This is a genomic window from Novosphingobium subterraneum (assembly GCF_000807925.1).
Classification (GTDB): Bacteria; Pseudomonadota; Alphaproteobacteria; order Sphingomonadales; family Sphingomonadaceae; genus Novosphingobium; species Novosphingobium subterraneum.
Genome location: NZ_JRVC01000002.1, coordinates 1 through 113,382, shown reverse-complemented (window position 1 = coordinate 113,382; position 113,382 = coordinate 1). Strand labels below are relative to the sequence as shown.

Sequence of the window (113,382 nt, the reverse complement as noted above, 5' to 3'; positions counted from 1 at the left end):
ACGGGGCGAAGGGCTGGATGGTCGGCGAGGAGAACAAGGGCCTTGCCGCCATGTTCATCATGATGAACGCCGCGCGCCTTGGCGTGGGCATGCAAGGGCTGGCGCAGGCCGAAGTCGCCTATCAGAACGGCCTTGCCTATGCGCTTGACCGACGCCAGGGCCGCGCTCTGACGGGGCCGGCGGATCCGCAGGCCAAGGCTGATCCGATCATCGTCCACCCCGACGTGCGCCGCATGCTGATGGACGCCAAGACCTTCATCGAGGGCATGCGCGCGCTGTGCCTGTGGGGCGCGCTGCAGGTCGACCTGTCGCACAAGGCGGCCACGGCGGAAGAGCGCCAGATGGCTGACGACCTGATCAGCCTGCTCACCCCGGTGATCAAGGGCTATGGCACCGACATGGGCTACAAGGTGGCCACCGACATGCAGCAGGTCTGGGGCGGCCACGGCTATATCGCCGAGAATGGCATGGACCAGTTTGTCCGCGATGCGCGCATAGCGATGATCTACGAAGGCACCAATGGCGTTCAGGCGATGGACCTTGTCGGGCGCAAGCTGGCGCTGAACGGCGGGCGCGCGATCCAGGCGTTCTTTGCGCTGATCGATGCCGAGTGTGCCGAAGAGTCCTCGGATGAGACGGTAAAGCTCGTCGGCGAACGTCTCGCCAAGGCCAACGGCGAACTGAAGGCTGCGACGATGTGGTTCATGCAGAACGCCATGGCCAACCCGAACAACCTTGGCGCCGGCGCTTATGCCTACATGACGTTGACGGGCATCGTGTCCCTCGGCCTGATGTGGCTGCGCATGGCAAAGGTTGCGGCTGCTGCCCTGGCAGATGGCACCGAAGACAAGGCGTTCTACGAGGCCAAGCTGACCTGCGCCCGCCATTGGGCAACGCGCTATACCACCGAAGCCGGGGCGCTGCGCCGCCAGGTGGAGGCCGGTGGCGATACGATCATGGCGCTGACGCCGGAGCAGCTCGCCATCGCCTGATGCGGTGATCTGACAAGCCGGCTCGCTTGACGGGCTGCGCCTCGCTGAGGCCTAGTTCTGCCGATAATGGGAGACAGGCATGATCAGGCGCAGCCCCAAGGAGCTTATCGAGCTCTACTGGACGGAAGTCTGGAACAACCGCAACGCCGAACTCATTCGAGAGCTCTGTGCCGATCCGATTGTTCGTCACGATCCCGGCAGTGTGTCGGCGCTTTCGCTCGAGGACCAGATTGCGCGGGTGCGTCAGCAGAGCGAAAAGGCTGAGCCGTACTTCGAGCACGAAGTGCTGCATGCCGACGATACCTATGTGACCTCGGTCTGGAACATGCACACCCGCAAGGGTGAGCGGATCGAACTCTGCGGAATCGAAGTGTTCAAGGCGGTCGACGGCAAGTTCACCGACTGCTGGAATTCGAGCTACGTTGCCGGTCGCTGGGGGCGTGAAGGCGACGCCTCGGTGCCGCAGGACCTGCCCGAACCTGCGCTTGTTGCCACGATGGACGGGATCACGCCCGCATGGCTGCAGGCGGTGTTCCAGCATGGAGATGTGCCTGCGCCGAGGGTGAGCCTCGTTGCCACAAAGCCCATCGGACACGGCAATCTGTCGCAGACGATCCGGGCGGCGGTAACCTACAATGCGAATGCGGCGGATGCGGTTGGGTCCGTCATCTGCAAGATCACATCGGGCATTCCGCAGGCCGTGTCCGTGGCGGGCGATTTTGGCGTCTATCACCGGGAGTGCGAGGTCTACCGGTTCCTTGGGACTGTGCCGCCGCTCGCTACGCCGCGCGCTTATTGGGCCAGGACCGGCGCAGACGGTCGCACGATCAATCTCGTGCTCGAGGACCTGTCTGAGCGAGCCCGTCCGGGAGACCAGATCGCCGGCTGCAGCGTGGCCGAAGCAGGGGCGGTGGCGCGTGAACTCGCAGCGCTGCATTCGGCAACCTGGGGTGATCCGCGCTTGGATGCAGCCGATTGGCTGTTTGATCGCGCGGCGCTTGCAGGGCGGTCTGCCGAGGGGTTCGCGCTCGCTGTGACGGAGTGGAAGCGGCGCTTTGCCGGAAGGGCAGAGCCCGCGCTGATCGACGCAATAGAGAGTTTGGTGCCGCGCATTCGCGGGCATATCGAAACTGCGGCGAAGGGGGACGCGCTGATTCACGGCGAGCCCCGCGTCGACAATGTCCTGTTCGAGGATACACCAGAGGGCCCACGCGCGTGGCTGATCGATTGGCAATTTGCCGCGCGCGGCAGTCCGATGTTCGACCTTGCCTATTTCTTGTCGGGTTCACTTTCGCCTGAGGATCGCCGGGCTTGCGAGGCCGCGTTGATTGAACGCCATGTTGCAGCGATGGCGGAGGTTGCACCCGAGTGGGGACTCGAACAGGCGCGGGCCGAATATGCGACGGCCTTGCCGGTCCCCTTGCAGTTCACGGTGGGCGCGATCCTTGCCATGCCGGAGAGCGATCACGGCGATCGGTTGCTGCTGACCCTTGCCGAGCGCAATGTTGCAGCGCTGCGGGACTGGGGTCTGGCCTAGCCCAGGACTTCGTCAAGCAGTTCCATCAACGCAGCCCAGCTCTGTCGGTCGGCGCTGGCGTCATAGCTGATGGCGGCCATGCCCCGCTCGTCGCTGCCCGGATCGGTGAAGCCGTGGCGCACGCCGCTGTAGCTGTGAAAGTGCCAGTTGGCCCCGGCAGCGTCCATTTCTTCCCAGAATGCCATGACTTGCGCGCGCGGAACCATCGGGTCGGCGTCGCCATGGCAGACCAGGATTCGGGCTTTCACGGCGCCGGGTGCGGCGGGGGCCTGCGTGTCGAGCAGGCCGTGGAAGCTGGCGGCCAGGACGAGTTCCGCCCCGTCGCGCGCCAACTCGAGTGCGGCCTGTCCGCCCATGCAGTAGCCGATCGCGGCAACGGGCAGACCTTGCGCTTCCGCTCGCCCGGTCAGAGCAGCAAGGGCGGCGTGCAGGCGCTGGCGGTAGCTTTCCACGCTTGCGCGCAATGGCCCCGCCAGTTCACGCGCGTGGTCGAAATCGCGGACCTGTACGCCGTAGAAATCGGCGACCATCGCCAGACAACCCGCCTGCGCCAGCATGTGGGCGCGGCGGATCATCGGGGCATTGCAGTTGGCGATCGTCGGCAGGACCAGCACGGCGGCGCGGGGCGGCCCGTCAGGCTTCACCAGAAAGCCGGTGAGGGCCAAGTCACCGTCGGCGTAATCGACCTGTTCGACCGCCATTGCGCTTACTCCGGCAGGAAGTCCGGAACCGAAAGATAGCGCTCGCCGGTATCATAGTTGAAGCCGAGCACGCGGCTGCCGGCGGGCAGGGTTCCAAGCTTCTGGGCAATCGCAGCCAAGGTCGCGCCTGAGGAAATGCCGACGAGGATGCCTTCCTTGGCCGCGCACTGCCGCGCCATTTCCTTGGCATCGGCCGGATCGACGGTAATGGCTCCGTCGATAGACTTGGTGTGAAGGTTGCCGGGAATGAAACCGGCGCCGATGCCCTGGATCGGGTGAGGGGCGGGCTGTCCGCCCGAGATGACCGGCGAAAGCGTCGGCTCGACCGCGTAGGCTTTCATCGAGGGCCAGTGCTTCTTCAGCTCCTCGGCGCAGCCGGTGAGGTGGCCGCCGGTGCCGACTCCGGTAATCAGCACGTCGATCGGTTCGCTGGCGAAATCCTTGAGGATTTCCTGGGCCGTCGTCCGTACGTGGACGGCGACGTTGGCAGGATTGTCGAACTGCTGGGGCATCCATGCACCCTCAGTCGATTCGACGAGTTCGCGGGCGCGCTCGATGGCGCCCTTCATGCCCTTTTCACGCGGGGTGAGGTCGAAGGTGGCGCCATAGGCGAGCATCAGCCTGCGGCGTTCGAGCGACATTGATTCGGGCATGACGAGGACCAGCTTGTAGCCCTTGACCGCTGCGGCCATGGCAAGACCGATACCGGTGTTGCCCGAGGTCGGCTCGATGATCGTGCCGCCGGGCTTGAGGCTGCCATCAGCCTCTGCTGCCTCGATCATGGCAAGGCCGATCCTGTCCTTGATCGAGCCGCCGGGATTGGCGCGCTCGTTCTTCACCCATACCTCGTGGTCGGGAAACAGGCGGGACAGGCGAACGTGCGGTGTGTTGCCGATAGTGGCGAGGATGGAATCCGCTCTCATGTCGCTTGGCTCCTCTTGGTGAAGGGATTGGATGGAGTCGCGGGGGACAGCCTAGGACTATCTGTACCGCGCTGCAAAGGTTCGCGCGTTCTTCAGTTCCGGGAAAAGGAAAAACCACGCCGCCGTCACGGCAATGGCGCTGATGCCGCCGAAGATCACGGCGCCGACAGCACCGATCAGGGCCGCGGCCACGCCCGATTGCATTTCGCCCAGTTCGTTGGATGCCGAAATGGCCAGGCCGGAGATGGAGGAGACACGTCCGCGAACGTCATCCGGGGTGTGCAACTGCACGAGCGTGCTACGGATGAATACCGAAACCATATCCCCCGCGCCGATGCCGACCAGCATCAGCAGCGACAGGTAATAGTTCGTCGATAGTCCGAAGCCGATGGTGAAGAGGCCGAAGATCACGACGCCCAATAGCATCTTGTTGCCGACATTCTGCGTGATTGGCTTGCGGGCCAGGACGAACGCGACAAGCGCAGCACCGAGGCCCGGCATTGCCCGCATCAAGCCGAGGCCATCCGCGCCGACCGGTCGTCCGTCGATGAAGAGAATGTCGCGAGCGAAAACCGGCAGCAGTGCGGTGGCTCCGCCGAGGAGCACTGCAAATAGATCGAGCGTGACGCAACCAAGCAGAAATCGGTCGTTCCACACGAACGAGAGGCCTTGGAGAATCTGGCGCAAGGGGTGCGCGTTGCGGTTGCCTTCCGGCGGCGGAATCCTGCGGATGCCAAAGATGCAGAAAGCGCCCAGCGCCAGCAACCCGGTCGACAACCAATAGGGCAGGGACGGGTGCCCTGCGAAAAGCAGGCCAGCAATGGCCGGGCCGCCGACCGAGCCGGTCTGCCATGCCATCGAATTGATCGCCACCGCCTTTGGCATCAGTTCTGCAGGTACGACATTGGGTGCAATGGAGGATAGCGCAGGGCCGATAAAGACGCGCGCGGTTCCGTGGAGAGCGCCAAGCCCGAACAGCAAAGGTAACGACAGGGCCTCGGCATAAGTGCAGAGCGCTAGTGACAGGGCGACAACCAGGTCGATGCACATCGCAAGCCCCGCAACGTTGCGCCGATCGAACCGGTCGGCGACAACTCCGGCTACGGGAGTAAGCAGAAACAGCGGCAGAAACTGCGCAAGGCCGAGCAAGCCAAGCTGGAATGCGGCCTGGGCGATCGACATCCCGTATTGTCCGCGGGCAACGTCATAAAGCTGGTACCCGAGGATCACTACCATTCCCGATGTCGCAAGCACCGAAAAAAAGCGGGCGATCCAGAATCGCCGGTAATCGGGAATGGCAAGCGGCGAGGAGGGCGAAGCCGAAGTCGGGGAATCAGGAGGAGCTTTGGTCACGGCCGGTGCAATGCCAGCCGACCGGGACGATGCCAAGAAAGCAAAATTTGGGGCTGGCGCAGCAACTGGGCTGCGGCAAGGACCATGCGCGAAGCGTCAGCCCTGACTGCGCGACCGGGGTCCGGGCTGGATGGCGCGGATCAGCTTGTTGAAATCATCAAGACGTATGATTCGCTCGAACTGGAAACCGGCGCGATCGCCGTCGGTCCACACGAGAAAGGCCTCAATGCGTCCGATGACCGGCAGCCGCACTGTAACGCGTTCTCCTCGGCCAAGATCGCCGCAGCCATTGGCCATGAACCCGGTTGTCGAGATATTGGCGAACTGCAGCATGATGTCGCCCCGTGCGCGATGTTCCCCGATCACGGGCAAATTGACCGGGTGCCGGGTGGAACGACGCAGATCGGTGACTGAAAGCTGGGCTCCGCCGCGCATCGTTCCTCCTGGCGCATGAGTGACTATGCCGAAGGATATAGGACCGAAATGGCGAACAATTCGTAAAGCTGCGGCAGAGGCTTGCCGGAACCGGCAGGCCTCTGCCGTTATGGATCACGTAAGATTGACGAGAGCACGCATGTCAGGCGCGCCGAAGGATGCCGTGCTTCTTCTTGCCCGACGAGATGCGGATCTCTTCGGAGGACAGGGCAATGCGAAGGCTTTCGTCGGTGACCGGTTCGCCCGCAACTTTTGCTCCGCCGCCGGCCACAAGGCGCTTCGCTTCCCCTCTACTGGCTGCAAAGCCAAGCCCGACAAGCGCGTCGATGATTCCGATGCTGTCTTCGGCTGATTCGAAAACCGGCAGGTCCTGACCGAGCCCGCCGCCAGCGAAGGTCGCCGAGGCGGTGGCTTCGGCCGCCTTGGCGGCTTCTTCGCCACGCACAAGCCGGGTTACCTCGTTGGCCAGAACGACTTTCGCGGCATTGATCTCGCTACCCTTCAGTGCCTCGAGCCGCTTGATCTCGTCGAGAGGGAGATCGGTGAACAGGCGCAGGAACTTGCCGACATCGCGGTCATCCGTGTTGCGCCAGAACTGCCAGAAATCCCACGCAGGCAGCGCGTCCTCGTTGAGCCACACCGCGCCGGCCGCAGTCTTGCCCATCTTCTTGCCATCGGCGGTGGTGAGCAACGGCGTCGTTAGACCGAAGACTTCCTTGCCATCCTTGCGGCGGGTGAGTTCGATGCCGTTGACGATATTGCCCCACTGGTCCGAACCGCCCATCTGCAGGCGCACGCCCATCGCCTTGTTGAGATGGCGGAAATCGTAGCCCTGCAGGATCATGTAGTTGAATTCGAGGAAGGTCATCGGCTGCTCGCGCTCGAGCCGCAGCTTGACCGAATCGAACGTGAGCATGCGATTGACCGTGAAGTGCGTGCCGACTTCCTGGAGCAACTCGATGTAGCCCAGTTTTCCCAGCCAATCGTGATTGTTGACCATCACGGCGTCGGTAGGTCCATCGCCGAACCTGAGCAGCTTCGAGAACACCGTGAAGATCGAGGCGATGTTGTCCTCGATCGTCTGGTCCGACAGCATCTTGCGGCTCTCGTCCCGTCCCGTCGGGTCGCCGATACGGGTCGTGCCGCCGCCCATCAGCACCACCGGCTTGTGCCCGGCCTGCTGGAGGCGGCGCAGCATCATGATCTGCACGAGGCTGCCGACGTGGAGCGATGGCGCGGTGGCGTCAAAGCCGATATAGCCCGGCACCACGCCCTCGCTGGCCAGCTTGTCGAGCCCTTCGGCATCGGTCAGCTGATGAATGTAGCCGCGCTCGTCAAGCAGGCGGAGGAGGGTGGATTGGTACTGGGTCATCGGAGCCTTCTTTCCTGTGGCGGCGCGCCTAGCACGGAGAACAGCGCTTGGAAACGTTCGAGCTTGTGCATCACCCCACGACGCCGCCGCTTGGCGTTACCGGACTTTGCGCGCGGATACTTGCGTTCGAGCCGCGATGGTTGACCTTGCGCTGGCGGGTGGAGGGCGCAGGGCGCATCGTGTTGCCACCGTTTGCAGGCAAGGTCCGGGCTGATGGCCTTTGGCAGACGACGTGCTTCGAGCTTTTCATGAGGCCTCAGCATCGCGACGAGTATGTCGAGTTCAACTTCTCGCCTTCGCAGGCGTGGGCGGCCTATGATTTTTGCGGCTATCGCGAGGGGATGGTTGAGCGTGCGATGCCTCGTCCACCGGTCTGTACGCCGCGCCGGGGGCAGTCAGTGCTGATCTTCGACGTCGCGCTGCCCACGGCGGCCTTGCCCGCGCTTCCTTTCGTGTACGGGTTGACTGCGGTGATCGAGGAGGAGGGCGGGCACAAGTCATACTGGGCGATGGCCCACCGTGAAGACCGGCCAGACTTCCATCACGAGTCTTGCTTCGCGAGCCGCCTTGAGGCACCGCACCAGCCATGAAATTCGGTATCGACCGGCTGCTTGCCGACCCCGCCCTGAGGAAGCCACTCGAAGGAAAGCGCGTCGCGCTGGTGGCCCATCCGGCCTCGGTCACCGAAGGCTTGGTCCATTCGCTCGATGCGCTGATCGCCGGCGGCATCAACATCACGTCCGCCCTTGGCCCGCAGCATGGCCTCAAGGGCGACAAGCAGGACAACATGGTCGAGACCGCCGACGAGATGGACCCGATCTACGGCATCCCCGTGTTCAGCCTATATGGCGAGGTGCGCCGGCCGACCGCGGCAATGATGGACACTGCGGAGGTGTTCCTTTTCGACCTGCAGGACCTCGGCTGCCGCATCTACACCTTCGTTACCACGCTGCTCTATCTGCTTGAGGCTGCGTCCGAGTCCAACAGGAATGGCGGAACCGGCAAGGCGGTATGGGTGCTTGACCGGCCCAATCCCGCGGGCCGCCCTGTCGAAGGCACCACGCTGCTGCCGGGCTGGGAGAGCTTCGTTGGTGCTGGCCCGATGCCGATGCGGCACGGAATGACGCTGGGCGAGATGGGCGCATGGTTCGTGGAGCACTTCAAGCTCGACGTCGACTACCGCGTGATCACCATGGAGGGCTGGGAGCCTGAAGGTCCCGGCTTCGGTTGGCCGCAGAGCCGGATCTGGATCAACCCGTCACCCAACGCCGCCAGTCTCAACATGGCGCGAGCCTATGCCGGGACCGTGATGATCGAGGGCGCGACCTTGTCCGAAGGGCGTGGCACGACGCGCCCGCTGGAAGTGCTGTTCGGGGCGCCCGACGTTGACGCCAGGGCTGTCCTTGCCGAAATGCGCAGTTTCGCGCCGCAATGGATGGAGGGATGCGCCATCCGCGAATGCTGGTTCGAGCCGACCTTCCACAAGCATGCGAAAACACTATGCAATGCGCTGATGATCCATGCCGAGGGCGCGTTCTACGACCACCACGCTTTCCGTCCGTGGCGGCTGCAGGCGCTGGCCTTCAAGGCCATCCGCAGGCTCTATCCGGATTACCCGATCTGGCGCGATTTTCCTTACGAGTACGTTTTCGACAAGCTGGCGATCGACGTGATCAATGGCGGCACTGCGCTGCGCGAGTGGGTGGACGATGCGGCCAGCACTGCGGACGATCTCGACGCCTTGGCAGGAGCCGATGAGACGGAGTGGATCGAAGAGCGGGCGCGCTTCCTGCTTTACTGACGAACCTCAGGCTGAGGCTGCCTGTGTCCGCCGCGGGGCGCTCTCGTGCATCAAGGCCATTGCCAGAAGGGCCACGGCGGCGGCCGAGACCATGTACCAGGCGACGGCCATCGGATTTCCGGTGACTTTCAGCAGCCAGGTGATCACCAACTGCGTCGATCCGCCCAGGAACGTGACGGGCAGGGCATATACCAGTGCGAAGGTGCGGGCGCGGCTTGCCTTGGGCAGGCTTTCGGCAATTGCGGCATAGACGGCACCGCTCGGCAGGGTCGAGACGAATGCAAGCAAGCCGTTGACCGCGATGAACATCGCCGGATCATGCGCATTGGTCAGAGTTATGTAAGCCGGCACGATCGCCAGCGTGAAAGCCAATGTCGGCCAGATCATCAGTGGCCGCCGCCCGAACCGGTCGCTCATCCAGCCGCCGAGCAGGATCGCGAAGAACCGCGCGACATTTACCGCCAGCGTGCTGCCCAGCGAGATGCTGGCAGAATAGCCCAGAGTGTTCTGGCCATAGGTCGCCATGTAGTTGAACAGGTAGGTGGCGATGGTCGCGCCCGAGATCATCATCATCCCGAGAATGACGGTGCGCCAGACTCCGGCAGGAACGTGACCGGTGGGCAGGTGGTCCGGCGCATGGATCGTTTCAGGCAGGGACCGGCGGATCCACAGCGAGAACGGCACTATCACCGTGCCCAGCAGCAGGGCCACTCGCCAGCCCCAGGCAGTCAACTGGTCAGGCGTGAGGGCAAGGCTGAGGCAGAGGCCGACCAGCGATCCGGCCGATGATGCGATGGCCTGGCTCGCCCCTTGCCAACTGATCGACCAGCCACGCCGATGATCCTGCGCGGTTTCGAGCATGTAGGTCGTGGCCGAGCCCACTTCGCCGCCCAAAGCAAAACCCTGCAGCAGGCGCGCCAGCACCACGACCACTGGCGCAACGGCACCGATGGCGGCATAGGACGGCGTGAGCGCGAGGACCGCGACCGATACGCCCATCAGGGTCATACTCATGAGCATCGCCGGCTTGCGTCCGTGCCGATCTGCCCATGCGCCGATCGCCCATGCGCCAAGCGGGCGACCAATAAAGCCGACGCCGAAAGTCGCCAACGAGGCCATCAGGCTGACAAACGGATCTTCCGAAGGGAAGAATACCTTGCCGATCTGGATCGCGAAAAAGCTGAAGGTGATGAAATCGTAGAATTCCAGCGCATTGCCGGTTGTGGCGGCAATCACCGCGCGTCGGGCAAGCTTACGCTCTTCTACGGTATGCCCTGACACGATCGCTCCCGTTGATCGAACCCCCGCGCAAGGCTGGCAGATGCGGGGTGGGAGTCAAGGATTTCGCTGGCGGCCCTAATGTGCCTTTGCAGGAACAAGCGCGTCCCATTTGTCCCAACTAATTGTGCGCCCGGGATAGGCTACCTTCCTGAACGGCCATTTGCTGGCAATCCACTGCATTACCCACGCCTGCAGCTCCTTGTCGAAGCCGGCTTCATGCTCTGCCTTGGTTACCCACATCAGGACCACGGCATCATATCCTGCAACCGGGCTCGGCTGCACATAGACACAGCCCCGCTCGCGCTTCCCGTCGGGCGTCAACACTGCATAGGCAAATGATTTGCGCAGGGCAAAACGGGCCTGCTCGGTCTGCATGTCGGCCATCGCCTCGGCGTCGGTTATCCCGGCATGAGGCCACGACGTGCTGCGCGTGAAGGTCTTCTGCAGGTGCTCGATCGACGACATGTAGGCGTCATAGTCGATCTTCACGAGTTCAGGACCCAGCGGAACCAGCTTGAAGGCTGGTTCTTCGACGAGGGTAGGCACGCTGAATTCGGCGGGGACGAGGGGTGGCTGGGCTTTATCGCTCTCGGCGGCGAGCACAGGTGATGCCACGATTGTGGGCGATAGTGCCGAAACCGCCAGACAGACTGCTACAAGCTTCAAGGTCATTGGTCCTTTGTTTCCGGAAGATCCGAACCTCTTGCCGGAGACTGGGTTGCCCTCGACCTGTCGCGCAATACGCGATTTGCGCGAGGATGCGGTGATAGGTCGCGCCCTCGATGTCAAAGCTCTCGCTTCCTCAGGCCGTCACTTCTTGAGGGGCTGAGGGATCAGCGGCGCCAGCGAGGCAATGACCGCCTCGGGCTCGAATGCCATTTCCGCAAAGACTTTTCCGTCACCTGGCGTGCCGGTGCGGAATCTGGCGCGATAGAGCGAGGTCTGGGCAGGCATGAGCATGAAGTGGCTATGCCCCCGGGCTTTGGTCAGCAGTGCAAGATGCAGGAGCAAGGCATAGGTGCCGGGTGTACCGGTGCCATTGCGCGAAGTGTCCACAAACTCGCCATACTCGATGTCGGTCTTCGGCGTGGTCACGTATTTCGATTTGTCCGTCTTCCATACGTTCGCGGCGAACTTGGCGAATTCGGTCTGGGCGAAGGCAGGACGGAAAGTGTCGAACCGATCGGAATTGTCATCGCCGGTATTGTTTATCTGGGCGGCGATGCGTGTCTCCTCCGCTGCCAGAACCTCCTTGGCTGTCGGAATTGGCGTGTTGGCGCGTTCCGCAGGTGTGCCCACCGTCTCCAGCTTTCGGGCCACTCCGGCAACCAGCCCGGCGTTGATCGTCGGCCAGCGCGAACGCGCGGAAAACAGCGTGCGGGCGCGCATGCCCTGTCCGGAATCGAGCGCCACAACGATGGCGTAGAGGTCATTGGCTTCGTTTGTTGCAGTTACCGGTGAGTCAGTCTTGCCCTGGGCCGTGTCGGCTTCTGCTGCGGCGAGTGCCAGTTTCATCAGTCGATCGCCCTCTGCCACGTTCCCGCCGAGACGGTACGCGACAGCGGCGCGTGCCAGCGAGGAATAGCCGCGTACCTTGGGAACGGTGCCGAGAAGATCGGCAAAGGCCTTGTAGTCGGACGCTGCTTCAAGAAAACGTCCATCGACGGCCCGTGCTGCAGCGCGTTCGAGCACGGCGAGCGGGTAGACACGCACCGCCTGATCGAAAACAGCCGCTTCGGCACTACCGTAAGCCCTGGCGATCGCGAGATATTGCATCGCGGAGAGTTGGGCCTTGATATCGAAGGGCGCCTGATTGGCCAGCTCAAGGCCGAGTGCGTGGGCGCCTGCGTAATCGCCCTTGCCGGTCAGCGCCATGGCCTGCAGCTCGATCGCGGTGAGGCCCAGGCTTTGCTTGTAGGCAAGCGTGGCAGTGAGATCGGGCTGGTCCGTCGTGACCGAGCGGATGTCGGCAATGGCGCGGTCCCAGTCCTGCATTTCCATCCGGTGAATTGCACGACCGAAGATCAGCTCGATGCGCCGACCGCCGTCCTTTGCAGGCTCGGGACCGGAAAGGGCTTCGTCACAAGCCTTGATGCCGTCCACACCGTTGGCGCGTTTCTTGGGATCATAGCCTTCGCGCGGAGGAAGGAGCAGACCGATCACGGCAGTGATCGCCACAAGCCGGGCAACCGTGCCCAAGGTAGAGGCCTTGTTCGGGAAGCCGTCGCAGCGGACAAAGGCCGATGGACCGGCGGGAGCTTTGCCATTAGGAATTGGGGCAGCAGGAACTGGAGCAGTTGGAGCTGGTGTCGGTTGGTCTGCTGCGAATGCTGTGATGGGCTGCAGCACAAGCGATATAGCCGTGAGCCCGGCAAGAGCATTCTTCAAATTCATGGCAATCCCCCCAACGTCAGCTGATGACTAGCGGGGTTTCTGGAACGGACAATACTAATTGCCGAGAATATGAACTGTTTCTATCCGTCAGGCCGTCCGCCAGACTGGAGCACGCCTTTCCAGAAAGGCATTGATCCCCTCGTCGGTGTTTTCGTCCATCATGTTCTGCGCCATGACTTCGCAAGCGAGAGCATATGCTTCGGAGCGGGAGCACTCGCGCTGGGTGTTGAAAAGCTTTTTGCCACGGCGGATCGCATCGGGGTTCTTGGCGAGTATCGTGGCGACGAGATCATCGGTTGCGGCATCAAGCGCCTCGGCCGGAGCGACGGTATTGACAAGGCCCCAGTCGGCGGCGGTGCGGGCATCGATGAATTTCCCGGTCACCAGCATCTCGAAAGCACGCTTTGCAGGCACATTCCGACTGAGCTCCACGGCAGGGGTTGAGCAGAACAAGCCGACGTTGATTCCTGAAACAGCAAAGCGCGCGTCTTCGGAAGCGACGGCAAGGTCGCAGGCGCCGACCAATTGGCAACCTGCGGCGGTGGCAACGCCATGGACCTTGGCAATGACGGGAACAGGGAGAGCAGCAATCGCCTCCATCACGTCGGTACAGGCAGCAAAAAGCCTGTGGTAGGCGTCGAGATTGCGGTCAGCCTGCATCTCGGCAAGATCATGTCCGGCACAGAAGGCCTTTCCCGCTCCGGCAAGGACCACGACGCGCGCTTCATTGTCGCTCGCGATGTCCGAAAGTTCGGCCAGCAGTTCGGCGAGGACGGCCTGCGACAGGGCATTGAACTTGTCAGGTCGATTCAGCAGCAGGTCGTGTCGACCCTCTGCCGTCCGTTGCGCGAGGATCGTCTTGCCCATTGCCTGCCCCCCGGAGTCAGTGTTTCTTGCGAGTGAGTTCGCGCATGGCCCCGTCGAGTCCCTCGAGAGTCAGGGGGTACATGCTGCCGCCGATCAGGTCCTTGATCATCTTGGTCGACTGCGAATACGTCCACTGCTTTTCCGGCACCGGATTGAGCCAGACCGTGGCGGGGTAGGTCTGCGCCACGCGATGCATCCACACCGCGCCCGATTCCTCGTTGAAATGCTCGACGCTGCCGCCGGGATGGCTGATCTCGTAGGGGCTCATTGCCGCGTCGCCAACGAACACCACTTTGTAATCGTGGCCGAACTTGTGGAGGATGTCCCAGGTCTTGGTGCGTTCCGACCAGCGGCGCTTGTTGTCCTTCCACACGCCTTCATACAGGCAATTGTGGAAGTAGAAGAACTCCATGTTCTTGAATTCTGCGGTTGCCGCGCTGAACAGTTCCTCGACCAGCTTGATGAACGGGTCCATCGATCCGCCGACATCGAGGAACAGCAAGAGCTTGACCGCGTTGCGCTTTTCCGGCCGCATCCGGATGTCCAGCCAGCCTTGGCGCGCCGTGCCTTCGATCGTGCCGTCGAGATCGAGCTCGTCTGCTGCCCCTTCGCGGGCGAAGCGGCGCAGGCGGCGCAAGGCGATCTTGATGTTGCGCGTGCCGAGTTCGCGAGTGTTGTCGAGATTTGCGAATTCGCGCTTTTCCCAGACCTTTACCGCGCGCTTGTGCTTGCTCTCGCCGCCGATGCGGACGCCTTCCGGGTTGTAGCCGGAATTGCCGAACGGGCTGGTGCCGCCCGTGCCGATCCACTTGTTGCCGCCCTGATGGCGCTTCTCCTGCTCTTCGAGACGCTTCTTGAGCGTCTCCATGATCTCCTCCCACGAGCCGAGGGACTGGATCTTCTCCATCTCTTCTTCGGACAGGAACTTTTCGGCCACGGCCTTGAGCCAGTCCTCGGGGATGTCGACCGGGCGCTGGCCGTAATCGGTGAGCAGGCCCTTGAAGACCTTGTTGAACACCTGGTCGAAGCGGTCGAGCAGACCTTCATCCTTCACGAAGGTCGCGCGGCTAAGGTAGTAGAATGCTTCCGGTGTCTGCTCGATCACGTCCTTGTCCAGCGCTTCGAGCAGGACAAGGTGCTCCTTGAAGCTGGCTTGAATGCCTGCGGCACGCAACTCGTCGACGAAATTGAAAAACACGGGCTGCGGCTCCTCTGACTTAACCGAGTGATTAAGCGCTGCCGCTGCGATCGGCAAGGGCTGTTGCGCGATAGGCGGTTGAGCGGAAGCGACAAACGGTTAAGCCATGAGGAAACATGGTTAAGGGCAGTTTACCATGAGTCGCGCTACGGGTTTGCTTGCGATCGTTGGGCTTCTGCTGGGTTTGGCGGGCCTCGGCTTGGCGCTGCCGGCGCGGGAGGCGCGGGCAGATGTGCAGGAGGCGGTGATCCAGCAGATCGCGCCCCCGCCGGTTGCCCCTCAGGTCGCCCCGCTAGTCGCGCAGCCTGTCCGCCCACAATTGCCCCCGCCGGTTGCGGACGTTCTGCAATCGGGTGTGCTGGTCGTGGTTAGCAAGGCGTCGCAACGGATGCACGTGTTCAAAGATGGCTCGCATTGGGGTTCCTCGCCGGTCTCTACAGGCAAGCGCAGACATTCGACCCCGGCCGGTGTATTCCCGATCCTGCAGAAGCGGGTGTTCCATCGTTCCAATATCTACAGTAACGCCCCGATGCCCTACATGCAGAGGCTGACTTGGCGCGGCATTGCAATCCATGCCGGGTATGTCCCGGGCTATCCGGCCTCCCACGGCTGCATCCGCTTGCCGCGCAGCTTTGCCAAGGCGCTGTTCGACCTGACGAAGCCAGACCGGACGACAGTGGTGGTGACGAATGCTCCGCTGCGTTCAGAGCAGGGGGCGGTGACTCTGGCGCTCAATTCGCAAGCTCCCGCTGCCATGCCCGCAGCAGGCAATGGCGTAGTGATGGCTGCCGCGACGTCGGTCCAGACGATCCAGCTTGCTGCGGCGCTGAGCCCTGCCGAAGCAGAGGCGCATTGGCAGGGCGCGGTCGCGATGTACCCGCAACTGGCGAGTTTCGAGAAGGCCGTTGTCCCTGCGGTGGTCGGCCAGCGCCGCTATTGGCGGTTGCGCGCCAGCGCCCCCGGCGCCCATGCGCTGTGCGGCGTGCTGAAGCGTTCGGGGCAGGACTGTTTCAACGTGATCTGACCCGGTGCACGGCCGCAACCAGCACGAACGAGATGTACATCAGAAGGTACCAAGCGCCGAGCTTTGCAGGGGAGACAAGGGTCCAGCCCGCCTCCTGGCTGGGATAGATCCACGCGCGTGAGAAAGTGGCGATGTTCTCCGCCAACCAGATGAACAGCGCCACGAGGAACCAGCCAAGCAGCAACGGCATGGAACGGTTTTCCCGCCACACGCGGAAGATCACGCGGGTGCGCCAGAAGAGCAGGCCCATCGCCGCGAAGAGAAGCAGGCGGACGTCTGGCAGCCAGTGATGCGCAAAAAAGTTCACGTAGACTGCAACTGCGAGCACGTAGCTCCAGATTGCAGGCGGATAATGCGGAAAGCGGAAATCGAAGATGCGCCAGACACGGGCGATATAGCTTCCGACGCAGGCATACATGAATCCGGAGAACAGCGGCACGCCGCCGATCCGCAGCAGGCTTGGTTCCGGGTAGGTCCATGACCCGTAGGCGGTCTTGAAAAGTTCCATGATCGTGCCGACCGCGTGGAAGGCGAGGATGACCTTGGCCTCTGACAGAGTCTCAAGCCGGAGCAGCAGCATGGTGATCTGGATCGCGACTGCACCGATCGTCAGCGCGTCATAGCGGGCGATCGGTGCATCCGTCGGCCAGAACAGATGCGTACCCAGCAGCATCGCCAGCATCAGGCCACCGAACAGGCAGGCCCACCCCTGCTTGAAGCCGAACAGCAGGAATTCGTAGATCCACGCCGTCGGCCCCGGCGCTGGATCGATGGCCTCCAGCCGCGCGCGAATGGCGGCAAACCGCGTATGGGCGGTGTGCCTCGGCGCAAGGTCGCTCACGCCTTAGCTGACGGGCGACGGAGCAGGGGGCTGTTGCGGCCAGCTTTCGAGAGAAGGGTCGAACTGAGCCCAGGGCGGTGCATCCTCGGTCCAGATGATCGCTTCGGGGCGCAGGCCGTGGCCTGCGTCAAGGGCACCGAAGCGCACTGTCTTCAGGTGAAGGCGTGCAGAACTCTGCGCGAAGATCTGCGTGCCGCAGGCGGGGCAGAAGTGGAACGTCAGGGTGTTGCCACTGGCCGCCGTCCATTCGGAATGGGCCAGGGTGCCGGTGATGTTGACGTCTTCCGCCTTGAAGATCGCGTTATTGGTCGGGCCACCGGCCGCAATCTGCTGACACTGGCGACACCAGCACTGGCGAGTCGCAACTGGCTCTCCGGCGACCTCGAGGTGGACGGAACCGCAAGCACATTGACCGGAATAGGGCATGGCAAAAGGCTTCCTTCAGGCTTTCAGCAATTGGGTATTGTTAGTGTTACATACAATTGTCTATGGTGCTGCCACTTGGAGAGGATAACGCCATGACACTCAAGCTCTACAGTTTCGGACCGGCTGCCAACTCGATGAAACCGCTGCTGACGGTGTTCGAAAAGGGCCTCGATGTCGAGAAGCATCGGCTGGATCCTGCAAAGTTCGAGCATCACACCGATTGGTTCAAGGCGATCAATCCGCGCGGTCAGGTGCCGGCGCTGGTCGACTCTGGGGTGGACGGCGACAAGGTCATCACTGAATCAACGGTGATCTGCGAGTATCTCGAGGACGAATACCCGACGGAAGTCTCGCTCCGCCCAGCCGACAGCTTCGGGCGCGCACAGATGCGCATCTGGACGAAGTGGGTGGACGAATACTTCTGCTGGTGCGTCTCGACCATTGGCTGGCATCGCTATGTCGGCAACATGGTCAAGGGCCTTACTGACGCCGAGTTCGAGGAAAAGGTGAAAGCGATCCCGGTGGTCGAGCAGCAGGTGAAGTGGCGGCGCGCCCGCGAAGGCTTCCCGCAGGACATGCTCGACGAGGAAATGCGCAAGATCGGCTACTCAGTGCGAAAGCTGGACGACCACCTTGCCGACCATGAATGGCTGGTGCCGGGGCAGTACACCCTGGCCGACATCTGCAACTTCGCCATCGCCAACGGCATGCCGTTCGGCTTCAAGGAATTGGTGAACAAGGAGGACACGCCTCACCTGGTGCGCTGGATCGAACAGATCAACGAGCGGCCGGCGGTAAAGGCGATGTTCGCGCAGGTAGAGCTGGAAAAGCTTGGGCCGCGGGAGTGAGACGCCCTTGCATCGGCAAGGTCCGCACGCTCAACTGGCGGGCGGCGGACCTTTGGGATGGCGCGGGAGATGTCCGGGTAGCGGAGCCCAGCTCGGCGCACTGTCCGCCCAGATGACTGCCGTTGGCGGCGCGAGTTCGGGGTCGTCGAGTGTTCCCGCGCGAACGCGCATCGGCAGGCCTGTCGGCGTGACGGTGCGACTGTAGATTTGCGCGCCACAGACATTGCAAAAGCCACGTTCGACTGTGTTGCCGCTGTCGGCAATCATCACGAAGGTTCCGAGTTTGCCTTCGATCGCCACGGCGGCTTCCGGGAAAAGCACGTTCACCGTAGCCGATCCGCTGGCGATGCGTTGGCAATCTCGGCACCAGCACATGCGGGCGCCCAGTGGGTCGGCGGAGATTGTGTAGCGAACCGCGCCGCAAAGGCATCCGCCGACATGGGGCATGGCAATCTTCCTCAGTTCCCCGGACGCCGGGCCATGAAGGCCAGGCGCTCGAACAGCATGATGTCCTGCTCGTTCTTGAGCAGCGCGCCGTGCAGCGGCGGGATCGCCTTGGTCGGATCGCGGTTCTGGAGGACGTCCAATGGCATGTCCTCGTTCAGCAGGAGCTTGAGCCAGTCGAGCAGTTCGGAAGTGCTGGGCTTCTTCTTGAGGCCGGGCACTTCGCGGATCTCGTAGAACACCTCCATCGCCTTGCTCACCAGGGTCTTCTGGATACCGGGGAAGTGGACGTCGATGATTGCCTGCATCGTGTCGCGGTCCGGGAACTTGATGTAGTGGAAGAAACAGCGGCGCAGGAAGGCGTCGGGCAGTTCCTTCTCGTTGTTCGAGGTGATCACGACGATCGGGCGTTCACGCGCCTCGATGCGCTCCTGCGTCTCGTACACGTCGAAGCTCATGCGATCGAGCTCCTGCAGGAGGTCGTTCGGAAACTCGATGTCCGCCTTGTCGATCTCGTCAATCAGCAGAACGGGAAGGGTGGGACTGGTGAAGGCCTCCCACAGCTTGCCTTTCTTGATGTAGTTGCGAATGTCGTGGACCCGTTCATCGCCGAGCTGGCCGTCGCGCAGGCGGGCGACTGCGTCGTATTCGTAAAGGCCTTGCTGAGCCTTGGTGGTGGATTTCACGTTCCATTCGATAAGCGGCGCGTTCACCGCCTTCGCGATTTCATGAGCGAGCACGGTCTTGCCGGTGCCGGGTTCTCCCTTTACCAGAAGAGGGCGGCGCAGCAGGACGGCTGCGTTGACGGCGACCTTGAGATCTTCGGTAGCGACGTAATTGCTGGTGCCTTCAAAGCGCATCGGCGGTTCCTGTGTGCTTAATCGTTCGGTTAAGCGATAAGGCGGCGGAGAGTGCGGCGCAAGGGGGTTGCTGAACTGACGGCCGCGTCATCTTCGAACTCATAGTTAGACGCACGTGTCAGTTTCGGAGCATGTTGATGACGCACGCGTCATTTTTGAACTCGGTTGGTGACGCATTCGTCATGTATGTCGTGTCAAATTGTCGCTAACTTATGCTTGGCCGTCTCGGCGATTGAAGTGCCCGAAACCGCCGTGTAGCGACGCGGAAATGGTCGCACCCCGCAATGTCATGGCGAAGCAAGGCTATCAGGCATCGTCGCGCGAGCGGGCCGGAGCAATGGCGTTTGCCGCAGTCACAACCTTGTTGGTGTTCCTGATCATGTGGCGAATGGGCGCGGTTACCGGCTTCGGCGATGGGAAGGGCACGCACCTGACCGCGATCGACCTATCCGCTCAGGGGCAGGACGAAGAGAAGGCGCAAAAGCAGGAGCAGAAGCGGCAGAAGCAGGCGGAATCCGCCGAAGCCGCTGTGAGCCAGCCGGTGGCTGCGCCGCCTCAAGTGCCAGTGCCTGGCAAGGTCGAATGGCCCGAAGGATTCATCGAGCTGTCGCGCAACGACTACCGCGCGACCGACATCAGCAACATGAAGCGGGCAGAGTCCGGCGGGGCGCAACGGGTGGGCGCGGGCAGTCCGGGCGATTCCGCCAGCGTAGGGCAAGGTCCGGGCGGCGTGCGGCTCTTTGCCGCGCAATGGTATCGCGAACCCACCGATGCCGAGATCGGCCCCTACCTGCCCCAGCGCCGGATGCAGGGGGACTGGGCGATGATCGCGTGCAGGACGGTGGAGAAGTACCACGTCGAGGATTGCCAGGAACTTGGCGAAAGCCCGCCGGGATCAGGCCTTGCCCGCGCGATCCGGCAGGCGAGCTGGCAGTTTTTGGTGCGACCACCCAAGGTGAATGGAAAGCCTCAGATCGGGGAGTGGGTGCGGATACGGTTTGATTTCCGAGCGAAAAAGGGCGATCCTGATCGTCAAGTTGCTGGCTAAACCCGAATGGGAAGTGGTGCGGAAACATAATCCCCGTGGCGGGCAACGATCACTGTAAACTGCGAAGGGATCGTTTCATGGCAAGTAGTGGAGAACGCATTCAGGATATCGGCCCGCAACCCCAAGCCTTCGATATCGAAGTGGCGACCAAGACCAATGGCGACTATCGCTCGGTCGCCTGGACGGGGCGCTATTTGCAGGTAACGCTCATGTCGATTCCTGTCGGCGGAGACATCGGGTTGGAAGCACATCCCGAGACGGACCAGTTCCTACGGCTCGACGCGGGAAAAGGCCTGGTGCAGATGGGGCCAACCGAGCATGAGCTGACGTTCGAGCGGCAAGTGTCGGATGGCTGGTGCGTTTTGGTGCCCGCTGGCACCTGGCACAACGTCACGAACATCGGCGACGAGCCTATCCAGCTCTATACGATTTACGCGCCTGTCCACCATGCCGCATCGCGCGTGCATCCTACGAAGGAGGCAGCCGAAGCCGATGAGCCGAACGATACGCCCCCTGAATGGACTGTCCAACCTGCCAAACCCGCGCAGGACAAGCATGGCTAGCGCTGGCGCGTTTGTTTAGGCGTATCGATCGGTAAGCAGCCATTTTCTGTAGTGGCTGCTTGGATGACGCCGACGACGCCTTCCGGGAGGTTACGCGTCAATCAACTCCGGATCGATCTCGCTCGCGCGGTTCTGGATGAACATGAAGCGCTGGGCGGGATCGCGGCCCATCAAGCGGTCGACGAGTTCCTTCACCGCCGCTCGGCCCTCGTATTCAGGCGGCAGGGTGATGCGGATGAGGCTGCGGGTGGCAGGCGCCATCGTGGTTTCGCGCAGCTGTTGCGGGTTCATTTCGCCAAGGCCCTTGAACCGACCGACTTCAACCTTCTTGCCCTTGAACTTGGTCGCTTCCAGCTCGGCACGGTGGGCGTCGTCCTTGGCGTAGGCGGAGGTGCTGCCGCTGGTCAGGCGATAGAGCGGAGGCTGGGCGAGGTAGAGGTGGCCGCGCCGGACCAGCTCGGGCATCTCCTGGAAAAAGAACGTCATCAGCAGCGTGGCGATGTGTGCGCCATCGACGTCGGCGTCGGTCATGATGATTACCCGATCATAGCGCAGCGCGTCCGGGTTGCAGTCCTTGCGCATGCCGCAGCCGAGCGCGAGTGCGAGGTCCGCGATTTCCTGGTTGGCGCGGATCTTGTCGGCCGTGGCGCTGGCGACGTTGAGGATCTTGCCGCGGATTGGCAGGATTGCCTGCGTCTTGCGGTCACGCGCCTGCTTGGCGCTGCCGCCTGCGGAATCGCCTTCGACGATGAACAGTTCGGTCTCGCCTTCACCTTCGCCCGAGCAATCGGTGAGCTTGCCGGGAAGGCGCAGCTTGCGGGCGTTGGTGGCGGTCTTGCGCTTGACCTCGCGCTCCGCCTTGCGGCGCAGGCGTTCGTCCATGCGCTCCATCACCGCGCCGAGCAACGCCTTGCCGCGCTCCATGTTGTCGGTGAGATAGTGGTCGAAATGGTCGCGCACCGCAGCTTCAACCATGCGCGCTGCCTCTGGCGAAGTCAGGCGGTCCTTGGTCTGGCTCTGGAACTGCGGATCGCGGATGAAGACCGAAAGCATGATCTCGCTGCCGGTGATCATGTCCTCTGGCGCGATGTCCTTGGCCTTCTTCTGGCCGATCAGTTCGGCAAAGGCGCGGATGCCCTTGGTCAGTGCGGCACGCAGGCCCTGTTCGTGGGTGCCGCCATCGGGCGTGGGGATGGTGTTGCAGTACCACGAATAGGAACCATCGGACCACAGTGGCCAGGCGATAGCCCATTCTACGCGGCCGTTCTCTTCGCCATTGGGGCCGAGCGGGAAGTCCTGTCGGCCGGCGAAAGGCACGGAGGTGACGCATTCGCGGCCCGAGACCTGTTCCGCGAGATGATCGGCAAGGCCGCCGGGGAACTGGAAGACGGCTTCCGCCGGCACTTCCTCGCTGGCAAGCGAGGCAGCGCACTTCCAGCGGATTTCGACGCCTGCGAAGAGATAGGCCTTGGATCGGACCAGCCGGAACAGGCGGGCAGGCTTGAACTTCGCGTCTTCGCCAAATATCTCGAGATCGGGGATGAACGTGACCTGCGTGCCGCGCCGATTGGGGGCATTGCCGATCTTCAACAGCTTGGTCGTCGGATTTCCGCGCGAAAACTCCTGCGCGTATAGCTCCTTGTTTCGCGCCACCTCGATCCGGGTGAGTGAGGAAAGCGCGTTGACCACCGAAACGCCGACGCCGTGCAGACCGCCACTGGTTGCGTAGGCTTTTCCGGAGAACTTGCCGCCGGAGTGAAGCGTTGTGAGGATGACTTCCAGCGCCGACTTGCCGGGGTATTTCGGATGTTCGTCAACGGGGATACCCCGGCCATTGTCCGAAATGGTCAGCCGATTGCCTTCCTCCAGCATGACCTCGATGCGGTTGGCGTGGCCGGCGACCGCCTCGTCCATCGCATTGTCGAGCACTTCGGCGGCGAGGTGGTGCAGCGCGCGCTCGTCCGTGCCGCCGATGTACATGCCGGGGCGGCGGCGGACCGGTTCGAGGCCCTCGAGAACTTCGATGGCGGAGCCGTCATAGGCCTCGGCTGCGCTGGTGGCGGGGAGCTTGTCGAAAAGGTCGTCGGACATGCGAACGGGTATAGAACACGGGAATCCCGGCGCAAGCGGGGATGCCGCCTTATCCTGCGAAATCCCCCGCTTTCGGCCTATCAGAATTTTGCCGGAGCGGGCGATACGGTGGTGAAGGTGCCGGTGCCAACTTCACGCACCTCCATCGCCCGTTCGGCCATGCCGCTTGCCGTGAAGCGGAAGACGCCATCAAGGCCGATGAAGCCCTGCGGATCGTAGAGCTTCGCCGTTGGGAAGGTGGTGCCCGGCTTCCATGTTCGGGCAATGTTGAGCGTCAGCAGGACGCTGTCGTAGCCCAGCGTTGCAAGCCGCGATGGCGTCGCGCCGAAACGTGTGGCGTAGCTCTTTTCAAATTGACCGAAGCGCTGATCGGAGACGGCAGCGAACCATGCGCCGCGCATGGCGACAGATTTCGCGATCGCGCCTTCACCGCTCCACAGTTCGGTTCCCAGAAGCTTGACGCCTTTGCCCGCCAGCGGACCCGCCTGAAGCGCGATGCGGCTGCCATCCGCGATCAGCAGCGCGTCGAAACGGCCCTTGTCCTTGACGCGGCGTACTGCGCTGGCAACCGACGTATTGCCGCGATCATAGGTTTCGATGGCGGTGACGGCGACGCCATTGGCCCGCGCGGCCTCGGTCAACCCTGCGGTCGCCCGCTGCCCGTAATCACCGGTCGGGATGATTGCGGCAACGGACTTGATCCCACGCGACTTGGCGAAGCCGAGAACGCGCGTGATCGATTGGCCGGGGGCCTGACCCATGACAAAGACATCTCGCGAAGCGACGGCACTGTCGTTCGAATAGGTAATCATCGGGACTTTGGCCGGGCGCGCAACATTTGAGACCAGAACGACATCATCGGACAGCAGGGGGCCGAGGATCAGCTTGTTGCCGTCGGCAATGGCGCGGGCGGCCGCGCTGCCAGCGCCCGTTGCTGTGTCATATGTTGTGATGCGCAGGTTTGCCGCGCTGGTATCGAGCACGGCCATCGTTGCAGCATTGGCTATCGATTGACCAACCGATGCGTTTGGCCCTGTCATTGGCACCAGCAGCGCGACACGATGGCGGCCGGCATCGGTTGGCAGGACGTTTGCGTCAGGAGCCTTTTCGGTCGGTTCTGCGATCGGGCCAGTGCCCTTGGGGATGACGGTGCAACCTGCCAGAAGGGCCAGCGTGCCGGTGACAACCCATCTGCGGGAGCGGCGCAAGCCAGTTTCGCGCCAGTCGCCCGATTGTCCCTCGATCATTCCCTGCACACCCTCTTGTCGCTCTGTCATCGCCGGTCCATGGAAAAGCCATGGATACGTCGCCTCTTGCACCCGGTCTCTATATTGTTGCCACGCCTATTGGCAATCTTGGTGACATGACCCGTCGCGCCACAGACACGCTTGGGCGCTGCGATCTGGTAGCCTGCGAGGATACGCGGGTGACAGGGAAATTGCTGAATCTGCTGGGCCTTCACAAGCCGATGCGACGGTATGACGATCATGCCAGCGACGGCGCGAGGGAAGCGCTGCTGGCAGAAATGGCGGTCAAGGCGGTTGCACTGGTATCGGATGCCGGAACGCCGCTGATCTCCGATCCGGGTTACAGGTTGGTGCGAGAGGCGCGGGCGCGGGGGATATCGGTCACGTCGTTGCCCGGTGCGAGCGCGGTCGTGACCGCCTTGTCGATGGCGGGGTTGCCGACGGATCGGTTCCTGTTTGCGGGGTTCCTGCCGAACAAGGAGAAGGCGCGGGGCGATGTCCTGACCGAACTATCCGGCGTCCCGGCCACGCTGGCATTCTATGAAACGGGGCCCCGCCTTGTGGCTTCGCTGGAAGCAATCGCCGAGCGTTTGCCCGGACGCGAGGTCGCGGTTGCGCGTGAGCTGACCAAGTTGCACGAGGAGTGTCGTTCCGGCTCTGCAGCGGAACTTGCGGCGCACTACTCGGCGCAGCCGCCGAAAGGTGAGATCGTGCTTCTCATTGCGCCACCCGGAGAGGCCGAAGCGCCCGAGGACGACGTCATCGACGCGGAACTGCGCGCAGCGCTGGCCGAGATGTCTACATCGCAAGCGGCAGGCAAGGTGGCAAAGGCGCTTGGGCTGGATCGCAAGGTGCTTTACGCACGGGCCATGGCACTCAAGGAATGAGGCGTGCCGAGGCTGAGCAGCAAGGACGGCGGGCCGAATGGCTGGCAGCGTGGTGGCTGCGGCTTCAGGGCTGGCGCATTCTGGCGCAGCGGGTGAAGCTCATGGCAGGCGAGGTCGACCTGATCGCGCGAAAAGGGCGAACGGTTGCGTTCATCGAAGTGAAATGGCGCAAGGATGCCCGGCAACTGGGCGCCGCGATTGACGCTCACCGCCTGCGACGCGTCGCAAGGGCGGCGGAAATGCTTGCCGGAAAGTATGCAAGGCCTGGCGATGACGTCCGAATTGACGTTATCCTGATGGCACAGGGAAAGTGGCCGTACCGGATTGCCAACGCCTGGCAACCCGGCACCTGACCGACGCTTAGTGGGCGGGCTTGTGCTCTTCCTTGTGTTCGCCGTCCTTGTGCTCGTCGTGATGCTCGTCCTTCTTGTCGCCCTTGTGATCGTCCTTCGGGGCGCTGGTGGGGTGCGGGTCGGGGTTGGCAACGCCCTGTGACGACCAGCCGAGAACGGCGATTCCGGCAGCGGCAACGGTGAACAGCTTGCGCATCAATGGCTCCTTGGATTTGGGGGGCGCCTTCGAGGCGCGATCTGAAAATGGTCGCACAAGCTACAAATCGGCTTTAAGGCGCACCTGAGATAAACCCCTGAGGATCTGTGCAAGCATGACTCTTCGCGTTGCGGTCCAGATGGACCCGCTCCACTCGATTAATATCGCTGGAGATTCCAGCTTCGCACTCATGCTTTCGGCGCAGGAGCGCGGGCACGAGGTTTACCATTACGACGTAGGTTCGCTGACGCTGGACGAGGATGACCGGCTGATCGCTCATGCCCGTCCGGTGACGGTGCAGCGCGTGGAGGGCGACCACTACAAGACAGGCGACGTGCGCCGGCTCGACCTTGGGCGCGATATCGACGTGATCCTCATGCGGCAGGACCCTCCGTTCCACATGGGCTACATCACGGCCACCCATCTGCTCGAGCGGATCGAGGGTGAAGCGCTGGTCGTCAACAATCCCCGGAGCGTTCGCAATGCGCCTGAAAAGGTCATGGTGCTTGATTATCGGCGCTTCATGCCGCCAACGATCGTCACCCGCTCGGTCGAGGAAGTGCGGCTGTTCCAGAAGAAGCATGGCGCGATCGTCGTGAAGCCCATCCACGGCAATGGCGGCAAGGCTATTTTCCGCGTCGGGCCCGAAGGCGAAAACCTTGGCGCGCTGTTTGAGGTGTTCAACCAGACCTGGCCCGAGCCGCACATGGTGCAGGCGTTTCTTCCCGAGGTCGCCAAGGGCGACAAGCGTATCGTGCTGGTCGATGGCGAGATCGCCGGCGCCATCAACCGCAAGCCGGGTGAGGGCGAGTTCCGCTCGAACCTTGCGGTCGGCGGCTATGCCGAGAAGACGGAACTGACGGCGGAAGAGCAGGAAATCTGTGCAGCGCTCGGGCCGCAGCTGAAGCGTCTTGGCCTGATCTTCGTTGGCATCGACGTGATCGGCGGCAAGTACCTGACCGAGATCAACGTAACTTCGCCGACCGGGATTGTCGCGATCGACAAGTTCAACGGCACCGATACGCCGGGGATGATCTGGGACGCGATCGAGCGGCGGCTGTAAGGGCATCCGGGCTCCTCCATCGGAAGCAGGAGCTTTTGGCCGTTTGGAATCGTTACCCTTCTCATGAATGACTGGATCGTCCACCTGATCGAAGGCGGTGGCTATTGGGGCATCGCGTTCCTGATGGTCATCGAAAACGTGTTTCCGCCAATTCCATCCGAGCTTATCATGGGGCTGGGCGGGATCGCCGTGGCGCGGGGCCGAATGGAATTCTGGCCGCTGATGCTGGCAGGCACTGTCGGATCGACGTTGGGCAACTATTGCTGGTATCTCCTCGGCCGGACGTTGGGCTATCAGAGACTGCGCCCCTTTGTCGGTCGCTTCGGGCGCTGGCTTACCGTCGAATGGGAGGACGTAGAGGCAATAGTCCGGTTCTTTCGGCGGCATGGCCAGTGGGTAGTCTTCGCTGTGCGGTTTGCCCCGTTCATGCGCACGATGATCTCATTGCCAGCCGGTCTTACGCACATGGGGCATGTACGGTTTCTACTGTTCACCTTCGCTGGCGCTGCAATCTGGAATGCGATCCTGAGTGGCGCGGGCTATTACCTCGGGCGCAACTTTGGAGAGATCGAGAAGTACACCGGGCCGATCGCGACTGCGACGCTGGTCATCGTGCTTATCGGCTATGTCTGGCGCGTACTTACGTGGAAGCCGCGCGAGCGCTAGGGTTGACTATGCGGCGCCTTGCGGGCTTTGTCTCGAAGCCTGCCGGATTGGCGGTCTTATGTAACGCTACGAAATAAAAGGTATTGTCCATGGCAGTGAAGGCGATGTGCATCGTTACGAAAAGCGAGGAAGGGCGCGGCGCCTATGCCGTGCGCATGGACAACGACGAGAATGTCTATTTTCCGCTCAGCGTGACAGAGGCGCTCGAACTCGAGGAATTCGACGAGGTGGAAGCGATCCTGGTGAAGAACGACCGGCCCGAGCCGGCTTGGCGGGCCATTCGTGCAAGATTGCCGGTCATGGACTGAGCAGAACGGAAAAGCCCCCGCAATGCGGGGGCTTTTTGTTTGGGAAGATGGCGGATCAGGCGTCCTTGGCCAGCCACTCTTCCAGCCACTTGATGGTGTAGTCGCCAGAGAGGAAATCAGGCTCGTTCAAAAGGCGCTGGTGAAGCGGAATCGAGGTCTTGGGTCCTTCGATCACCATTTCCTGAAGCGCGCGCTTGAGGCGCATGATGCACCCTTCGCGTGTACGGCCGTAGACGATCAGCTTGGCGATCATCGAGTCATAGTACGGCGGGATCTTGTACCCGGCATAGAGCCCGGAATCGACCCGTACGTGCATGCCGCCCGCGGCGTGATAGCTCTTAACCAGGCCGGGCGAAGGGGCAAAGGTGAACGGATCTTCCGCATTGATGCGGCACTCGATCGCGTGCCCCTTGAACTCGATCTCGTCCTGGCTGACCGACAGGGGCTTGCCATCGGCAATGCGGATCTGTTCGCGCACCAGATCGACGCCGGTGATTGCTTCGGTAACAGGATGCTCCACCTGCAGGCGGGTGTTCATCTCGATGAAGTAGAACTCGCCGTTTTCCCACAGGAACTCGATGGTACCCGCACCGCGATAGCCCATGTCAGCCATGGCCTTGGCGACAATGCCCCCCATGCGGTTGCGCTCTTCGGTCGAGATCACCGGCGAGGGCGCTTCTTCAAGCACCTTCTGATGTCGGCGCTGCAGCGAACAGTCGCGTTCGCCGAGGTGGATGGCATTGCCATTGCCGTCGCCGAAGATCTGGAATTCGATGTGGCGCGGGTTGCCGAGGTACTTCTCGATGTAGACCGTCGCGTCGCCGAAGGCGGCCTTGGCTTCGCTGCCAGCCTGCTGAATCAGGGTTTCAAGCTGTTCAGGGGTGTTGCAGACCTTCATCCCGCGACCGCCGCCGCCCGATGCTGCCTTGATGATCACCGGATAGCCGGCCTTTTCGGCAATGGCCTTGGCTTCCTCGAGATCCGAAACCGCGCCGTCCGAACCCGGCACCAGCGGCAGGCCGAGTGCGCCAGCGGTGCGCTTGGCCTCGATCTTGTCGCCCATCGTGCGGATGTGTTCGGGCTTGGGGCCGATCCAGGTGATGTCGTGGGCTTCGACGATCTCGGCGAACTTGGCATTCTCCGAAAGGAAGCCGTAGCCCGGGTGGATCGCGTCAGCGTGAGTGATTTCGGCTGCCGAAATGATCGCCGCGACGTTGAGGTAGCTATCCTTCGCTGCGGGCGGACCGATGCACACCGCATGATCGGCGAGGCGCACGTGCATCGCGTCGGCATCGGCGGTGGAGTGCACCGCGACCGTCTCAATGCCCATTTCGTGCGCGGCGCGGTGGATGCGCAGCGCGATTTCGCCGCGGTTGGCGATAAGCAGGCGCTTGATGGCCATCAGCGGACCTTTACGCGATCACGACCAGCGGCTGGTCGAATTCGACCGGCTGCGCGTTCTCGACCAGGATCGCCTTTACCACGCCTGCGGCAGGCGCGGTGATCGGGTTCATCACCTTCATCGCTTCGATGATCAGCAGGGTTTCGCCCGCCTTCACGCTCTGGCCGACGGTGACGAAGTTGGCAGCGCCCGGTTCGGCGGCGAGGTAGCAGGTCCCGACCATCGGTGACTTCACGGCGTTGGAATGGTCTTCTGCAGGAGCAGCGGCAGGCGCAGCAGGTGCTGCCGTCGCGGCAGGTGCAGCGACCGGGGCCGGGGCTGCAACCGCAACCTGAGCGACCGGCGCAGCAGTCAGCTGACGGGCTACGCGGATTTTGCGCTCGCCATCCTCGACCTCGATTTCAGACAGCCCGGTTTCGGCAAGAAGCTCTGCCAGTTCGCGTACAAGCTTGCCGTCGATCGCCATGTTTTCGGCCTTGTCGCCGCGTTCGTGACCCATTTGAATTTCCTCGCGGGGTATGAATTCTGACCGCGCGCCATGCCCCCAACGCGATGGACTGGCAAGTGGCAGCGATCAGTGAAAGTGGAAAAACGCCTGTTTCAAAGGCGCGAAACGGCGTCCAATGCCGCAAGGTAGCTGTTTGCGCCGAAGCCGCAGACAGTGCCAAGCGCGGCCATGCCGACATAGGAATGGTGGCGGAAAGCCTCGCGTTTGTGCGGGTTCGACAGGTGAACCTCGATCACCGGCACCTTGATCGACTTGATCGCATCGTGGATCGCCACCGAGGTGTGGGTGTAGGCACCGGCGTTGAGCAGCACGGCCTTTACGCCCTCGGCCTGCGCCTCATGGAGCCAGTCTATCAGATGGCCTTCATGGTTGGACTGGCGCATGTCGATCTCGAGACCCAGTTCACGGCCGCGATCTTCGAGCATGCCGGCGATGTCGTCGAGCGTCTGCGAACCGTAGATTTCCGGTTCGCGCAGGCCGAGCAGGTTGAGGTTGGGGCCATTGAGCACATAGACGGTCGTGCCCTGGCCGGAAGCTTGTGTCATCAGATCCCCCGATCGCGAATGCCTGTCGTGATAGACAATGCGGGCAAAGTCGCAAGGGCAAGAGGGAGGTGATTATTAAAAGCCGGGGGCGATGGGGGGACCCGCAGGTGCCTCGATCGTGTTTTCATATATCGCGCTGTCGGCGGATCCGTCGGTGACTTCATCCGACAGCGAGGGCTCGCCGAAGCTGTCGGTTGTGCCGCTCTCGACAACTGGCGCGGGGTTGCTGGTGGCCGCCATGCTCAACGCTTGCCGCGAGCGCTTGTCGGCCGCGTCTGCCTTCGCCTCCAGCGCTGCGATCCGCGCTTCGAGCTTTTCGTTGTCGGAGGATCCGCAGCCGCCGAGCGCAAGGATCAAGCCAAGCGGAGCAAGGCTGGCTACAAGCGGCGCGCGCCTGCCTGCGGCCAGCAAAGGCATCAAAAAGCGGTCCGACCTCGTTCTCATGCCTGCTTTCATATCAGGCGGAGGTTACCAGAAACTAACCAAGGCGTTGCGCATTCAGCGGTCCGTTCCTCGGGCCTTTCCCCACTGCCGTGCCGCAGTATAGCCAAGGTAGCCGGTGCCGAACAAGGCATAGAGCGGTTCGGGCAAGCCGTTGAGATAGGCGCTCGTCGCGGTCATGATCGCCCGCGCAGCAGCCGGATCGAGCCCGGCCAGCAGGCCCATGGGCAAGGCCCACAGGATCACGGCGTACATCACATAGAGAAAGGCAGGGCGCGCCCGGCGAGTCCACGGATCGTCAGCGCGGGATTCGGCGAGGGTCGCCGAGATGCGCGCCTTCAGCGGCTTCAATTCTCGTGCGCTCTCAAGGCGAAGCAGTTCGAGCTTTGCCTGATCGCGTGAGGCAGCATCGGGGATGATCTTGTCGATAATCGCAGAAACCGATGAAATCAGGGCTTCGGAGTTTGCCATGCTTGCGTCCTTCCAGGTTGCGGGACGCGGGTGCATATAACCACAAGACGCGGTGTAGGAAAACGAAGACAGCAAAAAGGCCCGCGAGCACAATGCGCTTCGCGAGCCTTTTGAATTGGTCGGGACGAGAGGATTCGAACCTCCGACCCCCACACCCCCAGTGTGATGCGCTACCAGGCTGCGCTACGTCCCGACCGGAAGCGCGCCTATAGGCAGCACTTTTGAGGATGGCAAGCGCGAGATTGGCGAAAGGTTCGGAGGATCGGCTGCGGCGTGCCCAGCCTCTCGGCCAGCGCGTCAGATTGCCTTGCGCAGTTCAAACTGCTAACCGCGCCGCTTGTTCATGCCGGGGCCGGTAAATGCGGGATAACCGCAGTCGGCCCGGTTGTAATCCTTGCCTTGCGATCCCAGAAACGGACCCATGATGCTCAGCACTCTTTCCGCCGCCGCAGCAAATGCCGGCCAGCCGCCTGCCTGGATGACTTTCATGCCGCTGGTGGCGATGGGTTTCATCTTCTGGTTCCTGATCCTGCGGCCGCAGATGCGCCAGCAGAAGGAGCACAAGGCAAAGATCGCAGGCATGAAGAAGGGCGACATGGTCGTCACTGCCGGCGGACTGATCGGCAAGGTGATCAAGCTCGACGATCACTACGTCGAATTGGAACTCGGCCCGAACGTCAAGGTCAAGGCCGTGCGCGCCACAATTGGCGACATCGTGCCGCCTGTCGGCTCTTCGCCTGCGAACGACTGATCTCACTTTCCTGAAGGCTGAACGCCCATGCTCGAATTTCCGCGCTGGAAGGTGATCTGGCTTTGGCTGATAACGCTGGTTTGCGTTGCAGCCGCCATCCCGTCGCTCACTGCAACCATGGGTCTTGGTTGGCCGAGTGCACTGCCCGAGCCCAAGGTCAACCTCGGCCTCGATCTTGCAGGCGGCAGCCACATCCTGCTTGAAGCCGATCCCTCGCAGGTGCGCCAGCAGCGCATCGAAGGCATGGAGGAATCGGTTCGCAACAAGCTGAAGCAGGATGGCAAAGACATCCGCATCAGCGATATTTCCAACCGCGATGGTGCGCTGACTTTCGTTGTCGCCGATGCCTCGCAAGTCGATGCAGTGCGCGAAGCGGTGCTGCCGCTGACCAACGGGGCAGGGCTCACCGGCCAACGTGATTGGGACATCAACGTCGTCGATGGCAACCGCTTCGTCCTGAAGCCGACCGACGCCGGTATCCAGCAGGCCGTTACCCAAGCGATGGACACGGCGGTCGAAGTCGTGCGCAAGCGCATCGACGCACTCGGCACGAAGGAGCCAACGATCATCCGTTCGGGGCCGACGCGCATCGTCGTGCAGGTTCCCGGCCTGCAGGACCCGCAGGCGCTCAAGAACCTGCTTGGTCAGACCGCCAAGCTCGAGTTCAAGCTCGTCGATACTTCGGCACTGCCTTCTGACGTGGCGCAAGGCATCGCGCCCCCGGGCAGCGAGATCGTGCCCTTCGTCAGCCCTGCAGAAGGCGGCGGCGTACCGTCGATCGCAGTCAAGCGTCTTGGTGGCATCCGTGGTGATCAGCTGACCAACGCCCAGCAGACAAACAACCAGCAGACTAACGAGCCGGTCGTCAACATCACCTTCAACACCGACGGTGGCGCTAAGTTCGCGAAGTTGACCACGCAGAATGTCGGCAAGCAATTCGCCATCATTCTCGACGGCAAGGTCCTTTCCGCCCCGACGATCAACGAGCCCATCCTTGGCGGCAGCGCGATCATTTCTGGCCGCTTTACCACGGAAAGCGCCAACGCGCTGGCGATCTCGCTGCGTTCGGGCGCGCTGCCAGTGGATCTGAAGGTCGTGGAAGAGCGCACCGTTGGGCCTGACCTTGGTGCGGACTCGATCCGCAAGGGTGTGATCGCGATGGGCGTCGGCACGCTGGCCCTCGCGGTGTTCATTCTCGTCACCTATGGCCGCTTTGGCGTCTACGCGAACCTCGCCGTGATCATCAACGTGATCATGATCCTTGGCATCATGGGCATAATCGGCACCACGCTGACGCTGCCGGGCATCGCCGGCTTCGTGCTGACCATCGGCGCGGCGGTTGACGCAAACGTGCTTATCAACGAGCGCATCCGCGAGGAGCGACACCGCGGCCGCAAGGTCGTCCAGGCGGTGGAGCTTGGCTACAAGGAAGCCAGCCGCGCTATTTTCGATGCGAATATCACCAACGTCATTGCCGCCGTGCTGATGTTCGCCTTCGGCTCGGGACCGGTGAAGGGCTTTGCCGTGGTTCTCATGATCGGCATCGCGACGTCGGTGTTCACCGCCGTCACCCTGACGCGCATGTGGGTCGCACAGTGGCTTCGCCGTGCCCGCCCCACCGACATTGCCCTTTAAGAGGAGGACAGACCGATGAAACTCCTCAAGCTCGTACCCGACAACACCAACATTCACTTCCTCAAGTGGCGTGTGCCGTTCTACGTCATCAGCATCATCCTGATGGCGGCCTCCTGGGGACTGGTGCTAACCAAGGGCCTCAACCTGGGCGTCGATTTCATCGGCGGTCAGATGATCCGCGTGACTTTCGAACGCAGCGCCGAAGCGCCAGTCGGTGAATTGCGCGAAGAAGTCGGCAAGCTTGGCTACGGCGAACCGATCATCCAGCGCTATGGCAAGCCCAACGAAATCTCGATCCGCATGAAGCTGCCGGAAGGCGCAGGCCAGGAAGCGGCTCTTGCCGACAAGATGGCCCGCACCATCACCGCAGACATCAAGAAGAACCATGCCGACGCGCGAATCGACGGCGTCGATTCGGTATCGGGCAAGGTCTCCAAGGAACTGGGCTGGGATGCGTTCAAGGCGCTCGGCCTCGCGTCTCTGGCGGTTGCGGCCTACATCTGGTTGCGGTTCGAATGGCAGTTTGGCGTGGGCGCGCTATTCGCGCTGGTGCACGACGTGACCCTGACGTTAGGCCTCTTTGCCGTCACCGGCATGGAGTTCGACCTGAACATCGTGGCCGCGCTGCTCACGCTTATCGGGTATTCGCTGAACGACACCATTGTCGTTTATGACCGCATCCGCGAGAACATGAAGAAGTATCGCCGGATGCCGATGCCGGAACTGCTCGACCTCTCGGTCAATGAGACGCTGCACCGGACGATCGTGACCTCGCTGTCGATGCTTATCACGCTGGTGGCCTTGCTGCTGCTGGGGCCTGACGTGATCTTCGGCTTCACTGCGGCCATCACGCTCGGCATCTTCGTCGGTACCTACAGTTCGATCTACATGGCGGCGCCCATCCTGATCTGGCTGAAGGTAAACCCGAACAGCTTCGTGCCGACCGAGACGGCACTCGAAAAGCAGGAGCGGATTGCACGCGAAGGCGTTTGATCCCGCGTAGGCAAACCGATTGGCGGCGGCGAAGTCTAACGCTTCGTCGCCGCTTCTTCGTACATGGCGGCGAGCGCACTGGCATTGGCTTCCCAGCTGAACCGTGCGGCGTTTACCGCAACCGCATCCTGCGTCGGGGGTGATTGGAGCAGTTCGCTCACGGCCTCGGCGATGGCTTCAGGTGTGCGCTCCGCGATCCGCCCGGCGCTTACATCGGCCACCACCTCACGCGCGCCGCCGATGTCGGGGATCACGACCGGCGTCCCGCAGGCGAGCGATTCGATCCAGGCATTGGCAAGCCCTTCGCGTTCAGAGGGCAGAACCATGACATCCGCCGCGCAGAGCAAATGCGGAAGGATGTCGTGTTCCACCGAACCCAAGAAGTGGACTCGCGATTCCAGGCCAAGCTGCTGGACCAGCCGCTTCAAACCGGTTTCATCCGCGCCGGTGCCTGCAATGGCGAGCCGGACGTCGTCGGGCAGCAGCTCCATCGCACGGATTGCCAGCGCTTGCCCCTTGATCGCAATCAACGCGCCAACGCACAGCAGCAGACGGCCCTCGGGCCAGATCTGAAGCGACGGCAAAGCTGATACCAACTGTCGCGCTGCTTGGCGCTCGAGCGGGCGGAAGCGCGATCGATCGAGTCCGGTGTAATGAACTCTGATACGGTCAGCGGGCATGCCCAGCGCTATCATGTCGTTTGCCAGCGCTTGGGAAACGGAAAGCAGAAGGGCCGATTGGCGCGCGGCTTCGATCATCTGGTGGCGCGGCCATGACCGCTGCCCCCACAGATGGATGTCCGACCCGCGCGCCTTTATTGCCAGCGGCACTTCAAGCGCGCGCGCGACCTTGGCCGCGGCAGGTCCGTCAGGATAGAAGAACTGCGCATCGATCATGTCGAACGGCCGCTCGGCATGGAGCCGTTTTGCCAGCGGCAGGATCGCGTGGGCAATCAGCGCCGGGTTGATCGGTCCGGATAGACCGGGAATCAGGAGAAAACGCGGGTGATGGATTGTCACCGCGCCCTGTTCCTGAACTTCCGGCACACCTTTAAGCATGGCGTAGCGCTTCATTGGCACCGGTGGAATGCCGATCGGGTTGACGACCGTCACGTCCCAGTCCCCCCGTTCGGCCAGGGCTTGCATCTGGCGGCTGACGAAGCGGCCGAAGCCGGGACGACCTGTTGCGGGATAAAGCGTGGAGATCGAGAGGAGGCGCTTCACGTCAAAGTTTGCGCACGAGCATTTCGGCGACGCCCAGCCATGCCGGCCGATCGATCACCACCTGTCTCTGGCCAGGACCCGGCGGAAGCAGCGCAACGCGCCCGTCACGCTGATCGATCAAGCGGCCGAAAGCAAAGCGACCGGCAGTGCGTGGAGCAAGGACATCACGGTTGAAGGCGCGGGCGAAGTCCTCCGGATCGATCTGGCGCAACCATACCTGATCGCCTGCGCGATACTCGCCAGCGCTTGCCTCAACGGCCAGCGCGAGGAGGCGGGCGGAACCGTCAAGGGCCACGGGGAGGATGGCATCCATCGGCTTGGCAAGAGCCTCGGCGCCGTTCGGTCCGAGCCGGGCAACGAGGTGGGTAGGGGTATCCTCCTCGGCCTTGACCAGCAATTGCGGCTCAACCCCGAGCGCAGCGCCGATACGGTTCATCCACGTCAGCGACAGGCTGCGCGTGCCGGTTTCAAGCCTGCCGATCGTCTGCGCGGTGGTCGGCGGATCGCAGCGCGCAGCCACATCGGCCAGCGTCATGCCCTTCTGGCGGCGTATATCGCGGATTCGATTGATCATGCGCGCGACCCCTGTTCGTGACCGTCTTAACCGTAACGGTGATTTTTTGCTTACCTACAAATTGCAGGCCGAAGCAAGGGCTTTGCGCGAAGGGGCCGTTCAGCCCTCGACCATCTCGGCCAGTTCCAGCCAGCGCTCTTCAGCGGCTTCCTTTTCGGCCCGGACCTTTTCCAGCGCAGCCATCAAAGCATCGAACTTCCTGGGGTCCTTGGCATAGAGATCTGGATCGGCCAGCTGAGCCTCGCCGCGTGCAATCGCAGCGTCGAGTTCCTCGATCCGCTTGGGCAGCAATTCGTAGTCGCGCTGATCCTTGTATGAAAGCTTGCCCTTTTTTGCAGGCTGGACGGGCGCTGCCACTGCCGCTTCTGGCTTGTCCGCCCCTGCAGACCGGGCAACTGGCTTGCCTGCTTGCCTCTGCTTGCGGATCTTCTCCCAATCAGCGTACCCGCCCGCGACGATGTCGACCTTGCCCGAGCCGTCCATTCCCAGCGTGATGGTCACCGTGCGATCGAGGAAGTCACGATCATGGCTGACGATCAGTACCGTGCCGTCGTAGTCCGAGATCACTTCCTGCAAGAGATCGAGCGTTTCGAGGTCGAGGTCATTGGTCGGCTCGTCGAGGACCAGCAGGTTTGAAAAGCGCGCAAACTCGCGTGCCAGCAGCAGGCGCGAACGCTCACCGCCGGAAAGCGTGCCGATGCGTGCTTCGACCAGCCCCGGATCGAACAGGAAGTCCTTGAGATAGCCCTGGATATGCTTGCGGACACCGCGCACGTCGATCCAGTCGCTGCCATCGGCCAGCACGTCGCGCACGCGCTTGTCGGGCGCCATCAGGCTGCGCTGCTGATCGATCATGATCCCCTGCAGCGTCTTGGCAAGGGTGATCGTCCCGCTGTCCGGCTCCAGTTCACCGGTCAGCAGCTTGAGCAAGGTGGTCTTGCCCGCGCCATTCGAGCCGACCACGCCGATGCGGTCCTTGCGCGTGATGCGCAGGGTGAAGTCCTTGACGATGGGGCGATCGCCGAACGACTTGTTGACGTGATCCGCAACGATCACTGCCTTGCTCTTGGCATCGTCACTGGCGATGGCCAGCTTCGCGGTCCCCTGCGGAGAGAGCATGGCTGCTCTTTGCGCGCGCATCTCGTAGAGCTTTTCCAGCCGTCCCATGTTGCGCTTGCGCCGCGCGGTAACCCCCCGCTCGAGCCAGTGCGCCTCGATCTTCAGCTTGGCATCGAGCTTGTCGGCGGCGCGTGCTTCCTCGGCATAGACCTGTTCCATCCACGCCTCATATCCGCCGAAGCCGATATCCTTCCGGCGCAGCGAGCCACGATCGAGCCAGAGCGTCGCCTTGGTCAGCCGTTCTAGGAAGGTGCGGTCATGGCTGATGACCACGAACGCCCCGCGATAGCGCTGCAGCCAGTCTTCCAGCCAGTCGATCGCGGCAAGATCAAGGTGGTTGGTCGGCTCGTCGAGCAGCAGGAGATCCGGCTCGCTAGCCAGCGCACGGGCAAGGGCGGCGCGGCGCCGCTCGCCACCGCTGGCGCTATCGGCCTTGCGGTTCATGTCGATGCCGAGCTGCCCGGCAATGGATTCGACTTCGTGACGGGGAGGGGCGTCCTTGCCGGATAGCGCAAAGTCCATCAGCGTATCGAAGCCGGTGAAGAACGGGTCCTGCTCCAGCGTGACGATCTTTGTCCCCGGCTGGATCGAGCGCGTGCCCTTGTCCGCATCCACCTGCCCGCCCAACAGCTTGAGCAGGGTTGTCTTGCCTGCGCCATTGCGCCCGATCAGCGCGAGCCGGTCGCGCTGCTGGATATGGATGTCGAGATCCTGAAAGAGCCAGCCATTGCCCTGGACGAGGCCGAGGCCCTCCCAGCTGAGTATCGGTGCCGCCATGGCCTGCCGCTTAGCCGCAGCGTTGCCCTCGCGCAACGCCCGACGCTGAACGATAACGCGGCTTCGCATTCACCGCTTGTTCAATGCCCTCGGCTTATGCATGCGCACATCATGAACCGTGCCATTGCCCTTCTTGCCGCATCACTGGCTCTCCTGCCCGTAACGTCGCACGCCCAGCAGCGGCCCGACGAGCAGAACGAGGCCCGCCGCGACCTGCGCGCTGGCAACGTGCGTTCGCTCCGCGATATCGAACGCCGCGTGCTGCCGACCAAACCGGGAATGCAGTATCTCGGCCCTGAGTACGATCCGTCCGCGATGGTCTATCGCCTGAAGTTCATCCGTGATGGCCGGGTCATGTTCGTGGATGTTGACGCCCGCACCGGTCAGGTTCTCGGCGAAAGTCGATGAGAGCCTGTTGGTGAACGGTGGCTTTCGCGCCAGTTCCTTGACCGTTCAGGTTTCGCGCCCCATCTAGCCCTGCAAGTGTTCGCGCCCGTGCGGCGTGCAGTAAGGGGCAAATGATGCGCATTCTGATCGTCGAGGACGAACCCACTCTCGGCAAGCAGCTCAAGAACACGCTCGAACAGAACGGATATGCCGTCGATCTTTCGGTCGATGGCGAAGACGGGCATTTCATGGGCTCTACCGAAGAGTATGACGCCGTCATCCTTGACCTCGGCCTGCCCGAGATCGACGGCCTGACAGTGCTCGGCATGTGGCGCAAGGAGGGGCGCAAGTTCCCCGTCCTCGTTCTCACCGCGCGTGACAGCTGGTCCGACAAGGTTGCCGGGCTCGATGCCGGTGCTGACGATTATCTTGCCAAGCCCTTCCAGACCGAGGAACTGATCGCCCGCCTGCGTGCGCTGATCCGCCGCGCCTCCGGCAATTCCTCATCCGAACTCACCGCTGGCGACGTGCGCCTCGATACGCGTTCAGGCCGCGTCACGCTCAACGGCGAACCGGTCAAGCTGACAGCGCAGGAATACAAGCTCCTGTCCTATCTACTCCACCACAAGGGCAAGGTGGTCAGCCGGACCGAACTGATCGAACACATTTACGATCAGGATTTCGACCGCGATTCCAACACGATCGAAGTCTTCGTCACCCGTATCCGCAAGAAGCTGGGCCCCGATGTGATTACCACGATCCGCGGTCTTGGGTACAGCCTCGATGATCCGGCCGAACCCGGTCGTGGGTAATCCGCGCAGGCAATAGGTGCCGGAGAAGGGCAGCAACGACACGCCGCAGCCAGCGCCGCATACCGGCTCGCTGGCGCGGCGAATGCTGCTTATCGCGGCAGGATGGATCAGCGTCCTCCTGCTCGGTGGTGGTCTGGCGCTCGACCAGACGCTGACTGGGCTGGTCACCCGCAATTTCGATGAACAACTCGGCTATATGCTGACCGCAATGGTCGCCTCGGCCGAGATCGGGCCGGACGGTGAAGTCTTCTTCAACCGCCCCCTCGGCGACCAGCGCTTCCTTGAGCCCAACAGCGGCCTTTACTGGCAAATCTCCGGGCAAGGGCACGAGGACTTCCCTTCGCGCTCGCTGTGGGACCGTTCGCTCCGCACCGATCCCGATCAGAACTATGTCGACCCGAAGATCGACGACAGCGACCAGTTCGAGGGTGAGCGCCTGCGCATCATCAAGCGCTCTGTGATCCTGCCGGGTGCCAACACGCTGTGGGAATTTCAGGTCGCCGCCAGCCGTGGCGAGATCGACGCACAGATCCGGCGCATCCGCTCGATCCTGATCTGGTCTTTCCTCGCACTCGGCCTCGGGCTGTTCACCATGGCGGGACTGCAGACGTTCTACGGTCTTGGCCCCTTGCGTCGTGTGAGGCTGGCGATAGCCCGCATGCGCGAGGGCGGGGCTAGCCGCGTCACCGAACCCTTGCCCCTCGAAGTCCAGCCACTCGTGGTCGAACTCAACGCCCTGCTCGAACACTCCGAGCGCCAGGCCGAAGAGGCGCGCACCCATGCAGGCAATCTTGCCCACGCCCTCAAAACCCCGCTCACCGTGGTGATGAATGCAGCAACCGCCAAGGCCGATGATCTTGCCGATACGGTGATCCGCGAAGCTGCGGTCATGCGCCGTCAAGTCGACCATCACCTCGCGCGCGCGCGCGCAGTCGGTCGCCGCGCGGTGGGCATGTCACGCGCCCAGGTGTGGGAAAGCGCCGAAGCAGTGGAACGGGCTGTTGTCCGCCTCTACCCGAACGTGCGCTTCGACATGGACGGCAACCGCACCGCCGAGGTATCGATCGAGCGTCAGGACCTCGACGAGATCCTTGGCAACTTGATCGAGAATGCGGCCAAGTACGGCGGCGGATCGGTCTTCATTACCATCGACGCTGCACCCGCCGATCCGAAGTTCTGCGAAATCTGGGTCGAGGACGATGGCATCGGCATTCCCGAGGAGTCCCGCGAGCGCATCTTCGATCGTGGCGCCAGGCTCGATACCGGAAAGCCCGGAACCGGCCTTGGCCTCGCTATCGTGCGGGATGTTGCAGAAATCTACGGCGGCAGCGTCGAACTCAGGGAAAGTGAAGACCTCGGCGGGTTGCTGTCGGTGCTGCGATTGCCACGGAGTGCCACTGCCAAACAGTGATCACGCCCGCGGATGGGCATTCCGGTAGACGTCCAGCAGCGTTGCCGCATCGACCCGGGTATAGATCTGGGTTGACGACAGGCTCGCGTGGCCGAGCAGTTCCTGCAGGGAGCGCAAGTCAGCCCCGGCGCTTAGCAGGTGCGTGGCAAAGGAGTGACGCAGGGCGTGCGGCGTCGCCGTGGCCGGCAAACCCAGCGCGGTGCGCGCCCTTGCCACAGCACGTTGCACCATGCCCTGCGCCAAGGGACCGCCCTTCGCGCCGCGAAACAGCGGTTCGTCCTTGGCAAGCGGCCAAGGACATTGCGCCACATAGTCGGAAACACCCTCGCTCACGATCGGCAGCAGGGGAACGACGCGTTGGCGGCCACCCTTGCCGGTAATCACGACAGTCTCGCCCAGCGGCAAGACCGAGGCCGGCAGCGCCAGCGCTTCAGCAATGCGCATTCCAGCACCATAGAGCAGGAGCAGGACGGCACGGTCGCGCGCGGCGATCCATGGTACCCCCGCATCGTCGGCGACCATTTCGGCAAGATTGACCGCTTCGTCTGGCGTGACGGGGCGCGGCAAGCCCTTCTTTACGCGCGGGCCGCGCAATCGTGGGCGGCTGGTGTCAGCATCTCCAGCCTGCTCGCGGGCGAAGGCGATGAAGGACTTGAGCGCCGAAAGTTCGCGCGCCGCAGAAACATTGCCCAGGCCATCGGCGCGGCGCTCGGCCAGATGATTGCGCAAGGTTGTAGCGTCGATCCGCGCGAGCGTTGACCAGCTTTGGCCTTCGGGCAAGGCATGAAGCAGGCGCGCGACGGTTGCGGTATAGGCGCGCACGGTATGGGGTGAGCGACGGCGGCCGAGAGCTAAGTGATTGTGCCAAGCCTCGAGAAAGTCCGCCGTGGTCATGCGCCGACCAGCGCCGCCGGCACGAGTTCCGCGAGCAGGGCTTCAAGCAGCGGCGCGCCCTGTTCGGTCACGCTCAGGCGTCCGCGGTCCTCGGCAAGATGGCCCAGCCGCACGTAGAAATCGCGTTTTGCCGGGTCGATAAGATCATTCGCAGTGAAGCCGAACCGCGCAGCGAGGGGCACCGGCTCGATACCCTCGGCCAGTCGCAGGCCCATCAGCACCGCTTCCATTGCCTGATCCGAGGGGATCAGATGCCGCTCCTCGGCAATGCCGTGCTTCTGCTCGCTTACCGCGCGCAGGAAGTTCTCAGGCTTCTTGTGCCGCACAGTCGCCGCGCCGAGCCTGCGCCCATGTGCACCGGGGCCGATGCCGACGTAGTCCTGATAGCGCCAATAGGTGAGGTTATGGCGACTTTCCTCGCCGGGGCGGGCGTGGTTGCTGGTTTCGTAGGCGGGGAGGCCGGCAGCGGCGGTCAGTTCGCGGGTGAGCGTGAACAAGTCGGCGGCCTGATCGTCGTCGAGCGGTGTGAGCTGGCCTTCGCGAACTAGTGTGGCGAAGCGGGTGCCGGGTTCGATGGTCAGCTGGTAGAGACTGAGATGGCCGGTCCCGAAGGCCAGCGCGCGCTGCAGCTCTGCCTGCCATTGCGCTGGCGTCTGTTCAGGGCGGGCATAGATTAGATCGAAGCTGACGCGGCTGAAGTGGGACTGCGCCAGGTCCAGTGCGGCAAGGCTTTCCGTGACGCCATGCAGTCGGCCGAGAAACTTCAGCGTCTTGTCGTCGAGCGCCTGCAGGCCGAGCGAAACGCGGTCGATCCCAGCGCTTGCCAGCGCAGCGAAATTGGCAGCCTCGACCGAGCTCGGGTTGGCCTCAAGCGTGATCTCGATACCGGGGGCAAAGCCCCACAGGCCTTGTGCCTCACGCAGCAGCGTTTCGACCAGCGCTGGCGGCATGAGCGAAGGCGTGCCCCCGCCGAAGAAGATCGAGGTAAGCTTCCGGCCCGGCGTCAACTGCGCTTCATGGCGCATGTCCGCCAGCAGCGCGTCGGCCCAAGCCGCCATGTCCGTCCGATCACGGACGTGGCTGTTGAAGTCGCAATAGGGGCACTTTGCGAGGCAGAATGGCCAGTGGATGTAGAGCGCTAGGGCCATGGCCAGAGCCTTAGGCCGAAAACTGGTCCGCTACCAGCTTGGCGAAGGCGTCGGCGCGGTGGCTGATCGCGTGCTTTTCGGCCGGATCGAGTTCTGCGAAGGTGCGAGTGTCGCCCACGGGCACGAACACCGGGTCATAGCCGAAGCCCATTGTTCCGCGCGGAGGCCAGGTGAGAGTGCCATGCGCCCGGCCTTCGTAGACCGCGTGGGAGCCGTCTGGCCACGCGATGGCGAGCACGCAGGCAAAGTGGCAGCCTCTTTCCAACTCTGGGGCACTCTCCCCGGACTCTGCCGCAACTCTCGCGAACTCAGCCTCAACTCCCGCGAGCTTTCCCTCAACCTTGCCCATCGCCATGTACCAGTCGCGACCGGGCCCTCCCTCGAACACGTCCGCCTCGGCCCAATCCGCGGTGTAGACCCCCGGTGCTCCTCCGAGGGCGTCGACGCAGAGGCCGGAGTCGTCGGCGAGGGCGGGGATCTGCGAAGCCTCCGCCGCTGCCCGCGCCTTGATCAGCGCGTTCTCGACGAAGGTCGTGCCCGTCTCGGCAGGCTCCGGCAGGCCGAGTGCGCCGGCGGACAGGCACTCGATCCCGTAGGGCGCGAGAAGGGCCTGAATTTCCTTGAGCTTTCCGGCGTTGTGCGTGGCGATGACCAGCTTGCCGGTGCCGAGACGGGGCGAAGACATCAGCCGCGAACCGCCTTTTCCTGCGCCGCGAAGATCTCGTTGCAGCCGATGCGGGCGAGGCGGAGGAGGCGCAGGAGGCCTTCTTCGTCGTAGGTCGCGCCTTCGGCCGTGGCCTGCGCCTCGGCGATCTTGCCGCCTTCGATCAGGACGAAGTTGGCGTCGGCATCTGCCGAGGAATCTTCAATGTAATCAAGGTCGAGCACCGGCTGGCCATTGACGATGCCGCAGGAGATCGCGGCGACCTTTTCGGTCAGCGGGTCTTCCTTGATCGCGCCGCTATCAAGCAGCTTCTGTACGGCGAGACGCAGGGCGACCCAAGCGCCGGAGATCGAGGCGGTGCGGGTGCCGCCGTCGGCCTGGATCACGTCGCAGTCGAGCGTGATCTGGCGCTCGCCCAGCTTCTTGAGATCGGTGACGGCGCGCAAGCTGCGGCCGATCAGGCGCTGGATTTCCTGCGTGCGGCCGGACTGCTTGCCCTTCGCCGCCTCGCGGCTGCCGCGGGTGTGGGTGGCGCGGGGAAGCATCGAGTATTCCGCCGTGACCCAGCCTTCGCCCTTGCCGCGCAGGAATGGCGGCACGCGCTCTTCCACCGAGGCGGTGACGAGCACCTTGGTATCGCCGAAGCAGATCAGGACCGAGCCTTCGGCGTGCTTGGTGAAGGCGGTTTCAATGATGATGGGGCGCATTTCATCGGGCGCACGGCCGGAAGGTCGCATGGATTTTCCCTCAAAAGTTTGGCCAGCCTCTGGCGCATTGGGCTTGAGCCTGCAAGAGCGTGGATTAGATTGTCACCATGCACGGCCCAACGCTCTCCGATCTGACCGACCGCGCACGCGAGATTTTCCGTCTCGTCGTGGAGGGTTATATCGCCAGTGGACAGCCGATGGGCTCCAAGGCACTGGCGGGGCCGGGGGGCGTGAACTTGTCGCCCGCTTCGATCCGCTCTGTATTGCAGGAACTGCAGGACGCCGGGCTTCTTGCTGCGCCGCATACCAGTGCAGGACGGATGCCGACGGAGGTGGGCCTGAGGCTCTTCGTCGACGGCATCATGCAGGTGGCCGAGCCCACCGTGGCCGAGCGGGCGCAGATCGAGCGCGGGCTCGCTCATGGCGGAACCATCGAGAATGCACTGGCAGCGGCCAGCTCGGCGCTGTCCGAACTGTCAGCGGGGGCTGCGGTGGTCATGGTGCCCAAGCGCGAGCCCCGGCTGGTGCAGATTTCGTTCGTGCCGCTCTCGCCCGTGCGGGCGCTCGCCGTGCTGGTCAGCGAGGACGGCGGGATCGAGAACCGGGTGATAGACTTGCCCGAGCCGGTGGGTGCTGCGGTGCTTGAGCAGGCTGGCAATTATCTGACGAGCCGGTTGCAGGGTCGCACGCTTGGCGAAGCGTCTGGCGTGGTGCGAGCGGAGGTCGATGGGGGACGTTCGGCGCTGGATGCAGCCAGTGCCGATCTGGTGCAGCGCGGGCTGGTGGTGTGGACGCAGGATGCCGCGGCGCGACCAGTGATGGTCGTGCGCGGGCAGGCCAACCTGCTCGACGAAGCGGCGCTGAGCGATATCGAACGCGTCCGCCAGCTACTTGACGAACTGGAGAGCGCCGAGGCGATCGCGCGGGTGCTGGATGCCGCGCGCGAGGCGCAAGCGACGCGTATTTTCATCGGGAGCGAGAACCGCCTGTTCTCGCTTTCGGGGTCGTCGGTCATTGCCTCACCATGGCGCGACAGCGAGGGGCGGGTGGTCGGCGTGGTCGGCGTGATCGGCCCAACGCGGTTGAATTATGCGCGCGTCGTCCCCATGGTTGATTTCACCGCCCAGACGCTGGGCAGATTCATCGGACAAGACGGATTTTCGAGAAAATGAGCGATAACGAGACGCGCCCCACTGACGCTGAAGTCGAGGCGGAACTGAAGGGTGTGCCCGAGGACATGATCGACCAGTCTTCCGCCAAGGATTCCTCTTCAGGCGATGAAGCGGCCAGGCTGCGCGAGGAGCTTAAGGCGGCCAAGCAGGACGTGCTCTATGCCAAGGCCGAAACGCAGAACGTGCGCCGTCGCATGGAGAAGGACATCGCCGACGCCCGCGCCTATGCCGCGACCGGCTTTGCCCGCGATATCCTTTCGGTAGCGGACAATCTGGCGCGCGCCCTGGAATCGATCCCGGCTGACCTGCGCGAGGACGAGAAGTTCAAGAACCTCGTCGCCGGGCTTGAAGCCACGGGGCGCGAGATCGAGAAGGTGTTCGGCAGCCACGGCATCACCCGCATCGCCGCAATGGGCCTCCCGCTCGATCCACACCAGCACCAGGCGATGATCGAGATGCCCTCGGCCGATGCCGAACCGGGCACGGTGATCTCGGAGCTGCAGGCAGGCTATATGATCAAGGACCGTCTGCTGCGACCGGCAATGGTGGCAGTGGCCAAGAAGCCGGACTGATTTTATCACACGCTGATGCGTCCCCGCGGAGACGGGGACCTCAGCCGGTTTGCTTTGATGGTTCGTGAAACCACCGAGGCCCCCGCCTTCGCAGGGGCGCAGAGCTTTTTACCCGCCGAGCAATCCGACAATTTCATCCGTCGAATAGAGATCGGCGAATACGAAGGCCATGTTGTGGAGCGTCGCAGCGTGTTCCTCGTCTGACAGTGCGGCCATGGCATCGCCCGCCATCAGCACGCGGTAGTTGTGCTGCATCGCGTCGCGGGCAGTGCTTTCGCAGCAGCAGTTGGTGAGGGTGCCCGTAATCAGCACCGTATCTATGCCGCGATCCTGCAGGACGGCGTGGAGCATGCAGGTTCCGGGCGTGAAACCGCTGAAGCGGTGCTTGTCGATCACCGTATCGTTCGCGGCTACTTCGAGCGCTGGCCAGAGCTGCCAGTAATGCGCGCCCGGGGTGAAGGCCTCCTGGTGCCCTTGCGCCTTGCTCCCCATGCGAACCATGAAATTCGACCAGCTCGGGCCGCCATCGGGCGGTGTGGTGTAGCGGAGAAACACGTTGTGGCCGCCGCTGGCACGAATTGCGGCGCTGATGCGGTTGATATTGTCGACGATGGTGCGGGCCATCGGCACTTCTACCGGCGCGCCTTCCTCCATGAAGCCGTTCTGCATGTCGACGACGATATGGGCGAGCCGCGCGGGTTCGATATCTTGGAAGATATTGCCATCACCACCGCGCGTGGGGGCGAAGCGGGCAAGGATGGCGCGATGGTCAACGGCATGAGGCATGGCGGTCAGATCTCCTGCTGCCGGCCATCTTGCCTGTTCGCATGCCGACTGTCCTCAACAGGCTTTCGCGGTTTCGGCAGGAGAAACGCTGGATAAAACGCTTCATCGCAAGGCATGGAACGCGAAGAAGGTCGGCGCGTCGTCTCCGGGAAACGGAGATACATTATGCGCAAGATCATCATTGCATCGCTTATCATGGGTTCGGCCGTCACTTTGGGCGGCTGCGCGAGGAACTATGCAGGCGAGGGTGCTGCTGTGGGCGCCGCGGTTGGTGCAGGAATCGGCGCAGCGACTGGCGGCGACGTTGTGCAGGGTGCGGCCATCGGTGGCGCGGTTGGCGCGGTTGGCGGTTCGCAGATTCGCAAGCGCGACAATCGCTGCTATCAGGTCGATCGCTATGGCCGGGAATACGAAGTCCGCTGCTGATCAGCCTGGATTGAACGGAACAAGCGCGTCAAGCGCTTGCAATGGCGGGGCGGCCGGTGACGGTGCGCCCCGTCTTGCCATGAACCAGTGGCGGACAAGCTCAGCCTGCTGTTCGATGCCGTAGCGTTCGAACGGGCGGCCGGGATCATAGGTGTAGCTGTAGCGACAGAACGGGTGGCGCATCAGCGGGAGCCACCATCGGCCGCGCGTCTGGGCCTGCCAGACGTGGACCATTTCATGGATGAACAGCCCTTGGGCCGGAAGCGGTGCGTCTGCGAAGTCGTGCTCGTAGTGCGGGCTGGCGGCAGCGAAGTGGAGGTGCCCCATCGGGGCCATGACCGTGGCCGCCGGCTGGAAGGGAAACCAGCGGCGGCGGCGGATGCGGACGGGTCGGGTGTCTACGGCGGCGCCAAACACTTCGAAAACCAGCGCGCATTCGCCTGGCGTGAGGCGGCGCTCCCCGCCAGGCGGGCAGGGAGCGTCGGCTTTTCTCACATCTTGCTCATGTCGTGGCCGGAATGGTCCATGCCTTCCATCGCCTCGGCGTCGCTGCCACCGCCGAGCGCTTCGACCCTGGCGGGAACGCTGACCTTGTCGCCATTGTCGAGCGTGATCGTGAGTTCCGTGGTGGTTCCGGCCTTGAGCGTGTCAGCCACGTCAAACAGCATTACGTGGAGACCGCCCGGCTTGAACTCCGCGCTCTTGCCCGCTTCGATCGGCACGTCCTTGACCTGCTGCATTGAGGAGATGCCGTTCTTCGTGACGGTTTCATGCATCTCGGCGCGCTGCGCGCCTTCGACATAGACCGAGGCGATCTTGCGCGGCGCGCCACTGCCCTGCGAGACGGTGAAGTAGGCAGCGCCCGGCGTGCCCGGCACTGCGGGCAGGCGGACCATCGCGTCGGTCACCGTGACGCCGGGTGCGCTTTCGGGACCGGCTGCGGCGCTGCTGCTGGCCTGATCCGTCGGATCTTCTGCCTTCTGGCCGCAGGCGCCGAGCGACAGGGCGAGGGCGGAAAGTCCAATGATTGCAAGCTTGCGCATGAAGGGCGACTCCTGTTGCCAATATGTGTCCCGAGGTAAGCGCGTGGGGGCCTTGTGCCAAGAAGAAGCGCACCTATATCGCGGACAATCGAGCCGCACATGGCGGTCTGCCCGGCAGGGGGATCGCTTTCCCACGCGGTGTCTTGAATGGAAGGAACTGGGGAACTCATGGCTAAAGTTATCGGCATCGACCTTGGCACGACCAACAGCTGCGTTGCTGTTATGGACGGGGGCACGCCCAAGGTCATTGAAAACTCGGAAGGTGCGCGCACCACGCCGTCGATCGTCGCATTCACCAAGGATGGCGAGCGCCTTATCGGCCAGCCGGCCAAGCGCCAGGCGGTGACCAACCCCGACAACACGATTTTCGCGGTGAAGCGCCTGATCGGCCGCCGCTTTGACGATCCGCTGACCCAGAAGGACACGGAACTCGTCCCCTACACCATCACCAAGGGCAAGAACGGCGATGCCTGGGTCAAGGCCGGTGGCCAGGACTACAGCCCGTCGCAGATCTCGGCCTTCACCCTGCAGAAGATGAAGGAAACCGCCGAGGCCTATCTCGGCGAGACCGTGACGCAGGCGGTGATCACCGTGCCGGCCTACTTCAACGACGCGCAGCGCCAGGCGACCAAGGACGCCGGGCAGATTGCGGGTCTCGAAGTGCTGCGCATCATCAACGAGCCGACGGCTGCGGCGCTGGCCTATGGCCTCGACAAGCAGGACGGCAAGACGATCGCGGTCTATGACCTCGGTGGCGGGACCTTCGACATCTCGATCCTCGAGATCGGTGATGGCGTGTTCGAAGTAAAGTCGACCAATGGCGACACGTTCCTGGGTGGTGAGGACTTCGATACGGCGCTGGTGGAATTCCTTGCCGACAAGTTCAAGTCGAAGGAAAACATGGACCTGCGCGGCGACAAGCTTGCCCTGCAGCGCCTGAAGGAAGCCGCGGAAAAGGCCAAGATCGAGCTGTCGTCTGCCCAGACGACCGAAATCAACCTGCCGTTCATCACCGCCCGCATGGAAGGTGGCAGCACCACCCCGCTCCATCTGGTGGAGACGATCACCCGCGCCGATCTTGAAAAGCTGGTCGCAGGCCTGATCCAGCGCACGCTCGACCCCTGCAAGAAGGCTCTGGCTGACGCCGGTCTTTCGGCCAAGGACATCGATGACGTCGTTCTCGTCGGCGGCATGACCCGCATGCCCAAGGTCCGCGAAGTGGTGAAGGACTTCTTCGGCAAGGATCCGCACACCGGTGTGAACCCGGACGAAGTCGTCGCCATGGGTGCTGCAATCCAGGCAGGCGTGCTGCAGGGCGACGTCAAGGATGTGCTGCTGCTCGACGTGACCCCGCTTTCGCTGGGGATCGAGACGCTGGGCGGCATCATGACCAAGATGATCGACCGCAACACCACGATCCCGACCAAGAAGAGCCAGGTCTATTCGACTGCCGAGGACAATCAGCAGGCAGTGACGATCCGGGTCTTCCAGGGCGAGCGCGAAATGGCGCAGGACAACAAGCTCCTCGGCCAGTTCGACCTCGTCGGCATTCCGCCCGCACGGCGCGGCGTGCCGCAGATCGAGGTGACGTTCGACATCGACGCCAACGGCATCGTGAACGTGAGCGCGAAGGACAAGGGCACCGGCAAGGAACAGCAGATCCGCATCCAGGCGTCTGGTGGTCTGTCGGACGCTGACATCGACCAGATGGTCCGCGATGCCGAGAAGTTCGCCGAAGAGGACAAGAAGCGTCGTGCCGAGGCGGAAGCCAAGAACAACGCCGAAAGCCTCATCCACGCGACCGAGCGCCAGCTTGAAGAGAACGGCGACAAGATTGACGCATCGCTGAAGGCAGAGATCGAAGCCGCCATCGCCGAGGCGAAGGCAGCGGTTGAAAGTGGTAACTCGGAAGAGATGACCGCCAAGACCCAGGCGCTCACTGAAAAGGCCATGAAGATGGGCCAGGCGATCTACGAGAAGGAGCAGGCTGCTGCGGCTTCTCCAGGCGCCGAGGCTCCGAAGGCTGATGACGACGTGGTCGACGCCGAGTTCTCGGAAGTCGACGACAACAAGTGATGTTGCGATGAAACCGGCCCGCCGCTCGCGTGAATGCGCTGGCGGCGGGTCTTCGCGTTAGGGAAGCGCAATGTCGGCCGAGATCGATTTCTACGAATTGCTCGAAGTTGAGCGGACTGCGGACGAGAAGGTCCTGAAGTCTGCATACCGAAAACTCGCCATGAAGTTCCACCCGGACAAGAATCCGGGCTGTGCCGAGAGCGAGGCCAAGTTCAAGCAGATCAACGAGGCGTATGCCTGTCTCTCCGACCCGCAGAAGCGGGCAGCCTATGACCGCTATGGTCACGCCGCGTTCCAGCAGGGCGCAGGTGGCGGCCAAGGTGGCTTCGGTGGCGGAGACTTCGGCGATATTGGCGATATCTTCGAGACGATCTTCGGCGGTGCGTTTGGCGGCGGTGGCCGTCAGCAGGCGCGGCGCGGCGCGGACCTGCGCTACGACATGGAAATTAGCCTCGAGGACGCATTCCACGGCAAGGAGACCGAGATCGCGGTCGAGGTTTCGCAGAAGTGCGACCCTTGCGGTGGTTCAGGCGCAACACCCGGCACTTCGGCGCGACGCTGCAACCTTTGCGGCGGGCACGGCAAGGTGCGGGCGCAGCAGGGCTTCTTCATGGTGGAGCGGGCCTGCCCGAACTGCCACGGCCGGGGGGAAGTGATCGAGAGCCCGTGCAAGGCCTGTCGCGGCGAAGGCCGGGTAGATGCCGAGCAGCGCCTGCAGGTCAACATTCCGGCGGGCGTCGACAATGGCACGCGCATCCGCCTTGCCGGCAAGGGCGAGGCGGGGCCGTTCGGCGCGCCTCCGGGCGACCTCTACCTGTTCCTGCATATCCAGCGCCACAAGGTGTTCGAGCGTGAAGGCACGACTCTGCTGACACGCTGCCCGATCAGCTTCACGACCGCAGCGCTGGGCGGCGAGATCGAGATTCCGGGCCTCGACGGCAAGGTCCACACGATTGAAATTCCGGCCGGCATCCAGTCGGGCAAGCAGTTGCGCAAACGTGGCGGCGGGATGCCCGTGCTGCAGGGCCGCGGCATCGGCGATCTTGTCGTCGAAATCCACGTCGAGACCCCGACCAAGCTTTCGGCGCGCCAGAAGGAAATTCTCCGCGAATTCCAGGCGACCGAGACCGGTGAGGAATGCCCGCAGTCAAAGGGCTTCTTCGAGCGCATCAAGGATGCCTGGACGGATCTGACGGAGTAAGCTTGCCGCGTCCCCGCGCAGGCGGGGACCTGGGCGGTGTTACAGACCGGCTGCTTGAACCGACTGAGGCCCCCGCCTGCGCGGGGGCGCAGTTCAGCTCACTGAAATGCGGCAACGACTTCGGTGCGGACCCGGTCCACCAGTCCCGGCTCGGCCATCAACCGCCCCTGCTCCTCCTCCAGAATCGCCAGGAAGACGTCGCGCTTGAAGGCTGCGATCACTTCGCCTGGTAGCGGGTTCTCCACCGTGGAGCAGATCAGGTCGATCACGCGCTCGGCGCCGTGGAGGCGGCCCCACAGATAGTCGTTCTCGCGGTAGGCGCGGCTGAAGAACGCGCCGAAGTTGAAGAATTCGACACCGCGCAGACACGCGAACGTGCCGCCCTTGCGGATGGACGTGGCATCATCTGGTGAAATGCGATCGACCTTTACCGGATCGAACTCGCCCATCCCCTCACCCTGCAGCAGGGGCAGAGTGGCGGTGTCGTAGAACGGAAAGCCCAGATAGGCGTGGAGGAAGCGGCGGCGCAGCGACTTGTCCATCTTTTCAAGTGCGGCCACGAGCATGGAATCGACCTGTAGGTCCAGCCCGACGAGATCGCGCCGCGTGGCGATTGCGTTGAGAACCGCGCCGGGATCGACCGTGGCCAAGGCAGCTGTTTCGGCAAAGCCCGGGCCGAGACCCTCGAAAGTCTCTCGACCCTGGTAGAGCGCCTGGGCACGGTAGACAGCATCTCGCGCGGCCTCGCGGTCGGTAATGCTGACGTTCTCACCTTCCTCCCAATCGTGCGTCAGGCGGCGGGCGAGCAGCTTGAGGCGGCGAATACGAAAAGAAAGATCGTGGGTGCGGAAGAAGACAATGGCCTTGTCGGTTGCGCCCCCCCGCAAGGCCGACAGGCGGTCGAGCCCCGTACTGGCAAGGTGATCCCACAAGGCAGCCTCGACCTTGTCAAGCGAGGCTGCAGCTGGCGCGGCTTCGTGGATCAGCGCCGCAAGATCGGTGACGATTCCGGCCAGCTTGGTTTGCGCATAGCCGTGGAAGGCATATCCCGCACGCTCGGCAGCAGCTTGCTGGGCCTTGTTGCGCCATGCGGTGAGCCGTCGCTGGTTGGGGTGATCGAAAAACAGGGTTCGGCCGAACAGCCCTTCCACGGTCTCCTCGATCTCGGGGCGAAGGGCATCGACGATGGTTCTAAGGCGTTGCCGTTGTCGTGATTGCCGCTCGAGCGATTCCAAGTTGTCGCGGATCGGCTGTTCGCGCGGGATCGAGGATAGCGAGCCGAAGATGGCCGAAAAGAAGCCGATCGTGCGCCCGCCCTTCGGCGCGATGCGCATGTGATCGGGACTGGGATCGACATATACGAAGCGTCGATCGACCTCACGACGCGCGGGTCTGTCACGAAGGACGCCGATGGCTTGCGCGAAGGGACGATTGACGAGCACCGCGCCATCGACGAGCGCCACGCTGCCAAGGTCGCCGCGCTTCCAATGGCTGGGCATGATGCGCTGGAGAAACTGCGAGCGTCCCGGCCAAGTGGCGCCACGTTCGGCGACGAGCTGATCGATCTCATCGATGACTAGGGGCGGAAATGCACCGGGGAAACTGGCTGTGGATCGGGCGGCAAGCACCAGTTCGGGGCATGGTGCGAGGTCCCGATTGCCATGCCTGCTGGTCGATCGATGGAAACCTATCGAGAGGCGGTGCTCGCTCTCGACCACCGTTTCGGGGCTGTTTAGGCGCAGTTCTTCGAGATGGCCGTTGAAGTCGGTCGCCGTTACCAGCAGGTCCATGGGATGGCCTTCGGGCAAAAGCGGATCGCCCATCGGCGTGGCTGCCATGGCGTCGATCGCATCGGCGATCATTCGGGAAAAGCCGATGCCGCTGAAAGGCGGAGCGAACCAGCGCGCACGGATCAGGCGTGAGACCTTGCGGCGCACTTCGGAGCGAGTCTCGGGCGCGACAGTACTGCTGACGACATTTCCCGGCCGCTTCAGCACGAACCGGACAAGAGGTTGCGCCCAGAACTTGGCGAACCGGCTCCACGGCTTTGCGTCGGGATCGAGCAGGACGTCGATATCGGCGCGTTCAAGCCACATTGCCGTGAGAGGTTCCAGGCTTTGCCCCGTGGCAATGGCCTGCGCCAGAAACACGCCGTTTATCCCGCCGGCACTGGCCCCGGAGACGATATCGGGCAGAAGACGCAGCCGCAGATCACGGGTCAGGGCAATCTCTTCGAACAATCTCAGGTAAACCGCCTCGACACCACCGGGGCTCGGTTCATGCGGGCAGTGGAATGCCCGGCTTGCGCGCGTGGCGTGCCAGAGTTCCTTCGTTACTCCATGCATGTACACGGCAAGGCTGATGCCGCCGTAGCAGATGAGGGCGAGACGCAGTTCCTTCTGCCGCATTGAGGCACATTGGCACGCCAGCGCGTCGCGAACCAGAGGCTTTGGCGAGAAGGCGCGGATGTGGATGAAAGGAACGTCATGTTTGCCTGCGCGTTGGACGGAAAAGCTTCATCAGAAGGGACGAAACCATGGTCGAGCAACGTACGGTAGAAGTGCGTGAACCTGACGGGTCCGCACACACGCATACGACAGTCTATGACGAACTCCCGCGCAGCGGCGGCAGTGGCTGGCTGGTTGCCATTATCCTTTTGATCGCGCTGGTCGTTGGTGGCTATTTCATCATGCAGATGGCGGACAGCCGCGCGAGCCGCGACACTGCGATCGAGCGTGCCGCCGATAACGTAGGGAGCGCGGCCAAGGACATTGGAGACGCGGCGAAGGACGTTGCCGACGGCAAATAGATCCGCTCGGATCAGCCAAGAATGTAAACTCCGCCGACAGATTGTTTTTGTGGGCGGAGTTTTCTCTATATATTTCAGATAGATGTGAACTCCGGATTATGAGCTTGCCGGTGTCAGTGTAACCGACGCTTTACCCTTTGCGGTGTAAGACCGCCCCACTGGGCCATTCCGTGCCCGAGTGGGGTGACGAGTGCCGGGCAAATGATCCGCCTGTTCAAGCATTACATACCGCATTCCGTCCTGCTGCTGGGCTTGCTGGACTTTGTCCTGTTGATCGGCGCCGGCGAACTGGGGTGGCAACTGCGCGCGCACCAGATCGGCATCGACCCGGGCATGGTGCCCATGCGGTTGACGCCATTGCTGCTGTTTGCGGTGCTGGTGCAGACCGCGATGATCGCAGTCGGTGTCTATGGCTCGGACGCGCTGCGTTCGATGCGCTACGCTACGGCCCGCCTGCTGGTGGCGGTGAGCCTCGGGATCATAGCCCTTTCCGTCGTCTACTTCATGCTGCCGGGGCGCACGCTGTGGCGATCGAACCTGTTCTACGCCATGTTCATCGCCATGGCCTTCCTGGTCCTGATCCGTCTGCTGCTGGGAGGACTTCTCGGGACATCGGCATTCCGTCGGCGCGTGCTGGTGCTGGGCGCCGGAGCGCGAGCGGATCGCCTGCGCAAGCTGGGCGAGCGGCCCGAGGCAGGCTTCGCCATTGTCGGGTACATCGGCATGAGCAGTGCCGCACCGGTTGTCGAGGAAGCGATACACCGCGACGCGATCAACAACCTCACGCGCTATGTGGAGAATCTGGGTGTAAGCGAAGTCGTGCTGGCGCTGGAAGAGCGCCGAAATGCGCTTCCGCTGAAGGATCTGCTGCGGATCAAGACCACGGGGGTGCACGTCAACGATTTCTCGACGTTCATGGAACGCGAGACGGGCAGGGTCGATCTCGACACGGTCAACCCCAGCTGGCTGATCTTCTCGGACGGGTTTTCGTCGGGCCGCGCGCTGTCGAGTGCGGCAAAGCGTATCTTCGATATCACGGCGAGCTTGCTGCTGCTGGTCCTGACCCTGCCGGTGATCGTGCTGTTTGCGTTGTTGGTGAAGATCGACAGCAAGGGGCCGGCGTTCTTCCGCCAACGCCGCGTCGGCCTCTATGGCGAGCCGTTCGATGTGATCAAACTGCGCTCGATGCGTACCGATGCCGAGGTGAACGGCGCGCAGTTTGCGCAGGAGAACGACCCCCGCGTGACCCGGATCGGCCGCTTCATCCGCAAGGTCCGCATCGATGAACTGCCACAGACATGGTCGGTATTGAAAGGCGAGATGAGCTTTGTCGGCCCCCGTCCCGAGAGGCCCGAGTTCGTATCGGATCTTGAGGAAAAGCTGCCGTATTACGCCGAGCGCCACATGGTGAAGCCCGGAATCACCGGCTGGGCGCAGATCAATTATCCCTATGGTGCGTCGATCGAGGATTCGCGGCACAAGCTCGAGTACGACCTTTACTACGCCAAGAACTACACCCCTTTCCTGGACCTGCTGATCCTTCTTCAGACTCTGCGCGTCGTGCTCTGGCACGAGGGCGCTAGGTAAGGAGGCGCCGTGATGCAGACCCCCTTGTCATGGCAGGGCTTCGGGCAATGGGCATTTCTCATTGCCGCGTTCTGCTTCCTGATGCTGACAGGCTGGCGCTGGGAGCGCCGGCGTAACGCGCAGGAGGGGTCTGCCCGGGCAGAGCTTGGTGCCTTCATCGTAAGCGGTGCCTGGGCGCTTGTGGTCGCAGGCACCGGATATGCGACGCTGGTCGCGCAGGTATTCGAAAGCTTCCGCACTTTCGCCTGGCTCAGCCTCGCGTTCGTACTGTTTTCCCGCGATGGGCGCCATACGAGTGTGGCGCCGATCAGGCCGGTCATGGCGGCGCTGATCTTCGTCGAAACACTGCAGTTCATCCTGCTCATGCTGAATGTGCGTTATGGCGGCAACGCTGCGGCGCAGGCGATGATCTTCCAGATCTCGATGCTGTTCCGGCTGCTGGTTGCAACGGGCGCGCTGGTGCTGGTGCATAACCTCTATGCCGGGGCCATGGCGCAACAGCGCGTGGCGCTGCGCTGGAGCTGCATCGCGATGGCAACGGTTTGGGGATACGACCTCAACCTTTACACGATTGCCTATCTCGCGCGGACCTTGCCGGTCGAACTCGAAGCCATGCGCGGCGTGGCGCAGATCGGCGTCGCCCTGTTGCTTGCCATTGGTGCGGTGCGAGGACGGTCGGCGCTGCGCTTCTCACCGTCGCGCGCGGTGGCGTTCCAGTCGCTCTCGCTGCTGGTGATCGGCGCCTACATGATCCTGATGGTTGGCGCAGCCCAATCGCTGACCTGGCTCGGCGGCGACGCCGGGCAGCTTGCGCAGCTGGGCTTCGTGTTCGTGACCAGCGTGCTCGTGCTGGCCATTCTGCCCTCGGGGCGCCTGCGTGGCTGGATGAAGGTCATGCTCGCCAAGCACTTCTTCCAGCACCGCTACGACTATCGCTCGGAGTGGCTGCGTTTCACCCGGACGATCGGCCGCGGTGGCACGCATGCGCCGTCATTGCATGAGCGCGTGGTCCAGGCTGTCGCCGACATTACCGACAGTTCAGCGGGCCTGCTTCTGTGCCAGGGCGAGAATGGCGAGATGGTGCTTTCCGCGCGCTGGCAATGGCCGACTGCCGACGTTCCTGCCGAGGCGCTGTCGATCGACCGGGTCGACTTTTTCGAGAAACGTGGGTTCATTGTCGACCTCGACGAACTGCGTGCCGGCGTGAACCATCAGGGCGAGGATGCTGCCGTGCCCCAGTGGCTGGTGGAAGAGCATTCCGCCTGGGCTCTGGTGCCGCTGCTTCACTTTGATCGTCTCGTCGGTCTGGTGGTGCTCGGGCGCCCGCAAGTGGCGCGAAAGCTCGATTGGGAGGATTTCGACCTGCTGCGCGTCGTCGGCATGCAGCTGGCCAGCTACCTCGCCGAGCATGCGGGCCAGTCGGCACTGCTCGAGGCGAGCAGGTTTGAGGAATTCAACCGTCGCATGGCGTTTGTCATGCATGACATCAAGAACCTTGCCAGCCAGTTGAGCCTGCTTTCGCGCAATGCCGAGAAGCATGCGGAAAATCCGGCATTCCGGGCGGACATGCTGATCACGCTGCGCAATTCCGCCGACAAGCTGAACGCTCTTCTGGCCAGGCTTTCGCGCTACGGTGGCAATGCTGCAGAGCGCGTCGAAGACATCGATGCGAGCGAAGTGATCCGCGCAGTGGCCAATCGCTACAATGCGCCGGGGCAGTTGCAGGTCCACGTCACGCATGATGCGCCGTGCCGTGTCCTGGCCAACCGTGAAGTGCTCGAGCAGGTGGTCCTGCATCTGGTGCAGAACGCGATCGACGCCAGCGCCGAGGGCATGGCGGTTTTCCTGCAATGCAACGTCGACGGGCTCTACGGCACGATCGAAGTCATCGACACCGGTTGCGGAATGAGCGCTGAATTCATCCGCAATCGGCTGTTCCGGCCATTCGTATCGACCAAGCAAGGCGGATTCGGCATCGGTGCCTACGAAGCGCGCGAAATGGTGCGGGCAATGCGCGGCAAGCTTGAGGTTGAAAGCCGCGAAGGGCTGGGCAGCCGCTTTACGGTGCGCCTGCCGCTGGCGGCAGCGCAGGGGCTGATCAGTTCGATTGAGGGGGAAAGCACCCCCCATGGGAAAAAGGTGGCATGATGAGTGACGCAAAGTCCGGACAGCGGCCGGTGCTGCTGATCGTCGAGGACGATCCGGGTCTGCAGGCTCAGCTCAAATGGGCCTACGAGGACTTCGAGGTCGTCATCGCCGGCGACCGGGCAACGGCGTTGACGCTGCTTAGGTCGGAAGAGCCCGCTGTCGTGACCCTCGATCTCGGCCTTCCGCCCGATCCGGATGGAACGACCGAGGGGTTTGCCGTGCTTGACGAGATCATGGCGCTGCGTCCCCAGACCAAGGTGATTGTCGCCAGCGGGCACGGTGCGCGGGAATCGGCCCTGAAGGCGATCGAGAAGGGCGCCTACGATTTCTACCAGAAGCCAGTGGACATCGACGCGCTGGGCCTAATCGTGCGGCGCGCACTGCATTTGTCCCAGATCGAAGCGGAAAACCGTGTCCTGGCGACGCGGGCCTCGTCGGACAACAAGGTGCTTGGTCGCATGATCACGGCTGCACCGGAGATGATCAAGGTGGCGCGTACGATCGAGCGCGTGGCCAACACCAATGTCTCGGTCATGCTGCTGGGAGCCAGCGGTACCGGCAAGGAGCTTCTTGCACGCGGTCTGCACGATTGCTCGGGCCGGGCACAGGGCGCATTCGTCGCGATCAATTGCGCGGCCATCCCCGAAAACCTGCTGGAAAGCGAACTGTTCGGGCATGAAAAGGGTGCGTTCACCGGCGCGGTAAAGACGACCGAGGGCAAGATCGAAATGGCGAGCGGCGGCACGCTGTTCCTCGACGAGGTCGGCGACATCCCGCTGCAGTTGCAGGTGAAGCTGCTTCGCTTCCTGCAGGAGCGAACCATCGAGCGGATCGGTGGGCGACGTTCGATCGAGGTCGACACGCGCATCGTCTGCGCAACGCACCAGAACCTCGAGGCAATGATCGCTGACGGCCGCTTCCGCGAGGACCTTTACTATCGCCTGGCCGAGATCGTGGTGCGCATTCCGGGGCTGGCCGAGCGTCCGGGCGATGCGACGCTTCTCGCCAAGTCATTCCTGCTGCGCTTTGCCAAGGAGATGAATCCTTCGGTCAAGGGCTTCGCGCCCGATGCGCTGGCCGCCATCGATGGGTGGAACTGGCCGGGTAACGTGCGCGAGCTTGAGAACCGGGTAAAGCGCGCGGTGATCATGGCCGACGGGAAGCTCGTCTCTGCGGCCGACCTCGATCTGCCGACGGGCGAGTCGCCGGAGGCCTCGCCTCTCAATCTCAAGACTGCGCGTGAAGTGACCGATCGCAAGGTCATTCGCCATGCCCTTGCGCGAAGCGAGGGCAACATCTCCAGCACCGCGCGGCTGCTCGGCATCAGCAGGCCCACGCTTTATGACCTGCTCAAGCAGTACGATCTCCATAACTAGATTCACCGCGGCCGCGCTGATTGCATTGGTCCTTGGCGGACCGGTGCGGGGCGACGTGCCAGCGGACCTGCTCGCCAAGGCGCGCGATGCCATCGCGAAGCGCGACGGCATCGCAGCCGAGGCACCGTTGCGGGCGGCGATGCGGCAGGGAGCGTCCCCCGATGACGTGCGGGCGGAACTCGGCGAGGCACTGCTCCTGCAAGGGGACCGGCGCGAGGCGCGCAAGGTGCTTTACGGCGGTGACTTCCGGGCCGAAAGCGCTGCGCATGGCTGGCAACTGCGCGGACGCATCGAGCTAATGGACGGCCGGCTGGCAGCGGCCGGGCAGGCGCTGGACCAGTCCTATCGCCTCTCGCCGGACAATGCTTCGTTGTGGGTCGACATTGCACGGCTGCGTTTCAGCGGCGGCGAGCAGGCCCAGGCGATCGAGGCGGCAGAGCGTGCGGTAGAGTTGGCGCCCCAAGACCCACGCGCGCTTGAATTGCGGGGGTTGCTGATACGCGAACAGTTTGGCCTGCAGGCTGCATTGCCCTGGTTCGAGGCAGGGCTTCGCGCTGCGCCCGATGACGTGGGGCTGCTGGGCGAATATGCTGCAACGCTTGGCGACATGGGGCAATACCGAGCCATGCTGGTCGTCTGCCGCAAGCTGGCCAAGGTCGATCCCGGCAACGTCCGCGCGCTCTATCTTCAGGCGGTCCTGGCGGCTAGGGCAGGGCAGACCGATCTGGCCCGCAAGATCCTGCTGCAGACTGGCACTGCCTTGCGCGACATGCCTGCGGCTATGCTGCTCAACGGCATTCTCGAATATCGCGCCGGCAACGCCAACCTTGCCGTCGGCCATTTCGACCGGCTGCTGCGCGTGCAGCCCGATAACCTGCAGGCGCGAATGCTGTTGGTGCGGGCTCTGGAACGACAGGGCCTTCATCAGCAGGCGAGCGAGATTGCGTCTGCCTGGGCGAAGCAGAACTTTGCCACGCCTTATCTGCTGGTGCTCGCCGGCGATGCCGAGGCGGGTCTTGGGAACAAGCTCGCCGCCGCGTCCTACCGGGAACGATCGAAAGCAACTGGCCAACGCACTGCGACGGTTATTTCCGCAGATCAGCCATTGCCTGTGCTCGCGTTGGCGTATGGCGATGCGCCAAACTTTGCGGCGAACGCCGTGCCCTACATCCGCGGACTGATCGCGAGCGGCAATGCTGGTCAGGCTGTGTCGGTTGCGGACCGTCTCCGGCTTGCCAATCCCGGCGGAGCTGAGGCGTGGCTGCTGGCAGGCGATGCCCGGCTCATGGCTGGGGATCAAGCCGGGGCGCTTGACCAGTACGGTCGGGCAGCGGTCATTCGCTTCAACCTGCCGACACTGCAGAGAATAGACTACGCCTTGCGTGCAATTGGTAAGCCCGTGGAAGCAAACGGCGTTCTCGCCCGCTACTTGCGGCAGAACCCTGGCAGTCCGCAGGCCCTGAAGCTGCTGTCTGCGGGACGCGCTGCATTGGGTGCCAATTCCGGGCAGGACGCGATCGAGGGCATCCTGCAGCAGCGAGCATTGCGCAATCTGTCATGAACTCTGTCCTCGACAGAGGAGCGCCATGACCTTAATCCGAATTCAATCGAACGATTAAATGCGGAGACGGATCATGGCAGGGGCGCTCGAAGGGCTGACGGTACTCGAATTCGCAGGGATCGGCCCCGGACCGTTTGCCTGCATGATGCTGGCGGACCATGGGGCGCGCGTCATCCGCATCGACCGACCGGCAAAGGGTGACCGTGTTGGGGACAGCGGAAACCGCGATATCCTGAACCGCAATCGCGAACGGATCGAGCTTGACCTCAAGGACCCCGTCGCGATCGCCCGGATCCGCGAAATGGCGAAGGACGCCGATGCCATAGTCGAAGGCTATCGCCCCGGCGTGATGGAGCGGCTTGGCCTGGGACCGGATGTGTTGCTCACCGACAATCCCAGGCTGGTCTACGGGCGCATGACCGGGTGGGGGCAGGACGGGCCGATGGCTCCGCTTGCCGGGCATGACATCAATTATATCGCGCTGGCGGGCGCACTTCACAGCTTCGGTCAGGCGGGCGGAAAGCCGCAGTTCCCCGTCAACCTTGTCGGAGACTTCGGCGGGGGTGGCATGCTGATGGCGTTCGGTGTGATGGCCGCCGTGTTCTCGGCGCAGCGCACTGGCAAGGGGCAAGTGGTGGATTGCGCCATGGTGGATGGCGCGGCGATCCTTTCGGCCATGACCTATACTTTCCTGGGGCTTGGCCGGTGGAAAGACGAGCGCGGCGTCAACCTGCTGGATGGCGGCGCGCACTTCTATGACACCTATGAAACGAGCGACGGCAAGTGGATCTCGATCGGTTCGATCGAGCCACAGTTCTATGCCCTGCTGCTGGAAAAGACCGGCCTGAAGGACGATCCCGCTTTTGCCCCGCAGATGGACCCGCGCGTCTGGCCGGACCTGAAGGCGCGACTTGCCGCGTTGTTCCTGACCAAGACGCGAGACGAATGGTGGGCGATCATGGATGGCACCGACATCTGCTTCGCTCCGGTTCTCAGCTTGCGCGAGGCTCCAAAGCATCCCCACAACACCGCGCGCGAGACGTTCGTCGAAGACGAGGGGATGGTCATGCCTGCGCCGGCGCCGCGTTTCCTCGGTACGCCCGCGCCCAAGCCCTCACTGGCCGGGCGGGGCTGAGAGGTCAGTCTGCCCGGATGGCGGCGTCGATCTCGCTGTCCGGGTACTTGCGCTTGTGGCGGACCGACCACCACAGCGACAGTCCGATAAGGGCTGCGCCGATCAGGCCGGTGATCGTTTCGGGAATATGGAACTTCGCGGACAGCAGCATGATCGCTCCGAGCGCGATGATCGCCCAGAACGCGCCATGCTCGAGGTAGCGGTATTCCGAGAGGGTGCCCTTCTTTACCAGCATGATCGTCATCGAACGGACGAACATTGCGCCGATCGACAGGCCGAGCGCGATGATGACCATGTTGTTGGACAGGGCGAATGCGCCGATCACGCCGTCGAAACTGAATGATGCGTCAAGCACGTTGAGGTAGAGGAAACCGCCAACGCCCGAGCGCACCACCACGCCTGCGGCCTTTTGTGCCTCGTCGCGCATCTCGAGGATGGTGCCCAGCGCCTCGACGGCGATGAAAGTCACCAGGCCAAGCACGCCCGAGACGATGAATGTCAGGGCTTCGGCTTCAGGCAGCATCAGGGAGATGCCATAAATTCCGAGCAGCAGCAGCGCGATCTCGGCAGCCTTGACGTTGGAGACGACGGCGAGCTTTTCCTCGACCCAGCGGATCCAGTGCACTTCCTTTTCGCCATCGAAGAAGAAGCTCAGGCCAACCATTGCAAGGAACGCGCCGCCAAAACCGGCAATGCCAACGTGCGCGCTGCTGACGATCTCTTCATAGCGCTTGGGATCGTTCAGGGAGAGGTTCAAGGCCTCTACCGGCCCCAATCCCGCTGCAATCGCCACGATGGCCAGCGGAAATACGATGCGCATGCCGAACACGGCGATGATCATGCCCCAGGTCAGGAAGCGCTTCTGCCAGATTTCGTCCATTTCCTCGAGCACGGCCGCGTTGACCACCGCGTTGTCGAACGACAGCGAGATTTCGAGGATGGAAAGGACGAACACGATCCATAGCAGGGACATGGTGCCACTGGCGGTGCCGGTCTGCATCCAGCCATAGGCGACGGCCAATGCCAGGCAGACCAGCGTGAAAAGGATCGAACCCTTGTAGAAGCGGAGCAAGCGGAATTCCCTTGTTGGCGTGTCGCGGCGCGTTACTTCGGCTGATAGGTCTGTTCAATACCGGGGAACGCGCGAGAGCGCACTTCGGCAGCATAGCGGGCGGCTGCGCCGGAGATGGTCTCGGCGATATTCTCGTAGATCTTCACGAAGCGCGGCACCCGCTCGAACATGCCGAGCATGTCCTCGGTCACCAGCACCTGTCCGTCACACTGCGCCGATGCGCCGATGCCGATGGTGGGGCAGGGCACGGCCTGCGTGATGGCGATGGCGATGGGTTCGACCACGCCCTCGATCACGATGGCAAAGGCGCCGGCTTCGGCCAGCGCCTGCGCATCGCCGACGATCTTGGCGGCTTCGGCTTCGCTGCGACCACGCGCGTTGTAGCCGCCGAGCACGTTGACCGCCTGCGGGGTCAGGCCAACGTGACCCATCACCGGGATGCCGCGTCTGGTCAGGAAGGCGACGGTTTCGGCCATGGCTTCCCCGCCCTCGAGCTTGACCGCGGCACAACCGGTCTCCTTGAGGAGCCTTGAGGCGCTTTCGAATGCCTGCTGCGGCGAGGCTTCGTAGGAACCGAACGGCATGTCGACCACGACAGCGGCATGGTAGGATCCGCGCACCACCGCTGCGCCGTGGGCGGCCATCATGTCGAGCGTGACCGGCACCGAGGAGGGCAGGCCATAGATCACCTGGCCCAGCGAATCCCCCACCAGCAGCAGGTCGCAATGAGCGTCGAGCAGCTGCGCCTGCCGCGCGGTATAGGCGGTGAGCATGACGACCGGTTCCTTCGTCACGCCATCCTTCTTGCGCTGGCGGATCGCCGGGATCGTCAGCCGCTTCATCGGCGCGGGCGTAGGGTTCGCGCGGCTGGTGGCGGTGTCGAGCTGGAAGGTCGTGGACATCGTTGCGCATCCTCTGAAGCGGGCAGATGCTTCTACTTGCTTGTCGAAAACCCGCAAGGTGGCCCGATGTGTGGCACATATTTGATGCAAGTCTGGGGAAAAATGGCTTGCGCGAAAGGACGTTCCCGCTAGCGTTGCGCGCCATAACCTGGTTTCCGGCGCAACCGTTTTGGTTTCAGGTGCCGGACCAAGGCGGGAGAATTTCATGTTCGGTCGCGTCAAACCGCTCGACGCCATTCTAGCAACTGCTGAAAAGAAATCGTTGCATCGCTCGCTGGGAGCCTTCCAGCTTACCATGCTCGGCGTTGGTGCTGTCATCGGCACCGGGATCTTCGTGCTGACGGCCGAGGCCGCGCAGAAGGCTGGCCCCGGGATGATGATCAGCTTCATCATCGCCGGCTTCGTCTGCGCCGTAGCGGCATTGTGTTACGCCGAGATGGCGTCGATGGTCCCGGTTTCGGGCTCTGCCTACACTTACAGCTACGCCGTGATGGGTGAACTTATCGCGTGGATGGTAGGTTGGGCACTTATTCTCGAGTATGCCGTGGCGGCAGGTGCGGTCAGCGTGGGCTGGTCTGGCTATGTCGTCGGGCTGATCGAGAACGCCTTCAGCATAGACATACCTGACCTTCTGGTGCGCGGGCCCTATGATGGCGGCGTGGTGAACCTTCCCGCGATGCTGATTGCCGGGCTCGTCACCTGGCTGCTGGTGATCGGCACCAAGGAAAGCGCCTCGGTCAACGCGGTGCTGGTGGCGATCAAGGTTTCGGCGCTCACCCTGTTCATCATTCTGGCCGTGCCTGTGATGAAGATGGAAAACTTCGAGCCCTTCGCACCGCTCGGCTTCAGTGGGATCGGCGCGGCTGCGGCCTCGATCTTTTTCGCCTACGTTGGCTTCGACGCTGTCTCGACAGCGGCGGAGGAGACGAAGAACCCGCAACGCAACATGCCGATCGGCCTGATCGGTAGCCTTGCAATCTGCACCGTGTTCTACTTGCTGGTTGCAGCGGGCGTGATCGGTTCGGTCGGCGCACAGCCTGTGCTTGACGCCAACGGTCTTGGTATGGAGCCGGGGAGCCGGGAACTTGCTGCGCAGTGCATGGCCATGGGCGATCAGGCTGTCGTCTGCTCGAAGGAAGCGCTGGCATGGACGCTGCGTGAAATCGGTTGGCCTCAGATCGGCAACCTGATTGGCCTTGCCGCTGGTCTTGCCTTGCCGTCGGTCATCCTGATGATGATGTTCGGCCAGACCCGCATCTTCTTCGTGATGAGCCGCGACGGTCTGCTGCCTGCTTCGTTCTCGAAGATTCATCCGCGTTACAACACGCCACACGTGATCACGATCATTACTGGCGTTTTCGTGGCGCTGTTCGCGGCGTTCTTCCCGGTCGGGCTGCTCGCCAACATTTCGAACTCGGGCACGCTGTTCGCCTTTGCCGCCGTGTCCATCGCGGTTCTAGTGATCCGTCGCCGCGAACCGGGCCGTCATCGGCCGTTCCGTACTCCGGCGATCTACCTGACTTCGCCGCTGGCGTTCGCAGGTTGCCTTTACCTGTTTTACAAGCTCGACGCGAAGAGCCAGCTGCTGTTCGTAATCTGGGCTGCGGTCGGGCTGGTGGTCTATTATGCTTACAGCCGCAGCCGCAGCCACGTGGGCCGCGGTTCGGTCGAAGTGCACGAAGCTGACGCTGACGCACCGCCGCAGCCGGTGCCGCCGATCGACTGATCCTTTGCTTCGAGCAAATGACAAGGGCCGCTCCTTCCGGGGCGGCCCTTTTCGTTTTGTCGATGGAACGACTTAGAGTTGGGTGTCGGTGTAGCCGCCCTTGACGTCGTTGGTGACGTCCATGCCCAGCGCCATCTTTGCGGTTCCGATCAGGCCCATTTCGCCAGCCCAGATCGATGCATCTCCCAGGTTCATGCGCATGAACAGCAGGTTGGGCGAATCCGGCCCGCCGGGAAACCAGGCCTCGACAAAGTTGTTCCAGTGCTTCTCCAGTACGGCGCGATCGGTTTCCTCGACCAGCATGCCGTGGAAGCGGGCGAACACGTCGTGTCCCTTTGAAGAGAACGTGGCGGTGGCGCCGCCCATCTTGGCGAAGCGATTGTCACGGCTCGTGAAGAACCAGATCGCACTGTTGGCGTCCTTGTCGAGCTGCGCGGTCATGGGCGCGGCCGAATCCGGATCGTTGTCGAGCTGGAGCATGACATATGGCGACGACGACATCGCCTTCCAGAATTTTTCGCGCAGCTCTTCGGGATTGCCCTGATCGTACTTCATCGCTGGAATGTCCTTTGCTTGTCGGCAGTTGCCTGATGAACGGGACGAGGCGGGTGAGGTTCCCCCCAGGTTTTTCCCCAAGGCTGTGCACAAAAGGGAAAGGATGCATGGATTGTGCGTTCCTCAAAATAGAACATAATAAGAACAAAGGAACGAATCGCATGATCGAACACGCCCCTATCCGCGATCCAGTCGCAGCCCTCGGCACTCTTGCTCCAGGCCTTGTGCGCGGTATCGGCGCGTCGGACCGGACGCATCGTTGGACACCGGGATTGGCCCTCGATTGCCCCCATGTCGAACTGTTCGCGCGGGCCCGCGATGCCTGCGGGGCAGGAATGGCGCTGGCACTGGCCCGCGATGCCTTGCGCCAGCAGCGCGCCGCAGAGCTGCACGATCGCCGCCCCTTCCTGTGGGTGCAGGACAAGGCGGCGCTGCGTCTTTCCGGCAGGCCTTACCTGCCCGGTCTGGCGGCCGACTTGCGCCATCGCCTTGTCCACGTTGCCGCCGCCACGCCCGAAGATGCCCTCTTCGCGCTGGAAGAGGGCTTGCGCTGCCACGATATGGCTTTCGTGATTGGCGAGATTGCAGGCAATCCTCGCGCCCTCGATTTCACCGCGTCGCGCCGCCTCAGCCTCGCGGCGGAAAAGCATGGCGTGCCGTTATGGCTGGTCCGGCTCGATGCCAGGCGCGATCTCGGCGCAGCGCGAATGCGCTGGGAGATTGCGCCCGCGCCTTCGCCACGCCCGCGCTGGAATGCCCATGCGCCGGGCATCGCCACATGGCGGGCCGATCTGTTTCGTGCCCACACCTTCCACCCCGGACAATGGATCTTGTGCGATGACGACGCTCTCCTCGTCGCCGAACCCTTCACGCCGGATCATGGCGATCTGGTGCACGAATCTGGCGATCGATCGCTGGCGACTGGTTGAGGGGCTGGCTCACGGAGAAGGGCTCGACGCCACCCCGCTCGCTCTGATCGAAGATACCGCCCACGGCCCGCGCATTGCTGCCGCCAACGCTGCTGCCCATGCCGCGGGGGCTGTGCCGTCAATGCGCCTCACCGATGCGCGTACGCTCTGTCCCGCGCTCGCCGTGCGCCCCGCTGATGCTGCGGGCGACCTCGCCTTTCTTGAAAACCTTGCCCTGTGGGCGCAACGCTGGGGGCCATGGAGCGCGCTTGATCCCCCCGATGGCCTGCTCGTCGACACCAGCGGCGTGGCTCACCTGTTCGGCGGCGAGCAAGCCCTGATCGCTGACACGTTGGCCCTGCTGAACAAGCGTGGTTTGACGGCCCGTGCTGCGCTCGCCCCCACTGCAGGCGCGGCTTGGGCGCTTGCGCGGCACGGACCTGTGGCTGCAATCCAGCCCCCAGAGGCAGACCCACGCACATTCCTTGCCGATCTGCCTGTAGCCGCCTTGCGTCTTGATGCCGATGTGATCCTGCTGCTGCGCCGGCTCGGCCTCAAGCGATTGGGTCAGATCGAAGGCCTGACGCGTGAGAACCTCGCCCGTCGCTTCCGCAACCACCGATCGGCTGCAGCGAACCCGCTGTTGCGGCTTGATCAGATCTTCGGTTTGCGGCCCGAACCGCTGCTGCCTGTCGTGGGCGTGCCCGCCCCGATGGTTCAGCGCCGTCTGATGGAACCGATCCGCCACCGCACTCTGCTCGATCGCGTGGTCGAGGACCTCGCTGCCGACTTGGCGCGCTTGCTCGAAGGACTGGGGCAGGGCGCACGTCGCCTCGAGCTCGGAATGTGGAAGGTCGATGGCGAGGTCATGGTGCGGCGGCTCGAGATGGCCGCCGCCTCGCGCGATCCGGCCCATATCTGCCGCCTGTTTGCCGCGCGGCTCGATGATCTCGATGCCGGATTCGGGATAGAACTCGTGCGCCTGCGCGTGCCATGGGCCGAACCCCTGAATCTGTCCCAGGCCGATCTCGATGCCGCGGCTGAGCGCCATGGTACCAGCCTTGCCGCCTGTATCGATCGCCTGACCATACGGCTCGGGCCAGAAGCGGTGCGCCGCCCGGTCGTTCATGGCAGCCATGTGCCTGAACGCGCCCAGCGCTGGCAGCCTCCACTGGCAGATATGTCATCTTCACAGGAAGAATTGCGTTTTCATCGCAGGCCGCTGAAAATATTGGATAAACCGGAATCAGTTTCGGTTATTTATGAAACTCCGGACGGTCTACCTCGCCAGTTCCAATGGCGCGGCCAGCTGCACAAGGTCGTCCGCGCCGAGGGGCCTGAACGCATTGCCCCCGAATGGTGGCGTGAACGCTCTACCGTGCGCTTGCGGGATTACTACCGGATCGAGGACGAAGTCGGCCGCCGTTACTGGATCTATCGCCACGGCGTGATCGGCGATGGCCGCGGCGGAGCCCCCGAATGGTTCATCCAGGGGCTCTTTGCCTGAAGTATCAGATCGATGGTGCCACGATGGTCTGTGCCGTCAGCGTATCGATCACTTCCTGCGGCATGGTCTCTGCCGGACGGCCGGAGACAAAATCGAGCAGGTCCTTGGTCAGACGCTCGGTCTGCGTTGCAAAGAGGCCATGCGGCTCGCCGTCGTACTCGATCAGCGTCGCGTGTGGTACGGCCCTGGCCACGGCGCGTCCGGTTGCCTCGATCGGTACAGTGGCGTCCGAAGTCCCGTGGATCACCAGCGTCGGCACGCTGAACGAGGGCAGGTCACCCCGGAAATCGGTGGTGGCAAAAGCCTTCGCCGAAAGCAGCGTGGGCCTCAGGCCTGCCTGCATGGCGGTCGCCCAGGACAGCTTCAGCGTCTCGTCGCTGACCGGCTTGCTCAGCATGCCCACGCCATAGAAATCGCGGAAGAAGCCGGTGAAGAATTTCGCACGGTCCTCCAGCATGCCTTCGGTCATCTCATCGAACGTCGATTGCGGCACGCCCTCGGGATTGTCGTCGGTCTGGAGCATGTAGGGCACGACCGATGACACCAGCGCCACGCGCGAAACGCCCTGCCCGCCATAGCGCGACATGTAGCGCGCGATCTCGCCACCGCCCATCGAGAATCCGACCAGAGCCGCGCCGTTATTGGCATTCATTGCTGCCATGACGTCAGCCAGATCGTCGGCAAAGGTATCGTAGTCATAGCCATCCGAAGGCTGGTCCGACCGTCCGAACCCGCGCCGGTCATAGGCAATCGCACGGAAGCCTTCATCGGCCAGTGCGTTGCTCACCGGGTCCCAGCTGTCGCCAGAGAGTGGCCAGCCATGGATCAGCACCACCGGCGGCCCATCGCCCCACGACTTGGCATAAAGGCGGGTCCCATCCCGGGTCTCGATCATCGGCATCAAACTGTCTCCTCAGGCCCCGCCCGTGTGGTGCCTGAACGGCTCGTCCCGTTTCGCGTTCCGATGCCCGTCTGCCCACAGGTACGGGCTGGCACTGGAGGCTGAAAGAACATATAAGGAACGAATGTCGCAGCTTACCGTTCTCGAACGCCTCGAAATCCTGGCCGATGCCGCAAAGTACGATGCCTCCTGCGCCTCGTCGGGCACCACCAAGCGCAACAGCAAGGGCGGAAAAGGCATCGGGTCGACCGAGGGCATGGGCATCTGCCACGCCTATGCGCCCGATGGTCGCTGCATCTCGCTGCTCAAGATCCTGCTGACCAATCACTGTGTGTTCGATTGCCATTACTGCGTGAACCGCAAGAGTTCGAACACCCGCCGCGCGCGCTTTACCCCGCAGGAGGTGGTGGACCTGACCCTGTCGTTCTACCGCCGCAACTATATCGAAGGCCTGTTTCTCTCCTCCGGCATCGTCAAAAGCTCCAGCCACACCATGGAGCAGTTGATAGAAGTCGCCCGTATCCTTCGCGAAGAACACGATTTTCGGGGTTATATCCACCTCAAGACGATTCCCGAAGCCGATCCCGAGCTGGTCGCCCAGGCCGGGCTCTATGCCGATCGCGTCTCGATCAACGTCGAGTTGCCAACGGTAGCCGGCCTGACCCGCCTCGCGCCCGACAAGTCCGCACCGCAGATCGAAGGGGCCATGGGGTCGCTGAAGGAAGCGATTGTCGAGGCCAAGGACGCCCGCAAGCGCTTCCGCCATGCGCCGAAATTCGCCCCCGCCGGCCAGTCCACCCAGATGATCGTCGGTGCCGATGCCGCGACCGATGCCGATATCGTCGGCCGCGCCAGCACGCTTTATGATCGCTTCCGCCTGCGCCGCGTCTATTACTCAGCCTTCAGCCCGATCCCCGACGCCAGCGCAGTCCTGCCGCTGAAGCGTCCGCCCTTGATGCGCGAACATCGGCTCTATCAGTCCGACTGGCTGATGCGCTTCTACGGCTTTGCCCCGCACGAGGTGCAGCAGGCCGCCGGCAACGATGGCATGCTTCCGCTCGACATCGACCCCAAGCTCGCCTGGGCCTTGCGCTTTCGCGGAGATTTCCCGGTCGACGTCAACCGTGCCCCGCGCGAGAAGCTGCTGCGCGTGCCGGGCTTGGGCGTGAAAGCCGTCAACGCGCTCGTCGCCGCGCGCCGCCAACGCCGCCTGCGTCTCGCCGATGTCGGCAAGCTTACCGTCTCCATTGCCAAAGTGCGTCCGTTCATCGTCACCGAGGATTGGCGGCCGGTCATGCTGACCGACCGGGCAGATCTGCACAGCCTTCTGGTACCCGCGACCAAGCCTGCCCAGATGGAACTCTTCGCATGAAGCCGTTCCGCGACATGCGCCTGGCCGAAGCGTTCCGGATCCAGCTTGCCGCGCCCGATGATTTCGAAGGCTGGCGTGATGCTGCCCGTCGCATGGTCCGCGCTGATGTGCCGCCAGACCGGATCACCTGGGAATCGCCGGCCGATCCGGGAGCGGACCTGTTCGCCCAAGGGGACCGTCGCCTGCCGTCGCCCCCTGCCGATGCCCCGCAACCGCGCGTTTCACGAGACTTCCTGCAGCTTGCCCAAAGCGTGATCCTTCATTCTGATTCAACGCGTTTTTCCCTGCTCTATCGCGTGCTATGGCGCCTGCAGTCCCGCCCGCGCCTTATGGAAGACAAGGCCGATCCTGACGTTCGCTCGATGGAGGATCTGGCGCGGCAGGTCCGGCGCGACATCCACAAGATGCGCGCCTTCGTCCGCTTCCGCAGCGTCGAGGGTGAGGGGAGCGAGCGCTATGTCGCCTGGTTCGAGCCCGAGCATCATATCCTGCGCGCCAACGCCGGGTTCTTCGTGCGCCGTTTCACCACCATGCGCTGGTCGATCCTCACCCCGCGCGGGACCCTGCACTGGGATGGCGAGGCGCTGCAGGAAGGCCCGCCGGCTACCCGGGCCGATGCTCCCTCTGGCGATCCGGTCGAGGCCCTGTGGCGGAAGTATTATGCGTCGATCTTCAATCCTGCGCGTTTGAAGGTCGGGGCCATGCTCAAGGAAATGCCCCGCAAGTACTGGAAGAACATGCCGGAGGCGGCGCTCATCCCCGAGTTGATCGCCGGAGCGCAGGCACGCGAGGCACAGATGGTGAAGGCGGGCGAACAGGACTTCGGCGAACGGCCGCAAAGCCTTGGCGCGATTGGCGAAGCGATCCTCGGCTGCCGCCGCTGCGAGATCGGCTGCAACGGCACCCGGGCAGTCATGGGCGAAGGGCCCTCATCAGCCGCACTCATGATCGTGGGCGAGCAGCCGGGCGATACCGAAGAGGAGCAGGGCCGTCCGTTCATCGGTCCGGCCGGCCGCCTGCTGCGTTCGCATCTCGAAGAAGCAGGCATTTCGGACGAACGCACTTACGTCACCAACGCGGTCAAGCACTTCAAGTTTGTCCCCCGCGGCAAACGCCGCCTCCACCAGAATCCCACCGCCAAGGAAATCGACATCTGCCGCTGGTGGCTTGATGGCGAGCGCGCGCTGGTCCAGCCCCGGCTCATTCTCGCCTTGGGCGCAAGCGCGGCACGCAGCCTTCTCGGCAAAACAGTCAGCGTGCAAAAAGTGCGAGGCGAACCTCAGGCGCTGGCAGATGGCAGCGAGCTGTGGATCACCACGCACCCCAGCTATCTGCTGCGTCTGCACGATCACGGTCGTGCCGAGGAAGAGGCAAAGTTTGCCAAAGACTTGCGCAAGGTAGCGCAGAGGCTTTCGGAACTATCGGCATAAATCATGCCCGAACAGCCGCTGACACCGCGCCGCCGCCATGTCGAACCGGTGGACGAGGGCGACCTGCCGCCGGCACCGTTCGTGGAACTGGGCCTGGCGACCTGCTTTTCGTTCCTGCGTGGCGCGTCGGACGCGATCGATCTCGTCACCACGGCACGTGCCTTGGGATACGATGCTCTTGGCATTGCCGACGCCAATACCATGGCTGGCGTGGTGCGCCTGCATACCGAGGCCGAGGCTGCGCGGCTACGTCCGGTTATCGGTTGCCGGATCGAAACCGTCGAAGACCTTGTCTTTCTGGCCTATCCGCAGGACCGCGCCGCGTACGGCCGGCTGTGTCGGCTCATCTCCGAAGGGCGAATGCGCACGCTCACCGGAGAGTGGCAGGCGAAAGGCACCTGCGAGATCGATCTGCCCATGCTGGCAGCCCATGCCGAGGGCATCCACCTGATCCTCGTGCCGCCTGCTGATCTGGATCAGATGTTTACGGTGGAAAGCGAAAGCAATGTCTATGCTTTTCCGGGAGCAGAGTCCCCAGCTCTTCCACAGGTCAGGAACAGCCTTTCCCTGCCTTTTCCCGATTTTCTCCCCCGGCTTGTCCACAGCTTGCCGACCATGCGCCATCTGGCTGCAAGCTACCTTTACGTCGGCGACGACATCGCCCGGATCGAAAGGTTGAACGGTCTGGCACGGAGCAATGGCCTCGGCCTGCTGGCTACCAACGAAGTGCTCTACGCGACACCAAACCGCCGTCCGCTTCAAGACGTGATGACGGCAATTCGCCACAAGACCACCGTTGCCAAGGCCGGGCACTTGCTCCAACCCAATGCCGAACGGCACCTGAAATCTCCGCAGGATATGGTGCGCCTGTTCGAACGCTGGCCCGATGCGATCGCAGCGACGCGCAATCTGGCGGACTCCTGCCGGTTCAATCTCAGGGAGTTGCGCTACGAATACCCCGAGGAGATCTGCCCGGAGGGCCACGATCCGCAATCCTGGCTGGAGATGCAAACCTGGGAAGGGGCACGCGGACGCTATCCCGAAGGCGTGCCCGATGGCGTGGGTGAAACCTTGCGTCGCGAACTTGACCTCATCGGCAAGCTGAACCTCGCAACCTACTTTCTGACCATCAAGGATATTGTTGATTTTGCCCGTAATTGCGATCCACCCATCCTGTGCCAAGGGCGTGGTTCAGCTGCCAATTCCGCGGTCTGTTACTGCCTCGGCATCACTGCCGTTGATCCCGCCAAGCATGCGTTGCTGTTCGATCGCTTCATCTCCGAAGAGCGCAAGGAGCCGCCTGATATCGACGTCGATTTCGAGCATGAGCGACGCGAAGAGGTCATCCAGTATATCTACCGCCGTTTCGGTCGCACCCGAGCAGGCCTCTGCGCCACGGTCATTCACTACCGGCCGCGCATGGCGATCCGCGAGGTGGGCAAGGCCATGGGCCTTTCCGAAGACGTGACCGGCGCGCTCGCTCGCACTGTCTGGGGCAGCTGGGGTACCGAAGTGGGCGAGAAGAACGTCAACGAAAGCGGGTTGGACGGCACCGATCCCTACCTCAGGCGCGTGATCAGCATAGCCCAGCAAATGATTGGAATGCCGCGCCATCTTTCCCAGCATGTTGGCGGCTTCATCCTGACACAAGGGCCACTGACGGAAACAGTGCCGATCGGCAATGGCGCGATGGCCGATCGCAGCTTCATCGAATGGGACAAGGATGACATCGACGCGCTTGGCATCCTCAAGGTCGATGTGCTCGCGCTCGGCATGCTCACCTGCATTCGCAAGTGCCTTGATCTGCTGGGTGCGCACCACGGCCGTGATCTGACGCTGGCCACAGTCCCGCGCGAAGATCCGGCGGTCTACGACATGTTGTGCAAGGGGGATTCCCTTGGCGTGTTCCAGGTGGAAAGCCGTGCGCAGATGAACATGCTGCCGCGCTTGCGGCCGCGGCAGTTCTACGATCTCGTGATCCAGGTTGCCATTGTCCGCCCGGGGCCGATCCAGGGCGACATGGTCCACCCCTATCTCAAGCGCAGGCGGGGCGAGGAGAAGGTGGAGATACCTGCGCCCGGCCCAGAACATGGCCCTGCAGATGAACTGAGTTCGATTCTCAACCGCACCCTAGGCGTCCCGATCTTCCAGGAGCAGGCCATGAAGATTGCGCTCGATGCAGCGAAGTTCTCGAGCCTTGAAGCCAATCGCCTGCGCAAGGCCATGGCCACCTTCCGTTCGCGAGGGATGGTGCACGAACTTGAAGACATGATGGTCGGCCGCATGGTTGAGCGCGGCTATGATCCCGATTTTGCCGAACGCTGTTTCAACCAGATCAAGGGCTTCGGCGAGTACGGCTTTCCCGAAAGCCACGCCGCCAGCTTCGCCCACCTCGTCTACGTTTCATCATGGTTCAAGTGCCACTATCCGGCGGCCTTTGCCTGTGCCCTGCTCAATTCGCAGCCGATGGGTTTCTACGCGCCCGCACAGATCGTGGGCGATGCGGCCCGGCATGGCGTGCCGGTGCTGCCGGTCGATGTGAACCACTCGGACTGGGACTGTACGCTGGAGCAGGGGGGAGGCGCGCTCCGCCTTGGCTTCAGGCAGATCGATGGCTTTCCCGAACATGCGGCTGCCATGCTCGTCGCGGCGAGGGGCGCGGGCGGGGCCTTCACCGATGCGGCCAGCCTCAAGGAACGGGCCGGGCTGTCTCCGGCAGTGGTTGAGCGGCTTGCCGCAGCCGATGCGCTGGGCTCGCTTGGCCTGTCGCGCAGGCAGGCGCTGTGGGATGCCCGCAGCCTTGTCGCGCCCAAGGAACTGCCGCTGTTTGCCGCCATGACGTCACGTTCGGAAGGCGAGGAGCGTACCCGCGCCGTGCTGCCGATGATGCCGCTGTCGGAAGAGGTCGTGGCTGATTACCAGACGCATCGCCTGTCGCTGAAGGCGCACCCACTGGCTTTCCTGAGACCGATGCTGGGCGAGCGTGGCTTCGTGCGGGCGGCAGACCTCAGGAGCCACAAGTATCGCGCCACGGTGCTGGTGGCCGGCGTAGTTCTGGTGCGCCAGCGCCCCGGCAGCGCCAAGGGCGTCTGCTTCATCACGCTCGAGGACGAGACCGGCGTGGTCAATCTGGTGATCTGGCCTGACCTTATGGAGAAGCAGCGCAAGGTCATCATGGGCGCACGGCTGATGGAAGTGCGTGGGCGGGTGGAGTACGACGACGAGGTCATCCATGTCATCGCCATGAACTTGACCGACGCCAGCGCCAGCCTAGATGCGCTGTCAGATGCCGACAGGCTGCTGCCGCCGATTGCGCGCGCGGACGAGTGCAACAGGCCGATCCCTGAAAGAGCCGGACCCGGTGCCCGCACGCACCCGCGTGACGTGAGGATCATCCCCAAGTCACGCGATTTTCATTAGAGGCGCAAACTCAGGTACGCAGGCGCTCAATCCCCTGCGCCAGTGCGACATAGAGCTTGCCCATGTCGGACGAGAGCAACGTAACGCCCAGAGCGTTACCGTCACGCGTGGAAAGCAACTGGCGCAACATGGATTCGAAGTCGTGTATGTAGCGGTTCACGTGTTCGCGGAATTCGCTTTCGGCTTCATAATGCGCCTGAACCGCCTTTGCTTCGGCACTCTCCAGCAGCGAAACGGCGCGGCGCGTAAAGATGCCGCGGTCCCCGCGCAGGTACGATGCCCAAGCGGTTTCCGAGACATCCGTCGAAAGCGCCTTGGCGATGTCGATGGCTGACGAATTCAGCGATTCCGTGATCAAGGCGGCACGACGGGCAAAGTCGTTATCGACCTTTTCCTCTGCCTTTTCGCGAACCCGATCGACCCGCGCCTCCAGATTGCCGGCCAGTTCATCAACCTTGGCCAACTGGTCACGCATCTGGATTGCGGTGTCGCGACTTGCTGCCGCGGCAGCATCGATGGCTTCCTCCAGGCGACCGACAAGTTCGGCCGCGCGCCCCTGAAGCACGCGCGCAATGGCAGCGCTGCTCTGTTCGCCAAGCCTTTCGGCCAAGCCTTCGATTTCACCCGCAGTGCTGGCGCGCAGGTCTTCGCCAGCCTTGGCCGCAGCCTCGTTCAAGCTGCCAATTGCTCCCGAAAGCCGGCTCTCGATGTCACGCGAAAGCGCATCGCTTTCCGCGCGCACCCCTGCCAGCACCTCTCGCAACGCATCGAGTTGCTTCTCGCGCTCGGCCGTTTGCTCGGACAGTGTCTTCTGCGCCTTCTGCAATTCCTTGATCGTGCTGGAAACTTCATTGCGAGCAGACCCAACGGTTTCGGCCAGGCTGCGCCCACCGTCGCCTGCCTCGCGCAAGGTATCGCGCAAAGTGAACACGCGGTCCTCCAGACCCTTGAGCCCGGCCTCGGTGCTGCGCAGGGCTTCCGGAATCTGGGTGCGCGTGTGGTCGCCACCGGCTTGGATCAGTTCGAGAAGCCTTACGGCGGAGTCGGTCAATTCACCGATCTGCAGGTCCGTGCCCGAAAGCGCGTGGCGCATTTCACCCAACCGCGCATTAAGGTCGGCCATTGCTTGGTCGACCTGGGATGCTGTCTGCGCGCCTTGTTCACCAGAGTTGCGAAGTACTTCGGAGAAAGCACTGACCTTGCTTCCGATTTCCTCGCATCTGGAGGCGAGATTCTCCGCCTCGACAAGTTGGGTCCTGCGCTGTGCCTCGATCGCTTGGTCAAGCTCGGCCAGCTTGGACGCCAAAGCTTCGGCAGCAGAAGCGGCGGCTCGCTCCATCGCAGAGCGGCGCTCGGCAACGGCTTCGTCAATTTCCGCCAGACGTTTTTCGAGAGCCACGCGTTGTTCCGCAGCGCCAGCTTCGGCAGATGCCCGCCTGCGCGCCAGCTGTTCGTCAAGGTCGCGGCCTTGGATTTCGAGCATTGCGGTGAGCGAACGCGCGGCCTCCTCGAAGCGTGCCAGACGTCCGGCCGAGTCCGCGATGAGTCCCTCGTGCGCCTCGCCGAGTTGGGCGAGAGTTTCCTTGAGGGATGCCGAATGCGCATCGCTGCGCTCCCGCCAAGCCGCAAGGGCAGCCTGCTCCGCATCGGCTGCCAGGGCTGCCTGATCGGCGCTGCGCTGCGTCAGCGCGTCGAAGCGATTCTCGGCAAGAAGGCCGAGGTCTTCGGAAGCCTTGGCAAAGCCTTCAAGAGCAATGTCGACCCGGTCGCGAAACGACATGACCTGCCGTTCGCTCGCAAGGCCGAACTCGTTGAGGCGCTGAAAGCCCGAGACCAGTTCTTCAAGCTGCAGATGCGCGGTACGTCCGGCATTGCCGATGTTGTTGGTTACGTCCTTGGCGGCATTGGCAATGACCGGCAGCTGTCCACGCAGCTTCTCCATGTTGTCGAGAGCGGCTGCTGAAACTTCGGCGATCCTGTCGATCTGCGTACCGTTCCTGCTGATCAGCCCATCAAGCTGTGAGGCGCTGCCCGAAAGGCGATCGACCGCAATCCGTCCCAGCGAATCGAGGTCGCGGCCTTGCGCGGCCATGAAGTCGCGGGCCAGCGCGAGTTCGGTGTTGATCGAGACGAGGCGCCTTTCAAGGTCGGCCGATTCGTTCGAAAGCAGACGCGCCGCATCGGCGAAGCGGGCCGCTTCCCGCCGGCTTGTACGCATGACCACCAGGAGCAGGACGAGCACAAGCAGGACAGGCACGCTCCATTGCGTTGACCACCATGCCCATTGCTGTGCGGACGCGGGTGCCGGCTGCGCAAGGATCACGGCCCATACGAAGAAAGCCGTCCAACCCGCGATCACCCCACCGGCCAGCAGGAGCACCGGCCAAGCCTTGTCAGGCGGAGGCATTTCAGAGCTATCCCAATCGCTTGCAGACGCTTTTTCAAGGAAAGCTGGAGGCACATATGCCAGACCGGGATCGTCGGGCGCAGTTGGCCCGGCCATGGTTGCCTCACCGGCGTCCTCATTGACGCCATCGATCGGAATGATCCGTCTTCCCCCGTTCATGACGCTGTCATATCACGATTTCGACCCATCCATAAACCCCGCCTTAACGCTTCGGCCCGTAGCGCTTTCACATGGCCTACGAAGGCGCCTCCCTTGACGCAAACCTCGCCGCTGCTGCCGGGCACGATCCCGAACTCGTGCGCGAACTGCGCGCGGCATTCATCGAAAGTGCCGAGCGGCAGGTAGATCTACTTGGTCGGGCCCGCTGCGATGGCAACTGGCACGTTGCTGCCTTGCGTTTGAAAGGCCTTGCGGCAAGCTTCCACGCCGAAGGCCTGATCGACCTTGCGGAGGAGGCGCTGGACGGTGCCCCCGGCGATCCGGCGATTCTTCGTCGCCTTCGCCAGATGCTGGCCGACTTGGCGATAGAACCTTAATCCCCGATACGACCGCGGTCCGCCTTGGCACGACCGTCGCCAGTCCCTACGATGGTGCGACAGGAGGCAATTGTTGCGGGTCGCGGTTCTTTCCCTGATTGAAACTTCCCATCCGGCGCAGGCTGCGGGTGCGTCGGCGACGACGCCTTCGGGGCTGCGCGGGTATCTGCCAATAGGCGGACGCTCGCTATTACGCCACCAGATCGGACTGGCCCTCTCGCTGGGCGCCAAACGCCTTGTGGTCATGGCCGAGGGGATCAGTGGCGAGCTGGTTGCGCTTCAGCATGTTGTCGAGGCAGGCGGAGCGCAGTTTCATGTCGTAGCGACCGCACGCGCACTCGTGCCATTGCTCGCGCCCGAAGACGACGTGATCGTCGTGGGTGATGGATTGATCGCCATGCCCGATGTGTTTCGGGATCTGATCGAGGCAGGGCCGGGTGTCCTCACCCTTCCAGCGGAAAGCGCCTTGCCGCTCGGGTTCGAGCGCATCGACATCAACCACGCATTTGCCGGAGCAATGCGCTTTCCGGGACGGATCGCTGCAGGCCTCGCGGACCTGCCGCCCGAATGGAACGCGCAATCGGCGCTGCTGCGCCTCGCCGTTCAGGCCCGCTTGCCTTTGCGCGGTGTATCTGCCGCCATGCTGGGAGATGGCCGCTGGACCATGGTCCGCAGCGAGCCAGAAGCCCATGCCGCAGAACGCCAGTGGCTGCGGCTGCATACGGCTACCGGTGACGCGGCGGAGGGGTCTCCGGGGGTGCTGCTGGCCATGGCCTTCGTCCGCAGGTTCGGTCCAGCCATGCTTCATGCAGGAACCCGGCCTGCGTTGATCGGACTTGCTGCCGGGATACTGGGGCTGCTCGGTCTGGGCCTTGGCTGGCTTGGCAACGCCGCCACCGGGTTCCTGCTTGTCGGGTTATCCTGGCTGGTGGAGCGCGTGGCCAGCCTCATGGGGCAGGTGGAGCGTGATTCGCTCCTGGCGTCGGGTCTTGAACGCAAGGCCGTGGCCCTGTTCCATCTCATTGTCGACGCTGGACTGGTGACGTTGGCCGCGTGGCGCAGCGAGTTGCCCTACACCAGCGCGATTCCATTTGGACTCAACTGGTTCACCCCGATCCTGCTTGTCGGCGGAGCGCGCCTTGTGCGCCTTGCCTTGCCGCGTTTCCCCCGTTCCGCCTGGCTGGAAGATCGATTGGTGTTTGGCTTGTTGCTCGCCATCGTCAGCGTGGCGCTGCCATTCGATGCGACGATCGGACTTGCCGTTCTGGCGCTCCTCGGCACCTGCCTACTGTTGCTTCAGCTCGGAAGATCGCCAGCAACCGAGAGATCGCCTAACTCGCAGTTAACCAGTCGGCCGTAAGAGCAACTTATGGCACTGACCGTACCTTTCACCCCCGATCCCGGCGCGATAGAGGCGCTTCTGCGCGATGACCTCGCTCATGCCGATCAGGTCATGATTCACATGGGGCCGATCCTTCAGCATCTTCTCCGGAACGACGATAACTCGATCTTCAGCGACGAGATCATTGCCCGGGTCCGGGGCATGCTGTCCGATCTTGCCCGGCAGCTTGTGCAAGCGGTCGGCCAGGCTGCGGGTCATGACAATTCTGCCGCTTGGGCGCGGGAGGCGAGCGATGGCCTGGCGGATATGCTCGCCGGCAACCAGGCCCTGTTGAATCATCTGCACATGCTGGCCGTGGAGTGGCAACTCACCGAGAAGGTGCAGGGCAGGCTCGGACTGGATCCTGTGCTTACCCCCCTGCTTCAAGACATCATCGCTTCGCGCGATCCCGATCTTGCCGCGCGCGGAATGAACCTGCTCGCGGCGCAGGCGCGATTCGGGCAATTGATGCGACGCATGCAGATTCCGCTTTCGGAACTTCCGGGCGACCTTCATCATATCGCATTGATGACGATGCAGGCCTATGTTGCCGAGGACCCATCCGGACTGGCTGCTGCCGGGGCGGCAGAAAGCACGCTGCGCCAGCAACGGATGACTGCGGCATCGCGTCTTGAACTTCTCGATCACGTCATTGGCCAATTGGCCGGAGATTCAGGCTGCGGTCTGAAAATTGATACTGCGGGCATTGCGCTCTTTCTATCGACCCTTGCATCGGGAGCGGGCATGTCGCGCGAGATGGCGATCATGTGCACGACCGAAAGTCAGATGGCGCGAATGGCTCTCGCACTGTCGGCTGCAGGAGCTGACCGCACGAATCTGGTGACCACTTTCGCCGCGCTTCATCCGCAGACCAGCTTGCCCGATGGCATCGATCAGATCGTACCTGATGCAGCTGCGGCGATGCTGGCGTCTTCCCTGATGCGTCGCGAAGCGTTCGGATAGCGATCAGCAGATGAAGGTGTCCCCGTGACCACCGCAGGTCTAATCAGCGCCCGCTGCGACAGTGCGGACCGTCTGGTCGAGTCCGACGAGATCCTTGCGGCGCTGCAGGTTCGGCTGGGCGGGGGGTACCCCGGAGTGATTGCGCTGCCCGGACTCCTGTCGCTGGTTCGTCGTGCGCGAATGGCGGGAGCGACCCTGGGTGCCGCCATGACTGTGACGGACGAAGGGCAACCGCTTTCGTTTTCGGCGCGCGCCATCCCCGATGGGGCGGGCACAAGAATCGAGATCAGCGACTGGAAGGTCGCCTCGGACGCCTGGCAGGGCGATGAAGCCGCATCCGCCGATGAAGCACTGGTCCGCCAATTGGCCGAGGCGCACATTGTTCTGGACGCTGAGCAGCGCATCGTATCGGGTTCTGTAACGGCGGGCGATCTTGCCGACCTCGCATCGGGCCTGCAGCAAGGCTTTGGCAAATACTGGACCGATTTCGTAACGCTTGAAGGCAATGCACACCGCCAACCGCTGCACTGGCGATTGCTTGACGAAGCCCGGGTGGCCGTACCCGGCTCGTCCCGTGTGTGGAAGACGCGCATTCTTCCGTTGCGTGCCGGGGGGTTCGAACTGCTCCTCGTAGCAGAGACTGTGTTGATCAATGTCCCGGCCAAGGCTGTCGCTGCTGCGCCGGAACCCCTCCCACAGCCAGACTGGAAGGGATTGCTGGGGCGCAAGCTGGCGCCGGCACTGCGTTTGCCAATCAACCGGATCGTGGCCAATGCCGAAACCATCCGGACACGCCTCGCCGGTCCATTGGCAGAACAGTACGTAGGGTACGCCGGCGATATTGCAGAGGCGGGGCGGCACCTGCTGTCTCTGGTCGAAGACCTTGCCGACCTTGAGACGGTGGAAGATGAAGGCTTTGCACCTGCTCCCGATCACATCGATCTTGTAGATTGTGCACGGCGCGCAGCAGGCATCCTCGGCGTGCGGGCGCAGGAACGGGGCATTGCGTTCGTACTCCCCGCGCCCGATGTGGCAGCGCCAGCCATCGCGGAATTCCGCCGCGTGCTGCAAATTCTCCTCAACCTCATCGGCAACGCCGTGAGGTACTCGCCTGAACATACCCGGGTCGAGGTCGATTGCGGCATCGATGGGGAGTTCGCCTGGATCACCGTACTGGACCAGGGGCAGGGCATTGCTCAGGAGCACGCCGAAAAGGTTTTCGAGAAATTTGAGCGCCTTGGTCGCAGTGGCGATGGCGGCAGCGGACTGGGCCTCTATATCTCGCGCAGACTGGCACGCGCGATGGGAGGCGATCTCACTGTCCAGCAGGCGCCAGATGGCGGCGCGAAATTCGTGCTGTTGTTGCCGGCTGACACTGCCGCGCAGGCAACCGCAGCGGGCTGACGCTCAGCCACGCCGCGATGCGCGCCAGATTGCAAGCGCGCCGATCAGCATCAAGCCTGCGCCGATATAGGCCCATTGTGTCTGGGCGAGCATGAAGCTCGATGCCGGCCACATGATCAGGCCCAGCCCCTGTCCGATCCACAAGCCGCCCATGAGAAGGGCGACGATGCCGAAAATCCTGAGAACTGTCGCCATCGTCGCCCTTTCCTGTTTCTCAATCGATCAGCGTTCGCTCAGCGGCACGCAGTCGCGCTGCGTCGGGCCGGTGTAGAGCCGGCGCGGCCATCCGGTTTCTCTCGAGAAACCGGCACGAAAAGTGCGGCCGCGCCTCTCACGCCTCAGCGTTCGCTCAGCGGCACGTAGTCGCGCTGCGTCGGGCCGGTGTAGAGCTGGCGCGGACGTCCGATCTTCTGGCCAGGATCGCTGATCATTTCGTTCCACTGTGCGACCCAGCCCACGGTACGGGCGAGGGCGAAGAGCACCGTGAACATCGTCGTCGGGAAGCCAATCGCCGAAAGGATGATGCCCGAGTAGAAGTCCACGTTCGGGAACAGCTTCTTCTCCGCGAAGTACGGATCGCTGAGCGCGATTTCCTCGAGGCGCAGGGCGGTCTCGAACAGCGGATCGTTGACCTTCAGCGCGTCGAACACTTCGCGCACGGTCTGCTGCATGACGGTCGCGCGCGGATCGTAGTTCTTGTAGACGCGGTGACCGAAGCCCATCAGGCGGAACGGATCGTTCTTGTCCTTGGCGCGGTCGATGTAGTGCTGGATGCGATCGGGGGTCCCGATCTCCTTGAGCATGTTGAGCGCGGCTTCGTTCGCGCCGCCGTGCGCCGGGCCCCACAGACAGGCGATGCCTGCCGCGATGCAGGCAAACGGATTGGCGCCCGAGGAACCGGCCAGACGGACGGTCGAGGTCGAAGCGTTCTGCTCGTGATCGGCATGAAGGATGAAGATGCGATCCATTGCCTTCTCGACAGCAGGGATCACTTCGTACTCTTCGGCCGGAACGCCGAAAGTCATCTTCAGGAAGTTGCCGGTATAGGACAGCTTGTTGTCCGGATAGACGAAGGGCTGGCCAACCGAATACTTGTAGGCCATCGCCGCGATCGTCGGCATCTTGGCGATCAGGCGGTGCGAGCTGATCTTGCGATGCGTCGGGTCAGCAATGTCGGTGCTGTCGTGGTAGAACGCCGAGAGCGCGCCGACGACGCCGCACATGATCGCCATCGGGTGCGCATCGCGACGGAAGCCGCGATAGAACGTGGCAAGCTGCTCGTGCAGCATCGTGTGGCGGGTGATCGTGCGGCTGAAGTCCGCAAGTTCCTGCTGGCTCGGCAGTTCGCCGTTAAGCAGCAGGTAGCTCACTTCCATGAACGACGAATGCTCGGCCAACTGGCCGATCGGGTAACCGCGGTGCAGAAGCACGCCCTCATCACCGTCGATGTAGGTCAGTGCGCTGTCGCAGCTTGCCGTCGAAGTGAAGCCCGGGTCATAGGTGAACATGCCCGTCTGGCCATAGAGCTTGCGGATGTCGATGACGTCCGGCCCGATGGTGCCGCTCTTGATCGGCATGTCCACGCTGTTGCCGCCAGCGGTCAAAGAAGCCTGGTTTTCGCTCACGCCTAAGCCCTCCTGTTTCTTCTGTCTTTACAGTTTATGCCCGGGTTCAAGCCAACTGATCGCGGATGCGCGCCAGCGACTCGTCCTTGCCGAGCAGTGCCAATACGTCGAATATTCCCGGCGAGGTAGTCTGTCCCGTCAGGCTCGCGCGCAACGGTTGGGCAATTTTGCCCAAGCCTATCCCAAGCTCCTCGGCTATTTGTTTCAAAGTGGCCTCCAGCCCTTCGATTGTCCAGCCGTTTTCCGCCTCGAGCGCAGCCACCACTTTGGCCAGTATCGCGCGCGAATCGTCGGTCAGCAGTGCGGCCGCCTTTTCCGCCATGGGCAGGGGGCGCTGCGCGAACAGGAACACCGACGAGGTCGCCAGTTCGTTGAGATCGGCAGCGCGCACCTTCAGCACCGGCATCGCTCTGGTCAGCAGATCCATGCCCGCTTTGGCGTCGAAGCCAGGCTCCAGCACAGCCAGACGCGGGGCGACCAGCCCGGCAAGCCGGGCATCATCAGCCTCGCGAATGTAGTGGCCATTGAGGTTCAGCAGCTTCTTGAGATCAAAGCGCGATGCGCCCTTGTTGACGTTGGCGATATCGAACCATTCAACCGCCTGATCGCGGCTGATGATTTCCTCGTCACCATGGCCCCAGCCGAGGCGCAGCAGGTAGTTGAACACCGCTTCGGGCAGCAGCCCCATCTCGTCGCGATAGGCGTCGACGCCCAGCGCACCGTGACGCTTTGAGAGCTTGGCGCCATCAGCACCGTGGATCAGCGGGATGTGCGCGTAGATCGGATCGGGCCAACCACCTTCGATCTCGTTCATCGCACGGACGATCACCAGCTGACGGAACGCATTGTTGATGTGATCGTCGCCGCGGATCACATGGGTGACGCCCATGTCATGATCGTCGACCACGACAGCGAGCATGTATGTCGGCGTGCCGTCCGAACGCAGCACGATGAAGTCGTCAAGCTCGCTGTTCTGGACCGTGATAAAACCTTGAACGCGATCGGGAATCGTCGTTTCGCCTTCCCGCGGCGCCTTCATGCGCACCACGTAGGACTGGTCGGCCGGCCACTGATCAGGCGTCGCATCGCGCCACTCGCTATCGATGCGGAAGGGGCGGCGCTCGGCCTGGGCTTTCTCGCGACGAGCGGCGAGCTCTTCCTGCGTCAGGTAGCAGCGATAGGCGTGTCCGGCCTCCAGCATCTGGTGCGCGACCTGAGCGTGCCGTTCCGAGCGGGCGAACTGGAACACAGGCTCCTCGTCTCCGCCCAGACCCAGCCAGTTCAGCCCGTCGAAGATCGCTTCGATGGCCGCATCGGTCGAGCGAGCACGATCGGTATCCTCGATGCGCAGCAGGTACTTGCCGCCGTTGTGGCGAGCATAGAGCCAGTTGAACAGCGCCGTACGCGCGCCGCCAATGTGCAGGAAGCCAGTGGGCGAAGGGGCGAAACGGGTGACGACCGGGGCATTGCCGGGCGATCCTGCAGAAACGGTGTCAGTGGCGCTTGCCATCGGCCGCGCTTTCCTTTGCTTTGAATGTCATGGCGTCTCCGGCTGCAGATCGGCCAGCGGCAGACTACCCCGCCGCCGAACCGGTCCCTGAACCGGGCGAACGCGCGCGGCATTGGGACATCCGCGCGCGATTGTCCAGCATGCTTGATGGTCGGATCGACGCTGCAGAACGCTTCCTGGATGCACACCCGTTCGAACGCGGGCTCTGGCTGGTGGTGGCCTTTGCCGCAGGCATCGTGCTGTGGGTAGCGCTTCCCTCCCGCTCCGACTGGATTGCCGCACTGTTGGCGCTTGGGGCCATCGCCATCCTTGCCCTGCTGGCGATCAATGCCGAGAAGCGGCCTCACCTGCGCCTCGCCGTGGCAGGACTGGCGATCATGGTGGCTGCCGGCGAGGTCACCATCTGGACGCGCTCCGCGCTGGTGGGGCAACCGGGCATAGCGAGACCGCAGGTTTCGGGTCTTTCCGGAGAAGTTCTTGAACGACGGGAGGAGCCGGCAAAGGCGCGCGCGCGCCTCGTATTGCGGGTGATGCTGGATGGCCTGGCCGATCCTGTCCGCGTGCGGGTCAACCTGCCTTACGACAAGGATCCGGGCGATGTGGCTGAGGGTGCCCGGATCGTCCTGCGTGCGCGGCTGATGCCGCCAGCCGCTCCCATGCTTCCGGGCGCGTACGATTTTGCTCGCAGGGCCTGGTTCGATGGCCTTGCAGCGACGGGAACGGTGCTGGGCGATGTGCGAGTGGTCGGAAGATCAGATCGTGATACCACGCTTCGCAGCTTGCAGAAGTCGCTGGCCGAGCATGTCCGCTCACGGTTGACCGGATCGGCGGGGACAATTGCGGCCGCATTTGCCAGCGGGGATCGCGGGGCGATTGCTGCCAGCGATGAAGACGCCATGCGCGATGCGGGACTGACCCACCTCCTGTCGATCAGCGGCTTGCATGTCAGCGCGCTGGTGGGGGCCGTCTATTGGCTGGTTGCGCGCTTGCTCGCGCTCTTTCCCTGGGTTGCGCTCAGGATCCGCGTGCCTCTTGCAGCTGCGTTGGCAGGCGCCCTGGCAGGATTTGGCTATACCTTGCTGACCGGAGCGGAAGTGCCCACCATCCGGTCGTGCATCGGGGCATTGCTTGTCCTTGGTGCGCTGGCCTTGGGACGCGATCCACTATCGATGCGAATGGTCGCGGTTGGCGGCTTTGTCGTCATGCTGTTCTGGCCCGATGCCGTCCTTGGCCCCAGCTTCCAGATGAGTTTCGCGGCCGTGATTGCGATCATCGCCTTTCACTCGGCGGGCCCGGTCCGCTCGTTCCTCACCGGTGAACACCATGGGCCCCTGGTCCGGGCTGGGCGAAGCTTCGTAATGTTGCTGGCCACCGGCATGGTCATTGAACTCGCACTGATGCCAATCGGCCTGTTCCATTTTCATCGCGCTGGCGTTTATGGCTCGCTGGCAAACGTCATTGCCATTCCGCTGACTACTTTCGTGACCATGCCGCTGATCGGCTTGGCCCTGGTGTTTGATCTCGCAGGCCTTGGCGCACCGGTTTGGTGGCTGGTTGGCAAGTCCCTCGATCTGCTGCTGGCGCTGGCACACTTCGTGGCATCACAACCCGGCTCAGTAACTGCAATGCCGCCCTTCGAAACATGGAGCTACGCGCTGTTCCTCGTCGGCATGTTGTGGCTGGCACTCTGGGTGGGCAAGGTGCGCCTTCTTGGCACCATACCCGCCGGTCTTGCCATCACCGCCATGGTCCTGACGCCGCGGCCCGATGTGCTTGTCACCGGTGATGGCCATCATGTCGGCATAGCCGGCGAAGGATCGGACCTGATCGTCCTGCGCATGGGAAGGGGCGATTACATGCGGGACAACTTGCTCGAACTTGCCGGAATGGAAGGCAGCCTTCGTCACCTCGATGAATGGCCGGGTGCTCGCTGCAATGAAGACTTCTGCGTTGCAGTCGTTCTCAGAAACGAACGGCGTTTTACGCTCCTGATGGCCCGCAGCCGAAACTACATTGACGACATGGCGCTTGTGGCGGCCTGCGAGCGGGCAGACATCGTCATCGCCGATCGACGCCTTCCGGCATCGTGCCGCCCCCGCATGCTTAAGGCAGACCGATCCTATCTCGCCAATACGGGAGGCATATCCATCCATCTTGCCTCTGGCCGGATTCGCACCGTAGCAGAAACGCAGGGCCAGCACGGTTGGTATCGCTGGCCCGAACCCCGCCCGACGCTCAGCCAAACGCACCTCCACGACGCCGGAGCCAAAACGCCAGATGCAACCGTGCCGGTAACGGTGCCAGTGGCTTCCAAGCGATGAATGCGACCCAGGGCGGTCCATTCCCTTGTCCGGCGGGCGATAATCTCGAAGCAGCGCTCCTTTCCGCCGAACTTGCCGGGCGAACCTGATGTTCGCCCGGCTCAATTCATCAGGGAAGGGCCCAGCGCACCGAACCGACGTAGCTCCCCGCAGTCGGCATGCCGTCGCTGCCAAGTGCAGGAATGAACCGCGCCCGCGCGCTGACTTTCGTGCATGTCGCTGCATCAAGGTCAGGAGACCCGCTCGATCCGGTAATCTCGCATCCCGTGACGCGGCCATCCACGCCTATCGAGAGGCGAAACCGGGTTAGCCCTTCTCTTTCCTCTCTGATTGCGGCCGAGGGATAGTCGCGGTCCGAGATCCATGAGCCCGGCGATCCCTTCGGCGATAATGTGCGCACGGCAAAGCTCGGCGAGGGAGAGGGGCGGGGCTCCGGCAGAATGTTGGGGGTAGGGTCGACTGGTGTGATCGGGATGACCTCGATATCCCGGACTGTGCTTGAAGGATCCACCGGCGTAATCGCGATGTCGGGGCGGGGGGCCACCAGCGAGCGGCTGTCAGGCTGTGGGGAAGGTTTCACGTCCGGCGGCGGCACGACAGGCGTTACCTTCACCTCCTCGTCCTCCCACTGCTTGGCAGGAAGTCGGTCCGTCAGGATCGTGACCATGCTGTTGGCGAACCCTGAAGCGATCGCCCAGATCGCCACTCCATGAAGCAGCCCGACCGCGATGAAGGTCTGTGTCTGCCTGCGTCTCGTATTCTCGATTGCATAAGCCATTGGCAACATCTCTTCCGTTGCCGACGCCCCATGTTCTGGCGGGCCGTCCCGGAAAGGGGCGCCCCATGGCGGGGCATTCGGTAACAGTGGATACTATCCTTCACACTGGATCACATCCAGAAGAATCTCAACCGAATCGATTGATATTTGCCATAACATGCTGATGCAAAAAAAGCCGCCGCGCATTTCCTGCGCAGCGGCCTTTGTCATCAGGCACGCCCGAAGGCCGGGCGCTATGTTGCAACAAACGTCAGTGGTAGCGCCGCAACAAGCCTGCAAGCTTGCCCTGCACGGTCACCTCGTCGGGGCGATAGAACTGAGGATCATAGGCAGCGTTGGCGGGATCCAGCCGAACCATGCCCTTTTCGTGATGGAGATACTTGAGCGTGGCCTCTTCCCCGCGCACAAGTGCAACCACGATCTCGCCATCGCGCGCCATATCGGTCTTGCGGACAAGCGCGTAATCGCCATCGAAGATCCCGGCTTCAACCATCGAGTCACCGGACACTTCGAGTGCGTAATGCTCTCCTGCGCCCAGTAGCGCGGCAGGAACCGGCAGGGTCGCCGTCGTCTCGAGGGCTTCGATTGGCACACCGGCTGCAATCTTGCCGTGCAGCGGCAGCTCGATCACGTCGTTTGCCGCCACAGGCACGGGAGGCGCTTTTGGTGCAGGACGAAGCGCCGTGACGCTTCCGCCCGTTGCTCCACCATCTGCATTGGCAATCTGTTGAACGGCGCTCTGCTTGCCCACCGCGCTGTCTGGCTGGCGGAGGACTTCGAGTGCCCGTGCGCGGTTGGGGAGGCGGCGGATGAAGCCACGCTCTTCAAGCGCCGAGATCAGCCGGTGGACGCCCGACTTGGACTTCAGATCGAGCGCTTCCTTCATCTCCTCGAACGAGGGGGAGATGCCCGACTCTTCAAGCCGGACCTGAATGAAGGTGAGCAGTTCGTGCTGCTTGCGCGTCAACATCGGCGGCCACTCCGCAATGCGCGGCTTCGAGGCAAAGCCGCTGGTCTTTCATGGACCGGGAGTGAATGTTCCATCCCGGCGAACGAATGCGGAACGGATAAGCAACCTGTTGCGACTCGTCAAGCAATTCCGCCATTTTCGAGGAGGTAGATAGGAACATCCGTTCCGGCCGGTTTGGCCTCGGCCCCTGCTTCCCGCACGGCCAACGCGTTGGCCCTTGAAAGTGGAGAGAGCGCTCCGGAATCCTGGAGCGGGTCGAGCCTTACCGACGCTCCGTCCCATATCGCGCGCAGGAACTCCATTCGGCTCCCGCCCTGCGCCAGTGGCTCTGCAAGCCGGGCAGGGATGGCTTTTGGCAGAGGCGCACTCGCGCCGAGCATCGCTCTCAGCAGGGGGAGCATGAACAGGTAGGCCGTGACGAAGGCCGAGGCGGGATTGCCGGGCAGGCCGAGAATGATCTGGGATCCACGCGTTGCCACCAGCAGCGGCTTGCCCGGCTTGATGCCGATGCGCCAGAAGTCGATCGAGGCGCCAACGGCCTCGAGCGCCGGGCGAACGAGATCGTGATCCCCGACTGACGCCCCGCCGCTTGTGACGATGATGTCCGAGCTGTTTGCCGCGTCCAGCGCGCGGACCAATTCTGCGAGTTCGTCCGCCACAGGACCGGCATGGCGGATATCGACCGGCAGGGAGGCGGCCATCGCACAGAGCATCGGCCCGTTGCTGGCGGGAAGCTGGTGCAGGTCGGGCAGGTGGCCGGGAGGAACCAGTTCGTCGCCGCTGTCGATGACGGCCAGGCTGACACGCCGGCGCACGGGGAGATGGCTGTGGCCACCGGCGATGGCGAGCGCGATTTGCGCAGGGCTAATGCGGCTACCCGCAGAGATCAGCGTTTCGCGAGAGCTGAAATCCATGCCGGCGGCTCGAACGTGGCGCGAAGCAGGCTGCGGTGGCTCGCCGGTCAAGCTCAGCTCGTTGCCGTTGCGCGCGCTGTCCTCCTGAAGCAGCACCATGTCCGCGCCTTTGGGCAGTATGGCGCCAGTGCTGATGCGGGTGGCTTCACCGGGGCCGACCTCGCCGCCGAAGGGGTGGCCGGCCGCGCTTTCACCGATCACGCGCCACGGGCCCGGAAGATCGGCGCTGCGCATGGCATAGCCGTCCATCGCCGAAAGGGCTGCCGCTGGCTGCGTGCGCCGGGCAAGGAGGTCCTCGGCGAGGTAATGGCCAAGGCATTCGGCAACCGAGCGATGCTCGACGGGCAGCGAAGGCGCGAGCGCGAGCAACCGGCTCTGCGCTTCGGCAAGGGGTAGGGGCGGCGCTTTCATTCCGGAGCGCGCCAGGTTCCGGACTTGCCGCCCCGCTTCTCGATCAGACGGACACTTTCGATCACCATGCCTTTGTCGAGAGCCTTGGCCATGTCGTAGATCGTCAGCAGGGCGAGGCTCACCGCCGTCACCGCTTCCATCTCTACGCCCGTGCGACCGGTCAACGAAGCGGTGGCGGTGCATTCGATGCCGTCGGCTATGAAGGCGAAATCGATGTTGACCGCATCGAGCGCCAGCGGATGGCAGAGCGGGATGAGGTCGCCGGTCCTTTTCGCTGCCATGATCCCGGCAATCCGCGCTGGGCCAAGCACATCGCCTTTCGGAGCATTGCCGGACCTGATCGCCTCGAGCGTGGCGTCAGACATGCGAATCATACCACGCGCAATCGCGACGCGGTGCGTCTCGGTCTTGCCGCCGACGTCGACCATGCGAGCGGTGCCATTCGAATCGAGATGGGTGAGGTCGTTCATCGTTGTCCCTGGAATGCTGAATGGGGGTTTACGGGGTTTACACTGTCCAGAGAGAACTGCGGAACGGGAGTTGGAACGCAGTTTTGGCGCGGATTTCCGGGGCTTTCAAGGTGCTTCGCTGACAGTCGGCACCATGGCAAAAACCTGCCCTGTAGGAAAGCGTTTCCAATCCGAAGTGACTACATATTGGGATTTCGTTAGCCTTCTGCCGCAATAAGCACATTGATGAATACTGTGCAGAACAAGAAGCGTGTTGCCATCATGATTGATGGCGAGAACGTGCCCGCAAGCACGATGTCAAAGATTGAAGCGATCGCAACGTCGTTGGGGGACGTGCAGTTGCGCCGTGTCTATGGAAACTTTGCAAACGGGGCGAATGGCGAATGGATAGACCATTCCAAAGACCATCCGCTCGATGTGAGACAGGTTACACCTTCAAAGAACAAGAAGAACACCACCGACATCGCCTTGGCTGTCGAGACAGTCGAAATCGTCCTGCGCAAGGGGTTTGATTGCGTCTGCATTGCATCGAATGACCGTGACTTTCAGCCACTTGTCGAATTTCTGCGCAGGGAGGGCGCCGAAGTGCATGGTTTCGGCGGTGATGCCGCTGACCTGAAACTCCGAAACAGTTGCTCGAAATACCATATCGTTCTGAACACGAGGAAGGCTGCCGCAACATCCTCTGAGAAAGTCGAGAAACCAACGGCAGCTGCGACCAAAGCCAAGCCCCCGCAAGAGCCGTCCAAATCGGAAGCCGCCAACTGGGCCAAAGTCAGGGAAGCTTTGAACGAGTTGGCCAGCCAGCGGGAATGGGTGGCATTGCCGGAGCTCGCTACCGTCCTGAGCAAGGCGAAGCTCCAACCCGCCTCGTTCGGATCAAGGAGCTGGCTGCAAGTGTTCAAGAAGGACGGCCGCTTCGCCGTTGAAAAGATTGCGGGTTCCACCCAATCGCAGGTGCGGTTGGTGGCCTGACGTCACTTGCCGCCCTGCCAGCGCTCGCTATTGTCCCAAGTGTCAATAACGGGAGCGGTGGATGCGGAAGCGGTGGGTTTTGTTAGGAGCGGTCGTGCTGGCCGGAGGTGCCGGGTTTGCCTCGCTTGACAAGGAAACGCGGGGAATTCTTCTTGCGCTACCGACCAATGCCGACGTGCTGTCTTGGCGGGAAGGGCAGCGTGATGCGGCTTTCCGGGCGATGGACAGGTTGCCGTTTCTGGCCAAGGCCAACACGATTGCGCCTGCGGCCGAACCTTTGCCTCTTCCAGCAGGCAAGCCGCTGACCGTGCCGGGACTGGACGAATACATGGCAAGCCAGCGCACGGCGGGGTTGGTGATCGTGCAGGATGGCAAAGTGCGATTGGAGCGCTACGGTCTGGACTTCGATGCCAAGGGTCGTTGGACCAGCTTTTCGGTGGCGAAGTCATTCACCTCGACCCTTGTCGGCGCAGCCTTGCAGGATGGCGCGATCAGGAGCTTGGACGACAAGGTCAGCCAGTATATTCCTGGCCTCAAGGGCAGCGCTTACGATGACGTGAGCGTGCGACAGCTGCTGACCATGTCATCAGGCGTACGCTGGAACGAGGATTACGAAGACCCGAAGTCGGATGTTGCCGAGTTCAATCGGGCCCAGCCGGAGGACGGCCTCGATGCCACCGTCAGCTATATGCGCAAGCTGCCGCGCGCCCATCCGCCCGGGGAGGTGTGGCATTACAACACTGGCGAGACCAACCTGATCGGCGTGCTTGTGAGTTCGGCCACCGGCAAGTCATTGTCCGCCTATTTGCAGGAGAAGGTCTGGCAACCTGCCGGAATGGAAGCCGAGGCGACGTGGCTGTTGGGGAAGACCGGGCTCGAGATCGGTGGTTGCTGTCTGCAGGCCGCGACACGCGATTACGCAAGGTTCGGCCTGTTTGTGCTGAACGGTGGCAAGGGGCGCGATGGCAGGCAGATCGTGCCGTCGGACTGGTTCGCACAGGCGACGACCAAGCAGAGGGATATCGGCCGGGCAGGGCGCGGCTATGGCTTCCAGTGGTGGACCAATGACGATGGCACTTTCGCCGCCCAAGGCATCTTCGGCCAGGGCATCTTCATTGACCCCAAGCGCAAACTGGTGATTGCCAGCAATTCGGATTGGCCGCGCGCCAGCGCCGGACCACAGCCCGAGGCGCGCGAAAGCTTCTATCGGAAAGTTCAGGCCTTGATCGACGCGGGCAACTAGAGCGGTTTCCGCCCTAGCCCAGACGGTCAGCTTGCGATCGGCAACCTGACCGTTCCGTCCTGATCCCGCTCCATCGGAGAATAGGCGACGACTGCATTCAACGGCAGATCGCCGTAGATATGCGGGAAAAGCTGGCCGCCGCGCGACGGCTCCCAATTTACCGCAGAGCCAAGTGCGGCGAGATCGACGGCGGCGACGTGGAGATCGTCCTGCCCTGCGAAGTGCTTGTCGACGGTTTCGGTCAGCTGCGCCTCGGTCGACAGGTGGATGTAGCCATCCGCCAGATCGACCGCGGCACCCTTGAACACGCCGTCCGCTTCAAGCTGCGCCATCTGCGGGCCGGTCAGGACCTTGTAGGCGAGGAGGGGGAGGTCAGTCATTCGGCGGTGCCGTCTTCCGGTGCGGCGGGGGGTGCGCTTTCATCGCCGCTGCTGGGCTCGGTCGTCTCGGCATCCTCGCCTTCGCCTTCGGCAAGACGCACGGCGCTGACGACATGTTCGTCGCCCGAGACGTTGAACAGGCGCACGCCCGCCGAGCCGCGACCGATCACGCGAAGCGAATCGAGCGGCAGGCGGATCAGCTTGGCCTGATCGGTGACGAGCATGAGCTGGTCGGCCTGCGTCGCCGGGAAGCTGGCCACGACCGGGCCGTTGCGGGCAATGTTGTCGATATTGGTGATGCCCTGACCGCCACGTCCGGTGCGGCGGTATTCATAGGCCGAGGACATCTTGCCGTAGCCATTGGCGCAGACGGTAAGGATGAACTGTTCGCGTGCCTGAAGTTCGGCATAGCGCTCGGCCGACAAGGCCGGTTCGCCTTCCTTCTCGCCCTTCCAGGGTGCGAAGCGGACGTAGTCCTCGCGCTCGTCAGGCGTGGTGCCGACGCGGTGCAGGATCGACAGCGAGATGACCTCGTCGTCGCCCTTAAGCGTCATGCCGCGCACGCCGGTGGAGGTGCGGCTGGTGAATTCTCGGACTTCGTCGCCTGCGAAGCGAATGGCCTTCCCGGCGCGGGTAGCGAGCAGCACGTCGTCCGTTGCTTCGAGCAGGGCGACGCCGATCAGGCGATCGTCGCTGTCTTCATCGAACTTCATCGCGAACTTGCCGTTCGACGGAATGTTGGCGAAGGCATCCATCGAGTTGCGGCGGACATTGCCCTTGGCCGTGGCGAAGACGACCGAAAGCTTGCCCCATTCCGCCTCGTCTTCCGGCAGCGGCAGCACGGTGGCGATGGTCTCGTCCTTGTCGAGCGCCGGAAGCATGTTGATCACGGGGCGGCCACGCGTGGTCGGCCCCCCTTCGGGCAGGCGCCAGACCTTGAGGCGATAGACCTTGCCCGCAGTCGAGAAGAACAGGACCGGAGTGTGGGTGCTGGTGACGAACATCGTCGCCACGGCATCCTCGTCCTTCGTCGCCATGCCCGACCGGCCCTTGCCGCCCCGGTTCTGGGCGCGGAAGGTGGAGAGCGGCGTGCGCTTGATATAGCCGTCAAGCGTGATGGTGACGACCATGTCCTCGCGCTCGATCAGGTCTTCGTCTTCGATGCCATCGGCAGGCGCGGTCAATTCCGAGCGGCGCGGCGTGGCGAAGGCCTGACGGACTTCGAGCAGTTCCTGGCGCATGACGCCGTAAAGCTTCACGCGGTCAGCCAGGATCGAGAGGTATTCGGCAATCGCGGTGGCGAGGCCTTCGAGTTCTTCACCGATCTCATCCCGGCCCAGAGCGGTCAGGCGGTGGAGGCGCAGGTCGAGGATGGCGCGGACCTGGATTTCGGACAGGCGATAGGTGGCAGCATCGGCCACGCCGATGTCTTCGATGGCTTCGACCAGCTTGATGTACTGCGCGATCTCGCCCATCGGCCATTCGCGGGCGAGCAGGGTTTCGCGCGCCGTGGCGGGGTTCGGCGAGCCACGGATGATGCGCACGACTTCATCGAGGTTGGTCACCGCGATGACGAGGCCGAGCAGGATATGCGCCCGATCGCGCGCCTTGTTCAGTTCGAACTTGGTGCGGCGGGTGATGACCTCTTCGCGGAAGCGGACGAAGGCTTCGATGATGTCCTTGAGGTTGAGGACTTCCGGACGGCCGCCACGGATGGCGAGCATGTTGGCCGGGAAGCTCGATTGCGCAGGGGTGTTGCGCCAGATCTGGTTGAGGACGACTTCGGGCGTAGCATCGCGCTTGAGATCGATGACGACGCGCACGCCTTCGCGGTTGGATTCGTCGCGAATGTCGGAAATGCCCTCGATCCGCTTGTCCTTGGCGGCTTCGGCGATCTTTTCGACAAGGCCGGACTTGCCGACCTGATAGGGGATCGAGGTGAGCACGATCGAGCGGCGATCGCCCCGGCCTTCCTCGATCTGGTGGCGGGCGCGCATGATGATCGAGCCGCGGCCTTCATGGTAGGCCTTGCGGGCGCCCGCGGTGCCGAGGATCAGCGGGGCAGTCGGGAAGTCCGGCCCTGGAATGATCTGGATCAGCTCGTCGATCGAGATCAGCGGGTTGTCCATGTAGGCAAGGCAGCCGTCGATCACTTCGCCGAGGTTGTGCGGCGGAATGTTCGTGGCCATGCCGACGGCGATGCCACCCGCGCCGTTGACCAGCAGGTTGGGGAAGCGCGCGGGCAGGACCTGCGGCTCATGCTCCGACCCGTCGTAGTTCGGGATGAAGTCGACCGTGTCCTTCTCGATATCGCCGAGCAGCGAATCCGCGACCTTGGCAAGGCGCGCTTCGGTGTAGCGCATCGAGGCCGGCGGATCGGGGTCCATCGAGCCGAAGTTGCCTTGCCCATCGATCAGCGGCAGGCGCATCGACCAGTCCTGCGTCATGCGCGCAAGGGCATCATAGATCGCGGCGTCGCCGTGCGGGTGATACTTGCCCATGCAATCGCCGACGATACGGGCGGACTTGCGATAGGCCTTGGTCGAGACGAAGCCGTTTTCGTGGCTGGTCCACAGGATGCGACGGTGGACCGGCTTCAGGCCATCGCGCACATCGGGCAGCGCGCGACTGACGATCACGCTCATCGCGTAATCGAGGTAGCTGGTCTTCATCTCGTCGACGATGTCGATCCGCTGGAACTCGCCTTCCGGGGCGGGGACTGGGGGGTCGATGATCGTGGTGTCGTCGCTCACGGGAACTGCTTTTCGTTATAGCTACAAGGGATGAAAGATGGCCCTAGGCCAATTGCCGCACGATAGCCAGCAATCGGGCCACGGTGGGCCTGAAACGAAGCCGGTTTTCCACACCTGCGACCAGATGCATGAATATTCGGACGAGACGCCATTCAAATGGCGTTCACCGTGAAAAGGATAGTGCGCAAACCGTTGCCAAGGGCCCAATTCCGCGCCACTAGCGGGATCGACCAGAGGTGAGAGGACACCGGGGTGCGAAGGTGTCGGGGCAGGGTCGCTTCCGCCAGACGCATCCGGTCGAACAGGAGACGATTTCTATGCGTGCTACTTTCGGACTGATTGGCAAGACGGCGATGGCCCTCGCGCTTTCGGCCGGCGCACTGTCGGTCACGTCGACCGCGGCATTCGCCAAGGAAAAGGAAGCCAAGGCCGAGAAGGCCAGCTACTCGAAGGAATTCGTGGCCGCTGCCGGCCCGATCCAGAAGACCGTGACCGCGCTTGATGAAGCCAAGAAGAAGGGTGCCGATGCCGCTGCGCAGAAGGCGCTGCTGGCCAACGCTCCGGCTGAACTCGCTGCTGCCGAAGCAGCGATCAAGACACCGCTCGACCGCATGGCGGCAGGCGGGTGGGCTGTCAGCATCGGCGGTACGCTGAACGACATCGCGATGCGCCAGCGCGGCATCCAGAACATGCTCGACAGCGGGCAGGTTCCGGCGGCGAACGTGACCGAGTACCAGTTCTACCTCGGCAACTTCGCCTATTCGAACAAGGACTACGCCACCGCCGTCAAGGCGCTGACCCCGGTTGTCCAGGCGAACTACAAGGACGATACGGCAGCCGAGCTGCTGGCGGACTCGTACTCGCAGCAGGGCCAGAACGCTGAAGCGCTGACCGCGCTGAAGATGGCACTGGATGCGCGCAAGGCAGCCGGTGCCGAAGTGCCCGAAGGCTGGTTCAAGCGTGCAAACCTGATTGCCTACAAGAACAAGCTCGGGCCGCAGGCGATCGAATGGTCGACCCTGATGGTGGAAAACAACCCGACCCCGCTGAACTGGCTCGGTGCCGGTCAGCTGGTTCGCGAGTTCAGCCAGTTCACCAACCAGGAGTCGTTGGACCTAGGCCGTCTGCTGATGCGTTCGGGCGGTTTCCAGAACGATCCGAAGTACGTCGAGCGCGAATACGTCGAGTACATCGAAGCAGCTGACCCGCGTCGTCTGCCGGGCGAAGTGCTGAAGGTTGCCAACATGGGCGTGCAGGCCGGCGTGCTGAAGGCGAACGATGCTTTCGTCACGGACGCCATCTCGCAGGCCAAGGGCCGCATCGCGCCTGACAAGGCCTCGCTCCCGGCGCTGGACAAGGAAGCCCGCGCTGCCAAGGACGGCAAGAGCCCGATGGCCATGGCCGATGCGTACCTTTCGTACGACGAAGCCGCCAAGGCGGAAGAGTTCTACAAGATGGCCATCGAAAAGGGTGGCATCGACAAGGACCGTGCCCTGACTCGCCTCGGCATCGCGCAGCTCGACCAGGACAAGTTCGCCGACGCCAAGGCGACCTTTGCCCAAGTCGGCGGCGCCCGTGCAACGCTCGGCCGCCTGTGGCTGGCTTTCGCCAACACCCAGGCAAAGTAAGCCTGAGGCTTCTGGCAAACGAAAAGGGCGGCCTTCGCAGGCCGCCCTTTTTTGCTTCTGGAGCGATTGCCGTGGTCAGTTGACCGGAGCGAATGCTCCGCTGGGTTCGTCCAGCACATGCAGCACGCCGTCTGAAATCGCGAAGAATGCACCGCGAAGCTTGAGCTCGCCGCTCGCCTCCTTGCGGCGAACGCACGGGAATGTGCGCAGGTTGGCAAGGCTGGCACGAACGCCGGCCTGCTCCATCGCCCGCTCGGCTTCATGTCCTTCGGTCCCGAAGTGCGAGACGACGTCCTCTCGTGCATCGTCGAGCAGTGAAATCCAGTCAGCCACAAAGCCGCCTTCACCCGGCTCAGTGCCCTTGAGGCTCTGTGTCAGGGCTGCCTTGCAGCCGCCGCACATGCCGTGGCCCATGACCACGACTTCCTTGACCTTCAGCACCTGTACCGCGAATTCAAGCGCCGCCGAGACGCCGTGATGGCCGGGATTGGTTTCGAACGGGGGCACCATAGCCGCCACGTTGCGGACCACGAAGATTTCGCCCGGATCGACATCGAAGATCTGTGCCGGATCGACCCGGCTATCGGAGCAGGCAATGATCATCACCTGCGGTTCCTGACCCTCGCGCAGTTCGCGCCAGCGCTCAAGCTTCGGGGTCCAGCCGCTTTCGCGGAAGCGGCGATAGCCTGCAATGAGGCGGTCGAGTTCGGGAGATGCCTGGGTCATGGCCTGAGCTAATGACCACATAGATTGGGTCTTTCAAGTGCTGGCGTAACGGCTTATCTGGGCGCCATGACCGAACCGGCCCAGAATCTCCGCCCCGAACGCCAGCGCAAGCCCGACTGGATCCGCGTCAAGGCTCCGACCAGCAAGGGCTATGGCGAGACTCGCGCCCTCATGCGCGAACTCGGGCTGAACACCGTGTGCGAGGAAGCGGCCTGCCCGAACATCGGCGAATGCTGGACCAAGAAGCACGCCACGGTGATGATTCTCGGCGAGGTCTGCACCCGCGCCTGTGCGTTCTGCAACGTGAAGACCGGGATGCCGCGCGCTGTCGATCCGATGGAGCCGATGAACGTGGCGACGGCTGCGGCGAAGATGGGGCTTGAGCACATCGTCATCACCTCGGTCGACCGGGACGACCTGCCCGACGGCGGTGCCGGCCACTTCGTCAAGGTGATCAAGGCTCTGCGCGAGCTCACACCCAACACCACGATCGAGATCCTGACGCCCGATTTCCGCAACAAGATGGAAGCGGCCGTCGAATCGATCGTCGAGGCGGGGCCGGACGTCTACAATCACAATCTCGAGACGGTCCCCCGCCTCTATCCGACGATCCGTCCAGGCGCGCGCTATTATGCGTCATTGCGTTTGCTCGAGCAGGTCAAGCGCCACGATCCGCGCATCTTCACCAAGTCGGGGATCATGCTGGGCCTTGGTGAAGAGCGCCTCGAGGTTCACCAGGTCATGGACGACATGCGTTCAGCGCAGATCGACTTCCTGACCATGGGACAATATCTGCAGCCGACGCCGAAGCACGCCAAGGTGATCGATTTTGTTACGCCGAAGGCATTCGAGGCGTATGGCTCGATCGCGCGCGCCAAGGGCTTCCTGCAGGTTGCGGCGAGCCCGCTGACCCGTTCCAGCTATCACGCAGGCGACGATTTCCGCGCGATGCGCGCCGCGCGCGATGCCCAGTTGGCCAAGGCTGCTGCCAAGGTCGGAATGTAGGCCTGACTTGCCCAGGATTACCGAAACCCGGACGCTGCAATGGTCGGCCGAACAGATGTTCGACCTTGTTGCCGACGTGCGTCGTTATGCGGAGTTCCTGCCGTGGGTGGTCGCCACCCGGATCAAGTCCGATAGCGATAGCGAGATGATCGCCGACATGCTCGTAGGCTTCAGCGCACTGCGCGAGAAGTTCACCTCGCGCGTGGTCAAGGACCGACCGCGGTCGATCAAGGTCGAGTACATTGACGGCCCGCTCAAGCGGCTCGAGAACGACTGGACGTTCCGGGAAGGGCCCGACGGGGGGTGCGTGATCGACTTCTGCGTCGATTTCACGTTCCGCAGCGCGATCTTCGAAAAGCTCGCCGGGCAGTATCTCGACGCGGCGTTCCGCAAGATGGTCGCCGCGTTCGAGAAGAGGGCCGAGCAGCTTTACGGCAGCAAGAGTTCCAGCGCGGTGAGCGTCGCCTGAAAGCGCACTTCGGCGCGCGTGCTGGCGCTGTCGAACAGTTTGAGCTCCGCGTTGGTTGCTTCGGGGTCCTCGCCGCGCTTGGCGCAGGCAAAGACGACGGTTCCGACCGGCTTCTGTTCCGAACCACCATCCGGCCCGGCCACGCCCGTGATGGCCACGGCGACATCGGCCCCGGACTTCTTGAGCGCCCCTTGCGCCATCGACCACGCGACGGCGATCGAAACTGCACCGAAGGTATCGATGAGATCTTCCGATACGCCGAGAAGCTGGTTCTTGGCCTCGTTCGAATAGGTCACGAAGCCGCGATCGAGCACGGCGGAGCTGCCGGGGACTTCGGTAAGGGCCGCAGCGACAAGCCCGCCGGTGCAGCTTTCGGCTACCGCGACCTTGCGACCGAGAGCGGCATTCTCGGCAATCACGCGACGTGCAAGATCGCCAATTTCTTCAGGAAGCAGGCTTTCCATCGGCATTGATCAGGCCGCCGGCTTGCAGATCGGGAACGACGAGGCTTTGCCGGGCTTCGGCTTGTCCGCCATGACCAGGATGAAGGTCACCAGCTCTGCCGTGTTTTCCGGCGGAAGGGGCGAGAGAATGCGCACGCCGCGTTCGATAGCAGTGCACTGATCGGGCTTGATCTCGCCGCTGACCATTTCGCTGACCATCGCCTCGACGAAGGGCTGGACGGCATTGTCGGGCAGGTTCTGCATCATGTCCGCCATCTTGGCGTCCTTCGAACCGCCAAGCTTGAGGAATGCGGATTTGGCGAGCGGCCAGTTCTGATCCTTGCGCGCGGCATAGCGGTTCAGGAATTCGCTGCCGCGGGTGGCGAAGTAGCCATTTGCGGCTAGGTGCGGCTTGCAGCCCTTCATCGTGCCATCGATGACCGAGGGCAGGGCGTACCCGACCAGCGCGGTCACTTCGCTTTCACTGAGACAAGGCGCCGTTGCTGTTGCGGCCTGCGCCATCTGGGCCTGCATGAGCGCTGCACCTGCAAGCGCGCCGAAAAGAATACGGGAAGAGACCATAACGTCTTTGCTCCTGCGGATCAGCGGGGGACGACCGTCGCCACCGCTTGTGCCGCGATACCTTCGCCCCGGCCGGTAAGGCCAAGGCGTTCCGTAGTCGTCGCCTTGACCGAGACGGCACTTGAGTCAATCCCGAGAATCCGGGCAAGCGCCTCGCGCATCGCGAACTTGTGCGGCCCGATCTTCGGGGCCTCGCAGATAATCGTGACATCCAGGTTGCCGATCTCGTACCCGCCTTCCCGGACGAGACGTGCAGCGTGCGCGAGGAAGCGGTCGGACGATGCGCCTTTCCACTGCGGGTCGGATGGCGGGAAGTGATCGCCGATATCGCCCATGGCCACGGCGCCCAGCAGCGCATCGACCAGTGCATGGATTGCAACGTCGGCGTCCGAATGGCCGGACAGCCCCTTGCTGTGCGCGATCTTCACGCCACAGAGCCAAAGCTCCTCGCCCTCGACCAGGCGATGCACGTCAAAGCCCATGCCGGTGCGGGGCAATCGGGTCATGTCCTGTTCCTCAAGGTCGGCGGCGAATGTGATCTTGCGCAGAACTTCGTCGCCATTGGCAAGCAGCACATTAATGCCGGCTGAGGCGGCAACCTGTGCATCGTCGCCCGCGTCGGGCTCGCCGGTCCACGCCTGGTGCGCGGCGAGGATTGCGGCGTAGTCGAAGGCCTGCGGGGTCTGGACGCGGTAGAGTTCCTCGCGCACGACCTTTTGCGCCATCGCGTGGTCGATACCGCGGATCATGCTGTCGACCACGGGGAGGACCGGGATCGCGGCGAGGCCACGGTCGAGAGTGCCTAGAAGTGAAGCGATCACGGCCTGTGGCAGAGCTGGGCGTGCCGCGTCGTGGATCAGCACGCGCGCGGGCGCGTCGTGCTGCAGTGTTTCCAGGGCGAGGCGGACGGATTCCTGCCGCGTGGCGCCCCCGTGCGTGAAGCTGATGCCGGGAAGGCCCGACAGCGCCTGCGCCGCCTCGGCCTCAAAGCCCTGTGGTATGGCGACGACGATCGGGGCGATGCCCGCTTCCACCAGTGCTTCGACCGAATGGCGGACGAGAGGCTTTCCGCGCCATGTGACGAACTGCTTGGGCACGCTGCCGCCGGTGCGCGAGCCCTTGCCCGCGGCCACGACGACGGCGGCAACCGGCCCGGTGCGGGAGGGAAGGGGATCGCTCATTCGCGGCGCCTCTACCAGCGCTTGGGGCGGATGAGCAACCGTCTTGCCGTTTCACCTGTAATCGACTAAGCGCCTGCCTGTTTTTTAGGCAGATTTGATCCCGATGTCCGACGCTCCCGTCCCGCCCGTGCTCAAGCCCATCAAGGTCGGCCCTGTAACGGTCGATTGCCCGGTCGTGCTCGCACCGATGACCGGGGTTTCGGACCTGCCGTTCCGCACGATCGTGCGTCGCTTCGGCTCGGGTCTCAACGTGACCGAGATGATCGCCAGCCCGGCTGCCATCCGCGAGACGCGCCAGTCGATCCAGAAGGCAGCCTGGCATGCGATGGAAGAGCCGGTTTCGATGCAACTGGTGGGCTGTGACCCGGCGCAGATGGCCGAAGCGGCGAAGCTGGTCGAGCAGCAGGGCGCGGCGATCATCGACATCAACATGGGCTGCCCGGTGCGCAAGGTGGTCAATGGTGATGCCGGTTCCGCGCTCATGCGTGACATCCCGCTCGCCACACGCCTGATCGAGGCAACGGTCAAGGCGGTGAAGGTGCCGGTGACCGTGAAGATGCGCATGGGTTGGTGCCATGACAGCCTCAACGCGCCGGAACTCGCGCGGATTGCCGAAGACATCGGTGCGAAGATGATCACGGTCCACGGCCGCACCCGCAACCAGATGTACAAGGGCAATGCCGACTGGGGTTTCGTGCGCAGCGTGAAGGACGCGGTGTCGATCCCGGTCATCGTAAATGGCGATATCTGCGGGATCGAGGACGTTGCCGCTGCGATCGAACAGAGCGGTGCCGATGGCGTGATGATCGGGCGCGGGTCCTACGGGCGGCCTTGGCTGCTCGGCCAGGTCATGCACTGGCTGGAGACGGGCGAGCGCCTGGCCGATCCAACTCTCCCCGAACAGTATGCGCTGATCGTCGAACACTACGAGGCGATGCAGGAGCACTACGGGACGGTCACCGGGGTCAAAATGGCCCGCAAGCACATCGGGTGGTACACCAGGGGCCTCCACGGTTCGGCCGATTTCCGCAACAAGGTCAACTTCATCGACGACCCCAAGGCGGTGCTCGCCAACCTGGCCGACTTCTACAAGCGCGCGATCGAGCACAGCCTTTCGGCACAGGTGGGGCAGCGCGCGGCGGCATGAGCTTGCTGCCCGACTGGCGCAGGACCGAGCCCGGGCAGAAGCCCGATCCCAAGCGCGTCGTCGCCAGCCTGCCGCTCGCCCTGTTGCAGCTCGATCCGGAGCTGGTGGTGGCTTCGGTCAACCCCGCCGCCGAGCAACTGATGGGCCAGAGCTACCGGCGCCTGGTCGGCAAGTCCGTGGCGGAACTGTTCGAATTCGAGGAACCGCTGATCCTCGGGCGTCTGGCAGATGGCGAGGCGAACCTATTTGCACGCGGCGTGGGCGTGCGGATCATGGGGCAGCCGGTGCGCACGTTCGACGTGATGACGAGCCCGGTGACCCATTGTCCGGGCTGGCAATTGCTGATGCTGCACGAAGGCGTCGGCGTCGAGGCGCTGACCGGCGACGGGCGAGGCGCGGGCGGCGGCGAGGGCGTGGCCCTGCGTGCGCCGGAAGTGCTGGCGCACGAGATCAAGAACCCGCTTGCCGGCATCCGCGGCGCGGCGCAACTGCTCGACCGCAAGCTGAGCGAGCGGGACCGGGCAATGACCGGGCTGATCACGGCCGAGGTCGACCGTATCGCCAAGCTGATCGACCAGATGCAGTCGCTCTCCCGCCGCAGTGCCGAGCCGGCGCAGGAGTGCAACCTGCATGAGGCCGTTCGGCGCGCCGAGGCGGTGCTGGTGGCCGGGCACCCTTCGAACGTGGTGATCGAGGAGGAGTTCGACCCATCGCTTCCCCCGGTGACAGCCAATGCGGATTCGCTGGTGCAGGTCCTGCTCAACCTGTTGAGCAACGCGCGGGAAGCCTGCCAGCACCAGCTGCAGCCGCGAATTTCGGTGCGTACGCGCTTTGCCAGCGGCATCCAGCTGCATGTCGGGCCGGGCGGAAAGCCGTTGCGCCTGCCGATCGAGCTGCGCGTGTCAGACAATGGCCCGGGCATCGACCCCAAGCTGCGCGATCACATCTTCGAACCGTTCGTGACCGGCAAAAAGAGCGGGCAGGGCCTTGGCCTTGCGCTGGTCCAGAAGCTGGTGCGTGAAATGAACGGGCGCATCACGCATGACCGGGACGAGGCCAACGGCCTCACCCATTTCCGTATTCACCTCCCCGTTGCCGGATCGGTGCCCTGATGACCAAGCGCGTTCTTCTGGTCGAGGACGACGCCTCGATCGCCCTCGTCATCACTGCTGCCCTTGAAGCCGAAGGCTTCGACGTCGATCACTGCGATTCGGTCGCTGGGCGTGACCGGCATCTTGCGGGCGCTGACTATCGCCTGTTGCTGACCGACGTGATGCTGACCGACGGCGACGGGATCGAAACGCTGGGATCGGTGCGCGATGCACATCCCTCCATGCCGATCATTATCCTTTCAGCGCAGAACACGCTGGATACGGCGGTGCGCGCCAGCGAGACCGGAGCGTTCGAATACTTCCCCAAGCCCTTCGACCTCGAGGAACTGGTCCGCACGGTCACGCAGGCCATCGGCAAGGCCGAAGCCGCCGAGATCGACGTGCCGCAGGACGTCACGCAGGGCCTTCCGCTGGTTGGCCGTAGCGCCGCAATGCAGGCGGTCTACCGCATGATAACGCGGGTCTTGCGCAACGATCTGACCGTGCTGATCCTGGGCGAATCCGGGACGGGCAAGGAGCTTGTGGCTGAAGCGATCCACCAGCTCGGCAATCGCCGGTCCGGGCCCTTCGTGGCCGTCAATACCGCTGCCATCCCCGCCGAGCTGATCGAGAGCGAGCTGTTCGGCCACGAGAAAGGTGCATTCACGGGCGCAGTTGCCCGCTCGATCGGCAAGTTCGAACAGGCGAGCGGTGGCACATTGTTCCTCGATGAAATCGGCGACATGCCCATGCAGGCCCAGACGCGCCTGCTGCGCGCCTTGCAGTCTGGACGGATCCGTCGCGTTGGCGGGCGTGACGAGATCACACTGGATTGCCGGATCGTCGCCGCCACCAATCGCGATCTCCTGCCGATGATTGCCGCAGGGACGTTCCGCGAAGACCTTTACTATCGCCTGGCCGTGGTGCCGATCGAGCTGCCACCGTTGCGAGACCGGGCAGACGACATCGAGGCTCTCGCCCGCCATTTTCTGGCGAATGCCGCAGCCGAAGGCCTGCCTCGCCGCCAGTTGACCCAGTCCGGCGCCGAGCTGCTGTCGCGCCAGCCGTGGCGGGGCAACGTGCGCGAACTGCGCAACTTCATCTATCGGCTCGCCCTGCTGGCACGCGACGAGATCATCGACGCCACTGCGATCGAACCCTTGCTTGTTCACGCTGAAGGCAGCTCTCCGGCTCAGGAACTGCAGCACACGACCGAATCTGCTCAAAGCGACATCGCCGTGGCTGTAGAGCATTGGCTTTCGAGCAACAGTCCGGCACCGGGAGACGTCTATGACGCAGCGCTCGCCGCATTCGAACGCCCCCTGTTTGCAGCGATCCTCAGCCAGACCGGTGGCAACCAGCTGCGCGCTGCCCAGATCCTCGGCATAAATCGCAATACGTTGCGGAAGCGGCTGTCCGAGCTTGGCATTATTGCGGAGGACTTCGCCCTGCGCGACTGATGGTTGCGACACTTGTCGTCCACCGCCAGACACTCGTCGGTTTCCTCTTGCATTTCTGCAACAGTGGTGTTGTGACCATGCAACGATGATGCAGGAGTCTAGAGTCACGGTCCGCAGGATGCCGCGATGGGTGCGGCGAATGGCCGTCGGCCTGCGCCGCGCAAACGTGTTCTTCCTGCTCGAAGTGGCGGCCTCTACGGTCCTTGCGTTGATGCTGGCAGTCAGCTGGCTGACGGTCACCGGCAGCGGCAGCGAAGGCCAGATCCTGCCTTCGCGCCTCACGTCGAGTCTTCTGATCGGAACGCTTGTCCCGGCCATGGCCCTCCAGATACTGTGGGGCCGGAGACTGGCAATCAGACGCGCCGCGCAAAGCGTGCTTGGATCGAGCGGGCGCCTCCACGTCCGCCTGGTCTGGTTGTTCTCGCTGATCGCAGCAATCCCGACGCTTCTGGTCGTGATCTTCGCCTCTTTCCTGTTCCAGTCCGGCGTCGAATTCTGGTTCTCTGACAATTCCCGCGGAATGCTGGAGAATGCAAACAAGCTCGCGCGGGGCTATTACGAGGACAAGCTGCGCGACGTCGGCAACGAAACGGTCACCATGGCTGGTGACATTCGCGATTACCTCGACCAGGCGCCGATCACCTCAACCGAATTTGCCGAAGGGTACTCCTTCCAGGTTCTCAGTCGCCAGCTCAACGAGTCCGCGATCCTCGAACGCGCAGGCGACGGCACGCTTCGCACTGCCGCCATAGTAGATCCCGAAAAGACCGACCGCCAGCAGCGCGTGACGCAGGCGGATCTGAAACGTCTCGATGCCGGCGAAGCCGTGGTCGTCCGCGCATCGGCCGAGCGGATCGAGGCGGTAACGCCCATCGACAAGGCCCGAGGCATCTATCTCTTTGCCGCGCGGACGTCGAACGCACTTGCGCTCCAGCAGTGGGAGCGGGCGCAGACCGTGCTCAAGTCCTACGACATGCTGACGACGCGGGCGAGGGCGCTGCAACTGCGCTTCAACCTTGCCCTGTTCGGCGTCAGCCTCGCACTGGTGGGGGTTGCGGTATGGGCAGCCCTGCGCTTTGCCGACAGGCAGGTGGCGCCGCTTGCCGAACTGGTTTCCGCAGCCCGAACCATCGGTAGCGGGAATTTCTCGATGCGCGTGGCGCAGAGCAGCGGGACCGACGAGGTGGGGCTGCTGGCGCGTGCCTTCAATCGCATGACCCAGCAGCTCGAAGGCCAGACGCAAGCTCTCGTTACCGCCAATGCGCAGCTCGAGGTGCGTCGCGCGTTCATCGAGGCCGTTCTGGAATCGATCACGGCGGGCATCGTGTCGATCGGGCGCGATGGCGCGGTTCAGTTGATCAACTCCTCTGCACAGCGCGTGCTTCTTGCGGATGCGGCCCAGAACCCGATCGGCCGTCCCCTCGCGGAAGTTTCGCCGGTTTTCGCGCAGCTCGTGAACTCGGGTCAGCCCAACAACGTGATCCAGTATCCGCTCGATGGTGACCTGCGCACGCTGGCGGTGCGCGTCGTGCAGGACAGCAACGGTCACGTCATCACCTTTGAGGACATTACCCGGCAACTGCTCGATCAGCGTCGCGCGGCTTGGTCGGACGTGGCCCGCCGCATCGCCCACGAGATCAAGAACCCGCTGACACCGATCCAGCTGGCCACCGAACGTCTGCGCCGCCGTTATGGCCGCCAGATCGAGAATGATCCCGAATTGTTCGAGGAATTGACCAGCACCATCATCAGGCAGGTCGGCGATCTCAGGAAGATGGTGGACGAGTTTTCCTCGTTCGCCCGGCTGCCCAAGCCTGTCTTCCGGACCGAGGACGCCAGCGACCTCGTCAGACAATCCCTGTTCCTGCAGGAAGTGGCGCATACGGGGATCGATTTCAGCTTCGCCTGCGATGCCGCGTCGATGCCGTTGCAGTGCGATCGCCATCAGTTCGGCCAGGTGATGACCAATGTGCTGAAAAACGCCGTCGAAGCCATTGAAACGCGGGCGAAGAGCGAGGAAGTCGATTACCGTGGGCGCGTGGCGGTGACCCTGGCAGGAGACCACGACACAGTGACCGTCAGCGTCACCGACAATGGCATCGGGCTACCGGCGGAGCGCGAGCGAATTCTCGAACCGTACATGACCACGCGGGAAAAGGGCACCGGCCTGGGCCTCGCCATCGTTCACAAGATCGTCGAGGAGCACGGCGGCGAAATGGCCTTCACCCCCGAGCCGGGCGGAGGGACACGCGTGACCATGCGCTTTGCCCGCGACCCGCTTTCTTCATCACGCGCAATGGCCGAACAGGACTGACAGGACCCAAGCAATGGCACTCGATATCCTCATCGTAGACGACGAACGCGACATCCGCGAACTGGTCGCAGGCGTTCTCTCCGACGAAGGCTATGGCTGCAGGATGGCGGCGGACAGCACCTCGGCACTTGCCGCGATCGACGAGCGTCGGCCCAGCCTTGTACTGCTGGACGTCTGGCTGCACGGCAGCCCGATGGACGGACTGGAAGTCCTCGACGAGATCAAGAAGCGCGAGCCGGAGCTGCCCGTCATCATCTTCTCGGGGCATGGCAACATTGACACGGCCGTCTCCGCGATCAGCCGCGGGGCCATGGATTTTCTCGAAAAGCCCTTCGAGGCCGAGCGCCTGCTGCTGCTGGTGGAACGGGCGACCGAGACCGAGCGCCTGCGCCGAGAGAACGCCCGCCTGCGCCAGGGTTTTGCCATGGCAGAGGAGTTCACCGGCAACAGTTCGGCGATCAACCAGGTGCGCGCGACACTCAAGCGCGTTGCCAACACGGGCAGCCGCCTGCTGATTACCGGCCCGGCCGGTTCCGGCAAGGAAGTTGCGGCGCGCCTGCTCCATTCCTGGAGCCCGCGGGCGCAGAGCCCGTTCATCACCGTCAATTCCGCCCGCATCACGCCCGAGCGCTTTGAACAGGAGCTGTTCGGAGAGGAAATCGACGGCAAGCTGGTGAGGGCGGGGCTGCTCGAGATGGCGGACGGGGGAACGCTGTTCCTTGACGAAGTGTCCGACATGCCCGCGTCGAGCCAGGCGCGGATCCTGCGCGTATTGACCGAGCAGTCGTTTGCCCGCGTTGGCGGCCATCGCCAATTGCGCGTGGACGTTCGCGTGGTCTCGTCCTCGTCGCGCCCGCTGGAAAAGGAGATCGCCGAAAGGCGTTTCCGCGAAGACCTCTATTACCGGCTGAACGTGGTGCCGGTTGCCATTCCTTCGCTGATCGACCGGCGCGACGACATTCCGCCGTTGGTGGACCACTTCTTCGCCCGGTACGCTAGCGAACAGGGCGTAGCGCCGCCTGCAATCTCGCCCGAGGCGATGGCGGCCCTGCAAAGCTATGACTGGCCGGGCAACGTGCGTCAGCTTCGCAACGTTGTCGAACGGACGGTGATTCTGGCACCGCGTGACCGGTTGGCGCGGATCGACTCGGACATGTTGCCGTCAGAGATCGTCAGCACTCCGATGGGCGGAGAATCTGCAGGTTCTGCCCTGATGGGCGTGCCGCTGCGCGAGGCGCGGGAGAATTTCGAACGCGAGTATCTCAAGGTCCAGATAAGGCGGTTTTCCGGAAATATTTCAAAGACTGCGAGCTTCATCGGCATGGAACGCTCGGCCCTGCACCGCAAGCTCAAGCTATTGGGAATGGCGGAGCGTCGGGAGGATGAGGACGACGAATAATCGCGCGACAGATTGATTTCGCGCGTGTGAATACGCATTAATTCGGAACCCTGTGCAATTTCCCATGTTTACGGAACGCGCGGGGGGACATAAACTCGTCAATGAACCCGGCCAGAGTGCGATCAGCACGAAGGCCAGATCGCGAAGGCCCCCGCAGGGCCGAGCCAATAGAAAACGGAGTCACGTGAAATGACCGGAAAGACCTTGTCTGCCCGCCCTCGGCCCAAGCCCGAACCCGCTCCAGTCGCGGAAGCTTCGGCACCGGTAACCGGCCCGAGCGGAGGTAAGGGGCAGAACCTTCAGGACCTTTTCCTCAACCACCTGCGCAAGAACAAGATCCCTGTCACGATGTTCCTCGTGAAGGGTGTCAAGCTGCAGGGCATCGTCACGTGGTTCGACAACTTCTCGATCCTGCTGCGCCGCGATGGCCAGTCGCAGCTGGTCTACAAGCATGCGATCTCGACGATCATGCCCGGGCAGCAGCTTTCGGTTGCGCACTTCCAGACGGGTGGTGAGGAAAACGGCAAGAAGGCCCGCTTGCTGCAGGAAGTGTTCCTGTCCAGCGTGCGCGATTCCGGCGTGCAGGTGACGATGTTCCTCGTGAACGGCGTCATGCTGCAGGGCAAGGTCGCGTCCTATGATCTCTTCTGCATGCTGCTCGAGCGCGAGGGTTACGTACAGCTCGCCTACAAGCATGCCGTTTCGACAATTCAGCCTGCCGGTCATGTTGATCTCACCGGCGACTGGGATGGTGAGGATTCCTGAGTACTTTTGAATTTGGCAACAACACCGGCGAAATAGCCGGTGAAGTCACCCGTGGCGCGCGCGCCGTTGTCGTCCTCCCCGATATCAAGCAACGGGGAGGGGGGCTTGGCTCGGATGCGGAAAGCCGCCTTGAAGAAGGGCAGGGCCTCGCCCGCGCCATCGGCATCGAAGTGGTCGATGCCTTCATTCTGCCGATCCGCGCCGTCCGCCCCGCCACCCTGTTCGGTGAGGGGCAGGTGGAACGCATCGGCGTGGCCTGCAACCAGTCAGACGCCGAACTGGTCATCGTCGACGGCTCGCTGTCGGCAATCCAGCAGCGTAACCTTGAGGAAAAACTCAAGCGCAAGGTCATCGACCGGACCGGCCTGATCCTCGAGATCTTCGGCGAGCGTGCGGCAACTGCCGAGGGGCGGCTGCAGGTCGAACTGGCGCATCTCGATTATCAGGCCGGGCGACTGGTGCGATCATGGACACACCTTGAGCGTCAGCGCGGTGGCTTCGGCTTCCTTGGTGGCCCGGGCGAGACCCAGATCGAGGCGGACCGTCGCCAGATCCGCGGACGCATGGCGCGGCTGCGCAAGGAACTGGAACAGGTCCGGCGCACGCGCGGACTCCACCGCAACCGGCGGCAGCGAGCGCCCTGGCCGGTGATTGCTCTGGTGGGCTACACCAATGCCGGCAAGTCCACGCTGTTCAACCGCCTGACAGGCGCTGACGTCATGGCGGAAGATCTCCTGTTCGCCACGCTTGATCCGACGATGCGGGCAATCCGGCTGTCGGGCGTCGAGAAGGCCATCCTGTCGGACACCGTGGGCTTCATCTCCGAGCTGCCGACGCAACTGGTCGCGGCCTTCCGCGCCACGCTCGAGGAAGTCACGGCGGCGGACGTGATCGTGCACGTGCGCGACGTTTCCAATCCCGCGACGGCGGATCAGAAGGCTGAAGTCGAACAGATCCTCGCCGACCTTGATGTGATCGGGGAAGGGGGCTCGAAGATCCCGATTGTCGAGGCGTGGAACAAGTGGGACCTGCTGACTGCCGAAGAGCAGGCGATGCGCCGGGACCTCATTGCCGCGCGCATTGCCGAAGTTCCGGTGGTGCCGATCTCGGCCTTGACCGGCGCGGGTGTGGATGCGCTGCTCGAGCAGCTGGGCCAGATGCTCACCGGCGGGGCGCAGATGCTGGAGTTTACGATTCCTTTGTCAGACGGTCAGCGCATTGCCTGGCTGCACGCCCACGGCGATATCCTGGAGGAAGCCGAGGCGGAAACTGCGGGTGGCGATCCGGCGCTGCGCATCAAGGTGCGGTTGACCCAGCGTGAGCTAGGCCGTTTCACCGCGCTCTGACGCTTTCACTGCCTGCCAAAGCTCTTCCTGCTGGTCGAGGGTCAGCTGCGCAAAGCGGCCCTCGGCCAGTTGCTCCATGCCCCTGAAGCGCCGCTCGAACTTGGCGTTAGCCTGGCGCAGCGCTTCTTCCGGCGCGACGCCGTGCTTGCGCACAAGGTTGACCGCCGCAAAAAGCAGGTCACCGGCTTCCGCAACGCGCTCAGAGTCTGAGGAAGCTTCTGCAAGCTCTTGTATCTCTTCATAAACCTTGGCAGCTGCGCCGGATGGGTCGGGCCAATCGAAGCCTTGCCTGACAGCGCGCTTCTGGAGCTTTTCGGCCCGCATCAGCGCCGGAAGCGCCAGCGCTACGCCGTCCATGGCACTGGTCGCCCCCTTTGACCTGCGTTCAGCGGCCTTGGCGCTCTCCCAGCGGTCCTCACGCGACTGGCCTTCGTCAGCCTCGTTGCCAAACACATGAGGATGGCGTGCTTCCATTTTCGCGGAAATGGCTTCCGCCACGTCCTCGAACGAGAACAGACCGAGCTCTTCGGCCATGCGTGCATGGAACACGACCTGAAGCAACAGGTCGCCAAGTTCTTCCTTCAGCGCGGCCATGTCGTTGCGGGCGATGGCATCATCGACTTCGTAAGCTTCCTCGATAGTGTACGGCGCGATCGTTGCGAAAGTCTGCGCGCAATCCCATTCGCAACCGCGCGCCGGATCTCGCAAGCGGGCCATGATGGCTAGGAGCCGCGATAGATTGGGCGTGGAAGCTGCGCTCATGGTATTTTCCCGGTTCGGTTGACCGGAGTTAGGGTGTCGATCCAACCGGCCAAATCAGATTTGATAATAATGATTATGTTAATACCGATACCATAACTGTCCATGTAAACTGTGTCCAGTGTGATGGCGAAAGGCTTGCAGTCACGGGGGTCTTTCA

General features: G+C 63.1%; 105 protein-coding genes and 1 tRNA gene (1 of these 106 only partly in view). 53 read left to right on the top strand and 53 right to left on the bottom strand.

Going from position 1 to position 113,382, the window contains the following annotated elements; translation table 11 throughout:
• A protein-coding gene (locus tag NJ75_RS02455) for an acyl-CoA dehydrogenase C-terminal domain-containing protein (RefSeq protein WP_039331170.1) crosses the window boundary here: on the top strand, positions 1–992 show its 3' portion. It extends 811 nt beyond the left edge of the window; 992 of the gene's 1,803 nt are visible here — the last part of the coding sequence; the start codon falls outside the window, past its left edge; it ends in the stop codon at positions 990–992.
• A gap of 79 nt (positions 993–1,071) precedes the next feature.
• On the top strand, positions 1,072–2,529 hold the full coding sequence (locus NJ75_RS02450; RefSeq protein WP_052241870.1) for a phosphotransferase: 1,458 nt from the start codon (positions 1,072–1,074) through the stop codon (positions 2,527–2,529).
• On the opposite strand, the gene NJ75_RS02445 is transcribed toward NJ75_RS02450, so the two are convergent.
• From NJ75_RS02445 to tyrS, 5 genes are all read right to left on the bottom strand, one after another.
• A complete protein-coding gene (locus tag NJ75_RS02445) occupies positions 2,526–3,230 on the bottom strand; it encodes a dienelactone hydrolase family protein (RefSeq protein ID WP_039331168.1) in 705 nt (234 codons plus the stop codon). The two genes, NJ75_RS02450 and NJ75_RS02445, sit on opposite strands and share 4 nt — an antisense overlap.
• Positions 3,231–3,235: 5 nt before the next feature.
• On the bottom strand, positions 3,236–4,153 hold the full coding sequence (cysK, locus tag NJ75_RS02440; RefSeq protein ID WP_039331166.1) for a cysteine synthase A: 918 nt from the start codon (positions 4,151–4,153) through the stop codon (positions 3,236–3,238).
• A 57-nt stretch (positions 4,154–4,210) separates the two neighbouring features.
• Complete coding sequence (locus NJ75_RS02435) at positions 4,211–5,506, bottom strand: MFS transporter (RefSeq protein ID WP_039331165.1); 1,296 nt, start codon at positions 5,504–5,506, stop codon at positions 4,211–4,213.
• A gap of 96 nt (positions 5,507–5,602) precedes the next feature.
• Positions 5,603–5,941 (bottom strand): pilus assembly protein PilZ, encoded by a 339-nt coding sequence (locus NJ75_RS02430; RefSeq protein WP_039331164.1) that lies wholly within the window; start codon positions 5,939–5,941, stop codon positions 5,603–5,605.
• 142 nt (positions 5,942–6,083) lie between these two features.
• Entirely contained in the window at positions 6,084–7,313 is a 1,230-nt protein-coding gene (tyrS, locus tag NJ75_RS02425) for a tyrosine--tRNA ligase (protein WP_039331163.1), read from the bottom strand.
• A 47-nt stretch (positions 7,314–7,360) separates the two neighbouring features.
• Between tyrS and NJ75_RS02420 the strand changes: the two genes are divergently transcribed.
• Positions 7,361–7,903 (top strand): DOMON-like domain-containing protein, encoded by a 543-nt coding sequence (locus tag NJ75_RS02420; protein WP_039331161.1) that lies wholly within the window; start codon positions 7,361–7,363, stop codon positions 7,901–7,903.
• Complete coding sequence (locus NJ75_RS02415) at positions 7,900–9,114, top strand: exo-beta-N-acetylmuramidase NamZ family protein (RefSeq protein ID WP_039331160.1); 1,215 nt, start codon at positions 7,900–7,902, stop codon at positions 9,112–9,114. Before NJ75_RS02420 ends, NJ75_RS02415 begins: the two co-directional genes overlap by 4 nt.
• A 6-nt stretch (positions 9,115–9,120) precedes the next feature.
• Here the strand turns inward: NJ75_RS02415 and NJ75_RS02410 are convergent, their stop codons facing one another.
• The 5 genes from NJ75_RS02410 to NJ75_RS02390 all read right to left on the bottom strand — a co-directional run bounded on the left by NJ75_RS02410 (position 9,121) and on the right by NJ75_RS02390 (position 14,854).
• A complete protein-coding gene (locus tag NJ75_RS02410; protein WP_039331159.1) occupies positions 9,121–10,395 on the bottom strand; it encodes an MFS transporter in 1,275 nt (424 codons plus the stop codon).
• 75 nt (positions 10,396–10,470) lie between these two features.
• Positions 10,471–11,061: a twin-arginine translocation pathway signal protein gene (locus NJ75_RS02405; RefSeq protein ID WP_236727040.1), complete on the bottom strand. Its 591-nt coding sequence runs from the start codon at positions 11,059–11,061 to the stop codon at positions 10,471–10,473.
• A gap of 144 nt (positions 11,062–11,205) precedes the next feature.
• Entirely contained in the window at positions 11,206–12,594 is a 1,389-nt protein-coding gene (locus tag NJ75_RS02400; protein WP_039331157.1) for a tetratricopeptide repeat protein, read from the bottom strand.
• A gap of 282 nt (positions 12,595–12,876) precedes the next feature.
• Positions 12,877–13,656, bottom strand: coding sequence for an enoyl-CoA hydratase (locus NJ75_RS02395; RefSeq protein ID WP_039331156.1), 780 nt, complete (start codon positions 13,654–13,656; stop codon positions 12,877–12,879).
• A gap of 16 nt (positions 13,657–13,672) precedes the next feature.
• Positions 13,673–14,854: a vWA domain-containing protein gene (locus NJ75_RS02390; RefSeq protein ID WP_039331154.1), complete on the bottom strand. Its 1,182-nt coding sequence runs from the start codon at positions 14,852–14,854 to the stop codon at positions 13,673–13,675.
• A gap of 136 nt (positions 14,855–14,990) precedes the next feature.
• On the opposite strand from NJ75_RS02390, the gene NJ75_RS02385 reads away from it, so the two are divergent.
• Positions 14,991–15,878 (top strand): L,D-transpeptidase family protein, encoded by an 888-nt coding sequence (locus NJ75_RS02385; RefSeq protein WP_039331152.1) that lies wholly within the window; start codon positions 14,991–14,993, stop codon positions 15,876–15,878.
• Here NJ75_RS02385 and NJ75_RS02380 read toward each other — a convergent pair.
• Both NJ75_RS02380 and NJ75_RS02375 read right to left on the bottom strand, forming a co-directional pair.
• Complete coding sequence (locus NJ75_RS02380; protein ID WP_039331150.1) at positions 15,865–16,719, bottom strand: DUF817 domain-containing protein; 855 nt, start codon at positions 16,717–16,719, stop codon at positions 15,865–15,867. The genes NJ75_RS02385 and NJ75_RS02380 overlap by 14 nt on opposite strands.
• A gap of 3 nt (positions 16,720–16,722) precedes the next feature.
• Positions 16,723–17,145, bottom strand: coding sequence for a GFA family protein (locus NJ75_RS02375; RefSeq protein WP_039331149.1), 423 nt, complete (start codon positions 17,143–17,145; stop codon positions 16,723–16,725).
• Between the two features lie 92 nt (positions 17,146–17,237).
• On the opposite strand from NJ75_RS02375, the gene NJ75_RS02370 reads away from it, so the two are divergent.
• Positions 17,238–17,993: a glutathione S-transferase family protein gene (locus tag NJ75_RS02370; RefSeq protein ID WP_039331482.1), complete on the top strand. Its 756-nt coding sequence runs from the start codon at positions 17,238–17,240 to the stop codon at positions 17,991–17,993.
• Between the two features lie 30 nt (positions 17,994–18,023).
• Here the strand turns inward: NJ75_RS02370 and NJ75_RS02365 are convergent, their stop codons facing one another.
• Positions 18,024–18,440: a GFA family protein gene (locus NJ75_RS02365; RefSeq protein ID WP_039331147.1), complete on the bottom strand. Its 417-nt coding sequence runs from the start codon at positions 18,438–18,440 to the stop codon at positions 18,024–18,026.
• 11 nt (positions 18,441–18,451) lie between these two features.
• Complete coding sequence (locus tag NJ75_RS02360; RefSeq protein ID WP_039331145.1) at positions 18,452–19,297, bottom strand: AAA family ATPase; 846 nt, start codon at positions 19,295–19,297, stop codon at positions 18,452–18,454.
• Positions 19,298–19,565: 268 nt separating this feature from the next.
• Here NJ75_RS02360 and NJ75_RS02355 point away from each other — a divergent pair, with 268 nt between their 5' ends.
• Together NJ75_RS02355 and NJ75_RS02350 are read left to right on the top strand one after the other, a co-directional pair.
• A complete protein-coding gene (locus NJ75_RS02355) occupies positions 19,566–20,345 on the top strand; it encodes a hypothetical protein (protein WP_052241867.1) in 780 nt (259 codons plus the stop codon).
• Positions 20,346–20,422: 77 nt separating this feature from the next.
• Complete coding sequence (locus NJ75_RS02350; RefSeq protein WP_039331143.1) at positions 20,423–20,908, top strand: cupin domain-containing protein; 486 nt, start codon at positions 20,423–20,425, stop codon at positions 20,906–20,908.
• 90 nt (positions 20,909–20,998) lie between these two features.
• On the opposite strand, the gene parE is transcribed toward NJ75_RS02350, so the two are convergent.
• Positions 20,999–22,999 (bottom strand): DNA topoisomerase IV subunit B, encoded by a 2,001-nt coding sequence (gene parE / locus NJ75_RS02345; RefSeq protein WP_039331141.1) that lies wholly within the window; start codon positions 22,997–22,999, stop codon positions 20,999–21,001.
• An 80-nt stretch (positions 23,000–23,079) separates the two neighbouring features.
• Positions 23,080–24,276 carry a penicillin-binding protein activator gene (locus tag NJ75_RS02340; protein ID WP_236727038.1) on the bottom strand — a complete coding sequence of 399 codons (1,197 nt, stop codon included), beginning with the start codon at positions 24,274–24,276 and terminating at the stop codon, positions 23,080–23,082.
• A gap of 20 nt (positions 24,277–24,296) precedes the next feature.
• Here NJ75_RS02340 and rsmI point away from each other — a divergent pair, with 20 nt between their 5' ends.
• Positions 24,297–25,133, top strand: coding sequence for a 16S rRNA (cytidine(1402)-2'-O)-methyltransferase (rsmI, locus tag NJ75_RS02335; protein ID WP_052241864.1), 837 nt, complete (start codon positions 24,297–24,299; stop codon positions 25,131–25,133).
• Complete coding sequence (locus NJ75_RS02330) at positions 25,130–25,486, top strand: YraN family protein (protein ID WP_039331137.1); 357 nt, start codon at positions 25,130–25,132, stop codon at positions 25,484–25,486. Before rsmI ends, NJ75_RS02330 begins: the two co-directional genes overlap by 4 nt.
• 7 nt (positions 25,487–25,493) lie before the next feature.
• Here NJ75_RS02330 and NJ75_RS02325 read toward each other — a convergent pair whose 3' ends face one another.
• Positions 25,494–25,682, bottom strand: a complete 189-nt coding sequence (locus tag NJ75_RS02325; RefSeq protein WP_039331135.1) for a hypothetical protein — start codon at positions 25,680–25,682, stop codon at positions 25,494–25,496.
• A gap of 115 nt (positions 25,683–25,797) precedes the next feature.
• Here NJ75_RS02325 and gshB point away from each other — a divergent pair, with 115 nt between their 5' ends.
• From gshB to NJ75_RS02310, 3 genes are all read left to right on the top strand, one after another.
• Positions 25,798–26,745, top strand: coding sequence for a glutathione synthase (gene gshB / locus NJ75_RS02320; RefSeq protein ID WP_039331133.1), 948 nt, complete (start codon positions 25,798–25,800; stop codon positions 26,743–26,745).
• Positions 26,746–26,808: 63 nt separating this feature from the next.
• Positions 26,809–27,411, top strand: a complete 603-nt coding sequence (locus NJ75_RS02315; protein WP_039331130.1) for a DedA family protein — start codon at positions 26,809–26,811, stop codon at positions 27,409–27,411.
• A gap of 89 nt (positions 27,412–27,500) precedes the next feature.
• On the top strand, positions 27,501–27,719 hold the full coding sequence (locus NJ75_RS02310) for a hypothetical protein (protein WP_039331128.1): 219 nt from the start codon (positions 27,501–27,503) through the stop codon (positions 27,717–27,719).
• Between the two features lie 55 nt (positions 27,720–27,774).
• Here NJ75_RS02310 and accC read toward each other — a convergent pair whose 3' ends face one another.
• The 6 genes from accC to NJ75_RS02280 all read right to left on the bottom strand — a co-directional run bounded on the left by accC (position 27,775) and on the right by NJ75_RS02280 (position 31,279).
• Positions 27,775–29,121, bottom strand: coding sequence for an acetyl-CoA carboxylase biotin carboxylase subunit (accC, locus tag NJ75_RS02305; RefSeq protein WP_039331126.1), 1,347 nt, complete (start codon positions 29,119–29,121; stop codon positions 27,775–27,777).
• A gap of 10 nt (positions 29,122–29,131) precedes the next feature.
• On the bottom strand, positions 29,132–29,620 hold the full coding sequence (accB, locus tag NJ75_RS02300) for an acetyl-CoA carboxylase biotin carboxyl carrier protein (RefSeq protein ID WP_039331124.1): 489 nt from the start codon (positions 29,618–29,620) through the stop codon (positions 29,132–29,134).
• A gap of 101 nt (positions 29,621–29,721) precedes the next feature.
• Positions 29,722–30,174 carry a type II 3-dehydroquinate dehydratase gene (aroQ, locus tag NJ75_RS02295; RefSeq protein WP_039331122.1) on the bottom strand — a complete coding sequence of 151 codons (453 nt, stop codon included), beginning with the start codon at positions 30,172–30,174 and terminating at the stop codon, positions 29,722–29,724.
• A gap of 75 nt (positions 30,175–30,249) precedes the next feature.
• The gene (locus NJ75_RS02290; RefSeq protein WP_156484039.1) at positions 30,250–30,618 is read right to left on the bottom strand and encodes a hypothetical protein; all 369 of its coding nucleotides are present in this window, start codon (positions 30,616–30,618) and stop codon (positions 30,250–30,252) included.
• 54 nt (positions 30,619–30,672) lie between these two features.
• Positions 30,673–31,086: a holin family protein gene (locus NJ75_RS02285; protein WP_039331479.1), complete on the bottom strand. Its 414-nt coding sequence runs from the start codon at positions 31,084–31,086 to the stop codon at positions 30,673–30,675.
• 116 nt (positions 31,087–31,202) lie between these two features.
• Positions 31,203–31,279: transfer RNA gene (locus tag NJ75_RS02280), tRNA-Pro, on the bottom strand.
• A 228-nt stretch (positions 31,280–31,507) separates the two neighbouring features.
• On the opposite strand from NJ75_RS02280, the gene yajC reads away from it, so the two are divergent.
• The 3 genes from yajC to secF are packed head-to-tail and all read left to right on the top strand — an operon-like array spanning position 31,508 to position 34,465.
• Complete coding sequence (gene yajC, locus NJ75_RS02275) at positions 31,508–31,837, top strand: preprotein translocase subunit YajC (protein WP_039331119.1); 330 nt, start codon at positions 31,508–31,510, stop codon at positions 31,835–31,837.
• A gap of 27 nt (positions 31,838–31,864) precedes the next feature.
• Positions 31,865–33,472, top strand: coding sequence for a protein translocase subunit SecD (gene secD / locus NJ75_RS02270; protein ID WP_039331116.1), 1,608 nt, complete (start codon positions 31,865–31,867; stop codon positions 33,470–33,472).
• 15 nt (positions 33,473–33,487) lie between these two features.
• Complete coding sequence (secF, locus tag NJ75_RS02265) at positions 33,488–34,465, top strand: protein translocase subunit SecF (RefSeq protein WP_039331115.1); 978 nt, start codon at positions 33,488–33,490, stop codon at positions 34,463–34,465.
• Positions 34,466–34,500: 35 nt separating this feature from the next.
• On the opposite strand, the gene NJ75_RS02260 is transcribed toward secF, so the two are convergent.
• The 3 genes from NJ75_RS02260 to NJ75_RS02250 form a co-directional block, all read right to left on the bottom strand.
• Complete coding sequence (locus NJ75_RS02260) at positions 34,501–35,688, bottom strand: glycosyltransferase (RefSeq protein ID WP_039331113.1); 1,188 nt, start codon at positions 35,686–35,688, stop codon at positions 34,501–34,503.
• 1 nt (position 35,689) lies between these two features.
• Positions 35,690–36,262, bottom strand: a complete 573-nt coding sequence (locus NJ75_RS02255; protein WP_039331111.1) for a helix-turn-helix domain-containing protein — start codon at positions 36,260–36,262, stop codon at positions 35,690–35,692.
• 99 nt (positions 36,263–36,361) lie between these two features.
• The gene (locus tag NJ75_RS02250; RefSeq protein ID WP_039331478.1) at positions 36,362–38,158 is read right to left on the bottom strand and encodes an ABC-F family ATP-binding cassette domain-containing protein; all 1,797 of its coding nucleotides are present in this window, start codon (positions 38,156–38,158) and stop codon (positions 36,362–36,364) included.
• A gap of 111 nt (positions 38,159–38,269) precedes the next feature.
• Between NJ75_RS02250 and NJ75_RS02245 the strand changes: the two genes are divergently transcribed.
• The 3 genes from NJ75_RS02245 to NJ75_RS02235 all read left to right on the top strand — a co-directional run bounded on the left by NJ75_RS02245 (position 38,270) and on the right by NJ75_RS02235 (position 40,768).
• Entirely contained in the window at positions 38,270–38,566 is a 297-nt protein-coding gene (locus NJ75_RS02245; protein ID WP_039331477.1) for a PepSY domain-containing protein, read from the top strand.
• A gap of 113 nt (positions 38,567–38,679) precedes the next feature.
• On the top strand, positions 38,680–39,357 hold the full coding sequence (locus NJ75_RS02240) for a response regulator transcription factor (RefSeq protein ID WP_039331476.1): 678 nt from the start codon (positions 38,680–38,682) through the stop codon (positions 39,355–39,357).
• 82 nt (positions 39,358–39,439) lie between these two features.
• Positions 39,440–40,768, top strand: coding sequence for a sensor histidine kinase (locus tag NJ75_RS02235; protein ID WP_230487846.1), 1,329 nt, complete (start codon positions 39,440–39,442; stop codon positions 40,766–40,768).
• Here NJ75_RS02235 and NJ75_RS02230 read toward each other — a convergent pair whose 3' ends face one another.
• Genes NJ75_RS02230 through rph form a run of 4 tightly spaced genes read right to left on the bottom strand, consistent with a single transcriptional unit; the run spans position 40,769 to position 44,211 of the window.
• Positions 40,769–41,662 carry a tyrosine recombinase XerC gene (locus NJ75_RS02230; RefSeq protein WP_039331106.1) on the bottom strand — a complete coding sequence of 298 codons (894 nt, stop codon included), beginning with the start codon at positions 41,660–41,662 and terminating at the stop codon, positions 40,769–40,771.
• Entirely contained in the window at positions 41,659–42,810 is a 1,152-nt protein-coding gene (hemW, locus tag NJ75_RS02225; RefSeq protein ID WP_039331104.1) for a radical SAM family heme chaperone HemW, read from the bottom strand. The genes NJ75_RS02230 and hemW overlap by 4 nt, the downstream gene beginning before the upstream one ends.
• A gap of 10 nt (positions 42,811–42,820) precedes the next feature.
• Complete coding sequence (rdgB, locus tag NJ75_RS02220; RefSeq protein WP_039331102.1) at positions 42,821–43,495, bottom strand: RdgB/HAM1 family non-canonical purine NTP pyrophosphatase; 675 nt, start codon at positions 43,493–43,495, stop codon at positions 42,821–42,823.
• Entirely contained in the window at positions 43,495–44,211 is a 717-nt protein-coding gene (rph, locus tag NJ75_RS02215) for a ribonuclease PH (protein ID WP_039331100.1), read from the bottom strand. The genes rdgB and rph overlap by 1 nt, the downstream gene beginning before the upstream one ends.
• A gap of 77 nt (positions 44,212–44,288) precedes the next feature.
• Between rph and hrcA the strand changes: the two genes are divergently transcribed.
• Both hrcA and grpE read left to right on the top strand, forming a co-directional pair.
• Positions 44,289–45,353, top strand: coding sequence for a heat-inducible transcriptional repressor HrcA (gene hrcA, locus NJ75_RS02210; protein ID WP_039331098.1), 1,065 nt, complete (start codon positions 44,289–44,291; stop codon positions 45,351–45,353).
• The gene (grpE, locus tag NJ75_RS02205) at positions 45,350–45,925 is read left to right on the top strand and encodes a nucleotide exchange factor GrpE (protein ID WP_039331096.1); all 576 of its coding nucleotides are present in this window, start codon (positions 45,350–45,352) and stop codon (positions 45,923–45,925) included. Before hrcA ends, grpE begins: the two co-directional genes overlap by 4 nt.
• Before the next feature lie 108 nt (positions 45,926–46,033).
• On the opposite strand, the gene NJ75_RS02200 is transcribed toward grpE, so the two are convergent.
• The gene (locus NJ75_RS02200) at positions 46,034–46,711 is read right to left on the bottom strand and encodes a cysteine hydrolase family protein (protein ID WP_039331094.1); all 678 of its coding nucleotides are present in this window, start codon (positions 46,709–46,711) and stop codon (positions 46,034–46,036) included.
• Positions 46,712–46,876: 165 nt separating this feature from the next.
• Between NJ75_RS02200 and NJ75_RS02195 the strand changes: the two genes are divergently transcribed.
• Positions 46,877–47,137 (top strand): YMGG-like glycine zipper-containing protein, encoded by a 261-nt coding sequence (locus tag NJ75_RS02195; protein ID WP_039331092.1) that lies wholly within the window; start codon positions 46,877–46,879, stop codon positions 47,135–47,137.
• On the opposite strand, the gene NJ75_RS02190 is transcribed toward NJ75_RS02195, so the two are convergent.
• Both NJ75_RS02190 and NJ75_RS02185 read right to left on the bottom strand, forming a co-directional pair.
• Entirely contained in the window at positions 47,138–47,632 is a 495-nt protein-coding gene (locus NJ75_RS02190) for a hypothetical protein (protein WP_039331090.1), read from the bottom strand.
• A complete protein-coding gene (locus tag NJ75_RS02185) occupies positions 47,629–48,180 on the bottom strand; it encodes a copper chaperone PCu(A)C (protein WP_039331088.1) in 552 nt (183 codons plus the stop codon). Before NJ75_RS02185 ends, NJ75_RS02190 begins: the two co-directional genes overlap by 4 nt.
• Positions 48,181–48,348: 168 nt before the next feature.
• On the opposite strand from NJ75_RS02185, the gene dnaK reads away from it, so the two are divergent.
• Both dnaK and dnaJ read left to right on the top strand, forming a co-directional pair.
• Positions 48,349–50,256, top strand: coding sequence for a molecular chaperone DnaK (gene dnaK / locus NJ75_RS02180; protein WP_039331475.1), 1,908 nt, complete (start codon positions 48,349–48,351; stop codon positions 50,254–50,256).
• 70 nt (positions 50,257–50,326) lie between these two features.
• Positions 50,327–51,457 carry a molecular chaperone DnaJ gene (dnaJ, locus tag NJ75_RS02175; protein ID WP_039331086.1) on the top strand — a complete coding sequence of 377 codons (1,131 nt, stop codon included), beginning with the start codon at positions 50,327–50,329 and terminating at the stop codon, positions 51,455–51,457.
• Between the two features lie 98 nt (positions 51,458–51,555).
• On the opposite strand, the gene NJ75_RS02170 is transcribed toward dnaJ, so the two are convergent.
• Positions 51,556–53,865 carry a patatin-like protein gene (locus NJ75_RS02170; protein ID WP_039331084.1) on the bottom strand — a complete coding sequence of 770 codons (2,310 nt, stop codon included), beginning with the start codon at positions 53,863–53,865 and terminating at the stop codon, positions 51,556–51,558.
• 128 nt (positions 53,866–53,993) lie between these two features.
• Between NJ75_RS02170 and NJ75_RS02165 the strand changes: the two genes are divergently transcribed.
• The 6 genes from NJ75_RS02165 (at position 53,994) to NJ75_RS02140 (ending at position 62,073) form a co-directional block, all read left to right on the top strand.
• Positions 53,994–54,266, top strand: a complete 273-nt coding sequence (locus tag NJ75_RS02165; RefSeq protein ID WP_062780426.1) for a hypothetical protein — start codon at positions 53,994–53,996, stop codon at positions 54,264–54,266.
• A gap of 201 nt (positions 54,267–54,467) precedes the next feature.
• Positions 54,468–55,853, top strand: a complete 1,386-nt coding sequence (locus tag NJ75_RS02160; protein WP_039331082.1) for a TIGR03013 family XrtA/PEP-CTERM system glycosyltransferase — start codon at positions 54,468–54,470, stop codon at positions 55,851–55,853.
• Between the two features lie 12 nt (positions 55,854–55,865).
• Positions 55,866–58,001: an XrtA/PEP-CTERM system histidine kinase PrsK gene (gene prsK / locus NJ75_RS02155; protein WP_039331080.1), complete on the top strand. Its 2,136-nt coding sequence runs from the start codon at positions 55,866–55,868 to the stop codon at positions 57,999–58,001.
• Positions 58,001–59,377 carry a PEP-CTERM-box response regulator transcription factor gene (prsR, locus tag NJ75_RS02150; protein ID WP_039331473.1) on the top strand — a complete coding sequence of 459 codons (1,377 nt, stop codon included), beginning with the start codon at positions 58,001–58,003 and terminating at the stop codon, positions 59,375–59,377. The genes prsK and prsR overlap by 1 nt, the downstream gene beginning before the upstream one ends.
• Before the next feature lie 55 nt (positions 59,378–59,432).
• On the top strand, positions 59,433–60,938 hold the full coding sequence (locus NJ75_RS02145) for a tetratricopeptide repeat protein (protein WP_169745687.1): 1,506 nt from the start codon (positions 59,433–59,435) through the stop codon (positions 60,936–60,938).
• Positions 60,939–61,011: 73 nt separating this feature from the next.
• The gene (locus NJ75_RS02140) at positions 61,012–62,073 is read left to right on the top strand and encodes a CaiB/BaiF CoA transferase family protein (RefSeq protein WP_039331078.1); all 1,062 of its coding nucleotides are present in this window, start codon (positions 61,012–61,014) and stop codon (positions 62,071–62,073) included.
• A gap of 4 nt (positions 62,074–62,077) precedes the next feature.
• Here NJ75_RS02140 and NJ75_RS02135 read toward each other — a convergent pair whose 3' ends face one another.
• Together NJ75_RS02135 and panB are read right to left on the bottom strand one after the other, a co-directional pair.
• Positions 62,078–63,145: a DUF475 domain-containing protein gene (locus NJ75_RS02135; RefSeq protein ID WP_039331076.1), complete on the bottom strand. Its 1,068-nt coding sequence runs from the start codon at positions 63,143–63,145 to the stop codon at positions 62,078–62,080.
• 32 nt (positions 63,146–63,177) lie between these two features.
• Positions 63,178–64,047: a 3-methyl-2-oxobutanoate hydroxymethyltransferase gene (gene panB / locus NJ75_RS02130; protein WP_039331074.1), complete on the bottom strand. Its 870-nt coding sequence runs from the start codon at positions 64,045–64,047 to the stop codon at positions 63,178–63,180.
• 205 nt (positions 64,048–64,252) lie between these two features.
• Here panB and NJ75_RS02125 point away from each other — a divergent pair, with 205 nt between their 5' ends.
• Positions 64,253–65,773 carry an amino acid permease gene (locus NJ75_RS02125; RefSeq protein WP_039331072.1) on the top strand — a complete coding sequence of 507 codons (1,521 nt, stop codon included), beginning with the start codon at positions 64,253–64,255 and terminating at the stop codon, positions 65,771–65,773.
• A gap of 72 nt (positions 65,774–65,845) precedes the next feature.
• Here the strand turns inward: NJ75_RS02125 and NJ75_RS02120 are convergent, their stop codons facing one another.
• Positions 65,846–66,328, bottom strand: coding sequence for a pyridoxamine 5'-phosphate oxidase family protein (locus NJ75_RS02120; protein ID WP_039331070.1), 483 nt, complete (start codon positions 66,326–66,328; stop codon positions 65,846–65,848).
• Between the two features lie 161 nt (positions 66,329–66,489).
• Here NJ75_RS02120 and NJ75_RS02115 point away from each other — a divergent pair, with 161 nt between their 5' ends.
• Positions 66,490–67,257 carry a hypothetical protein gene (locus NJ75_RS02115; protein ID WP_230487828.1) on the top strand — a complete coding sequence of 256 codons (768 nt, stop codon included), beginning with the start codon at positions 66,490–66,492 and terminating at the stop codon, positions 67,255–67,257.
• On the top strand, positions 67,166–68,743 hold the full coding sequence (locus NJ75_RS02110) for a DUF6504 family protein (protein WP_039331068.1): 1,578 nt from the start codon (positions 67,166–67,168) through the stop codon (positions 68,741–68,743). Before NJ75_RS02115 ends, NJ75_RS02110 begins: the two co-directional genes overlap by 92 nt.
• Positions 68,744–68,747: 4 nt before the next feature.
• Here the strand turns inward: NJ75_RS02110 and NJ75_RS02105 are convergent, their stop codons facing one another.
• Entirely contained in the window at positions 68,748–69,644 is an 897-nt protein-coding gene (locus NJ75_RS02105) for an alpha/beta fold hydrolase (RefSeq protein WP_039331066.1), read from the bottom strand.
• A 124-nt stretch (positions 69,645–69,768) separates the two neighbouring features.
• On the opposite strand from NJ75_RS02105, the gene NJ75_RS02100 reads away from it, so the two are divergent.
• From NJ75_RS02100 to NJ75_RS02090, 3 genes are read left to right on the top strand one after another with little or no spacing between them, the layout of a single operon-like run.
• A complete protein-coding gene (locus tag NJ75_RS02100; protein WP_039331064.1) occupies positions 69,769–71,016 on the top strand; it encodes a putative DNA modification/repair radical SAM protein in 1,248 nt (415 codons plus the stop codon).
• Positions 71,013–72,446, top strand: coding sequence for a UdgX family uracil-DNA binding protein (locus NJ75_RS02095; protein ID WP_174544580.1), 1,434 nt, complete (start codon positions 71,013–71,015; stop codon positions 72,444–72,446). Before NJ75_RS02100 ends, NJ75_RS02095 begins: the two co-directional genes overlap by 4 nt.
• A 3-nt stretch (positions 72,447–72,449) precedes the next feature.
• Positions 72,450–75,866, top strand: a complete 3,417-nt coding sequence (locus NJ75_RS02090; RefSeq protein ID WP_039331061.1) for an error-prone DNA polymerase — start codon at positions 72,450–72,452, stop codon at positions 75,864–75,866.
• Positions 75,867–75,876: 10 nt separating this feature from the next.
• On the opposite strand, the gene NJ75_RS02085 is transcribed toward NJ75_RS02090, so the two are convergent.
• Positions 75,877–78,273: a coiled-coil domain-containing protein gene (locus tag NJ75_RS02085; protein ID WP_082013242.1), complete on the bottom strand. Its 2,397-nt coding sequence runs from the start codon at positions 78,271–78,273 to the stop codon at positions 75,877–75,879.
• A gap of 230 nt (positions 78,274–78,503) precedes the next feature.
• On the opposite strand from NJ75_RS02085, the gene NJ75_RS02080 reads away from it, so the two are divergent.
• The 4 genes from NJ75_RS02080 to NJ75_RS02065 all read left to right on the top strand — a co-directional run bounded on the left by NJ75_RS02080 (position 78,504) and on the right by NJ75_RS02065 (position 82,557).
• Positions 78,504–78,809: a hypothetical protein gene (locus NJ75_RS02080; RefSeq protein WP_039331057.1), complete on the top strand. Its 306-nt coding sequence runs from the start codon at positions 78,504–78,506 to the stop codon at positions 78,807–78,809.
• 73 nt (positions 78,810–78,882) lie between these two features.
• Positions 78,883–80,169, top strand: coding sequence for a glycosyltransferase family protein (locus NJ75_RS02075; RefSeq protein ID WP_039331054.1), 1,287 nt, complete (start codon positions 78,883–78,885; stop codon positions 80,167–80,169).
• A gap of 9 nt (positions 80,170–80,178) precedes the next feature.
• Positions 80,179–81,153, top strand: a complete 975-nt coding sequence (locus NJ75_RS02070) for a hypothetical protein (RefSeq protein ID WP_052241861.1) — start codon at positions 80,179–80,181, stop codon at positions 81,151–81,153.
• Positions 81,154–81,177: 24 nt separating this feature from the next.
• Positions 81,178–82,557 (top strand): sensor histidine kinase, encoded by a 1,380-nt coding sequence (locus NJ75_RS02065; RefSeq protein WP_039331052.1) that lies wholly within the window; start codon positions 81,178–81,180, stop codon positions 82,555–82,557.
• 3 nt (positions 82,558–82,560) lie between these two features.
• On the opposite strand, the gene NJ75_RS02060 is transcribed toward NJ75_RS02065, so the two are convergent.
• The 3 genes from NJ75_RS02060 to gltX all read right to left on the bottom strand — a co-directional run bounded on the left by NJ75_RS02060 (position 82,561) and on the right by gltX (position 85,692).
• Positions 82,561–82,752, bottom strand: a complete 192-nt coding sequence (locus NJ75_RS02060; RefSeq protein ID WP_039331050.1) for a hypothetical protein — start codon at positions 82,750–82,752, stop codon at positions 82,561–82,563.
• A 143-nt stretch (positions 82,753–82,895) separates the two neighbouring features.
• On the bottom strand, positions 82,896–84,182 hold the full coding sequence (locus NJ75_RS02055) for a citrate synthase (protein WP_039331048.1): 1,287 nt from the start codon (positions 84,180–84,182) through the stop codon (positions 82,896–82,898).
• 46 nt (positions 84,183–84,228) lie between these two features.
• Positions 84,229–85,692, bottom strand: a complete 1,464-nt coding sequence (gene gltX / locus NJ75_RS02050; RefSeq protein WP_039331046.1) for a glutamate--tRNA ligase — start codon at positions 85,690–85,692, stop codon at positions 84,229–84,231.
• Positions 85,693–85,721: 29 nt separating this feature from the next.
• Between gltX and NJ75_RS02045 the strand changes: the two genes are divergently transcribed.
• Positions 85,722–88,013 carry a ComEC/Rec2 family competence protein gene (locus tag NJ75_RS02045; protein ID WP_082013227.1) on the top strand — a complete coding sequence of 764 codons (2,292 nt, stop codon included), beginning with the start codon at positions 85,722–85,724 and terminating at the stop codon, positions 88,011–88,013.
• A gap of 109 nt (positions 88,014–88,122) precedes the next feature.
• Here the strand turns inward: NJ75_RS02045 and NJ75_RS02040 are convergent, their stop codons facing one another.
• The 4 genes from NJ75_RS02040 to moaC form a co-directional block, all read right to left on the bottom strand.
• Complete coding sequence (locus NJ75_RS02040; RefSeq protein WP_039331044.1) at positions 88,123–88,791, bottom strand: energy transducer TonB; 669 nt, start codon at positions 88,789–88,791, stop codon at positions 88,123–88,125.
• A 250-nt stretch (positions 88,792–89,041) separates the two neighbouring features.
• Entirely contained in the window at positions 89,042–89,761 is a 720-nt protein-coding gene (gene lexA, locus NJ75_RS02035) for a transcriptional repressor LexA (protein WP_039331042.1), read from the bottom strand.
• Positions 89,762–89,880: 119 nt separating this feature from the next.
• Complete coding sequence (locus NJ75_RS02030; RefSeq protein ID WP_039331040.1) at positions 89,881–91,086, bottom strand: molybdopterin molybdotransferase MoeA; 1,206 nt, start codon at positions 91,084–91,086, stop codon at positions 89,881–89,883.
• Positions 91,083–91,556, bottom strand: coding sequence for a cyclic pyranopterin monophosphate synthase MoaC (gene moaC, locus NJ75_RS02025; RefSeq protein ID WP_039331038.1), 474 nt, complete (start codon positions 91,554–91,556; stop codon positions 91,083–91,085). Before moaC ends, NJ75_RS02030 begins: the two co-directional genes overlap by 4 nt.
• Before the next feature lie 225 nt (positions 91,557–91,781).
• Here moaC and NJ75_RS02020 point away from each other — a divergent pair, with 225 nt between their 5' ends.
• Both NJ75_RS02020 and NJ75_RS02015 read left to right on the top strand, forming a co-directional pair.
• Positions 91,782–92,531 carry an NYN domain-containing protein gene (locus NJ75_RS02020; RefSeq protein ID WP_039331036.1) on the top strand — a complete coding sequence of 250 codons (750 nt, stop codon included), beginning with the start codon at positions 91,782–91,784 and terminating at the stop codon, positions 92,529–92,531.
• Positions 92,532–92,592: 61 nt separating this feature from the next.
• Positions 92,593–93,774 (top strand): serine hydrolase domain-containing protein, encoded by a 1,182-nt coding sequence (locus NJ75_RS02015; protein WP_039331035.1) that lies wholly within the window; start codon positions 92,593–92,595, stop codon positions 93,772–93,774.
• 26 nt (positions 93,775–93,800) lie between these two features.
• On the opposite strand, the gene NJ75_RS02010 is transcribed toward NJ75_RS02015, so the two are convergent.
• Together NJ75_RS02010 and gyrA are read right to left on the bottom strand one after the other, a co-directional pair.
• Entirely contained in the window at positions 93,801–94,154 is a 354-nt protein-coding gene (locus NJ75_RS02010; protein WP_039331034.1) for a DUF952 domain-containing protein, read from the bottom strand.
• Entirely contained in the window at positions 94,151–96,907 is a 2,757-nt protein-coding gene (gyrA, locus tag NJ75_RS02005) for a DNA gyrase subunit A (RefSeq protein ID WP_039331033.1), read from the bottom strand. The genes NJ75_RS02010 and gyrA overlap by 4 nt, the downstream gene beginning before the upstream one ends.
• A 317-nt stretch (positions 96,908–97,224) precedes the next feature.
• On the opposite strand from gyrA, the gene NJ75_RS02000 reads away from it, so the two are divergent.
• Positions 97,225–98,535, top strand: coding sequence for a tetratricopeptide repeat protein (locus tag NJ75_RS02000; RefSeq protein ID WP_039331032.1), 1,311 nt, complete (start codon positions 97,225–97,227; stop codon positions 98,533–98,535).
• A gap of 75 nt (positions 98,536–98,610) precedes the next feature.
• Here the strand turns inward: NJ75_RS02000 and NJ75_RS01995 are convergent, their stop codons facing one another.
• Positions 98,611–99,261: a carbonic anhydrase gene (locus tag NJ75_RS01995; RefSeq protein ID WP_039331031.1), complete on the bottom strand. Its 651-nt coding sequence runs from the start codon at positions 99,259–99,261 to the stop codon at positions 98,611–98,613.
• A gap of 66 nt (positions 99,262–99,327) precedes the next feature.
• Here NJ75_RS01995 and lipA point away from each other — a divergent pair, with 66 nt between their 5' ends.
• Positions 99,328–100,266: a lipoyl synthase gene (gene lipA, locus NJ75_RS01990; protein WP_039331029.1), complete on the top strand. Its 939-nt coding sequence runs from the start codon at positions 99,328–99,330 to the stop codon at positions 100,264–100,266.
• Positions 100,267–100,273: 7 nt separating this feature from the next.
• Positions 100,274–100,735, top strand: coding sequence for a type II toxin-antitoxin system RatA family toxin (locus NJ75_RS01985; RefSeq protein WP_039331027.1), 462 nt, complete (start codon positions 100,274–100,276; stop codon positions 100,733–100,735).
• Here NJ75_RS01985 and NJ75_RS01980 read toward each other — a convergent pair.
• Genes NJ75_RS01980 through NJ75_RS01970 form a run of 3 tightly spaced genes read right to left on the bottom strand, consistent with a single transcriptional unit; the run spans position 100,696 to position 102,941 of the window.
• Positions 100,696–101,199 carry a CinA family protein gene (locus NJ75_RS01980; RefSeq protein WP_156135681.1) on the bottom strand — a complete coding sequence of 168 codons (504 nt, stop codon included), beginning with the start codon at positions 101,197–101,199 and terminating at the stop codon, positions 100,696–100,698. The genes NJ75_RS01985 and NJ75_RS01980 overlap by 40 nt on opposite strands.
• Before the next feature lie 9 nt (positions 101,200–101,208).
• The gene (locus NJ75_RS01975; RefSeq protein ID WP_156135680.1) at positions 101,209–101,760 is read right to left on the bottom strand and encodes a hypothetical protein; all 552 of its coding nucleotides are present in this window, start codon (positions 101,758–101,760) and stop codon (positions 101,209–101,211) included.
• 20 nt (positions 101,761–101,780) lie between these two features.
• Entirely contained in the window at positions 101,781–102,941 is a 1,161-nt protein-coding gene (locus NJ75_RS01970) for a bifunctional 2-C-methyl-D-erythritol 4-phosphate cytidylyltransferase/2-C-methyl-D-erythritol 2,4-cyclodiphosphate synthase (protein ID WP_052241858.1), read from the bottom strand.
• Positions 102,942–103,044: 103 nt separating this feature from the next.
• On the opposite strand from NJ75_RS01970, the gene dusB reads away from it, so the two are divergent.
• The 7 genes from dusB to hflX all read left to right on the top strand — a co-directional run bounded on the left by dusB (position 103,045) and on the right by hflX (position 112,463).
• The gene (gene dusB, locus NJ75_RS01965; RefSeq protein ID WP_039331023.1) at positions 103,045–104,088 is read left to right on the top strand and encodes a tRNA dihydrouridine synthase DusB; all 1,044 of its coding nucleotides are present in this window, start codon (positions 103,045–103,047) and stop codon (positions 104,086–104,088) included.
• Positions 104,085–105,200 (top strand): two-component system sensor histidine kinase NtrB, encoded by a 1,116-nt coding sequence (locus NJ75_RS01960; RefSeq protein ID WP_039331021.1) that lies wholly within the window; start codon positions 104,085–104,087, stop codon positions 105,198–105,200. Before dusB ends, NJ75_RS01960 begins: the two co-directional genes overlap by 4 nt.
• Positions 105,200–106,639: a sigma-54-dependent transcriptional regulator gene (locus NJ75_RS01955; protein WP_039331019.1), complete on the top strand. Its 1,440-nt coding sequence runs from the start codon at positions 105,200–105,202 to the stop codon at positions 106,637–106,639. The genes NJ75_RS01960 and NJ75_RS01955 overlap by 1 nt, the downstream gene beginning before the upstream one ends.
• A gap of 139 nt (positions 106,640–106,778) precedes the next feature.
• The gene (locus NJ75_RS01950; protein ID WP_039331018.1) at positions 106,779–108,953 is read left to right on the top strand and encodes a sensor histidine kinase; all 2,175 of its coding nucleotides are present in this window, start codon (positions 106,779–106,781) and stop codon (positions 108,951–108,953) included.
• 13 nt (positions 108,954–108,966) lie between these two features.
• Positions 108,967–110,352: a nitrogen assimilation response regulator NtrX gene (gene ntrX, locus NJ75_RS01945; protein ID WP_039331016.1), complete on the top strand. Its 1,386-nt coding sequence runs from the start codon at positions 108,967–108,969 to the stop codon at positions 110,350–110,352.
• Positions 110,353–110,541: 189 nt separating this feature from the next.
• Positions 110,542–111,117, top strand: coding sequence for an RNA chaperone Hfq (hfq, locus tag NJ75_RS01940; protein ID WP_082013224.1), 576 nt, complete (start codon positions 110,542–110,544; stop codon positions 111,115–111,117).
• The gene (gene hflX, locus NJ75_RS01935; RefSeq protein ID WP_039331014.1) at positions 111,114–112,463 is read left to right on the top strand and encodes a GTPase HflX; all 1,350 of its coding nucleotides are present in this window, start codon (positions 111,114–111,116) and stop codon (positions 112,461–112,463) included. The genes hfq and hflX overlap by 4 nt, the downstream gene beginning before the upstream one ends.
• On the opposite strand, the gene mazG is transcribed toward hflX, so the two are convergent.
• On the bottom strand, positions 112,440–113,225 hold the full coding sequence (gene mazG, locus NJ75_RS01930) for a nucleoside triphosphate pyrophosphohydrolase (protein ID WP_039331011.1): 786 nt from the start codon (positions 113,223–113,225) through the stop codon (positions 112,440–112,442). The genes hflX and mazG overlap by 24 nt on opposite strands.
• Positions 113,226–113,382 lie beyond the last annotated feature (157 nt).

Coding starts and splice junctions, on each gene's coding strand:
- NJ75_RS02450 (WP_052241870.1), top strand. CDS start 1,072: ATGATCAGGCGCAGCCCCAAGGAGCTTATCGAGCTCTACTGGACGGAA.
- NJ75_RS02445 (WP_039331168.1), bottom strand. CDS start 3,230: ATGGCGGTCGAACAGGTCGATTACGCCGACGGTGACTTGGCCCTCACC.
- cysK (WP_039331166.1), bottom strand. CDS start 4,153: ATGAGAGCGGATTCCATCCTCGCCACTATCGGCAACACACCGCACGTT.
- NJ75_RS02430 (WP_039331164.1), bottom strand. CDS start 5,941: ATGCGCGGCGGAGCCCAGCTTTCAGTCACCGATCTGCGTCGTTCCACC.
- tyrS (WP_039331163.1), bottom strand. CDS start 7,313: ATGACCCAGTACCAATCCACCCTCCTCCGCCTGCTTGACGAGCGCGGC.
- NJ75_RS02415 (WP_039331160.1), top strand. CDS start 7,900: ATGAAATTCGGTATCGACCGGCTGCTTGCCGACCCCGCCCTGAGGAAG.
- NJ75_RS02395 (WP_039331156.1), bottom strand. CDS start 13,656: ATGGGCAAGACGATCCTCGCGCAACGGACGGCAGAGGGTCGACACGAC.
- NJ75_RS02385 (WP_039331152.1), top strand. CDS start 14,991: ATGAGTCGCGCTACGGGTTTGCTTGCGATCGTTGGGCTTCTGCTGGGT.
- NJ75_RS02375 (WP_039331149.1), bottom strand. CDS start 17,145: ATGCCCTATTCCGGTCAATGTGCTTGCGGTTCCGTCCACCTCGAGGTC.
- NJ75_RS02370 (WP_039331482.1), top strand. CDS start 17,238: ATGACACTCAAGCTCTACAGTTTCGGACCGGCTGCCAACTCGATGAAA.
- NJ75_RS02365 (WP_039331147.1), bottom strand. CDS start 18,440: ATGCCCCATGTCGGCGGATGCCTTTGCGGCGCGGTTCGCTACACAATC.
- NJ75_RS02360 (WP_039331145.1), bottom strand. CDS start 19,297: ATGCGCTTTGAAGGCACCAGCAATTACGTCGCTACCGAAGATCTCAAG.
- NJ75_RS02355 (WP_052241867.1), top strand. CDS start 19,566: ATGGTCGCACCCCGCAATGTCATGGCGAAGCAAGGCTATCAGGCATCG.
- NJ75_RS02350 (WP_039331143.1), top strand. CDS start 20,423: ATGGCAAGTAGTGGAGAACGCATTCAGGATATCGGCCCGCAACCCCAA.
- parE (WP_039331141.1), bottom strand. CDS start 22,999: ATGTCCGACGACCTTTTCGACAAGCTCCCCGCCACCAGCGCAGCCGAG.
- NJ75_RS02340 (WP_236727038.1), bottom strand. CDS start 24,276: ATGACAGAGCGACAAGAGGGTGTGCAGGGAATGATCGAGGGACAATCG.
- rsmI (WP_052241864.1), top strand. CDS start 24,297: ATGGATACGTCGCCTCTTGCACCCGGTCTCTATATTGTTGCCACGCCT.
- NJ75_RS02330 (WP_039331137.1), top strand. CDS start 25,130: ATGAGGCGTGCCGAGGCTGAGCAGCAAGGACGGCGGGCCGAATGGCTG.
- NJ75_RS02325 (WP_039331135.1), bottom strand. CDS start 25,682: ATGCGCAAGCTGTTCACCGTTGCCGCTGCCGGAATCGCCGTTCTCGGC.
- gshB (WP_039331133.1), top strand. CDS start 25,798: ATGACTCTTCGCGTTGCGGTCCAGATGGACCCGCTCCACTCGATTAAT.
- NJ75_RS02315 (WP_039331130.1), top strand. CDS start 26,809: ATGAATGACTGGATCGTCCACCTGATCGAAGGCGGTGGCTATTGGGGC.
- NJ75_RS02310 (WP_039331128.1), top strand. CDS start 27,501: ATGGCAGTGAAGGCGATGTGCATCGTTACGAAAAGCGAGGAAGGGCGC.
- accC (WP_039331126.1), bottom strand. CDS start 29,121: ATGGCCATCAAGCGCCTGCTTATCGCCAACCGCGGCGAAATCGCGCTG.
- accB (WP_039331124.1), bottom strand. CDS start 29,620: ATGGGTCACGAACGCGGCGACAAGGCCGAAAACATGGCGATCGACGGC.
- aroQ (WP_039331122.1), bottom strand. CDS start 30,174: ATGACACAAGCTTCCGGCCAGGGCACGACCGTCTATGTGCTCAATGGC.
- NJ75_RS02290 (WP_156484039.1), bottom strand. CDS start 30,618: ATGAGAACGAGGTCGGACCGCTTTTTGATGCCTTTGCTGGCCGCAGGC.
- NJ75_RS02285 (WP_039331479.1), bottom strand. CDS start 31,086: ATGGCAAACTCCGAAGCCCTGATTTCATCGGTTTCTGCGATTATCGAC.
- yajC (WP_039331119.1), top strand. CDS start 31,508: ATGATGCTCAGCACTCTTTCCGCCGCCGCAGCAAATGCCGGCCAGCCG.
- secD (WP_039331116.1), top strand. CDS start 31,865: ATGCTCGAATTTCCGCGCTGGAAGGTGATCTGGCTTTGGCTGATAACG.
- secF (WP_039331115.1), top strand. CDS start 33,488: ATGAAACTCCTCAAGCTCGTACCCGACAACACCAACATTCACTTCCTC.
- NJ75_RS02255 (WP_039331111.1), bottom strand. CDS start 36,262: ATGATCAATCGAATCCGCGATATACGCCGCCAGAAGGGCATGACGCTG.
- NJ75_RS02250 (WP_039331478.1), bottom strand. CDS start 38,158: ATGGCGGCACCGATACTCAGCTGGGAGGGCCTCGGCCTCGTCCAGGGC.
- NJ75_RS02245 (WP_039331477.1), top strand. CDS start 38,270: ATGAACCGTGCCATTGCCCTTCTTGCCGCATCACTGGCTCTCCTGCCC.
- NJ75_RS02240 (WP_039331476.1), top strand. CDS start 38,680: ATGCGCATTCTGATCGTCGAGGACGAACCCACTCTCGGCAAGCAGCTC.
- NJ75_RS02235 (WP_230487846.1), top strand. CDS start 39,440: ATGCTGCTTATCGCGGCAGGATGGATCAGCGTCCTCCTGCTCGGTGGT.
- NJ75_RS02230 (WP_039331106.1), bottom strand. CDS start 41,662: ATGACCACGGCGGACTTTCTCGAGGCTTGGCACAATCACTTAGCTCTC.
- hemW (WP_039331104.1), bottom strand. CDS start 42,810: ATGGCCCTAGCGCTCTACATCCACTGGCCATTCTGCCTCGCAAAGTGC.
- rdgB (WP_039331102.1), bottom strand. CDS start 43,495: ATGTCTTCGCCCCGTCTCGGCACCGGCAAGCTGGTCATCGCCACGCAC.
- rph (WP_039331100.1), bottom strand. CDS start 44,211: ATGCGACCTTCCGGCCGTGCGCCCGATGAAATGCGCCCCATCATCATT.
- hrcA (WP_039331098.1), top strand. CDS start 44,289: ATGCACGGCCCAACGCTCTCCGATCTGACCGACCGCGCACGCGAGATT.
- grpE (WP_039331096.1), top strand. CDS start 45,350: ATGAGCGATAACGAGACGCGCCCCACTGACGCTGAAGTCGAGGCGGAA.
- NJ75_RS02200 (WP_039331094.1), bottom strand. CDS start 46,711: ATGCCTCATGCCGTTGACCATCGCGCCATCCTTGCCCGCTTCGCCCCC.
- NJ75_RS02195 (WP_039331092.1), top strand. CDS start 46,877: ATGCGCAAGATCATCATTGCATCGCTTATCATGGGTTCGGCCGTCACT.
- NJ75_RS02185 (WP_039331088.1), bottom strand. CDS start 48,180: ATGCGCAAGCTTGCAATCATTGGACTTTCCGCCCTCGCCCTGTCGCTC.
- dnaK (WP_039331475.1), top strand. CDS start 48,349: ATGGCTAAAGTTATCGGCATCGACCTTGGCACGACCAACAGCTGCGTT.
- dnaJ (WP_039331086.1), top strand. CDS start 50,327: ATGTCGGCCGAGATCGATTTCTACGAATTGCTCGAAGTTGAGCGGACT.
- NJ75_RS02170 (WP_039331084.1), bottom strand. CDS start 53,865: ATGCGGCAGAAGGAACTGCGTCTCGCCCTCATCTGCTACGGCGGCATC.
- NJ75_RS02165 (WP_062780426.1), top strand. CDS start 53,994: ATGGTCGAGCAACGTACGGTAGAAGTGCGTGAACCTGACGGGTCCGCA.
- NJ75_RS02160 (WP_039331082.1), top strand. CDS start 54,468: ATGATCCGCCTGTTCAAGCATTACATACCGCATTCCGTCCTGCTGCTG.
- prsK (WP_039331080.1), top strand. CDS start 55,866: ATGCAGACCCCCTTGTCATGGCAGGGCTTCGGGCAATGGGCATTTCTC.
- prsR (WP_039331473.1), top strand. CDS start 58,001: ATGAGTGACGCAAAGTCCGGACAGCGGCCGGTGCTGCTGATCGTCGAG.
- NJ75_RS02140 (WP_039331078.1), top strand. CDS start 61,012: ATGGCAGGGGCGCTCGAAGGGCTGACGGTACTCGAATTCGCAGGGATC.
- panB (WP_039331074.1), bottom strand. CDS start 64,047: ATGTCCACGACCTTCCAGCTCGACACCGCCACCAGCCGCGCGAACCCT.
- NJ75_RS02125 (WP_039331072.1), top strand. CDS start 64,253: ATGTTCGGTCGCGTCAAACCGCTCGACGCCATTCTAGCAACTGCTGAA.
- NJ75_RS02120 (WP_039331070.1), bottom strand. CDS start 66,328: ATGAAGTACGATCAGGGCAATCCCGAAGAGCTGCGCGAAAAATTCTGG.
- NJ75_RS02115 (WP_230487828.1), top strand. CDS start 66,490: ATGATCGAACACGCCCCTATCCGCGATCCAGTCGCAGCCCTCGGCACT.
- NJ75_RS02110 (WP_039331068.1), top strand. CDS start 67,166: ATGACGACGCTCTCCTCGTCGCCGAACCCTTCACGCCGGATCATGGCG.
- NJ75_RS02105 (WP_039331066.1), bottom strand. CDS start 69,644: ATGCCGATGATCGAGACCCGGGATGGGACCCGCCTTTATGCCAAGTCG.
- NJ75_RS02100 (WP_039331064.1), top strand. CDS start 69,769: ATGTCGCAGCTTACCGTTCTCGAACGCCTCGAAATCCTGGCCGATGCC.
- NJ75_RS02095 (WP_174544580.1), top strand. CDS start 71,013: ATGAAGCCGTTCCGCGACATGCGCCTGGCCGAAGCGTTCCGGATCCAG.
- NJ75_RS02090 (WP_039331061.1), top strand. CDS start 72,450: ATGCCCGAACAGCCGCTGACACCGCGCCGCCGCCATGTCGAACCGGTG.
- NJ75_RS02085 (WP_082013242.1), bottom strand. CDS start 78,273: ATGCCTCCGCCTGACAAGGCTTGGCCGGTGCTCCTGCTGGCCGGTGGG.
- NJ75_RS02080 (WP_039331057.1), top strand. CDS start 78,504: ATGGCCTACGAAGGCGCCTCCCTTGACGCAAACCTCGCCGCTGCTGCC.
- NJ75_RS02070 (WP_052241861.1), top strand. CDS start 80,179: ATGGCACTGACCGTACCTTTCACCCCCGATCCCGGCGCGATAGAGGCG.
- NJ75_RS02060 (WP_039331050.1), bottom strand. CDS start 82,752: ATGGCGACAGTTCTCAGGATTTTCGGCATCGTCGCCCTTCTCATGGGC.
- gltX (WP_039331046.1), bottom strand. CDS start 85,692: ATGGCAAGCGCCACTGACACCGTTTCTGCAGGATCGCCCGGCAATGCC.
- NJ75_RS02045 (WP_082013227.1), top strand. CDS start 85,722: ATGGCGTCTCCGGCTGCAGATCGGCCAGCGGCAGACTACCCCGCCGCC.
- NJ75_RS02040 (WP_039331044.1), bottom strand. CDS start 88,791: ATGGCTTATGCAATCGAGAATACGAGACGCAGGCAGACACAGACCTTC.
- lexA (WP_039331042.1), bottom strand. CDS start 89,761: ATGTTGACGCGCAAGCAGCACGAACTGCTCACCTTCATTCAGGTCCGG.
- NJ75_RS02030 (WP_039331040.1), bottom strand. CDS start 91,086: ATGAAAGCGCCGCCCCTACCCCTTGCCGAAGCGCAGAGCCGGTTGCTC.
- moaC (WP_039331038.1), bottom strand. CDS start 91,556: ATGAACGACCTCACCCATCTCGATTCGAATGGCACCGCTCGCATGGTC.
- NJ75_RS02020 (WP_039331036.1), top strand. CDS start 91,782: ATGAATACTGTGCAGAACAAGAAGCGTGTTGCCATCATGATTGATGGC.
- NJ75_RS02015 (WP_039331035.1), top strand. CDS start 92,593: ATGCGGAAGCGGTGGGTTTTGTTAGGAGCGGTCGTGCTGGCCGGAGGT.
- NJ75_RS02010 (WP_039331034.1), bottom strand. CDS start 94,154: ATGACTGACCTCCCCCTCCTCGCCTACAAGGTCCTGACCGGCCCGCAG.
- NJ75_RS02000 (WP_039331032.1), top strand. CDS start 97,225: ATGCGTGCTACTTTCGGACTGATTGGCAAGACGGCGATGGCCCTCGCG.
- NJ75_RS01995 (WP_039331031.1), bottom strand. CDS start 99,261: ATGACCCAGGCATCTCCCGAACTCGACCGCCTCATTGCAGGCTATCGC.
- lipA (WP_039331029.1), top strand. CDS start 99,328: ATGACCGAACCGGCCCAGAATCTCCGCCCCGAACGCCAGCGCAAGCCC.
- NJ75_RS01980 (WP_156135681.1), bottom strand. CDS start 101,199: ATGGAAAGCCTGCTTCCTGAAGAAATTGGCGATCTTGCACGTCGCGTG.
- NJ75_RS01975 (WP_156135680.1), bottom strand. CDS start 101,760: ATGGTCTCTTCCCGTATTCTTTTCGGCGCGCTTGCAGGTGCAGCGCTC.
- NJ75_RS01970 (WP_052241858.1), bottom strand. CDS start 102,941: ATGAGCGATCCCCTTCCCTCCCGCACCGGGCCGGTTGCCGCCGTCGTC.
- dusB (WP_039331023.1), top strand. CDS start 103,045: ATGTCCGACGCTCCCGTCCCGCCCGTGCTCAAGCCCATCAAGGTCGGC.
- NJ75_RS01960 (WP_039331021.1), top strand. CDS start 104,085: ATGAGCTTGCTGCCCGACTGGCGCAGGACCGAGCCCGGGCAGAAGCCC.
- NJ75_RS01955 (WP_039331019.1), top strand. CDS start 105,200: ATGACCAAGCGCGTTCTTCTGGTCGAGGACGACGCCTCGATCGCCCTC.
- NJ75_RS01950 (WP_039331018.1), top strand. CDS start 106,779: ATGGCCGTCGGCCTGCGCCGCGCAAACGTGTTCTTCCTGCTCGAAGTG.
- ntrX (WP_039331016.1), top strand. CDS start 108,967: ATGGCACTCGATATCCTCATCGTAGACGACGAACGCGACATCCGCGAA.
- hfq (WP_082013224.1), top strand. CDS start 110,542: ATGACCGGAAAGACCTTGTCTGCCCGCCCTCGGCCCAAGCCCGAACCC.
- mazG (WP_039331011.1), bottom strand. CDS start 113,225: ATGAGCGCAGCTTCCACGCCCAATCTATCGCGGCTCCTAGCCATCATG.